This is a genomic window from Mesorhizobium sp. B2-3-5 (genome assembly GCF_006442395.1).
Taxonomy (GTDB): Bacteria; Pseudomonadota; Alphaproteobacteria; order Rhizobiales; family Rhizobiaceae; genus Mesorhizobium.
Map to the genome: position 1 here is coordinate 112,964 of NZ_VFVX01000010.1, position 84,863 is coordinate 197,826.

Consider the following 84,863-nt stretch of genomic DNA (forward strand, 5'->3'; position numbering starts at 1 on the left):
CATCCTGCTGATCCGGCAGAACGGCCTGTTCGGCGACAGGCCACGACGGCCACGCTTCGGCAAGCGGCCGAAACTGGCCGCGGCCAAGAGCAGTTCAAGCTCATGAATGCCGTGGTCCGGCAGGACGCGCACGGCGCTTCGCTCTGGAACGCCATCAGTCGCCACCATCGCGAGCGGCCGGCACTGAGTGATGATCTCGAAGTCGACCTCGCCATTGTCGGCGGCGGTTTTTCCGGCCTTTCGACCGCACTGCACGCCCCTGGAAAAGGCATCTCGGTCGCCGTTCTCGAAGCCGAGATCATCGCTTGGGGCGCGACCGGCCGGAATGCCGGTTTCGTCGTGCCGAACTTCGCCAAGATGGACCCGGACAGCATCCTCGCGCATCTCGGGCCGGAGCGCGGCGAGAGGCTGATCGATTTCGCCGCCGGCAGTGCCGACCTTGTCTTCGGCCTGATCCGGCAGCACGGCATCGATTGCGACGCGGTGCAGAACGGCTGGATCCAGCCGGCGCACTCGCCCGCCGCCTTCGAGAAGGTCCAGTCACGTGCGCAACAATGGGCCTTGCGCGGTCGGCCTGCCGTAACCCTCAATCGGCAGGAGGTGGAAGCGCTGACCGGCGCGCGCGGCTATGTCGGAGGATGGATGGACCGTTCGGGCGGCGTCATCAATCCGGTCGCCTATGCACGCGGATTGGCCGATGCGGCGGAAAGGGCGGGCGCGCGGATTTTCGAGCGGACACGTGTCACATCGGTTGACCGCATAGCCGATGGCTGGGCGCTGAAGACACCATCGGGATCGGTGCGCGCGGCCAAGGTGCTGATCGCCACCAATGCGTATGCCGGGCCACCCTTTCAGACGCTGCAGCGGACCTATTTTCCGCTGAAGGTTTTCCAGATCGCGACCAGGCCCCTGCCACTCGAAACCCGCGCGCGCCTGCTTCCCGGCGGGCAAGGTGTCGGCGACACCAGGCGCAATCTCTTCACCTTTCGCTTCGATGCCGACAACCGGCTGATCAGCGGCGGCATGCATATTCTGAGCGCCGGTGCCGACGCGCGCGTTCCGCAAACGATCTGGCGACGGCTCGCCAAGCACCTCGATCTGCCAGACCTACCGCCGATTGCCTATAGCTGGTCGGGAATGGCAGCTGTCGAACCGGATTTCCTGCCGCACCTGCTGGACCTTGGGCCGGGGCTGATCGCCGGCCGTGCCTGCAACGGACGCGGCATCGCCATGACGACGGCCATGGGCAGGGCGCTGGCCGACTGGGCTACTGGAACCGACGCCCGCAAGCTGCCGCTGCCTTTTGCACCGCCGGCGCCGATTCCGTTCCATGCGCTGCTGCGGCACGCGCCCAACATGCTTCTCGGCTGGAGCATGCTACGCGACCGGATGGACGAGAAGGCATAGGCCGGCCGCGCGATCAATGCGCCGCGCGAAGATTTTCGGAAAGAACCGCTGCCGCCGTTGCGATATCCCGTTCGAGAGAAGCTCGGACAGCAGGGCCATCGCGCTGTTCCAGCGCATCGACGATCTTGCGATGCGCGTCGTTCGACCGCGGTATGTAACGGTCGGCCTGCATCAACAGCTTGAGATAAGGACCGACCCTGCCCCAAAGGTCGCGGATCATGTTCAACAGGATCGGCGCGCCGGCATGCTGGTAGATGGCGAAGTGGAAGGCCTCGTTCAGTGAGAGATAGGCCTTGGCGTCACCGGCCTCGATCGCGCGCTGCATGCCGGCAAGCGTCGCCTGTATGTCCACCAACCCGTCTTCCGTCATCAGCGACGCGGCCATCTCACCTGCCAGCCCTTCGACCGCGATGCGGATATGGGTCAGTTCCTCGAAGGCGGGAGCCGACAGCAAGGGCACGATGATCGAGCGGTTGTTCTGCATCTCGAGCAGCCGTTCGGCGACCAGCCTTTGCAGCGCCTCGCGGATCGGCGTGGTCGAGATGCCGAACGTCTCGGCGAGCTTACGGATGACGAGCGTCTGGCCCGGGCTGAAGCCGCCTGAAATCAACTCCTGCTTGAGCGCGCCATAGGCGCGGTCGTTGAGGGTTTGATGTTGCAGCTTCAGCACGCGCGCGTCCCGATCACCAGTTCGACAGCGCGCGATCGAGCGTCTCGGCCAGCTGCTCGGCATTGTCACGGGCGAACGGCAGCGGCGGCCTGATCTTCAGCACATTGCCGCGCGGACCGCACGACGAGATCAGCACGCCGTCCTCGCGCATGGCTTCGACGACGGAAGAGGTCTTGCCGGCAGCCAGCGCCTCATCGCCCCCCGCCGTCAACTCGACGCCGAAATAGAGGCCGTTGTGCCTGACGTTGGCGACCATGCCGTGGCGGCCTTGCAAGGAATCGAGCAAGTCGCGCGTATAGGCGCCGACCATCCGTGCATTCTCGATCAGCCCCTCACCTTCGATCACGTCGAGGACAGCGATGCCGACGGCAGCGGCGACCGGATTGCCGCCGAACGTGTTGAAGTAGCCGGTGTTCGAGCCGAACGAAGCGACGAGCTGAGGCCGCACGATCACCGCGCCCATCGGATGTCCGTCGCCGATCGGCTTGCCCATGGTGACGATATCGGGCTCAAGGCCGTAGTTGGCGAAGCCCCACATGCTCTGGCCAAGCCGGCCGAAGCCGGACTGGACCTCATCGGCGATGACGACGCCGCCTGCCATCCTGACGTGATCCGCCGCCTCGCGCATGACAGAAGCATCGGGGAAGAAAATGCCGTCGCTGGAAAAGGCCGAGTCGAGCAGCAGCGCCGCCGGGCGAATATTCTGCGCGCGCATATCCTCGATGGCGGCGGCGACATTCCTGGCGAAATCATGCGCGGCGCGGCCATGGTCGCGGAACGTGTCCGGCGCTACCACGGTCCGATGGTGCGCCGGCACACCCTTTGACCCGACAGCCGCCGGCGACAGCTGCGCGGTCGCGATCGTCGCGCCGTGATAGGCGAAGTCGGTGATGATGACGCCAGTGCCGCCACTCGAATGCTGGGCGATGCGGATGGCAAGGTCATTGGCCTCGCTGCCCGTGCAGGTAAACATGGCGTGGCCGAGATGCGGCGGCAGGGTGCCGAGCAGCTTTTCCGCGTAGTCGAGGATGATCTCGCTTAAGTAGCGGGTATGGGTGTTAAGCGTGGCGGCCTGACCCGACAATGCCTCGACGACACGCGGATGACAGTGCCCGACCGAGGCGACGTTGTTGTAGGCATCGAGGAATTTGCGCCCTTGCGCATCATAGAGCCAGACGCCGCTGCCGCGCACCAGATGGATCGGGTGGCGGTAGAAGGCGCGGTAGGTCGGCCCAAGCAGCCTGGCGCGGCGTTCAAGCAGGGCGCGCTCGGATGCCAACGTGCTGGCGTCGGCAAGGGCATTTGCGGGTGAGGACTGGGACACGAGCATCTACTCCGGATTGGAATGATCGAGAAAATAGCGGCGGGCGTCCACTGACGACAGCCCGTCCAGCCGTTCGAGCGAGGCCCAGACCTCGGTGATGAGGCGCAGGACATAGTCGCGCTTGGCCGGGAAGCGTTCGGCCTGCCAGCTGGCGATATTGGCGATCAGGGCAAGGCGGGCACGGATCAGATCGAAAAGAATGCCGATCTCTTCGGGCTCGAGTGGCTGTACCGATTGATAGCCGGAGACGAAGCGCGCGGCCGGCGCCAATGGATGACCTTGCGCCGGCCAGCGATAGACGGCGCCAATGGCGAGGTCGCAGATCAGCGGCGAATGGATCATGTCGCCGAAATCGAGGATGCCGCTCACCAATTCCGGCCGCGATGCATCCATCACCACATTGTATGAATTCATGTCGTTGTGGACGATCTGCGCGCGCAGCCCGGGGATGACCGGCGCCGCATGCTCCTCGAAGGCGTCGATGACGCGCTCGACCATGGCACGGTGGCGAGCATCCGAGATATGCGCCAGCATCGGCCGCGTCTTCGCCACCTTGCGGATGTCCCAGAGCAGGTCGCTGCCGGCGGCCGGATGGAAGAAGCCGCGCAGCGCCCGCCCGAGCCGGGCGAGGAAGATACCGAGATTGCGATCCTGCGCCGCTGACGTTGGCGAGCGCGAGAGCAACTGGCCGGGCAGATATGTGACCAGCCGGATGATGCGCGGCTGGGATCCCTCGATGCTGACCGCAAACTGCGCATCGCCCTCAAGGCTTTTGCGCACCGAGGGGACCGGCAAGGTCGGGTCGACCGCGAGGATATGATCGAGCGCCTTGTTCTGGAAGTCGGTGAAGCCGGCCTCTTCGGCCGGATGGGAGACCTTCAGGACGAACTCGCCCTCGCCTTCGGTCTGGATGTGAAAATTGTGGTCGCGTTCTCCCGGCAACGGACGCGCGGTGCCGGTCAGCCCATAGTGTCGGCGCAACAGGGCCAATGCGTCGGCGATCGAAACGTCAGGCGCGTCCTCGGCGAGCGTTTCGCCGAAAGCATCGGGCACTGACGCATTCATGATCTCACCTCGGGATCGAGCGGCTCGAGACCGCACCAGTCGGCGATGAACAGCGCAATGGTCTGGGTGACCTTGCGCACCGAATCGAGATCGACCGCCTCGTCATAGCCATGCGGCATGCGGCAGATCGGGCCATAGACGATCGCCGGCGTATCGGCATAGAGGCCGAAGAAACGCGCGTCGGTCGTCGCCGAGGTGACATGCTCCTGCAGCGGCTCGCCCCAGACGGCGGTATGGCTGCGCCGCAGCACGGCTTCCATCTCGTCGGCGCCCTCCAGCACATAGCCCTCGGCCATGAAGCCATTATAGGTCATCCTGGGCGGGCGATTGGCCAGGAATGGATCGGCCCGGGCCGCATCGGCGATGCAGGCTTCGAGCTCGGCCCTGGCGTCTTCCAGCTTCTGGCCGGGATAGGTCGCGACCCGCATTTCGAAGACGCAGCGCGCCGGAACGCTCGATGTCCATTCGCCGCCTTCGATCTTGCCGAGATTGAAGCGGATCGGATGCGGATGATCGCAGAAATGCGGATCATCCACCTTGCGCGCATTCCAAACGATTTCCAGCTGCTTCAAGGCCTGGATGATGACGAAGGCTTTTTCGATGGCGTTGGCCCCGGCCGAGAAGGCGCCCGACGCGTGCTGCGGGTCGCCGTCGACCTCGACCCGGAACCAGATCGGGCCAACCTGCGCCCGCATCAATCGCGGTTCCAGCGGTTCGGGAATGAAGGCGGCGTCGGCACGGTAGCCACGCTGCAGGCAAGCGAGCGCGCCATTGCCGGTGCACTCTTCCTCGACCACCGACTGCAGGAACACTTTCGCGGCCGGCTGATAGCCAAGGCTGCGCAAGGCGGCCAGCGCATAGAGACAAGCCGACAGGCCAGCCTTCATGTCGCCGGCGCCACGGCCATGCATCCAGCCATCCTCGATCGCCGGATCGTAGGGGTCACGAGCCCAGCGGTCGAGCGGTCCGGTCGGCACCACATCGATGTGGCCGTTGAGGATCAGCGAGCGCCCGGTCGCGTTTCGTGGCGTGTGGGTTGCGACGACATTGAAGGCGTCATCATAGGAGACCGCCACCGGCGAAAAACCCGGCAGGTCGCGGATGACGTCGACGTCGACGCGCCACATGTCGACCGCGTAGCCATCGGCCTCGTAGGCCGCCGCCATGAAGGACTGTGCGGCGTGCTCCTCGCCACGTTGAGAGGGAAAGCGTACAAGATCCGCCAGGAACGCGACCTGCCGCGTGAAGCCGTCGTCAACCGCGCGCAAAATGGCTTCGTCGGCAATACGCTCAGGCATGATGTTCCGCTTTCCCGTGGATGGTGTATCATATCTCATATGCCATTCCCTGGAAATGCAAGAGACAGGCGGGCCAAAATCATGACCCACCTGTGGAACCTCTTGGCAGGCGAGCACAGAGTTGGCATCAGATCCTTGCAGGCCGGCAAGGCGGCGCGGCGGAAGATCGAGGACAAATGCTGGTCACCGAGGGCACATTGCCGGATGAAGTCACCGATCTCGCGTCCGGTTACCGGCGCATACCGGCCGGCAAGATCGTCAATGCGGTGACGTGGATGGAGACGCGCGCGCCGGTGCCGGGTCTCGCCCGACCGCTGGCAATGACCCGCATCACAAAGCCCGACATTGCCTCCTACCGCGCGACCTTCATTGAGATCGGCGCGCCCTGGCTGTGGGATCGCGCCGCCGAAATGTCGGATGCCGAGATCGCCACGCATTTCGCCGACCCACGCCAGCATCTCTTCTACGGCCATGATGAAAGTGGTGGCCATGTCGGCATGGCCGAATTCCGCGTTGCCGATGAAAACGAGATCGAGATCACCTATTTCGGCCTGTTCCCGTCCCTGACGGGCCGAGGTCTCGGCAAGCGGCTGATGGCGGGCGTACTCGATCAGGCATGGCGGCTCGGCCCGAGCCGTATCTGGCTGCACACCAGCAGCATAGACCATCACAGCGTCATCGGTTTCTATAGGGCGTGCGGATTTGAACCGTATGCGGCGGGTTTTGAAATCACCGACGATCCCCGCATAAAGGGGACCTTGCCACGCGATGCAGCACCGCAAATCCCGCTGATCGAAACGGAATGGATGCCCGGCGTCAGATGAGACCGTCTTCGCGACCAGCCAGCCAGGCATCGCCCCACCATCGCCGGTGGGTACGGCGCGAGACCATCCTGTCGAAGCTGGAGCGGCATGTCGACACGCGCATCGTTCTGTTCGCCGCGCCCGCCGGCTTCGGCAAGTCGACGACGATGACGCAGTGGGCCGCGGAAGTCGCGCGCCACGGCCGGTTGACCGCATGGCTGTCCTGCGAGGCGACGGACAATGACGAAGGCGCCTTCCTGTCGCATCTGGTGGGGGCGTTGCGCCATCTCGTCCAGAGCCCGGCCGAGCTAGACCTCGCCTTCCAGTCGAGCCCGATCCCCCAGCTCGATGTCGTGCTCGCGGCACTTGTGGCGGGGCTTGCGGCGCGTGACGCCGACATCACCCTTTTCTTCGACGACTACCACGCCATCGAAGCGCCGGCGGTGAAGCGGTTCATGGAGCGGCTGACACGGCAGGCATCTGCCAACGTCGCCTTCGTCATCGGTTCGCGCACTCTGCCCGACCTGCAGTTGGGCAAGCTCAGGGTGCTCGGCGACGTTTTCGAAATCGGCCCCGACGATCTGCGCTTCGCCTTGTCCGAGGCCGAAGCGTTCTTCAACGACAAGCTGGGCCTCAGCGTCAGCAGCGGCACGGTGGAGACCCTGTGCTCGCGGACCGAAGGCTGGGCCGCCGGCCTGCAACTTGCCTCGCTGTCGCTCAGCGCCGCGCATGCTCCAGAAACGGTCATCGGCAACTTCACCGGCGCCAACCGCAACGTCGCCGACTTCCTGATGGGGGAAGTGTTCCTGGAGCTGCCGCCGGCCCTGGCCAAGTTCCTGCTCCACAGTTCGATCTTCGAGCGCTTCAGCGCCGAGGCGTGCCGGGCGGTTTTGCGCGCGGCGGACGCCGAGGCTGATATCGCCGAGATCGAGACCCGCAACCTGTTCCTGGTGCCGCTCGACGAAGAGCGGCGCTGGTTCCGCTATCATCATCTGTTCCGCGATTTCCTCAGCCGCGAGATGGAACGGCGTGAACCGGAGATGATTGCGCCGCTGCACCTTGCGGCTTCGGAATGGTTCGGCGAACGCAAGATGCTGACCGAGGCGATCGGGCACGCTCTGGCCGCCGGCGACCAGGCCCGCGCGGCGGTGTTCGTCGAGAACAACGCGCTCGAGCTCATCGCCCAGTGCCAACTTCTCTATGTACGCCAGTTGCTGGCGCTGCTCCCCAGGAAACTGGTCGAGCAGCGCATCCGGCTGCAACTCGTGGTGCTGTGGCTGGCGGTGCACAGCAGCCAGCCCGAGATCGCCCAGCAGACGCTCGCCAATGCGCGCAAGCTCGTCGAGACCGGGCCGACCGATGGCAAGGATCCGGGCACGCTGACCGGCACCACGATCGAAGCCGAGCTCGCCGTCCTCGATGCCGCCGTGCACAGCACGCTGGAACAGTTCGAGGATGCGCGGGACACCGCGCTGGCCGCCCTGCGCATCATCGCGCCCGATGCTTGGTTCATGGAAGGGGCGACCGCCAACGTTATCGGCTACAATCTCTATGCGCTCGGCGACCTCGAAGGGGCGCGTGCGGCGGTGGATGCCGCGCGCAAGGCGCATGAGCGAAGCGGCAGCCTGCTCGGCGTCACCATCGCCAATTGCTACATGGCCGTCATCGAACGCTCGGCCGGACGCCTGCCCGCCGCCGAGCGGCTGCTGCGTAATGCCATTATCGAGGCGAGGACGCGGATCGGCGCGAACTCCTATGCCGAGGCGCTCGCTGGAACACTGCTTGCCGAACTTGCCTATGAGACCAATGCATCCGGCGAGGCGCTGACGCTGGTCGAGAATCTTGGGCCGTTGATCGAGGGGGCAGCGGTCATCGTCTATCCCCTGGCCAGCGTGCCGACCTATGCCCGCGTGCTGCAGTTGACCGGCCGGGGCGATGCCGCGCTGGATATGCTGGAGCGCGTCTACCTGCGCGTGCGCGGCTCCGTCTACCGCCGCCTCGCCTCGGTGCTGGTGCACGACCGCATCCGGCTGCTGATCGACCAGAACCGCACCCCGGAAGCGCGCAAGCTGCTCGACGAACATCGCCGCGACCAGAGCGAGGCCGCGCCCACCGTCGCCAACGAGTTCGAATACTTCGCCGAGGGCAGGCTTCTGACGGCGGAGAAATCCTACACGGCGGCCGCGGCGATTTTCGACGAATTGCTGGAGCGAACGAAAAGCAGCGGGCGCATGCGCCGCCACATACTGGCGCTGATTCTGCGCGCCAGGAGCGCCGGCCATGACCAGCGCGAGGCCGACCGCCATCTCCTGGAAGCTTTACGCCTTGCCCAGCCCTCCGGCTTCATCCGTTCCTTCGTCGACGAGGGCAGGCCTGTTGTCGAAGGGCTGATGCGGCTGCGCGCGGCTCAGGCAAAGACCGACCCGTCGCTATCAGCCTACGCAACGCGCATCATCGACGCCGCGCAGACGATGCCGGTGGCGACGCGCAAGCCGGCCGCGCCGGCTGCCGAGAAGGAACAACTCACCCAGCGCGAATCCGAACTGTTGCGCTGCCTGTCGGAAGGCATGTCGAACCGCGATATCGGGGTCGCGCTGTCGGTGAGCGAGACGACGGTCAAATGGCATTTGAAGAACATTTTCGGCAAACTCTCGGTGTCGAACCGGGTCCAGGCCGTGCGTGCCGCGCAGGCCGCCGCAAACCTCCGACCCCCTCCGAAAGGAGGGGCATAGACATCCGGCACAACCCCTCTTTAGGGTCGGGCCACGCGATCATTAGCCTGCTAGCGTCCCTTTGTTTTTAGGGGACGTTGCGGATGGCGACAGGTTACGTTTTTCACGAACAGCTGATGTGGCATGACACCGGCTCCAGCGCCGACATGATGCCTCCCGGCCGTTTCGTGGAGCCTGGCCGGCATCTGGAATCGCCCGGGTCGAAGCGCCGGCTCAATAACCTCATCCAGGTCAGCGGCCTGGTGCGCCATCTGGTGCCGATCATTCCAGAACCGGTGTCGGTAGAGGACCTCCTGCGCGTCCACACGCAACGCCACGTCGACGACATCAGAATGCTCAGCGAGCGTGGCTCCGGCTTCGCCGGGCCGCAGGCGCCGATCGGCCTCAACAGTTTCGACATCGCCTTGTTGTCCGCCGGCACCACCTATGCCGCGATGCGCGCGGTGCTGACTGGCCGCGTCGACAATGCCTATGCGCTGGCGCGGCCGCCGGGGCATCATGCCGAACCCGACCAGGCGATGGGCAACTGCCTGTTCTCCAACATCGGCGTGTCGGTGCGCCGTCTGCAGCATGAAGGCTTGCTCGGCCGCGCCGCCGTGGTCGACTGGGACGTGCATCACGGCAACGGCACCGAGACGGTGTTCTATTCCGACCCGTCGGTGCTGACGATTTCCCTGCATCAGGACAATCTCTACCCGACCGGGCGCGGCGCGGCGGCCGACAATGGCAAGGGCGAAGGCGAAGGCTACAACATCAACATCCCCCTGCCGCCCGGGAGCGGGACCGGCGCCTATGAGGCGGCCTTCGACCGCGTCGTCGCTCCGGCGCTGCGCGCCTATAAGCCGGACCTCATCATCGTCGCTTCCGGTTTCGATGCCTCGGGCTTCGACCCGCTCGGCCGCATGATGCTGAACAGCGAATGCTTCCGGCGCCTCGCGGCGCGCATGGTCGCGCTGGCCGCCGAAGTTTCGAACGGACGGCTCATGATGACCCATGAAGGCGGCTACTCCGAAGGCTATGTGCCGTTCTGCGGCCATGCCGTCATCGAGACGCTGGCCAATCACCGCACCGAGGTGATCGACCCGTTGTCGGACCATATCGACGAATGGGCCGGGCAGGAGTTGCAGCCGCATCAGGTTGATGTGATCGATGCCGCCGAAGGCTTGGTCGCCGGCCTGCGCCAACGCCTCGCCAGCGCGGCCTGACGCGATGGATTTTGTCGTCACCACGCTGCTCAATGCGCTGACACTGATCAGCATCCTGATGCTGGTCGGGCTCGGGCTGGCGATCAGCTTCGGCCTGATGAACGTCACCAACCTGGCGCATGGCGAGTTCGTCACCGTCGGCGCCTTCGCGGTCTATTTCATCCAGAGCGTGGGCGGTTCCTTCTGGGTCGGGTTGGCCGCCGCACCGATTGCCGGCGCGGTGGTCGGCTGCATCCTGGAATTCGCCATCATCCGCCATCTCTATTCGCGACCGGTCTCGACCGTGCTTGCCACCTGGGGCGTCAGCCTCATCCTGCAGCAAGGGCTGGAACTGACCTTCGGTCTTGGCGCCAAGCCGGTGACGCCACCGATCGAAGGCACGCTCGACCTGTTCTTCACCGTCTATCCGGCGTACCGGCTGATCCTGATCGCGATTGCCATGCTGACCCTGCTCGGCGTCATCCTGCTGATCAACCGGACGTCGTTCGGGCTTGATATCCGCACCGTCATCCAGAATCGCGAGATGGCCGAGGGCGTCGGCATCAACACGCGCCGCACCTACGCCATCGCCTTCACCTTCGGGGCCGCAATCGCCGGACTGGCCGGCGGCCTGGTCGCGCCGCTGGCGATCGTGCTGCCGCAGATGGGGGTGAACTATCTCGCCAATGCCTTCTTCGTCGTCATCGTCGGCGGCGTCGGCTCGATCGGCGGTCTCGTCGCCGGCAGCGTCTTCGTCGGCGGACTGACCAGTGTGCTCAATTACCAGATCTCGCCCTCGCTGGCGCAAGCCATCGTGCTGCTCGCGGCCATTGTCGCCGTGCGGCTGCGCCCCAACGGCCTGTTCAACGGGGCATCGCGATGATCGCCCGGGATCGCAACTGGCTGGTGATCTTCGCCGTCTGCGCGGCGCTCGCCGTCGCCTATCCCCTGATCGCCGATGGTTACCAGCTGACGGTGATCCGCGACGCGCTGATCTTCGGCCTGTTCGCGGCGAGCCTCGACTTCTTCTGGGGCCGCACCGGCATTCTGTGTTTCGGGCATGCCGCCTTCTTCGGCATTGGCGGCTACATCATGGCGCTGGTCACGCTCAACGATGCGATCCCCTTCGGCAGCCTGCTCGGCGTCATGGGCGCGGTGGCCGGTGCTGCCTTCGTCGCCGCCATCATCGGTTACTTCCTGTTCTTCGGCGGCATCCGCGGCAGCTACTTCACCATCGTCACGCTCGCCATGGGCGTCATCTGCCAGCAGGCCGCCGTCTCCTGGAGCTCGGTTACCGGCGGCGACAGCGGCCTGATCGGCATCCCGCCGATCGCGTTCGATGTCGGCGGCCTGCATGTCGACCTCAGCCAGGACCTGCCCTCTTATATCTTCGTCGCTGCCATCGTGGCGTTGGTCGTGCTGGCGCTGTGGTCTATCAGTCGTGGCCGCTGGGGTACGGTGCTGACCGCCATCCAGGACAATGAAGTCCGGGCGGCCGCGCTCGGCCACAATGCGCCGCTGCGGCTGCTCGTCACCTTCATCCTCTCGGCGGCGATCGCCGGGCTTGCCGGCGCACTCTATGTCTGCATGGCCGGGCTGGTCGCGCCAGACCTCTCCGGGCTGCTTCTGTCGACCGAAGTCATCGTCTGGGTGGCTGTCGGCGGGCGCGGCACGCTGCTTGGCCCGGTGCTCGGCGCCATCGTCATCCAGCGTGCGCAGCAGACCATCAGCAGCTTCAACCCAAGCCTGTGGCCGCTTCTGCTCGGCTGCGTCTTCGTGATCATCGTCTTCGTGCTGCCCGATGGCATCCTGTCGATCTACGCGCGCTTGAAGAGCCTGTTCAAAGGCCGGAGGCAGACGCAATGAGCGATGTCCTGCTCCAGGCCGAAAACGTCGGTATCCGCTTCGGCGGACTCCAAGCGCTCGAAGGGTTGAACCTGACGGTCCGCGACAAGGAACTCTGCTGCATCATCGGGCCGAACGGCGCCGGCAAGAGCACGTTCCTCAACGTGCTGACCGGCACGCTTCGCCCGACGAGTGGCAGCGTCCGCTTCCTTGGCCACGACATTGCCGGCCTGCCGCTGCATCGCATCGCGCGGCTCGGCATCGCCCGCAAGTTCCAGATTCCTTCCGTCTTTCCCAGCCTGTCGGTGGAAGACAACCTCAAGGTCGCACGGTGGGGCGCGCCCTCGCCGGCTCGCCCGGTAGGTGAACTGATGGAGCTGGTCGCGCTTGGCAACCGCGCCACGACATTGGCCGGCGCGCTGGCGCACGGCCAGAAGCAATGGCTGGAGATCGGCATGGCACTGGCGATCGAACCACGGCTGCTGCTGCTCGACGAACCGACCGCCGGCATGACACCCCAGGAGACGATGGCAACGGCCGAAATGCTGTTGCGGCTCAAGGGCGAGTTCTCGGTCGTCGCGGTCGAGCACGACATCCGCTTCGTGCGGGCTTTGAACTGCGAAACGCTGGTGCTGCATCAGGGGCGGCGGCTGCGCAGCGGTCCTTTCCACGACATCGAGAGCGACGAGATGGTCCGCGACGTCTATCTGGGGAGGCGCTGACCATGCTGCGGACAGTTGCTGTTTCGGCCGGCTACGGCTTGCTTCCGGTGTTGAACGGGATCGACCTCAGCGTCGCGCCGGGCGAAGTCGTCGGCCTGCTCGGCCGCAACGGCGCCGGCAAGACGACGCTGCTGCGCGTCATCGCCGGCGGCTTAAAGGTAAGCGGCGGCGCGGTGGTTCTCGGCGACAAGGATCTCACGAATGCCGCTGCCTTCCGCCGGGCGCGCGCGGGCATCGCGCATGTGCCGCAGGGCCGCGGCATCTTCAACCAGCTGACCGTGCGGCAAAATCTTGAAGTCGGCACCCGCGCCGCCCGAGACCGCGGCGACGGCGGCATTCCGACCGACATCTTCGGCTATTTCCCGATCCTGCGCGAACGCGAGGCGCAGGTCGCCGGCACCCTTTCGGGTGGCCAGCAGCAGATGCTGGCTATCGGCCGCGCGCTGTGCGGCCTGCCGTCGGTGCTGCTGCTCGACGAACCCTCGGAAGGCATCCAGCCGAACATCGTGCAGTCGATCGCCGAACTGGTGCCGCGCATCGCCCGCGAGCGCGGCATCGCGATCGTCCTCGTCGAACAGAATCTCGATCTCGTTCTCAAGGCGGCGGACCGCTGCCTGGTGATGGAGAAGGGCAGGATCGTGCACGAAGGCACGCCGGAGGCGTTCGCCGACGAGACCCTGCTGAAAGACCTCTTGGCTTTGTAGGGCGTGCATGGGGTGCGCCTGGACTGGAAGGGAACACAACAATGATAAGCAGAAGAACTGTCCTGAAATCCGGCGGCGCAGCCGCCGCCTTCGCCATGGTCGGCGCGCCGTCGATCCTGCGTGCCGCCGACACCGTCAAGGTCGGCCTGTCGATCCCGATCACCGGGCTGCAGGCGATCCTCGGCGAGACGCTGCTCAATTGCTACAAGCTGGCCGCCGCCGAACTCAACGCCGCCAACGGCATTGGCGGCCGCCAGGTCGAATTGTTCATCGAGGACAACCAGACCACGACCAAGGGCTCGATCGACAAGGCGCGCAAGCTCCTCAACGAAGACAAGGTCGACGTGATCATGGGCACGATCATTTCGCCCGAGCGGAGTGCAACGCTTTCCGTGACCTCGAAGGCCAAGAAGCTGTTCTTCTACCCGACCAATTTCGAAGGCGGCGAGTGCAACCGCTACTTCGTGGCCACCGGACCGATCCCGATGCAGCAGGTCGACCCGATGATGCCGTGGGTGGCCGACAACCTCGGCAAGACGATCTACATCATGGCTTCCGACTATGCCTGGCCGCAGAAGATGACAGAGGCGATCACGGCTGCCTACGAGAAGGCCGGCGGCAAGATTATTGGCGCCGACTATTATCCGTTCGGGACCACCGATTTCGGCCCCGCCTTCCAGAAGATCAAGTCGCTGAAGCCCGATGTCGTCTGGTCGATGGTGGTCGGCAACGACGCCGTCACCCAGCTCAAGCAATATCGCAGCTTCGACATCAAGCAGCCGCTGATCGCGCCGCTCGACGAAGTCTTCAACAAGGACGCGCTACCGCCCGGCGTAGCGGCCGGCACTTATGCGCCGCAGCCCTACTGGATGGCGCTCGACAACCCGGTCAACAAGAAGTTCATCTCGAGCTTCCGCGAGAAATTCGGCCAGGAGAAGATGGTCAACGGCATCGGCGAAGCCGGCTATAACGGCCTGCATCTCTACGCGCTGGCCGCCGAGAAGGCCGGATCGCTGAAGGACGACGATGTGCTCAAGGCACTGCCGACGATCGAGTTCGATGCGCCGCAAGGCAAGATCCGCGTCGATGCCAGCAACAACCACACGCTGTGCCATTCCTATGTCGGCAAGGCGGCGGCGGACGGCATCAGCTACGAGATCGTCAAGGATTTCGGCACGATCGCCCCGGTAACGCCTTACTGCAAGCTATAGGACGTCCGGCTGCGCGGCGATCGGGACTTTGTCCACGCCGCGCAGCCGTCTTGATCGGCAATCGTCAGGTCGACTGCGGCGCCGGCAGCCGCTCGCGCAATTCGTCGACGAGCACCCTGATGTTCTCGGAGTAGTCGACAGGCAAAACAACGAGATGCACGCCGCCGCCGGCGAATGCCTGCTCCAGCGCGGGCCGAAGGTCGGCGATAGCATCGACCCTCGTCCCCTTGGCGCCATAGGCCTCGGCGTACTTGACGAAATCCGGATTGCCGAAGGTCATCCCGAAATCCGGAAATTCATCGACCGCCTGCTTCCAGCGGATCATGCCGTAGGCATGGTCTTCCAGCAGCAAGACGACGAGGTTGAGCTTGAGCCTGACCGCCGTCTCCAGTTCCTGGCTGTTCATCATGAAACCGCCATCGCCGCAGATGGCCATGACGCGGCGGTTGGGATAGAGCAGTGCCGCCATCATCGCCGACGGCAGGCCCGCGCCCATGGTGGCCAGCGCATTGTCGAGCAGCAGCGTGTTAGCCATGCGGGTGCGGTAGTTGCGCGCGAACCAGATCTTGTACATGCCGTTGTCGAGGGCCAAGATCCCGTCCGCCGGCATCACCGCGCGCACGTCGTGCACGATGCGCTGCGGCGTGAAGCGGTCTTCCGTGGCGCGCGCGGCGATGCGGCTCAAAATGCCTTCCCGCAGCGGCGACAGGGTCTGCGCGTTGGGGATCTTGCCCTCGACACGATCGGCCAGCAGCGCCAGCGAAGGGCCGAGATCGCCGACGATCTCGGCCTGCGGAAAATAGACCTGCTCGACATCGGCCGATTGGTACCCGACATGGATGACCTTCGGTCCGTTCGCGCCCATGATGAAGGGCGGTTTCTCGACCGTGTCGTGGCCGATGGTGATGATCAGGTCGGCCTGTTCGATGGCCTCATGTACATAGTCACGCTCCGAGAGCGCCGCCGTTCCCATGTAGAGTTCGGTGCCGCCGGGCACGGTGCCCTTGCCCATCTGCGTGGTGAAATAGGGAATTTGCGTGCGCAGCACGAACTGGGCGATATCAGGGGTCACGCGCGGGCGTGACGCCGCCGCGCCGAACATCAGCAGCGGACGCTTGGCCTCCATGATCATGCGGGCGGCGCGATCGAGCGCGTCCGGGCTGGCCAGAGGCAGGTCGACCGGATGCGTCGGCACCAGCGCGACCGGCTCGCACTCCGCCGCCGCGATGTCTTCCGGCAGTTCCAGATGCACGGGGCCGGGGCGCTCTTCCTGGGCGACGCGGAAGGCCTCGCGTACCAGCGAGGGAATCATCTTCGGCGAGACGATCTGGCGCGACAGCTTGGTCAGCGGCTTCATCGCCGCGACGATGTCGACGATCTGGAAGCGTGCCTGCCGGGATGACAGGATGCCCTTCTGGCCGGTGATCATGATCATCGGCATCGCGCCGAGCAGCGCGTAGGCCGAGCCGGTCGTCAGATTCAGCGCGCCCGGGCCAAGTGTGGTGATGCACACGCCTGCCTTGCCGGTGAGCCTGCCATAGGTGGCGGCCATGAAGGCGGCCGCCTGCTCGTGGCGGGTCAGGATCAGCTGGATCGACGAGCGGCGGATCGATTCGACGATGTCGAGGTTTTCTTCGCCCGGAATGCCGAAAATCCGCTCGACCCCTTCGTTCTCGAGGGCCGCCACGAACAGATCTGAACCTTTGGTCATGAACCGTCTCTCCTGCGATGCGCATATCCCGTCAGCCATCTATGGCACCGGAATGCTACACCTTAAAGGGAGTGTCTTCGACTGCGGATCGGCGGCACCGTCCGGCAACATCGCGGTGATGCTCAAGCCGTAGCCGTCGCCGGCGTCAGCGCGGCTGCAGAACGCTTGAAGCAGGATCATGTCGGCGATAGCGGACAAATCATTCTTGCGACGCCCTTGAAGGCCCGGCTCTCCCATCCTAAATCCGGGTTGCGGGCCGGGCCCCTCTGACTGCCGCTATCAGCGGCCGTGATGTCGGACCGCTATAACGGGCCCCTTTCCATTATTTCGGTCGAGCGGGCTCATTCTAAAAGGTTTGGAGCCCCTGATGACATCTTCCCTGCTTGGTATGGTTTGCCCCTCCTGCCGCGTCGCGCTCGTGATGAGTGAGCGCCAAGGCATCGAGATCGACTATTGTCCGCAATGCCGCGGCGTTTGGCTGGATCGCGGGGAGCTCGACAAGATCGTCGAGCGTTCGAGCAAGGACGCGGCGCCCGCACCGCAGCCGCAGCCTGCACCATTCACTCAGCCGCAATATAGCCAGGGCCGCGATGACGATTACTCGCGCTCGCATGGCCATCGCTATCCGAAGCGCAAGAAGTCATTCTTCGAAGAATTGTTCGATTGACCGTGCGAGGCCGGCCCCTGCAGGGCCGGCGTTTGCCGGAAAAGTCCGAAAACCGCATCGACAAAGGTCCACGCCGATGAATTCCCGCACAAGCCGATTTGCCGCTCTCTTTGCAGGTTTGTTCCTCGCATTCTCCATGGTCGCGATCGATCATGCCGAGGCTCGTCGCGGCGGCAGCTTCGGCAGTCGCGGCACGCGTACGTTCCAATCGGCGCCGCCGACCAGAACCGCGCCGGCGCCGACCGCGCCGGTCGAACGTTCGATGACGCCCAACACCGGTGTGAACACTCCGGCCCGGCAGCCGCAAGCCGGGCTTCAGAGACCCGGTCTCTTTGGCGGCTTCGGCGGAACGATGATGCGCGGCCTGCTTATCGGCGGCCTGATCGGGCTGCTGCTCGGCCAAGGCTTCGGCGGCCTGGCCGGCATGTTCGGCTTCTTGCTTCAGGCGCTGCTCATCGGCGGCGCGATCATGCTGGCCATCAGGTTCTTCCGGTCGCAATCCGCGCGTGGTCCCGCCCCCGCGCTTGCTGGAGCCGGCAATGCCCAGGCTTCGCGGTTTGAAAACCGCGCAAATGATGCGGACACGGCACGCCCCTTCACGATTCCCGGTTTCGGCGGCGGCTCAGGGGGAAGCTCCCCGGCCACCGGTTCCGAGGAGATCACGCTGGCCCAGACGGATCTCGATGCCTTCCAGCAGCTGTTGACCGATGTGCAGGAAGCCTTCGGCCGCGAAGACCATGCCGCGTTGCGCCGGTTGGTGACCCCCGAAATGGTGTCCTATCTGTCGGAGGAGTTGGCCGACAATGCCCAGAAGGGTCTCAGGAACGACGTGTCCGATGTCACCCTGCTGCAGGCTGACATCGCCGAAAGCTGGCGCGAGGACGACCGTGACTATGCCACGGCCGCGCTGCGCTACGAGTCGCGCGACGTGACGCGTGAGCGGGCCAGCGGCAAGGTGGTCGAAGGCGACGAGGATCATCCGACGGAAACGACGGAACTGTGGACATTCACGCGCCAGAATGGCTCGAACTGGAAGCTCTCGGCAATCCAGCAGGCTTGATCCGGCATCGCCTTCGGCCGCTGTTTTGACCACAAAAATTGGCGGCTTTGCCGGTGCTCAAGTGACGATCTTGACGCACATAGGCGTGCCGATCTCGATGGCCCGCCCGGTGTCGGTCAGCATGCCGCTATCGGCATCGCGCGCGAAGATCGAAATGCGGTCGGCGTTCTGGTTGGCGGAAAACAGATGGCCGCCCGACGGCGTCATCGCCAGGTTGCGCGGCGTGGCGCCGCCGCAGGGAACATAGCCGATGAGGCTCAATGCGCCAGTGTCCTGGTCGATGGCCATGATAACGACGCTGTCGTGGCCACGGTTAGAGCCGTAGACAAAACGCCCATCCGGCGAAATCTGGATATCGGCGCAGTGGTTGCTGTCGCGAACCTCGGCCGGGACTGCAGGCTTGGCGTCGATGACCGAAAGCGTGCCTGACGCGTCGTCCAACGCCATCGACACCACGGTTGAATTCAGCTCATTCATGACGAAGACGAAGCGCCCATTCGGATGCAGCGCGATGTGGCGTGGGCCGGCCCCTGGCGCCAGTGCGGATTCGGCAAGCTTTGTCAGGTTGCCATCACGCCCGATCCGATAGGAAACCAGCCGGTCGATGCCGAGGTCGGCAACGATGGCCGTTCCACCGGCAATGGTTTCGGTGATGCTGTGGGCGTGCGAGCGCTCCTGCCGTGCCGCGTTCGGGCCGGTGCCTTTGTGCGACACGCTGGCGAGCGGCGCGGACAGCGCGCCATCCCTGTCGAAACCATAGACAGCAACGGCGCGATCCGGACCGCCCTCTCCTATGCCATAGTTCGCGACGAGCAGTTTGGTCCCGTCACGGGTGATGGTGTTGTGGGCGGTGATGCTGCCGAGCGAGGGCTGCTTGTTGAGATAGCTCAGCCTATTCGAGGCGCGATCGAAGCCGTAGGCGGAGACAGTTCCCTCGCGCCAGGTGAACACTTCCGAATTGGCGTAGATGCGCGAACCGTCCGAGGTGACCGACAGGAATGTCGGGTTGTCGACGTCATTGGTTTCGGCCAGTTTCCGGATTTCCAGCGTTTGCTCGTCGAAACTGTAGACGCCGAGGCCCACGCCGCGCGCGCCCTGAAAATAGGGCGCCTCGCGGTTCAGGCTGCCGACAAAGACCAGACAATCCTTGCTCATGATTTTCCTCCCCTGCCCGCCGATGCTGGACGCTCGGGGCGATCAAAATTTCGCTTGTCCTCGCTTGCAACGCAACCCCATATGTGAAAATACTATTTACAAAAGAAGATTGACGGGAGGAGACGTCGTGCATTCGGCCGCTTTGAGGCGTGTTCAAACGATTGCTCGAAGCCTCCTGCGAGAGCGCCGGAGCCATCACTCATGAATGATTTCGCCCCCACTGTCGGCGTCGCTTCGACATACCCCAAAAACATGCCTCAAGAGCACGCCGCCTTGCCGGTGTGGAACGCGGAGAACTGGTTCTACGAGGATTGGCCGGTCGGCCAGAAGATCCGCTCGTTGCGGCGCACGATGGCGGAGGGCGACAGTCACCTTTTCAACACGCTGGTGCTCGACATCCACCCCTATGTGCAGGACCAGATGTTTGCCGAGAGCGAAGGCATTTTCGGCAAGCGCCTGATCGCCGGCGCGTTCGTCTTTTCGGCGGGTCTCGGGCTGGTCGCGACCAACTGCGTCAACGCTTTTTCTTACGGCTATGACAAGTTGCGGTTCATCAAGCCTGTCTTCATTGGCGACACGATCTATTCGATCCGTTCCAATCTCGACAAGAAGCCCCGCTACAAGGAGATGGGGCTGATCCGCGCCAGCTACGAAGTGTTCAAGGGCGAAGGCGAGCTTGTCCTCTATTGCGAGCATTTGCAGACGGTGAAGTACCGCAACCCGGCCGATTTCGTCGGCAAGACGGAGAAATAGAGATGGCAGCCGAATTGCCGCTCGCCGGTCTGGTCGTCGTCGATATGAGCCAGTTCCTGTCCGGGCCCTACTGCTCGCTCAGGCTGCTCGATCTCGGCGCCCGCGTCATCAAGATCGAGCGTCCTGACGGAGGCGACCTGTCGCGCCGGCTCTATCTCAGTGACACCGAGATCGGCGGCGACTCCACCATTTTCCATGCGATCAACCGGGCCAAGGAAAGCCTCGCCATCGATTTGAAGAACGAAGCGGATCTTAAGGCGTTGCGCGGATTGCTGGCCAAGGCGGATGTGCTGATCCAGAATTTCCGGCCGGGCGTCATCGAGCGCCTCGGCCTCGACTACGAGGCCGTGCGCAAGATCAACCCGCGGCTCGTCTATGCCTCGATCAGCGGCTATGGCGAGGAAGGCCCTTGGGTCAAACGTCCCGGCCAGGACCTGCTGGCGCAGTCGCGCTCCGGCGTCATGTGGCTGAACGGCGACGAGGACCAGGGGCCGGTGCCGTTCGGCCTCGCCATCGGCGACATGCTGGCGGGCGCTGCCTGCGCTCAAGGCATCCTGGCCGCGCTGGTGCGGCGCGGCATAACCGGCCAGGGCAGCCATATCGAGACCAGCCTTCTGGAAGCGCTTGTCGATTTCCAGTTCGAGGTGCTGACCACGCATCTGAATGACGGTCGCCGCTTGCCCAGGCGCTCCAGCTTCCGCAGCGCGCACGCCTATCTGTCGGCGCCTTACGGCGTCTATCCGGCCAAGGATGGTTATCTCGCCATCGCCATGACGCCGATCCCGAAATTGGCCGATCTGCTGTCGCTGAACGAACTGGCGCCATATCGCGACAAGCCGGCATCCTGGTTTACGGCCCGCGACGACATCAAGGCGATCATCGCGCAGCGGATCGCCACCAAAACCATCGACGAATGGCTTACCATTCTGGAGCCGGCCGACATCTGGTGCGCCAAGGTGCTGACCTGGCCGGAAATGCTGGCGAGCGAAGGATTCCAATCTCTCGACATGCTGCAGACGGTGACGCGCGAGGACGATGTTTCCATCCTCACCACCAGTTCGCCGCTCAGGGTCGATGGTATCAGGGCCAAGGTCGACCGCGCGGCGCCACGCATCGGCGAGCACAGCGTGGCAATCCGCGAGGAGTTCGGCCTGTGAGTTCCCAGACGCTCAAGGGCATGACCTGGAGCCATCCACGCGGCTACGATCCGATGGTCGCCTGCTCGTTGCTCTGGAAAGAGAAGACCGGCGTCACGATCGAATGGGACAAGCGCTCGCTGCAGGATTTCGAATCCTTCCCGGTCGAGGAGCTGGCGCGGGCCTACGATCTGATCGTCATCGACCATCCACATGTCGGGCAGATCACGGCCGAGCGCTGCCTCGAACCCATCGACGTCGCGGGCCGTGAGGTCGAGCGTGCAGCGCTCGCGACGGGCAGCGTCGGCCAGTCCTATCCGAGCTATAGCTGGCAAGGGCGGCAATGGGCCTTCCCCATCGATGCGGCGACGCAGGTGCAGGCCTGGCGGCCGGATGCGCTCGATGCGCCGGCCGCGAGGTGGAGCGAGGTGCTCGATCTCGCCCGGCAAGGCCGTGTGCTGCTGCCGCTGCGGCCACCGCATTGCCTGATGACATTCTACACGCTGGCCGGCAATCTCGGGCATCCCTGCGGCACCGATCCGGTGCGCGATCTGATCGATGTCGAGACGGGCAGCGAAGTCTTCGAGAGGATGTGCGAGATTGCCGCGCTGCTCGATCCGGCTTGTTTCGAGATGGATCCGATTGCCGTTTTTGAACGCGTGGCGGAGGCCGGTTCCCGCTTCGTCTGTTGCCCGCTGATCTATGGCTATGTCTCCTACGCCATTGCAGGGTTTCGCACCCATCGCCTGGCCTTCGCCGATATCCCCGTTGTCGGCTCCGGCGGCCCGGTAGGTTCGGCGCTTGGCGGCACCGGGATCGCTGTATCGGCCTTCTCCACGGCGAAGGAGGCAGCGATGGATTTCGCCTACTGGATCTCCAGCGGCGACGTCCAACGCGGTCCTTATGCCGCTGCCGGTGGCCAGCCGGGCCATGCCGCTGCCTGGGAAGACCGGGCCGTCAATGAAGCCGCCGGCAATTTCTACAGGGATACGCGCGCGACGCTTGAAGGCGCATGGGTGCGGCCGCGCCATGACGGCTACATGGCGTTCCAGCAGGCGGCATCCGACCGCATCAATTCCGGCATCACCTCGGGCCATCCCGCCGGCCAGGTTGTTGCCGAACTCAATCGCTTGTTCCGGGAGAGTTTTCCGGCACGGGTCTCCGGCGCTGCCGGTGGAGGAGTCTGAACGAAACGAACGGAGGAGAACACAATGACAAGAATGATCGGCGGCTTGCTGGCCGCAACAGCGCTGGCCTCACTTGCAACAACCGCCCTTGCCGAGGACGTGCAAGGCGTTATCGGCGGACTGCCGACTGAACTCAAGGCGCAATATGGCGGCGCGCCGCAGAAGGTGCTCCCCTCGGCCTGGGACAACTTCGCCCCGCCGCCGAAGCCGTGGAAATGGTGCCATTCGGAATCCTATCAGGGCAACCCCTGGCGGGTCACCGTCACCAAGGAGTTGAAACGCCTCGTCGATGGGCTGATTGCCGACGGCACCGTATCCAGCTTCGAAGTGTCGGATTCCAACAACGACGCGAGCCAGCAGATCAACCAGATCCGCGCCTTCATCGACAAGAAATGCTCGATCATCACCTCGATACCGGGCTCGGCGACGGCGCTCGACGATGCGATCGACGCGGCAGCCAAGGCCGGCATCCCGTTCATCACGGCTGCTGGCTCCGTGACCAGCCCGAACGCGATCAATGTCGATTCCAACTATGCGCGCTGGGGCTATGACATGATGACGGCGATCGGCAAGGCCGAGCCGAACGGCGCCAGCATCCTGCTGGTCGAAGGCATTGCCGGCCACCCGATCGTGGTGCAGGAGCGCCAGGGCGCGGATAAGGCGCTGGCGGAAGATGCGAAGCTGAAGGTCGCGCGCACCGTCAACGGCAACTGGACGGCCAATGTCACCAAGACGGTCGTGCTGCAGGCGATCGCCACCAATCCGCCGCCGATCGATGCGGTGTGGACGACCGGCAGCGAAAGCCGCGTCGTCGCCGAAGCCTTCGCCGAGGCCGGCCGGCCGGCGCCGCTGATCACCGGTTCGATCACGGGTGACGCTTTGGGCTACTGGAAAGCCAATCCGGACAAGTATCGTTTCGAAGGCCATGCGGTGCTGCCGCATTGGACCGCCGAGACGCTGTTCCGCGTCGGCGAGCGTATGCTGGACGGGCAGAAGCCGAAGCTGAACACGCTGCTGATCCCGATCCCGCCGGTCCACAACGCCGACCTCAGCGCCTGGTATAAGGACTGCATGACGCCGGATGCCGTCTCGATCTTTCCGATCCCGCCGAAGGACCCGATGCCGGAGGAATGGCTCGACGCCTACTTCTCCAACCCGGCGCCGACCAAGGGCTGGGATTATTCGAAGGTGCCCGACGCCTGCGCCAAATGACGCTTGCGACAGACAAACTCATCGAGCCGGCTCCTTCAGGGGAGCCGGCTTGCCAGCTTCGAAACACGGCATGCTCGAAATCAGGAACATATCCAAACGCTATGGCGAGACGGTCGCGCTCGCGGACGCTTCGATCGCGTTCCGGGCAGGGACCATCCACACCATCCTGGGCGAGAACGGCTCGGGCAAGAGCACGATGGTCAAGCTCTTGTCCGGCATCGTCCAGCCGGACAGCGGTACAATCCTTCTGCAGGGCAAGCCGTTTTCAGGCAGCAACCCTTCGGCCTTCCAGGCACAAGGTTTCGCCACGGTGTTTCAGGAGGTCCTGATCGCACCGGACCGCAGCGTGACGGACAACATCCTGCTCGGCCTCGACGGGCTGGTGCGGCGCACGGTGCCCCGCAATGAGCGCCGCGACAGGGCGGCAGCCGCGCTGAAACGCTTCGCCGTCACCGACGTGCCTCTCGACACACAGGCCGGTCGCCTGCCGCTCGCCGCCCAGCAACTGGTGGTCCTCGCCCGCGCGGTTGTGCGCAACCCCAAAATCCTGGTCCTTGACGAAGTCACCGCCGCGCTCGACTTCGCCGACCGTGAATCCGTGTTCTCGCTGATGCGTACCTTGGCCGGTGAAGGCTGCCTCATCCTGTTCATTACGCACCGCATGGACGAGGTGATGTCGCTTTCGGATCGCATCTCGATCCTGCGTGGCGGCAGCGTCGTGCGCACGGAAGAGCGCGGCGCCTCGACACCGGCGGAACTGCTGAAGGCCATGGCGCCACGCACGGCAGCGGAGTTGGCGCATGGCTGATCGCGCCGCCTCAGATTTTCGCGGGCTCGCCATCCGCGACCTCGTCATCGCGACTGAAGCCAGCCCGATCAGGCAATTGATCGCTCCCGGCGAGATCGTCGGCCTTGCCGGCCTCGACGGTCATGGCCAGGAACTGTTCCTCAAGATGCTCGCTGGCCTCGCGCCGCCGCTCGGTGGCTCGATCGAGTTGGCCGTGCCCGGCTCGTCGCACAAGATCACAGGGTTCCGCAGGGCCGTCGCCAGCGGCATCGCTTATCTGCCACGCGACCGGCGTGCGAACGGCATTTTCCCGACGCAGTCAGTGCTCGACAATTTCGCCGTCGCGACGCTTTCGCGCGATACACGCCTCGGCCTGATCAGTCCGGCGGCGCGCAAGGCGCGCTACGATGTCTATCGCAAGAAACTTTCGATCGTGGCACCCCGGCCCGATGCACCGATCACCACGCTGTCGGGCGGCAATCAGCAGAAAGTACTGCTGGCGCGGGCGTTGGCGCTGGAGCCATCAATCCTGCTTCTCAACGATCCAACGCGCGGCGTCGACGTGGCGACCCGGCATGTTCTCTATGATGTCTTTCGCGGTCTCGCCGCCGACGGCATGGGGCTCGTCATCCTGTCCAGCGAGATCGAGGAGATTCTTCTGCTTTGTGGTCGCGTGCTGGTGTTCAGGGAAAACGAGGTTGCCGCGGAAATCTCGGGTGAAGCGATGAATACCGATAGCGTGATAACAGCCATGTTCGGACGCTCTGCATGAACCCGCGCCTTTCGTCTATTTCGCGAAGCGTCGGCTTCGCTGTCGTGCTGCTGATCATCCTGCTTGCGGTCAATCTCATCCTCAGCCCGGCGCGCTTCCAGCCGGGGTCCTGGGGCGCGCTGGTCGGACTGGCCGCTCCCTTGATCGGTGCGGCAATCGCCTCGACGCCGGTGATTCTCGCCGGCCGTGGCGGCATCGACATTTCGGTCGGGCCGCTGATGGGTTTCGTCAATGCTGTCGTGATCCAAGTGCTTTTCCTCAAGGCCGGCATCTCGTCGCCCCTGTTGCTTGTGCCGGCTGCCCTGCTCATTGGCGCGCTGGTCGGCGCGGCCAACGGTTTCCTGGCGACGGTGGTGCGCATCCAGCCGATCGTCGCCACGCTCGGCACCTATCTGATCCTCACCGGCATTACGCTGACGATCCTGCCGGCTCCGATCGGTCCGGCGCCCGCATGGCTCAAGGCGCTGGCCGGGCCGTGGTCGCTGCTGCCTCTTCTATTGATGTTCATCGGCTGGGGGCTGGTGCGGCGCACTCCCTACTACGACCAGCTTATGGCGGTCGGCAGCGACGACCGCGCGGCCTACACCGCCGGCGTCGATGTCACGCGCGTGCGCTTCATCGCCTATGTCATGGCGGGCATCCTAGCCGGCTGCGCCGGGCTGATGCTGACCGCGCTGATCGGCTCCGCCGATCCCAATATCGGGCCGACCTACACGCTGATCGCCATCGCCGCCGTCGCGCTAGGCGGCGTCAGCCTCGCCGGCGGACGTGGCGGCGTGGCTGGCGCCGCTGTCGGCGCCATCGACATCTTTCTGCTGCAGAGCGTGTTGACGACCTTCAACGTCTCGACCTTCGTGCTGCAGATCGCCTATGGCGCCATACTGGTGCTGGCCGTGATGCTGACCGCGCTGCAGGAACGTTTAGCCATGAGGGCACGCTGAAATGGCCGGCCGAAATCTGTTCGCGACAACCAATGCCCGCGTCGTTGGAGCTTTCTGCGTCGCCGCTCTTTTGCACCTTGCCGGCACCATTCTCATTCCAGGCTATTCGGCGCCGTTCGCGGTGCGCGCCATGCTGGTGCTGGCCTCGCTGCTCGCGGTCGCCTCGATCGGTCAGACGCTGGTCGTCATCATGGGCGGCATCGACCTGTCCATCCCTTTCGTTATCGGCTTCGCCAATGTCGTGGCGGCACAGTTCTATGGCGACGGCTGGAACTTCTTTCTGGTCTGCGGCCTCGTCGGGGTGCTGGCGCTCGTCATCGGCGGTCTGAACGGGTTGATCTCGCGCAGTTTGGACATCCAGCCGCTTATCGTCACCCTCGGCATCGGCATGATCGTGCAGGGGCTGGTGCTGTTGTGGACCGCCGGCTTCCCGTCAGGCTCCGCGCCACCGGTGGTTTCCAGCTTCGTATCGATCGGCGGATCGGCCGGCCCCCTGCCCGTTCCGTGGCTGGTGCCTAGTCTCGTCGTGATGGCGGCGTTCGTCGTGCTGGTGCTGGAGCGGACGCCTTATGGACGACGGCTCTACGCACTGGGCAGCAATCCGGGCGCCGCGCCGCTGGCACTGATCGATCCCGTTCGCATGTGGGTGGTCACCTATGCGGCAAGCGCCTTCTTCGCAGCTGTCGCGGGCGTGCTGCTGCTCGGCTTCACCGGCTCGGCCTATGGCGATGTCGGCCAACCCTATCTGTTCCAGACCATCGCCGCCGTCGTTGTCGGCGGCGCCGCGCTGGTCGGCGGGCGTGGCAGCTATCTCGGCACGATCGCCGGCGTGCTGGTGCTGACCGAAATCAACACGCTGCTGATCGGGCTCGGCTTCCAGCCCTCGGCGGTGCAGGCCGCGCTCGGCCTCATCATCGTGCTGCTGGTCTCGCTCTACGGCCGCGAGCGGCACGTCTCGACGACCATCTGACGGCGGCTATTCCAACCGCCAGAGCTTGCGGGCATTCCCCGACAGCAGCCTGTCGCGTTCCGAGACGCCGCAGCCGGCAAGCAGCGCGTGTGTCGCTGCCACCCAGGTCGAGAGGCCACCGCCCAGCATGCAGACCGGCCAGTCGCTGCCCCAGACGACACGATCCCAGCCAAACGAACGAACCGTGTGTTCGACATAGGGCCGCAGGGTGTCGACGGTCCAACTGCCGGGATCGGCATAGGCGACGACACCGGAAACCTTGGCCACGACATTCGGCCGGCGCGCGATCTCGCTCATATGGTCGCGCCAGGGATGCTCGCCATTGCCCTTGATATCGGGAACGCCGCAATGGTCGAGCACGAACTGCACGTCGGGCGCCAAATCGGCCAGCGCGATGGCCTTGGGAATCTGGTGCGGCAGCACCACGAGGTCGAAAGTCAGGCCAGTGCCGCCAAGCCGCTTGATGTTGTCGCGAAACAGCGTCCCTTCCGACAGGTCATCGGGCACGACGTGGAGGACGCGGCGAAAGCCCTTGACGAAGGGATTGGTCCGCTGCCGCTCGAGATAGGCGGCAAAGTCGGCCTCTTCCGGACGGCAGGAGGCGATCGCTCCGGCCAGCATGCTGCCGGCCTGCCGCGACAGGCTTTCGACGCGCTTGGTTTCAGCCTCGATATCGGTGGCATCGACATCGACCTCCATATGCAGCACGCGCTCGACACCGACACGCCGCGCCTCCGCGGCGTACTCGTCATAGGAGAAATCACGGTTAAGCGCCGGCACACCGGCAAGCCAAGGATAGCGCAGGGCCGAGCGATCGATGAGATGCAGATGGGTGTCGATGATCATGGGTAAGGCTCCTCCCTCCAGCATTTTCAAATCATCTCACGGAGGAATTCTTCATTCAAATAAGAATTCATGCCGCCGCGCCGACAGCCGATCCGGCCAAGTGTGACAGCTTCCCGGTCGTGGCCAGCAAAAGCTCGATGGTCCTGGTCATATCCGGTGCCGAAGGCGTGTTGATCACGCTGATGTAGGGGATCGACAGCGCCGCTATCGCCCTGCCGTCGGAACCGCGCACCGGTGCTGAGAGATTATAGACCCCGGCGGTCTGCATCGAGGCCATCATCTCATAGCCGCGGTCGCGGATCTGGTCGAGGCGAGCGTAGAATTCGGCCGATTGCGCGGTCTTGTCGGTGCTGCGGACGTGTTCGGAAATCATCATCTGCCGCTCCTCAGGTGAGCGGAAGGCGAGCAGCACGTGGCCGGAACCAGTATCGAACAGGCTGATATGAGAGCCGACCCGGATCGAGATACCCCAGTAGTTCGGCGCCTCCTGCTGGGCGATGACGACAGCGGAACCGCGATCAAAAACAACAAGTTGGTTGGCCTGTTGCGAGGTCTCGGCCAGCTCGCGCATCAGCGGTGTGGCGTAGGAGACCAGCCGCCGCACCGGCGCGTGCAACTGCGCCAGGCCGAACAGTTTCAGGGTCAGCGAATAACGATCCCCGTCAAGCCTTGTGACATAGCCGCGCCGTACCAGCCGATCCAGCATGCGGTAGAACTCATTGGGGCTGCGGTCGAGTTTCTTGGCGATTTCGGCCTGGGTGAGGCCGCCGTCGACACCGGCCAACAGTTCCAGGATGTCGAGCCCCTTGTCGAGCGCCGGCGCGCGGTAGCGCTCGTCTTCGCTGTCGTCCATGGGCATCCCTCCAGTGAATTCAAATCTTCATATACGCAGGAACGTGGATGTCGGAAACAAATTTCGTCTTGACGTACGTATGAATGTTTTGTTTGTATATGAATGTAGCACTTCTTGTCACGCGGACAAGTTGCGGTCGCCACCAAGGCGCACCCAGGGAGGAACCAAATGAACAGACTGCTTTCCGGCGTGTGCGCCGGTGCATTGGTGCTTGCGTCAGGTGCTGGCACTGCCCTTGCCGGCGACCTGCCCGGCAAGTTCGAAGGCGTGACCGTCGACGTGAAGCTGATCGGCGGCCAGCAATATGAAAAGCTCTACGAGCGCATTCCAGAATGGGAGAAAGCCACCGGCGCCAAGGTCAACATCCTGACCAAGAAGAACGGCTTCGACATCGACAAGGAGCTCAAATCCGACATCGCCTCGGGCAGCACCAATTGGTGCGTCGGCTGGAACCATTCGTCCTTCGCGCCGCAATATACGGGCCTCTACGCCGACCTCAGCAAGCTGCTGCCGAAGTCGGAGATCGACGCCTTCGTCCCGTCGACGATCAAGGCGGCGACCATCGACGGCAAGCTCGAGATGCTGCCGCGCGCGCAGTTCGACGTCTCGGCACTCTACTACCAGAAGAGCCTCTACGAGAATGCCGACAACAAGGCGAAGTTCAAGGCGAAATACGGCTATGACCTGGTGCCGCCGGACACCTGGAAGGAAGTTACGGACCAGGCCGAGTTCTTCGCCAACCCGCCCAATTTCTACGGCACGCAGTTCGCCGGCAAGGAAGAGGCGATCAACGGCCGCTTCTACGAGATGGTGGTCGCCGAGGGCGGCGAATATCTCGACAAGGATGGCAAGCCGGTCTTCAATTCCGAGGCTGGCATCCGGGCGCTCGACTGGTTCGTCAACCTCTACAAGGCCAAGGCCGTGCCGGCCGGAACCACCAACTATCTCTGGGATGATCTCGGCCAGGGCTTTGCCTCGGGCACCATCGCCATCAACCTGGACTGGCCGGGCTGGGCCGGCTTCTTCAATGACCCGAAGTCGTCCAAGGTCGCCGGCAATGTCGGCGTGAAGGTCGCGCCGAAGGGTTCTTCCGGCAAGCGTACCGGCTGGTCCGGCTTCCACGGCTTCTCTGTGACCGAGAACTGCCCGAACAAGGAGGCCGCCGCATCGCTCGTATGGTGGCTGACCAACGAGGACAGCCAGAAGCTCGAGGCCGCCGCAGGCCCGCTGCCGACCCGCACCGCGGTCTGGGACTGGGACCTGCAGCAGGCAGCCAACGATCCCTACAAGAAGGAGGTTCTCTCCGCCTTCCAGGAAGAAGCCAAGCACGCCTTCGCCGTGCCGCAGACGCCCGAATGGATCGAGATCTCGAACGCCGTCTATCCCGAACTGCAGGCGGCGATCCTCGGCGACAAGACTTCCAAGCAGGCATTGGACGAGGCCGCCGCCAAGGCGACCCAGATTCTGCAGGACGCCGGTAAACTCTAACACTACTCCCAAGGCTGCCTCCCCCATCAGCACTGGGGGAGGCGATCGCGTCTTGAGTGAGTGCGCCGCGTGGTGCTTCCGTCGCCTGGTTCGACGAGGACGCCGACAACCAAAACAACATGTCACGGAATCCTTATGAAGGGCTTCAAGCCGTCCGCGCCGTTCCTGCTGCTGCTTCCAGCCATCATCGTGCTGGCGGCGGTCGTCGTGGTGCCGCTGATTTTGTCGCTCTATTCCAGCTTCACGCCTTTCCGCCTGACCAAGCCCGAGACGTTCTTCGTCTTCGTCGGCTTCCGGAACTATCTCTCGATCCTGTCCAATGCGGATTTCTGGTGGGCCTTCGGGCGCACCGTGCTGCTGCTGACCATCGCGCTCAACCTAGAAATGCTGCTTGGCCTCGGCCTCGCCATGCTGGTCGAGAAGGCGACACGCGGCCAGCGCATCCTGCGCACGCTGATGATGTTTCCGATGATGTTCTCGCCGATCCTCGTCGGTTTCCAGTTCAAGTTCATGTTCAACGACAATATCGGCCTGGTGAACAACGCTCTGCAGTCGCTCGGCATCACCGGGGATGCCATACCGTGGCTGATCGAGGGGCATCTCGCCTTTATCGCCATTTCGATCGCCGAGATCTGGTCATCGACGGCGATCTTCGCCATCCTGATCCTCGCCGGCCTGCTCGCCATGCCCAAGGAACCGGTCGAGGCGGCGCGCGTCGACGGCTGCACGCCATGGCAGACATTCCGCTATCTGACATGGCCCTTCGTCATGCCCTTTGCCTACATCGCCATGACTATCCGCTCGCTCGACGTGGCGCGCGCCTACGACATCGTCAAGATCATGACCGATGGCGGACCGGCGGGCCGCACCGAGCTTCTGTGGACGCTGGTGGCGCGCACCGCCTATAGCGACGGGCGCATGGGTATGGCCAACGCCATGGCCTATTTCTCGATCCTGCTGTCGATCGCGTTCACCGTCTATTTCTTCAACAAGCTCGCCGCGGCGCGCACGCAGATCGGGGCTGAGTGGTGAAGGGCGGGGTGGTGAGAATGGACGAGAATTCTTCCGCCCGCCTCAAGCGCCGGCTGCTGGGCATCGTCTATCGCATCGGGCTGTTCCTGGCGATGCTGACCATCTGCCTGCCGGGTCTCTGGATCGTCATCTCGTCGTTGCGGCCAACCGTCGAGATCATGGCCAAGCCGCCGGTATGGATCCCTAAGGAGATCTCGTTCGACGCTTATGTCGCCATGTTCTCAGGCATCGGCAAGGGCGGCATCCCGGTGATCGAATATTTCCGCAACTCGCTGATCGTCTCGGTGACCTCGACGGTCATAGCGGTCGCCATCGGGATGGCCGGCGGCTATGCCTTCGCGCGCTACCGCTTCCGTAGTAAATCGAGCGTCTTCCTCGGCCTGATGTTGACCCGCACCGTGCCCGGCATCGCGCTGTCGCTGCCGCTGTTCTTCCTCTATGTGCGGCTCGGCATCATCGACACGCATTTCGGCCTGATCCTCGCCTATGTCGCGCTCAACGTGCCGTTCACGATCTGGCTGATCGACGGCTTCTTCCGCCAGGTACCCAAGGACCTTGCCGAAGCGGCGCAGATCGATGGCTGCACACGCTGGCAGGCGTTCTGGCAGGTCGAATTCCCACTGGCCGGACCGGGCATCGCATCGGCTGCCATTTTCGCCTTCCTGACCTGCTGGAACGAATTCGCGCTGGCCTCGCAGCTGACCCGATCGGTCAGCGCAAAGACGCTGCCTGTCGGCCTGCTCGACTACACGGCCGAGTTCACCATCGACTGGCGCGGCATGTGCGCGCTCGCCGTGGTGATGATCATCCCGGCGCTCACCCTCACCTACATCGTCCAGAAACATCTCGTCGGCGGCCTGACCTCCGGCGCGGTGAAAGGCTGACAGAATGGCAACGGTTTCCCTCAAAAAGCTGACCAAGCGCTACGGCAATATCGAGATCGTGCACGGCATCGATCTCGACATCACCGACCGCGAATTCATCGCGCTGGTCGGCCCATCCGGCTGCGGCAAGTCGACCACATTGCGCATGATCGCCGGTCTGGAAGAGATCAGCGCCGGCTCGATCGAGATCGGCGGACGCGTCGTCAACGACCTGCCGCCGCGGTCGCGCAACATCTCCATGGTGTTCCAGTCCTACGCGCTCTATCCGCACATGACGGTGCGCGAAAATCTCGGCTTCTCGCTGAAGATCGCCGGTGCTGCCAAGGAAGACATGGACCGGCGCGTCGCCGAAGCCTCGGCCATCCTCGGCCTCGACACGCTGCTCGACCGCCGCCCTTCGCAACTGTCCGGTGGCCAGCGCCAGCGCGTCGCCATGGGCCGTGCCATCGTGCGGGATCCAGACGTGTTCCTGTTCGACGAGCCGCTGTCCAACCTCGATGCCAAGCTCAGAACGCAGATGCGCACCGAGATCAAGAAGCTTCATGCCAAGGTGCGGTCGACGGTGATCTACGTCACCCACGACCAGGTCGAGGCAATGACGCTCGCCGACCGTATCGTCATCATGCGCGACGGCCATATCGAACAGGTCGGCACGCCCGACGAGGTGTTCCGGCGGCCGGCGACGCGCTTCGTCGCCGGCTTCATCGGGTCGCCGCCGATGAACCTGCACGAGGCGGCGGTCGATGACGGCCAGCTGGTTTTCGCAAGCGGCGAAAAGCTGCCCCTGCCCCACCAATTCAAGGCCAATGTGACGACCGGCGACAAGGTCGTGTTCGGGCTGCGGCCAGACGATATCTACCCGACCGGACACGGCATCAGCTCCGGCGATGCCGCCGACGTGCACCAGATCGAACTGCCGATCACCGTGACCGAGCCGCTCGGAAACGAGACGCTGGTGTTCGTCGAATTCAACGGCAGTGACTGGGTGTCGCGCATGCTGAACCCGAGACCGCTGAAGTCGGGCGAACGAGTAGCGATGAGCCTCGACATGTCGCAGGCGCATCTGTTTGCCGCCGACACCGGAAAGACATTGCGGAGCTGACCGACATGGCTAGAATCGAAAAGGTAGAACTGCGGATGGTGGACCTTGTGCCCAAGGTCAAGCGCACGGACGCGATCCAGAGCTTCGTCAGCCAGGAAACGCCTGTTGTGACGATCACCGATTCCGACGGCGCGGTCGGCACCGGCTACAGCTATACGATCGGCACCGGCGGCTCGTCGGTGATGCGGCTCTTGTCCGACCATCTCGCGCCACGCCTGATCGGCCGCGATCCCGACATGATCGAGGCGATCTGGCACGATCTCGAATTCGCCACGCATGCCACGACCATCGGCGCCATCACCGCCATCGCCATCGCGGCGATCGACACGGCACTTTGGGATTTGCGGGCGAAAAAGCAAAACCTGCCGCTGTGGAAACTGGCCGGCGGCGCCAAGGACCGCTGTCCGCTCTATACGACCGAAGGCGGCTGGCTGCATATCGAGACGCAGGCATTGGTCGACGACGCACTGGCCGCCAAGGCCAAGGGGTTTCGCGGCTCGAAGGTGAAGATCGGCAGGCCGCATGGGTCGGAGGATCTTGCCCGCCTGTCGGCGGTGCGCAAGGCCGTTGGCGACAGCTACGAGATCATGACCGACGCCAATCAGGGCTTTTCCGTCGACGAGGCGATCCGCCGCGCGGCAAGGCTGCGCGAGCTTGACCTGGCCTGGATCGAGGAGCCGCTGCCCGCCGACGATATCGATGGCCATGTTCGGCTGTCGAACTCGACACCGACGCCGATCGCCATCGGCGAGTCGCTCTACTCGATGCGTCACTTCCGCGAATACATGCAGAAAGGAGCCTGTTCGATCGTGCAGGTTGATGTCGGCCGCATCGGCGGCATCACGCCCTGGCTCAAGATCGCGCATGCGGCGGAGGCCTTCGACATTCCGGTCTGCCCGCATTTCCTGATGGAACTGCATGTCAGCCTGACCTGCGCTGTTCAGAACGGCCGATATGTCGAGTACATTCCGCAACTCGACCAGTTGACCGGCAAGCGCATGCGCATCGAGGATGGGCATGCGCTTGCGCCAGACGAGCCTGGTATCGGCATCGATTGGGACTGGGACGCGGTGAAGGCCATGAGCATCGCCGAATTCACCACGGCGATAACCAAATAGAGGAACGGACATGCAGCGGATGGGAATGATGCTCGGGCTGAAGCCGGAAAAGGTCGAGGAATATGTCCGCCTGCATGCCGCGGTCTGGCCTGACGTGTTGACCATGATCTCGGCCTGCAACATCAAGAATTACTCCATCTACCTGAAGCGGCCAGAGAACCTGCTGTTCAGCTACTTCGAATACCACGGCACCGACTATGCGACCGACATGGCCAAGATGGCCGCAGACCCGAAGACGCAGGAATGGTGGGCGGTCTGCATGCCCTGCCAGGAGCCGTTGGCGACCCGCAAGGACGGCGAATGGTGGGCTTCAATGGACGAGGTCTTCCATCATGATTGAGGGCGGTTTCGACCCTGCCTCACTCGTCCAGGCCTGGCCCAAGCCCTCAAAACCTCGGCCGATCGTCACCTTCGGTGCAGGGTCGATCGTCGGCGACGCGCATTTTCCAGCCTACAAGAAGGCCGGATTCCCGGTCGCCGGATTTTACGATCCAGACAAGGCCAAGGCGCAAACCTTGGCCGAGACATGGGGGGTGACGGCGTTTCGCTCGGTGGATGAAGCCGCGGCCGTCAAGGACGCGATCTTCGACTTGGCGACGCCGCCGGGACGGCACGCCGAGATCCTGAAGGCTCTGCCCGACGGGGCGGTGGCGCTGATCCAGAAGCCGATGGGCAACTATCTCGGCGAGGCAACCGAAATCCTCGAAATCTGCCGCGCCAAGGACCTCAAGGCGGCGGTCAATTTCCAGTTGCGCTTCGCGCCGATGATGCTGGCGCTCAAGGATGCGATCGCCAAGGGCTGGCTCGGCGCGGTCGTCGACTTCGACGCCTGGCTGGCGCTGGCGACACCATGGCAGCTATGGGAATTCCTGCTCAAGGCGCCGCGTGTCGAGATCGCCATGCATTCGATCCACTATCTCGACCTGATCCGGCAATTGCTCGGCGACCCCAAAGGGGTGCATGCCAAGACACTCGGCCATCCCAATCATGGAGTGGCGCAGACGCGCACCAGCGCCATTCTCGACTATGGTGACACGGTGCGCTGCGCGCTGTCGATCAACCACGACCACAAATTCGGCCGGCGGCACCAGGCCTGCGAGTTCCGTATCTGCGGCACCGAAGGGGCTGCCTATCTGAAGCTCGGCCTCAACCTCGATTATCCAGCAGGTGAGCCGGATGTTCTCGAGATCTATCCGAAGGGCGGCACGGACTGGGTCGCGGTGCCACTGGCCGGCGAGTGGTTTCCCGACGCCTTCGTCGGGCGTATGGCCAATGTGCAGCGCTTTGCATCTGGTGAAGATGACACGCTGGTCAGTTCGGTCGAAGACGCATGGAACACCATGGCGCTCGTGGAGGCCGCCTATAGATCGAGTGCGGCGCCGGCGACGCCAATCGCTGAAAGGCCGTAAGGCAGGATATGGAACAGATCACTTATTTCGAGGACTACGAGATCGGCTCTACGCGTCTCACCTGCGGCCGCACCATCACGGAAACCGACTTCGTCGTCCATGCCGGCCACACCGGCGATTTTTTCCCGCATCACATGGATGCCGAGTACATGAAGACGACGCCGTTCGGCCAGCGTATCGCTCATGGCACGCTGGTGTTTTCGGTCGGCATCGGGCTGACGGCAAGTATCGTCAACCCCGTCGCCTTTTCCTATGGCTACGACCGGCTGCGCTTCATCAAGCCGGTATTCATCGGCGACACGATCCGCACGCGCACCACGATCGCGGCCAAGGAGGACGATCCCAAGAGACCGGGTTCGGGACGCTTGATCGAGCGCTGCGAAGTGATCAACCAGCGCGGCGAGGTGGTGCTGGCGGCCGACCACATTTACATCGTCGAGCGCAAGCCGGCCTGAGCCTCAGAATTCACGAACCGGTGGCGCGCGCGGTGACGCGTTCCAGCCCGAGCAGCAGAACCAGCGTCGCCATCACCAGGATCATGGTGAGCGCCGCACCAGCAAAGATATCGCCGCGGTCGGTGAGGCTGAAGATGGAGACCGGCAGCGTCACCCAGCCCGGCGGATAGACCATGACGGTGGCGCCGAGTTCACCCATCGACAGCGCGAAGCTCAGGCCGAATGCAGCGACAAGATAAGGCGCCAGCAGAGGCAGCGTGACATGCCAGAGCCGGTATGCAGGCCGCGCGCCGAGGCTTGACGCCACCTGTTCGAAATCGGGCGAAAGCCGTGCCAAACCGGCCGAGACGTTGCCGAAGGTGAAAGCCGAGATCAGCACGAAATGCGCGATCATCACGATCGCCACCGTGCCGTTGAGCAGCAGCGGCGGATGGCTGAAGGCAACCAGCAGACCAAGGCCGACAGACACGGAGGGCACGGCGCTGGGAATAAAGAAGAGCAGACCAAGCAGCCGCTTCAAGGCATCGCCCTGAAGGCGAAGCGAAAGGGCCGCCCAGGTGCCGCTGACCAGCGCCAATGCGCTGGCCAGGAAGCCGGTGATGAGGCTCGCCTTGACCGAATTCCAGGCCGCGCCCTTGACGACGTCGGCGTAGTGCTCCGTCGTCAAGCCATTGGGCAGCACCCCGTTCCACTGGTCGGCGAGGCTGGACAGGAGGATGACCGCCAGCGGCGCCAGGAACAGCACACCGAAGATCAGCGCGAAGAGCATCCACAGCACGATGCGACCAGGGCGCGACCAGACCAGCATGGCTAGGCTCCTAACCGGCCGGCGGCGAAGCGGTAGAGGCCGAAAAGACCGAGCGACAGCGCGATGTTGACCACGGCGATGATGCAGGCGACCTGATAGGCCGATTCCTGGATCGCCTTGCCGTAGATCAGCAGCGGCAGCGTGATGACGCCCTTGGCGCCGATGAACAGCACGATGCCGAATTCGTTGACGGTCAACAGCAGGCAGAGGCTGCCGCCGGCGATGAGCGCGGGCACCGCGGCCGGCAGGATGACTTGGCGGACGATGCGGAAAGGTCTGGCGCCCAACACGCTTGCCGCTTCGATCTGGCCGCGATCGACCAGCGAGAAGGCGGCGAGCAGCGGCCGCAGGATGAAGGGCGTGTAGACGGTGACTTCGGCCAGCACCACGCCCCAGGTCGAATAGAGGAAATCGACCGGCGGCAACGGCAGCGAGAAGGCCTCCATCAGTCCGGTGTTGAGCATGCCGGCGGAGCCGTAGAGAAAAGTGAAAGCCAGCGTCACCAGGAAAGTCGGCAGCGCGATGAAGGTGTCGATCAGCCGGGCGATGAAGCCGCTGCCGGGGAACGGCACGAAAGCCAGGATCAATGCCAGCACAAGGCCGACGATGAGGCATCCGGCCGTGGCGGCGACCGAAATGGTCACAGTATTGATCAGCGCGTTGAGGAAGAAGCGCGAATGCAGGACACGGACGATCTCGGCGACATTGGCGACGCCGCTGTCGTCAAGGAAGGCCTGCCGGACGATCAGCGCCAGGGGATAGAAGAACAGCAGCGCCAGCAGCGCCGCCGGCGGCACGATCCAGAATTTGCCGGGCTCTCGCCTGATCGCCGGCGCGCGGATGGCGACAGCCTCAGACACCGGCGTCTTCCGGAAGCAGCGACGTGTCGGCCGGTGCGAAAAACAGCGGCACCCTGGCGCCGGGTTCCGGCAACGCCGTGGGCAGTTTCGTTGCCGAGACGCGCACCGGCGTGCCGTCGACATCGAGCACGAGATGGGTCAGTTCGCCCTGCCAGTGCACTTCCCTGAGTGTACCGACAATGCGGTTGGTGTGCTCGCTGTCGGCCGTCAGGCTGAGGTGCTGCGGCCTGATGCAGAGCAGGCTCTTGTCGCCGGCCTTCTCGTCACGACCAGCGCCGGTGAGCACGGCATCGCCGTGCCTTGCGGTGGCAAAGCCTTTCGATCCGACAGGTTCTTCAACCGTCACCGGCAGAAGGTTGGCGCGGCCGAGGAACTCGGCGGTAAAACGATTTGGCGGACGGCGGTAGAGTTCCGTCGTCAGTCCGTGCGAACAGACCCTGCCGTCGCGCATGATGGCGATCTTGTCGGCAAGGGTCAGCGCCTCGGTCTGATCATGGGTGACGTAGAGGATCGTCAGGCCCGGCAGGCTCCGGTGCAGGCGAGCGATCTCCTCGACCATGTTGCGGCGGATCTGCGCGTCGAGCGCCGAGAGCGGTTCGTCGAGCAGCAGCACGCGCGGCCGCACCGCCAGTGCCCGTGCGATCGCGACACGCTGCTGCTGGCCGCCCGAAAGCTCGCGCGGATAGCGTCTGGCAAAGGCAGACATGCCGACGGTGCCGAGTGCATCCTTGACCCGCTCGGCGATCAGCGCCTTGTCGGCGCCTTGTGCCCTGAGGCCGAAGGCAACGTTGTCCTCGACCCGCATATGCGGAAACAGCGCGTAATTCTGCACCACCATGCCGAGACCACGCTCATAAGGCGGCAGGTCGGTGACGTCGGTGGCGCCGATGCGGATGCGGCCGCTTGCCGGCCGCACGAACCCGGCCACGGCCCGCAAGGCAGTGGTCTTGCCTGAGCCGGAAGGGCCGATCATCGCCAGGATCTCGCCCGGTGCGATGTCCAGGGTCAGCGGATGCAGCACGACATGCGCGCCATAGGCGACGCTGACCTTGTCGAAGTGGACGTTGGAACCGGCGCCGCGAACCTTCGCGGCGTCGATATCCATGACACTGGTACCCGTGAAGGCGACGGCCGACATGGCGTTGTTCTCCCGACTGGTTCCCTTGGAGATCAACTTCCGGTCGCTTCGTTCCACTTCTTCACGTAATCGGGAAGCTTGGCCAGCGCGTCATCCCAGTTCGGCGACCAGATGGTCAGGCCCTTCATCGCCTCCTGCAACTTGGCGAAATTGGCGTCGGACGGCTTCACGTCCTTGCGGGCGGGCATACCGATGGCAATCGAGCTTACGGTGGACTGGGCTTCCTTGGACAACAGGAAGTCGATCAGCTTCTTGCCGTTGTCGGCGTTCGGCGCACCGGTGACCAGGCCGATTTCATAGGGCAGCGCGAAGGTGGAGCGGGTGCCGTCCGGACCAGCGGGCCAGAACACCTTGATGTTGGGATTGTCGGCCATCTGCGACATGTTCATCTGCAAATCGCCATTGGCGACATGCAATTCACCCTTGTTGACCAGCGCGGTCAGTTTGCCGGTCGAGGCGGACGGGCCGACATTGTTGTCCTGCAGTTTCTTCATGAAGGCGAAGCCCGCATCCTCGCCGCCGAAGGCGTGAATGATCTGCAGCATGACGGCGGTGCCGTCGCCGGCCTGGCCGGGAGTCGAATACTGGATCTTGCCCTTGAACTTCGGATCGAGCAGGTCGTTGTAGCTCTTCGGCGCTTCCGACAGCACGGCGCTGTTGTAGATGAAGTTCATGTAGTTGTTGACCAGCGGCCGGTACTTGTCGGTGCCGCCGTCGATCTGGGATGCAGCCTCAGGCTTGTAATCCTGCAGCAGGCCGTCTGCGGCCGCGCGCTGGATGAAGGGCGGCAAGGTCACCAGAACATCGGCCTGCGGGTTCGACTTCTCCTTGGCGACGCGCTCGACGACGCCGCCCGAACCTGCCTCGATATACTGCACGGTGATGCCGGTGGCCTTGGTGAAGGCGGCGAATTCGGTCTCGTACCAGCTGCCGTTGCCGTCATGCAGGCCATCGGCGGAATAGATGGTGACGACGCCGTCGGCGAGTGCCGGTCCGACGAGAGCGGCCGACGCGAGCAATGCGGCAAAGGCCGCGACCATGGTTGCGTTTCGTGATTTCATGACCAGTTCCCCTTTATGATTGAAGGCACATTCTGCGATGCACTAGGACCAATCGGCTCGGTCTTTGACGGACGTTGAGCCGATTGGATGTCGTCGTTGTGACAACTCTGAGGATTGGGGATCGATAAGTAAAATCTATTTATTTTATGACAGGCAAACTTCCTCTGATATTTGTCATGGAACTGTCGCATCCATGTCGTGGACGTATTTCGGGTCGCGGAACCGGCCCGAGACAGGGTCCCTGAAAGTTAAAAGGTGATGGAAATCAGGAGAATAAAACGCCTGCCGTCTGCGCCCGCAGACGAGGATCGAACGAGCGGACTGTCACCGGACGCCCGTCGAGTATTTCGAAGCAGCGGGCGAGCGTGTCCTCTTCAAGCCGGCGTATCGCTTCCGCCGTGAAAAATGTGAGATGCGGAAAGAGGATCACATTGTCGCGACCGAACAATGCGCTCATCGGATGCCCGGACTTCGCCAGAGGCTCGACCGAATAGACGTCCAGGCCAGCGCCGCCAATGCGCCCCGTGACGATCGCCTCGACCAGTGCCGCCTCATCGATCAGCGCGCCGCGAGAAACGTTGACGATGACGGCGGAAGTTTTCATGCAAGCGAGTTCGGCCTTGCCGATCAGGCCACGCGTCTTATCGTTCAGCACACAATGGATGGAAACGAAGTCGCAGGCCCGCAGCATGGTGTGGAGATCGTCGGCCTTCTCGATGCCGGCAGCGTGCATAGTCGCTGCATCGACGCCGGGATCGAAACCAAGAACCCGCGCGCGAAACCCGTGTCCGGCCATGCGCGCCATGCTGCGGCCGATCTTGCCGCAACCGACGAGCCCCAGCGTGGCGCCGGAAATATCGCGCCCAAGCCAACGCTGCTCGGGCCAGATCCAGCCATCGCGCGACACCGCCGCCGTAATGGCCGGCAGGCGCTTGGCCAGCGCGATCATCAGCGCGAAGGCGCCCTCCGCCACGGTTTCCTCGGCATATTCGGGCACATTGACGACCGGGATGCCGCGCCGCATCGCGGCCGGGATGTCGATGGCATCGATGCCGACGCCATATTTGACGATGCCCTTCAATCTGGTAGCCGCGTCGATCACCCCAGCGGTGATCGGTGTGTAGCACATCAGCAGAAGATCGGCGTCGGCGACCGCGCTGATGAGCTTGGCTTCGGGAATGCCGTCCGGCAGCGTCACCAGTTCGACGCCCCTCGCCCGCAAGCCGGCATCGATGCCGTGGCATTCGAGTTCCTGATCGGTGCGCACCGCCTTCATGATCAGGCCGCCAGCACCGCGGCCTCGACGACATCGAGCGCGCGATCGAGATCGGGTTTCGAGATGACCAGCGGCGGCGAGAGCGTCAGCACATTGCCTTGGCTGATTTTGAAGCTCAGCCCTTGCTCCAGGCACGTATAGAAGACGCGTTCTGCAAGTTCACGTGCCGGCTGGCGCGAAGCTCGGTCCTCGACGAGTTCGACGCCGACCATCAGCCCCCTGCCCCTGACATCGCCGATATGAGGCGAGCGCCCCATCAGATCCTGCATGCGCCCCAGCATATGGCGACCGAGTTCGGCCGACCGTTCGACCAATCCCTCTTCCAAGATGATGTCGATCGTCGTCAGCGCGGCGCGCGTCGTCACCGGGTTCTTCTCGTGGGTATAATGGCCAATGGCAAAGCCGCCCGTGACGTCGAGGTCGCGGCGGGCAATGACGGCGGCGATCGGCAAGATGCCGCCGCCGAGCGATTTGCCGAGAACGACGATGTCGGGAGTCACGCCATCATGCTCGTGGGCGAAGAATTTGCCGGTCTTGCCGAGCCCCGTCGGGATCTCGTCGAAGATCAGCAGCGTGCCGTGCCGATCGCAGGTCTCGCGCACCCGCTTCCAGAAACCGGGCGGCGGTGGATTGGGTGTCGCCCGCATCGGCTCGGCAACCACCGCCGCCACGTCCTGCTCGCGGCCGAGAACGTAGGCGATCATGTTGGCGCAGGCGAGCCCGGAAGCTTCCAGCGAATCGTGGCCGTAGGGGCAGCGATAGCCGTCCCAGGGCGCGACATGTTCGGTACCGGTCATCATCGGGCCGGCGATATGGGAGCGGAAGGTCGCCTCGCCGCCGACACTCGCCGCACCGAAGCCGGCACCGTGGAAGGCATCCCAGAACGATACCGTCTTGAAGCGGCCGGTGGCTGCACGCGCGATCTTCAGCGCCACCTCGATGGCATCCGAGCCGCCCGTGGTGAACAGCACCTTGCCGAGATCGCCGGGCGCAAGTGCCGCCAATTTCTCGGCCAGTTCGACCGCGGGCTCGCAAGTGAAGCGGCGCGGCGCAAAGCAGAGCTCGTCGAGCTGCTTCTTGATCGCGGCAACCAGCCTTGGATGGCCGTAACCAAGGTGATGCACGCTGTTGCCATGGAAATCCATGAAGCGCCGGCCGGCCGTATCCTCGATCCAGATGCCTTCCGCTTTGGCGATCGTCGACAGGCAGGGACTGGACAGGCTCTGGTGGATGAAGGCGGCAGCGTCGCGGTCAAGCAGGCCGCGGATACGCGGATCATCCTGGCCGGCGTCCCAGCGGCCGCGCGCCGCCGTGGTGTTGGAATCGCCCTCGGTATGCACAAGCTCGGTTATCGCGGCCATCATTGTCTCCGAAACGCGAATGAGGGAGCGTGGAACGCCCCCTCGATTTATCCTGCCAGCCAGTGTGATCCGATCAGGACCAGGGCAGCGAAAACGTCTTCACATTGGTATAGCTCTTCATCGCCTCGATGACGCCTTCCTTGTAGCCATTGCCCGAATCCTTGATGCCGCCAAAGGGCGACATCTCGATGCGGTAGCCCGGCACTTCCCAGATATTGACCGTGCCGACCTGCAGACCGGCGATGTATTTCTGCATGCGGGGAAACGAGTTGGTGCAGACGCCCGACGACAGGCCGAAGGCGGTCGAGTTGGAGAGCGCAATGAGTGCCTCGTCATTGTCAGGCGCGCGCACGATCGGGATGATCGGCCCAAACGTTTCTTCCATCACCAGTTCAGACTTGTGCGGCACATGATCGACAACAATCGGCGGCAGCAGCGCACCCTGGCGACCCGGATTGTAGAGGATCTCGGCACCTTGCTCGGCGGCCATGTGGACGCGGGCTTCGAACAACGCCGCCGCCTTCTCGTGGACGACGGTGCCAAGATCGGTCGAACGGTCCATCGGATCGCCGAAGCGGATCTTCTTTGCCCGCTCCAGCACCAGCGGCACGAAACGGTCGGCGACGCTTTCCTGGACGAGGATGCGCTTGACCGCCGTGCAGCGCTGGCCGGAATTCTTCGTGGCACCCGCGACCGCGAGATCGGCGGCCTTGGCCAGATCCTCATCGGAGAGGTCGTTGAGGATGATCAGCGGATCGTTGCCGCCGAGTTCCAGCACCTGGCGCTTGTAGCCGGCAGTGCGCGCGATCATCTTGCCGACAGGCACACCGCCGGTGAAGGTGATCAGGTCGATGTTCTCGTTGGTGATCATTTCGTTGCCGATGTCGGCCGGCCAGCCGGTCACCACCGAGAGCATTTCCGGCGGCAGGCCGGCTTCGTAGAGGATGTCGGCGAGCAGCAGCGCCGTCATCGGCGTCAGTTCGGTCGGCTTCACCACCACGCAATTGTTGGTGGCGATCGCCGGCGCCACCTTGTGCGAAACCATGTTGAGCGGATGGTTGAACGGCGTGATCGCGGAGATCGCCTTCAGCGGCTCGCGGGTGGTGAAGATCTTGCGCGCCTTGCCATGCGGTGTGAGATCGCAGGAGAAAATCTGGCCGTCGTCCTGGATACACATCTGCGCCGACAGCGTGAACACGTCATAGGCGCGGCCGACTTCATAGAGCGAGTCTGTCTTGGAGATGCCGAGCTCAAGTGTGATGAGATCAGAGATTTCCTCCTTGCGCGCGGCCAGCGCTTCGGCGGTACGGAACAGGATCTGCTGCCGCTCGTAACGCGTCAGCTTCGACCTGTAGCCGGCCGCGATTTCGAAGGCCTGGCGGGCGTGTTCGGCGCGACCGGCAGGCACAGTGCCGATGACAGCATTGGTATAGGGGTAGTGGACGGGAACGACGCCGTCGGCGTCGACCTTGCGTCCTGCGATGCGCATCGGTTCATGGCGCACCTTGATCGAAGTATCGAGCTTAGTCATGGGCTCTGTTCCAGCAATGTGTGGGCGTGTTGTAGCAGAGGATCGACCCCCACTCCGGCCCTTCGGGCCACCTCTCCCCCGATCGACGGGGGAGAGGAAGTTCGGCAACGTCAGCGCCCCATCGTTTCCAAGTTAAAGCGCGGCAGGATCAGCTTGGCGCCCTTCCTCTCCCCCCGTCGATCGGAGGAGAGGTGCCGAGCGGAGCGAGGCGGAGTGGGGGTCGACATCAGGCTCAGCCTACGCCAAAGCCGCCGCCATGGTGGCGTAGTAGAAGGCGTCGAAATTGCGCAAAGTTGGCTCGTTGGGCAGGTCCGGCAACACGCGGTTGACGATGAACGGCACTTCCTGCTCGGTCAGCCCGCCATGCGAGCGCAGCGGTTCGTCGAGGGCCGCGAGATCATGCCGGTGTTCGCTGGTGCCAATGGTCTTGTTCTCGGTCGAGATCAGCACGATGTCGCCGATGCGGTCGGCCGGCAATTCGAAACGTTCGCAGGCCGTCGGGCTGTCGACGACCAGCATGATACCGTCGACCTTGGCCAGACGCGCCATGATGTCGGCCTGGTCCGCGCCATCAGGCAGATAGGCGGTGGCGAACGAGCCGAGGGCGCCATGGTGCACGACATAGGGGTCGGTGATCGGCAGGATCACGCGGGCGGCGTCCTTTCCCAGCCATTCGTCGAGCAGGTCCTGGACATAGACGACGTCGGGCGAGCCGTCGGCCTTGTGCTTGGGCTTCATGCCATGGTCGGCGGTGACGACGATCGCCGCGCCCAGCGCATCAAGCTCGGTCAGATACCTGTCGAACATCTCGTAGAAGGCATTGGCCTGAGGCACGCCCGGCGCATATTTGTGCTGCACATAGTCGGTGGTGGTCAGGTACATGATATCTGGGCGGAATTCCTTCAGCAGCTGGACGCCTGCGGCGAAGACGAATTCCGACAGCTCAGCCGAATAGACTTCCGGCACCTGCAGCCCGAAGTGCTTGGAGGCATTGTCGATGCCGTGCTCGGCCTTGGTGGTGGTGTCGGACTTTTCCGCCGAGAAGCACAGCGCACGGCCTTCGTCGAAGGCAAGCCCCTTGCCGAGCAGCGCCCGCAATTTGTCCTTGGCGGTTACCACGGCAACCTTGGCGCCGGCGTCGTAGAAGGCCTGGAAGATGGTCGGCGCGCGCAGGAAGCGCGGGTCGTTCATCATCACTTCCTTGCCGGTCTCACGCTCGTAGAGATAGTTGCCGCAGATGCCATGCACCGACGGTGGACGACCGGTGGCGATCGAGAGATTGTTAGGGTTGGTGAAGCTCGGGATGACCGAGTGCGCCATGCGCACCGTGCCCTTCTGCTTGATCCTGACCAAAGCCGGCATCAGCCCGGCATGAATAGCCTCGTCGAGATAGGCCGGCTCGCAGCCGTCTAGGCAGATGGCGATGGCGGGCACGCGCGGCCAGGCGTAGGTGCGGCCGTTGACGGCGACGTTGACGGGAGACATCTGGTTCATCGAAAATCCCTTGAAATCCTGCCGCTTCAGGCGGCGAGTTTGGCACGCTCGGCGATTGCCGCGGCGGGTGGAGCGGCGGTATCAACGCCCATTTCCTTCAGTGACTCCGCCGCTGCCTCGACGACGCGGCGCATGACATGTTCGTCCATCTGGCCGATGCAGCCGACGCGGAAGGAATCCACGACCGTCAGCTTGCCTGGATAGATGATGAAGCCCTTGTCCTTCATCAGCTCGTAGAAGCGATCAAAGGCGAAGTTGGCATGGGCCGGATTGAAGAAGGTGACGATGATCGGCGACAGCCAACGGTCCTTCAGCAAGGTCTCGAAACCGAGTTCGCGCATGCCGGCCACCATCACGTCGCGGTTCCTGGTGTAGCGGGCGCCACGGCCGGCGACGCCGCCTTCGGCTTCGTGCTGGCGCAGCGCCTCGAGGAAGGCGGCAACGACATGCGTCGGCGGCGTGTAGCGCCACTGGCCGGTCTTGTTCATATGTGCCCATTGTGCATGGACGTCGAGCGACAGCGAATGGCTGCGGCCCTTGGCAGCCTCGAGCTCGCTCTTGCGGGCGATGATGAAGCCGAAGCCCGGCACACCCTCGATGCATTTGTTGGCGGAGGAAACCATCGCCTCGTAGCGGATTTCGTTGACGTCGAGCGCGACCGCGCCGAAGGCGCTCATGGAATCGACCAGCAGTTTGCGGCCCTTGGCATGGACGGCCTCGGCGATCTCGGCGACCGGGTTGAGGATGCCTGAACTCGTCTCGCAATGGATGGCGATGACATGCGTGATGGCGAGGTCGGCCTCCAGGGCTGCCGCCACCTCGTCGCCGCGCGGCGGCAGATAGTCGCCCTTGTCGATCAGCGTATAGGCACGGCCGAGATATTGCATGGTCTGCGCGGCACGCAGGCCATAGGCGCCATTGGCCAGCACCAGGACCTTGCCGTCCCGGGGCACGAACGAGCCCAGCATCGCCTCGACGCAGAAGGAGCCGCTGCCCTGCATCGGCACGCAATCGAATTCGCCTTTCGCGTCACCGGTCAGCGCCAGCAGGCGGCGGCGCATGTCTGATGTCATGGCGCGGAAGTCGCCGTCCCACGATCCCCAGTCGCGCAGCATGGCCTGCTTGACCGAATAGGCCGTGGTGAGCGGGCCCGGGGTCAAGAGATAGGGCTCGCCCAGCGCCGGCATGGCCAGCGGCTCCGCGGCAAATTTCGTCTCGGCGAGCATGGGTGTCCTCCGACAGGTCGCTGCTTTTTTGATGCGGCCTTACTCTCGGCCGGAATGACATATTTGTAAAATCGTTATTTTGTATCGAAGTATCGATTTCCACGATGATAGGATTGCCATCTCTGTCAGGCCGGCACGGGCGCCATTGCGTCCGCTGCGCCACCGCCCGTGGCCAGCCGGCTTTCAAGCAGATCGCCGCTTTGCGTCAGCAGGGGATAGGCGACCGACGCCATCAGCGAGTTGATTTCCTTCAGCGCCCTGACCGCCTCCAGGTGAATATCGCTGGTGTCGATGCTCTGCGGCATTCCCGATTGCAGGCGCTTGAGGTGACGATCATGGCTCATACGTTCCAGCTTGCGCATACGCTCCTTCTCGACCACAAGTTGCCGCGCCGAATCGAGGTCGCCCGATACCAGCACGTTGAGCGCAAGCTGCATGTTGGCCATGACACGGCTGTGAAGCCCGCGCAGTTCTCCCCAGCCGTCGCGCGAAAAGCGCAGATTCTTGTCCCGCAATTCCCCGGCAAGCACGAGCAGGTTCTTGGCGACGATATCGCCGGCCCGTTCGAGATTGATGGCGAAATCGGTGAGTTCGATGCCGCGGCGAGCCTCGGCCGCGGTCATGCTGCCGCGGTTGACCTCGGCAATGTAGAGCTTGATGTCGGTGTGGGCGCGGTTGACCTCGTCATCCAGCTTGCGCGCCTGGCGGATCTGATCGGCAGTGCCGGCGTCGAAGAAATCCATCACCGGACGCAGCATCACCTCGACGACTTCACCCATGCGCAGCAACTCGCGGGTCGCACTGGCCAGCGCGAGACCCGGCGTGCGCATGACGCTGCGATCCAGCGCGCTGGCGCGACGCGACATCAGATCGGTACTGTCCTCCGGCTTTGCCGACGACTTGTCGGCGATCAGCGAGGTCACCAGCCTTTCCATCAAGCCGGCGAAAGGCAGGCAGCAGACGACCAGAGCCAGATTGAAGGCGAGGTGCAGGTTGACCAGCTGCCGGCCTTCGGTTGCACCGAAAAGGTGTGCCGGGAACGCCAACGCCTGAAGGGCGAACAGGGCGGCGAGCGCGGCCGTGCCGCGGAAGATCAGATTGCCAAGGGGGATGCGACGCGCCGCGGCGGGCTCGCCGCGCGTCAGCCACACCGCGATCAGCGCGCCGCCGCAATTGGCGCCAAGGATGAAGAACAGGCCGACCTCGACAGGCAACACGCCTTGCGCGGCGAGCGTGACGAACAGCAGGATCGCCGCCACGCTGGAATGGATCAGCCATGTGAACAGGGCGGCGGCGGCAAAGGCCGTGAAATAATCCGCGCGCAAATAGGAAATCACCAATGGCAGCAGCGTGCTCTGGCGCATCGGCGCGGTCGCCTCGCCGATCATGTGCAGCGACAGCAGAACGAACGCTATGCCCATCAGGATGCGCCCTCCTTGCTTGATGCCGCGCGCCTCGAACTTCAGGAACATCGCGCCGCCGACAAGGATCAGCGCGGGTATAAGCCAGCTCAAGTCGAACGAGAGCACCTGCACGACCAAGGCGGAGCCAAGATCGGCGCCAAGCAGGATCGCCAGCCCGGCCGAAACCGAAACCATCCCGCTTGCGGCAAACCCAGCTGCCAGCATGGCGACGGCCGTGGAACTTTGCAGCAGGACGGCAAGCACGGTGCCGGTCCCCGCCGATCTGATTCGCGCACCGCGAGCCTGTCTCAGGGCATCGCGCAATGCAGGCCCGCAGGCCCGCTCGACGCCGGTGCGCACCATGCGCACAGCCCAGAGCAGCAGCATGACGGCACCCGCCAGATGCAGCAGGATGATGGAAAATTGCATGGCTACGCCTCCGGATGTCCGCGGCCGGCAGAGACGTCGGCCTTTACTCAGGCTAAGTTTGACCGAACATAAGTCAAATCGTTCATTTCTATCTTTTAGTTAATCTGGCTTATGGTAGGATATCCACTCTTCCGGATCTCGAACGGCGGAAACGATGCGCTACGTCCAGTTGCGGGCCTTTCATCAAGTGGCGATCTCGGGCGGGTTTTCGCGAGCGGCCGAAGCGCTGTTCCTGACCCAGCCGGCCATTTCCGACCAGGTGCGCAAGCTCGAGGAAGAATATGATGTCCTGCTGTTCAATCGGAACAAGAAGCAGGTCACGCTGACCCATTCGGGCCAGAAGCTGCTTGAGATAACCCACCGCATGTTCGACACCGAACAGCAGGCACTGGAACTGCTCACCGAGTCGCGCGCGCTGCGTTCCGGCACGCTGCGCATCGTCGCGGACGCCGCACATCACCTGCTTCACATCCTCGGCAGCTTCCGGTCCCGTTATCCCGGCGTCCAGGTCTCTGTGCGCGCCGGCAACACAGAGACGGTCATCAGCAGCCTCTACAGCTATGATGCCGACATCGGCGTGCTGGGCGAGGTACCGGCCGGCCGCGATTTCGAGGTGCTGAAGCTCAACTCGACACCGATCATCGCCTTCACCTCCATCGACCACCCGCTGTCGGGCAAGAAATCGCTGACCCTCAAGCAGCTCGCGCAGGAATCGCTGGTCATGCGCGAACGCGGCTCGAAGACGCGTCAAAAGCTCGAAGACCTCGCTGCTGCCTCGAAGGTCGAGCTAAGGCCGGTCATCGAGGCCGAGGGCCGCGAGGCTGTCCGCGAGATCGTCGCCTCGGGCGCCGGCATCGGCTTTGTCTCGGCGGCCGAATTCGGCCAGGATTCGCGGCTCGTCCCGATCACCATCGACGCTCCCGAAACCCTCATGGACGAAGCGCTGATCTGCCTGCGCGAGCGCAGCGGCGGCAAGCTGGTGCGCGCCTTTCTCGACATGGCGCGCTCGATGTCGGCGGATTAAGCGGCGGCGCGAACCTCAATCCCATCCGCCTTCACCCGCTCTGATTTCGGATCGTAGGGGCTGCGCAAGTGCGCCGTGGCCGTATGGCGAACGCCGGCGAGGTCGATCTCGAAACGGCCACCGCTGAGGAATTGGGCGTCGACGCCGGCTTCATTCTCGACCAGCCCGAGCGCGACCGAGCGGCCCAGCGTGTGGCCATAGGCCGCCGAGCGAACCTCGCCAACCGGTTTGCCGTCACGCAGGATCAGCTCACCGCCCCACAGCATCGGCTCGGCATCGTCGAGCGTGAACAGCACGATACGCTTGGCCGGTGCCGCCGCAGACCTTGCCTCGACCAGCGCGTCGCGGCCGATGAAGCCGCCCGGCTTGTCGATAGCGACGGCAAAGCCAAGCCCGACCTGCCAGGGGTTGATATCCGGCGTCAATTCCCTGCCCCAGGCGCGAAAACCCTTTTCGATGCGCAATGCATCGAGCGCGTAGTAGCCGGCGTCAGCCAAGCCGAATTCGCCCCCCGCCTCGTGCAGCGCCTCGTAGACGCCGACGGCGAATTCTGTCGGCACGATCAGCTCCCAGCCGAGCTCACCGACATAGGTCATTCGATTGGCATAGGCAGTGGCATGGCCGATATCAATCTCGCGGATAGTGGCGAAGGGGAAGCCCGCGTTGGAGAGATCGGCCGAGGACAGTTTGCCGAGGAGATCGCGCGAGCGTGGCCCCATCACGGCCAGCACGGCGTAGGCGGAGGTAATGTCGGTCAGGGTCGCATGCGCATCGGCCGGAATGTTCTTGACGATCCAGTCGGCGTCGTGGACCGCCTGCGCGGACCCTGTGACGACGAGGAATTTTTCCGCGCCCAGCCGCATCACGGTGAGATCGCTTTCATAGCCGCCACGCGCGTTGAGCACACCCGTGTAGACCGACGTACCTATAGGTATATCGACATTGCCGGCGCAGATCCGGTTCAGCACGGCGCAAGCGTCGCGGCCCTGGACAAGCAGTTTTGCGAAAGACGTCTGGTCGAAGATTGCGACGGCCTCGCGCGTCGCCTTCATCTCGCGGCGGACCGCCTCGTGCCAATTCTGGCGGCCGAAGGCATAGTCATTCTCGGGCTTCTCTCCCGAAGCGGCAAACCAGTTGGCGCGCTCCCATCCCATCTTTGAGCCGAAGCAGGCGCCCCTGGCGGCCAGCCGATCATAGAGCGGCGAGCGGCGGAAGGGCCGCGCGGTGTCGAGTTCCCGGTTCGGCCATGGCATGGCGTAGTGCAGGCCGAGTGTCTCCTTGACCCGGTCATGCAGCCAGCGCGGGTTGTTGTTGAACGAGGCGAAGCGCCTGATGTCGACCGGCCACAGATCCATGGTGGGCGCACTGTTGACGATCCATTCGGCCAGCGCCCTGCCGGCGCCGCCGGCACTGGCGATGCCCATCGAATTGAAGCCGGCGCCGACATAGAAATTCTTCAGTTCCGGTGCCTCGCCGAGGATGAAATTGTTGTCCGGCGTGAAGCTTTCGGGACCGTTGTAGAATTTCTTGACCTCGGCATGCGCCAGCTGCGGCACGCGGACCAGCGCGTTTTCCATCAGGATCTCGAACTGGTCCCAATCGTCCGGCAGCAGCGCGAATTCGAAATTTTCGGGGATGCCCTTCATGCCCCAGGGCTTGGCATGCGGCTCGAAGCCTCCCATGACCAAGCCGCCGACCTCTTCCTTGAAATAGATGAAGCCGTCGGGGTCGCGCATGACAGGCAGGTCAGGATGCACGCCCTCGACCCTGCCGGTGACGATGTACATGTGCTCAGCCGAATGCAGCGGTACCGAGACGCCGCACATCAGTCCGACCTTGCGCGCCCACTGGCCGGCGCAGTTGACGACGATCTCGGCGGCGATGCTGCCGTGGTCGGTTTCGACACCGCAGGCGACGCCGTTGCTGACGCTGATGCCTGACACCTTGACCCGTTCGATGATTTTCGCGCCGCGGTTGCGCGCGCCCTTGGCCAGCGACTGCGTCAGATCAGTCGGGTTGGCCTTGCCGTCGCCTGGCAGCCAGACGGCACCGACCAGATCGTCCGTCGCCATGACAGGCCACAGATCGCCGGCCTCCCTGGGCGAGATCACGTCGATCTCCACGCCCTGAGCACGCGCCGACGCTGCCATGCGCTTCAGCACCGTCATGCGATCAACGGTGCGCGCAACGGACAGCGAGCCGCAATTCTTCCAGCCGGTGGCAAGGCCGGTTTCGGCCTCCAACTCGCTGTAAAGCTGGGTGGAGTATCTGATCAGGCTGGTCATGTTCGAATGGCTGCGCAACTGACCGACAAGACCGGCGGCATGCCAAGTGGTGCCGCCGCTGAGTTGTCCCTGCTCAAGCAGGACAACATCGGTCCAGCCGAGTTTTGTCAGATGATAGGCGACCGAGCAGCCAATGATGCCGCCGCCGACGATGACAACGCGAGCCTGGGTGGGAAATTCATTTGCCATGAGCGTTCCGCCATTGGAGGGACGGCCGGGACACTAACATAGGGAAACCAAATATCAACTCAAAAAGTCACAAAATATCACATCAGGCAACGAGGAGCTCTGGCCCCTTTCGCGAAAGCGCCTCCGCAAGCGCTGGTCCGGGATTGGCGTCGACGATAACGCCGGCAGCCCGTTCGAAATTCGGAATCCTGAGCGGTGTCAGCTTGCCGAACTTGCTGCTATCGAGCACGAAATAGGCCTTGCCGGCGAACGCGATCATACGGCCGCGCTGCTCGGCGCCGGCACGGGTGAAGTCCGTCACGTCGCCTTCCGGCGACAGGGCGCCACCACCGAGAAAGGCGATATCGACGCGAAAGCGGCCCATTGCATCGAGCGTGTCGATGCCGGAAGCCGCCTCCTCGCCCGGATCGATTTCGCCGCCCAGCATATGCACGCGCATGCCCGGGACATGGCACAGATGCAGCGCTATCTTCAGGCTTGCCGTGCAGATGGTAAGATCGCGCAACTTGGTCATGGCCTGCGCGACGGCCAAGGTGGTGGTGCCGGAATCGAGAAAGACCACCATGCCATCCCTGACCAGGCCGGCGGCGGCCCTGCCGATCGCCGCCTTGCCGCCAGCATTTTCCTGGCTGCGCAGGCTCATCGCCGGTTCGCTCGGCTCAAAGAGGGCGGCACCGCCGTGCACGATGCCGAGTCTGCCCTGCTCCGAAAGCAGTTTCAGATCGCGGCGGATGGTTTCGCGCGAGACTTCGAAGAACCCGGCCAGTTCGGCAACGCTGACCGAACCCTGGGCGCTCAGCCGCCGCAGGATTTCGTCATGGCGGCGCGGGGCAAGGGCGCGCGCCGGCAGGCGGCTGACGGGAGACATGGCGATCCTCTTGTCGAGCATTGGTGTTGCAATATGTGGCAGTGAACTCGCATAGACGCAACCGCGCCCGACGTGGCCGGTATCGATCGGCACTCTATTTGTCTGTCGAGACTAGGGCTTTCGCGACAGGCCACCGCCCTCTATCGCGTTGACGAGCGTCTCGCTCCTTTCGCGCAGATACTGCCGCAGAACGCTCGGGGCTTTCCTGCCGTCGCGCTCGCGGCAGGCGGCCAGCAGTTCGCGATGCTCCATCTGCGAGCCGGGACGATGGTCGCATCGGGCTCGCTCCGCTCGGGCGAGAGCCGAGCACACAAGCACCCGTGCTCAGCCTACCTTCACGGCCATCACCGCGGCGCAGTCACCCGCTTTGACCAGCCCGGGAAAATGCCGCGCCGCCAGCAAGCCAGACATCTTTGCCCGGATTTCCTGTGGGGCAATGCCGGTGCGGCCGGTGGAATGGATGCGTGCCAGCACCGCGCCTTCCTCGATGGGTTCGCCGAGATCGACCATGGTTTCGATCATGCCGTCGTCCTCGGCGAAGGCGAAGCAATCGGCCGAGGGCATGTCGAGCCACTGTGTTCTGGTCTTCTCCACCGCACCATCAACGATGCCTGCATGGCGAAGCACATTGAGGATGCCGCGCCGCGCGATGCGCACGGTTTCGGCACGCGATGTCCCCCCGCCGCCAAGTTCGGTGGTGACGAAGACCTTGCCCATGTCCTCGGCCGCGGTGTCGTACATGCCGACCGCATCGATCTCGGTCATGCGCATCGAGAAAGGTGCAGAGAAGGCTTCGACCGCGGCGAAGGCCTTTTCTTCCTGCGCCTTGTCCGGCAGCGTGTGCGCGGCGCAGAAAGGCACGAAATCCAAGGTCCTGCCGCCGGAATGGAAGTCGAAGACGATGTCGGCGCGGGGGAGCAACTCGCGTTGAAAATAGTCGGCGATCTTCTCGGTCACCGTGCCATTGGGCCGGCCGGGGAAGCTGCGGTTCATGTTGCCCTTGTCAATTGGCGACGTGCGCGTACCAGCACGAAAGGCCGGATAGTTCATCGCCGGCACGATGATCACCGTGCCGGAGACGTCCTTGGGGTCGAGTGTGCGGGCGAGCCCGTAGAGCGCCAGCGGGCCCTCATACTCGTCGCCATGGTTGCCACCGGTCAGCAGCGCCGCCGGTCCCTTGCCGTTGCGGATGACGCAGATCGGGATCATCACCGAGCCCCAGGCGGAATCGTCGCGGCTGTAGGGCAGGCGCAGGAAACCATGCTGGACGCCGTCACGGTCGAAGTCGACAGTCGGTGCGATGGGCGACGGGCGGAGGCTGGACATCGGGTTCAATTCTTCACCACCAGCTTGCGCGGCACATTGGCCAGGCATTCCACACCCGTTTCGGTGACCAGGATGGATTCGGTGATCTCAAGACCCATCGTCTCCAGCCACAGGCCGGTCATGAAATGGAAGGTCATGCCCGGCTTGAGCTCGGTGCGGTCGCCGGGACGCAAGCTCATGGTGCGCTCGCCCCAATCCGGCGGATAGGAGAGCCCGATGGAATAGCCGGTGCGATTGTCCTTGACGATGCCATACTTCTTCAAGACCGCGAAGAAGGCGTTGGCGATGTCCTCGCATGTGTTGCCGGGTTTTGCTGCCGCCAACCCCGCATCCATGCCTTCGAGCGTCGCCTTCTCGGCATCGAGGAATTCCTGCGTCGGCTTGCCAAGGAAGACGGTGCGCGACAGCGGACAGTGGTACCTGTTGTAGCAGCCAGCAATCTCGAAGAAGGTGCCCTCGCCCGACTTCATCGGCTGGTCGTCCCAGGTCAGATGCGGCGCCGAAGCATCGACGCCCGACGGCAGCAGCGGCACGATCGCCGGATAGTCGCCGCCGATGCCGTCGACGCCGCGCGTGCCGGCATCGTAGATCTCGGCGACGAGATCACATTTGCGCATGCCGACTTCAACCCTGTCGACGATGCGCTGATGCATCGCCTCGACGATACGGGCGGCCTTGCGCATGTAGTCGATCTCGGTCGGGCTTTTCACGGCGCGCTGCCAGTTGACCAGGGCGGTGGCGTCGACGAAACGGGCGTTGGGCAGGTGCTTCTGCAAGGCGGCGAAGGCGGCGGCGGAGAACCAGTAATTGTCCATCTCGACGCCGATGGTGAGCTTGCCCCAGCCGCGATCGGTCAGCACGCTGGACAGGAAGTCCATCGGGTGGCGCTCGGTCGACTGCACATAGTGATCGGCATAGCCGACGATGTTGTCATGCGCGAGATAGGCGGTGCGCTTGGCGCCATTGGCGTCCTGGCCGCGGCCGTACCAGACTGGCTCGCCCGATGGCGGCACGATAACCGCTTGGTGCACGTAGAACGACCAGCCGTCATAACCGGTCAGCCAGGCCATGTTGGAGGGATCGCTGACGATCAGGAGATCGACGCCCTTGGCCTCCATGGCTTTCCGCGTCTTGGCGAGGCGTTCCGCATATTCGCCGCGCGAAAATTTCAGGTTTGGCTGCATTTGTTGGGTCCTCGTTTGTTGGCCTGGAGCCTGTTTCAACTTCTTTGAATCCGGCTCGTCGTCTGATTCTGCTTTGCGCGTGATCTTTTCAGAAAGCCGGTTCCCACTTTTCCGGATCACGCTTTGGCCGGCATCAGCTTTCAAAAATGGTTCCGGATTTCGCGGCCAGCGCCCGGTCGCGGGCGAGCGTGGCAATCGCCGTATCCTGCACGCCGGTGCCGGTGAGATCGGCAATGGTGATGTCGCTGGCCGAGCGCCGTCCGTGTCTTTCGCCAGCGATAACCTGGCCCAATTCGGCCACCTCGTCCTCGGCGGCCATGATTCCTGCGGCGATGGCATGATGCAGTTCGCCCAGCCGCCGTGTCTGGCGAGCACTGTCGGCGACGTAGAGGTCAGCCATGCGCAGGATCGCAGGGGCGATCTCGTTCTTGTGTTCGGCGTCCGAGCCCATGGCGGTGATGTGCTGGCCGGCGGAGATGAAGCCGGCCTTGATCAGCGGCTCGGTCGAGGGCGTCGTGGTGACGATGATGTCGGCGCCCACTATGGCCTCGGCAGCATCGGGTTCGGCGCGAACGGCGATGCCCAGTCTATCGCTCAAGGCGCCTGCGGTTGCCTCTGCCTTGGCGGCATCGCGCGCCCAGATGCGCGCCTGTGTGATTGGCCGCACGAGGCGAAGCGCTTCGAGCTGCAATCCGGCTTGCACGCCGGCGCCGAAAATCGCGGCAACGGACGAATCCGGCCGCGACAGATGCTTGGCCGCGACCGCGCCCGCGGCGGCGGTGCGGATATCGGTGAGATAGCCATTGTCGAGCAGCAGCGCCTCGACCAGACCTGTCTTTGCCGACAAGAGCACCATCATGCCGTTGACGCTGGGCAGGCCGAGTTTCGGATTGTCAAAGAATCCGGGACTGATCTTGATGGCGAAGCCATCGACGCCAGGCACATAGGCGGTCTTCACATCGACCTCGCCGCGATGCTCAGGGATGTCGAGCCGCAGGATCGGCGGCATCGCCACCGGCAGAGTGGCAAGCGCGCGAAAAGCATTCTCGACGCAGGCGACGGCATCAAGATCGAGCGTCACGATCTTACGCAGTTCGGCTTCGGTGAGGATTGTCATCCGGTTCATGCCGCGCGCTCCCCGGCGGTACGCTTTGCGAAGGGTAGCGTTCCGTCATACCCCCCGGCGGGAACTCGACGTTGAAGAATTTTCATGCGACGCGCTCCGCAAATGAGGGCTTCTCTCCGCAAACGATCTTCCTGTGCAGTTCCATGTCGATGTTGCGCCCCGAAAGCAGAACCACCACCGGTCCGCTCGCCCTGACCTTACCGGCGAGCAGTGCCGCGATGCCGACGGCGCCCGCGCCTTCGACGATCTCGCGCTCCTGCGCATAGGCATGGCGGATGCCGGCGGCGATTTCCTCCTCGGAAAGCAGGACGACATCGTCGAGCAGGTCGCGGCACATGGCGAAGGTCAGGTGGTTGTCGAGGCCGATGCCACCACCAAGCGAATCCGCCAGCGTCGGCAGTTCCTCCACGAGCACCGGCCGGCCGGCATCGAGGCTCGCCTTCATCGCCGCGCCGCGCGCCATCGAGACGCCGATGATCTTTGTCCCGGGGCTGACGCCTTTGACGGCGGCAGCAACGCCGGAGGCCAACCCACCGCCCGACAGTTGCACCAGCACCAGCGCGGCGTCAGGAACCTGCTCGATCATCTCCAGTCCGAGCGTGCCCTGGCCAGCAATGATGGCTGGATGGTCGAAGGGCGGCAGCAAGATGAGCCCCTCCTCCGCCACCAGCCGCTCGACCTCCTGCTGCGCGTCGTCCTGGCTGTTGCCGACAATGCGGATTTCGGCCCCAAGTCGGCGGATTGCGTCGAGCTTGTTCTGAGGCACCAGACGCGACATGCAGATCACCGCGCGCATGCCCTCGAGTTTCGCCGCATGGGCGAGCGCTCGGCCGTGGTTGCCGGTGGAGGCCGCGACCACGCCACGTGCCTTCTCCTGCACGCTCAGCGAAGCGACAGCGTTCGAGGCGCCGCGCAACTTGAAGCTGCCGGTGGTCTGGCGCTGCTCGAGCTTGAGATGGACAGGGAAGCCCAAGCGTTCCGACAGAGCTTCGGACAGCACGGTTGGCGTTCGCTCGATCTTGCCGGCGATACGTTCGCGGGCGGCTCGGATGTCCGAAAGGGCGATGGCGCGCGTCATGGGGCGCGCCCCTCTGGCCTGCCGGCCATCTCCCCCTCAAGGGGGAAGATCGGCAGCTCATGCGGCACCGCCGTTCCTATAGCATCCACAAGCAGCCAAAACGCAGCGGCAGGGAATCTCCCCCCTCGAGGGGGAGATGGCCGGCAGGCCAGAGGGGGTCGCTCTTGCACGCAGAACATAATCTTACCGTCCCAGCGAAAACGTCATCAGCCGCCCGAACTCCGGGTACTGCGTCTCATCCCCGCACAACCGCAAACAATTCCATGCTGTCGCCTGGTTGCTGGTCACCACGGGACGACCGATCGCCTGTTCCATGCCAGGGACCGCGAGTGCAGCGCGCAGCGCCGTGCAGGACACAAACAAGCCTTCGGCCTGTGGATGGGTCGCCTGGCGCGCGAGGTCGACAAGTGCTGCCGGCGGAATGCGTGCCATCTCGCGGTCATCCTCGAAACCCAGGCAGGTGAAGCTGGCGATATCGAAACCGCGTTCGGCGAAATAGGTTGCCATCGGCCTGGAGGTTTCGACCGTGTAGGGGGTGAGGATGCTGATCCGGCGCACGCCGAAGGCGTTCAGCCCGCGCACGCCAGCCATGGGCGGGGTTACGACCGGAATGCCTGGTTTGGCGGCCTGGATCGCCGCCTCGATCTCGGCATCGCCGATCACCACCGATGCCGAAGTGCAGGAGTAGCAGATGGCATCGAGCGGCTCGTCGGGCAGGATCAAGGCCGCGCCCGCCGTCAGCGCCGGCTGCATCTTGCGAAGGTTCCGAGGCGTCGTCGGATTGGCATAGGGGATGCGCGCGACATAGACGCCGATCGGTTCGCTCGCCACCATGCGGCGAAAATCCGGCTCGGTCGTATGGTCGGTGGCCAGGACGATCAGGCCGACACGCTTCGCCAGCGGGCGGTTATCGAGCGCCGGCCGGTCGGGGTGGACCTTGATCTCGGGCAAGGGCTTCATGCGTTATCTCTCGATCTTGCCGTAACGGCGTTCCAGCCAGCGCAGCAGCACGACAGAACAGAGGCTGATGGCGAGGAAGAAGGCGCCGACCAACGTGATCGGCTCCAGGTAGCGATAGTAGGTATTGGCGACGCTTTTGGCCTGGTTCATCAGTTCCAGCACGGTGATCGCCGACAGCAGCGGCGTCTCCTTGAACATGGCGATGAAATAGTTGGCCAGGGCCGGGATCATCGGCGGAATGGCTTGCGGGATGATGATGTGGGACCAGGTCTGCCTGGCGCTGAGGTTGCACGCCTTGGCGGCCTCCCACTGGCCACGCGGCACATTGTCGATGCCGGCGCGGTAGACTTCCGCCGTATAGGTGCCGTAGTGCAGCCCGAGCCCGATGACACCGGCGACCAGCGGCGGCAGAAGAATGCCGACGTCTGGCAGCACGTAGAAGATGAAATAGAGCTGCACCAGCAGCGGCGTGCCACGGACGAATTCGGCCGCCCAACCGACGGAGCGCGACACCGCCTTGTTGGGCGAGCGGCGCGCCAGCGCGATGCCAAGACCGACGATCGCCGCCAGCACCGAGCCGAGCAGCGTCGCCAGGATGGTGATCTTCACACCCTGGATCAGCGTCGGCAGGATCTGCCGAACAAAATCCCAATCCCAATCCATCAGCGAACCTTAGCCATCAGCAAGCTCCGGTCATCAGACGCGCACCCCGTCGAGGCCGCGCGCCAGGTGGCGCTCCAGCGAGCGCACACCCCACGAAATGAGCAGCGCAAGGATGAAATAGAGGATGAGGATGGTGGTGAACGGCACCATGGTGTTGCCGGTCTGGGCTCGCACCACCTGCGCCTGGAATGTGAGGTCCGCGAGCGAGATCAGTGAGACGACGGATGTGGCCTTGAGCAGTTCGATGGCGTTGTTGCCGAAGGTCGGCAGCATCACCAGAAACGCCTGCGGCAGGATGACGTGGCGCAGACCTTGCCAGCGGCCGAGATTGAGCGCGATGCAGGCCTCGTGCTGTTCGCGGCCGATCGACTGCACGGCGCCGCGCACCACTTCGGCGGCGTAGGCGCCGACATTCAGGCCTAGCGCCAGCACGCCGGCCTGCAGCGGGGTCAGTTCCAGGCCCAATAGCGGCAGCACGAAATAGGCGAAGAACAGCTGCACGAAGATCGATGTGCCGCGGAAGAATTCAATATAGGCGGTAGCGAGCGCGCGCAGCAGAAAGAAGCGCGACAGCCGCCCCATGCCGGCAAGAAAGGCCATGATCAGGGCAAGCACCGACCCCATCAGCGTCAGCTCGATGGTGACAAGCGCTCCCTGCAATATCAGGCCGAAATAGCCGGACCATTGGGTCATTCGATTAGAAGTTCCAACGTTTGCGATTTGGGTTCCTTCTCCCCGTTCAACGGGGAGAAGGAAAAGGAAGGCGCTACTTCGCGGCGCAGAGCTTTTCGCGCGTCGTCGACATCGCGGCAGCCGCCGAGAAGCCGTAGGGCTCGATAATCTTGGCGAACTCGCCCGACTTCTTCATCTTGGCCAGCTCGACATCGTAGGCGTCACGCAGCGCCTCGTCGCCCTTCTTGAAGGCAGCGCCGTCACAATAGACCGGAGCGCCCTGCACCGGCGCGATAACCTCGAGGTTCGGGTCGTTGGCCTTCTTCATCAGATCATTGATCGACAGGACCGGCAGCGAATAGGCGTCGATGCGGCCGTCCTGCACCATCTTCAGGCCGCTCTGCCCATCCGGCACGACGATGACACGTTCACGCGGCACGCCGGCGTTGAGCGCCAGCTTTTCCTCGGTGCCGCCGCCCGGCGCGCCAATCGTGGCGGCAGTGTCCTTGGCGACGTCCTCGTAGCTCTTGAAGTGCTTGGGATTGCCCTTCTTCACCAGCATCGCCTCGGCGTCGCACAGAACCGGCTCGGAATAGGCGACCGCCGCGCAACGCTCCGGCTTCATGAACAGGCCGGCGGTGACGACGTCGAAGCGGCCAGCCTGCAGGCCGGGGATCATCGCGCCATACTCAGAGATGGAAGCGACGATATCGGCCACCCCGAGCCGCTTGAAGATCTCGCGCGCCACGTCGGGCGCCGCGCCCGAAACCTTGCCGTCGGCGGCGACCGCCGTATAGGGCGGTTCGTTGGCAATGGCGACGCGGGCGAAACCCTGCGCTTTGAGCTGTTCGAGCTTCTTGTCCGCGGCCGAGCCCACGCTTGAGGTAGCAAGCACCGCCGTAATTGCAAAGCCGGCGACGCCGGCCAGAATGCCAAGTTTCATCATTGTTCCCAACTCCTTGTTGCTCTTCTTGGTTTGCTTGTGGGCGGTTCGCACGCCCGCATGGCGGTCAGACGCGGTGTCCGGCCGCGATGATCTTCTTCAGGAAGCCTTGCGTGCGCTCCTGCTTGGGATGGCGGAAAATCTCGTCGGGCTTGCCTTCTTCAACGATCTTGCCGCGATCGAAGAACAGCACCCGGTCGGCGAAGTCGTGGGCGAAACCCATCTCATGGGTGACCAGCAGCATGGTCATGTCGGTTTCGGCGCAGAGCCGCCACAAGACATTGAGCACCTCCTCGACCAATTCCGGGTCGAGCGCCGACGTCACCTCGTCGAACAGCATGATCTTCGGCTGCAAGGCGAGCGCCCTGGCGATCGCCACACGCTGCTTCTGGCCGCCGGACAATTGCGCCGGCATCGCCTTGGCCTTGTCGGCCATGCCGACCATGTCGAGCAGTTCCATCGCGCGTTTTTGGGCGGCGGCGCGCGGCGTGCCCTTGGTCAGCATCGGCGCCAGCGTGACATTGTCGATGACGCTCTTGTGCGGAAACAGGTTGAACAACTGGAAGACCATGCCGATCTTCTGGCGCATTTTTGCCAGATGCCGCTCGTCGGCCGGCAACAGCTGGCCGTTCCGCTCCATGTGGTAGAGCTGCTCGCCATCGATCTGGATGTGGCCGCCGTCGATGCGCTCCAGCGTCATCAGGATACGCAGGATCGTGGTCTTGCCTGAGCCCGACGGGCCGATCAGCGCCAGCTTCTCGCGCGGCATGACCTGCATCGACAGGCCGTCCAGCACCTTGAAGGCACCAAAGCTCTTCGAAATGGCATCGACCTTGATGATGGGTGCGGACAAATGAATTTCCCCGTGTTGGAGAAGCCTGTGTCCTTAACGATGGGGAACAGGCCAAATCATGTCAATTGGGAAAATAATACCATGACAATTATTCCGATTGCGCACAATTCCCGGCCGACTGGGCGACCCTTCGAGGGTCGGGGCTCAGGCCCGCGCCAACACTGGCGGCGTCTGAGACCGGAACGGAGCCGGAAGCGCAGGAGACCACCTTTTGCAGGCCGGCATCACCGGAATATCGACGCACCCGCTAGATGGCGAGCAACAGGTGCTCCGGATCGCCAAGCAAGAGCTTGGTGACAACGCCGAGACCAGCGCGCAGTTCCCCCTCGGTGGTCGAGCCCAGCGAGATACGCACCGCCGGATGCCAGGGGGCATCCGAAATGCGGAAGGAGGCGCCGGGTGCGATCGCCACGCCCTGCAGCCGGGCCTGGGCGACAAAACTCTCCTCGGCCCGGTCGCCAGGCAATTGCAGCCACAGATGCAGGCCATCGCGATGCGAACGATAATCGACCCCTGCAAGGACCTCCGCGGCAATGCCCATCCTGTGCCGGAGCGCTTGGCGCTGCCAGCGGACAAGCTCCATCGCCGTGCCGTCGGTCACCCATTTGGTGGCGATCTCGGCCACCAGCGGCGTCGCCATCCAGTTCGAGACCAGGTGCCGGTTGGCAACGGCGGCAACGTAACGATCGGGCGCGGCGAGATAGCCGATGCGCAGGCCGGGCACGGTGACCTTGGTGAAGGAGGTGACGTAGAGCGTGCGCTCCGGGGCGAAAGCAGCGACCGGCGGCGGCCGGTCCTCGACCAGCGGACCCAGCACATCGTTCTCGATGATGGCGATGTCGTGCTTGCGCGTCACGGCCGCGATTTGCTCGCGGCGCTCCGCATCCATCAGCGTCGCGGTCGGGTTGATCACCGAAGGCTGTACGAACACGGCGCGAATGTCGGACAGCCGGCAGGCCTCGTCCAGCGCCTCCGGGACGAGGCCATTGCCGTCGATCGGCAGGCCTTCGAGGTTGAAGCCGAGATAACGAGCCAGCGGTACCAGCGTGTGGTGGCCGATCGCCTCGGTGGCGACAGTCGATCCGGGCGGCGCCACGCTCATCAGCGCCACCGTCATGCCGGCGGTAGCGCCGTTGGTCAGGCTGATGTTCTGCGCGGACGCATCGAGCCCGCACAGTCTCAGCCATTCGACGGCGACGGCGCGGTGACGCGGGAACACCATGTTGGGCCGGAAGGACAGTGCCGAGCTCGACGGCAGGTGTTCGGCCAGCCATCCCAGTGCCTGCTTCATCCGTTCCAGATGCATCGGCTCGCAGACCGGCTTCAGGATGGAGAGGTCGATGACCTCGCCGAGGCGCTCGGGCAGATAGGGCGGCTCCGGCTCGCGGCGCTGCGTCTGGACAAAGCTGCCCCGGCCGATCTCGCCTGAAATCAGGCCGCGCCGGATCAATTCCTCATACGCGCGGCTCACCGTCTGCACCGACAGTTTCAGGTCGTCGGCCAGCCGGCGATGGGTCGGCAGTCGGGCGCCATTGGCCAAGCGCCCGTCATGGATGGCGCGCGCGAACTGGTCGGCCAGCGACTGGTAGGCCGGCCGCCGTATGAGCGCGGGATCGGGTTGCCACAATGTCATGACTTATTAGAGATCGAAATCAGTGCAATTGACAATCGAAATAATGCACCATCATGGTGCCGTGGACGAAAAGTGGACTGTGATGACTGCTGCGAAACTCGACGCGATCGACCTCAAAATCCTCGACGCCATCCAGCGTGACGGACGCATCACCAAGCTGGCGCTGGCCGAGCAGGTCGGGCTCTCGCCGACGCCATGCTGGATGCGGCTGCGCAAGCTGGAGAAAGCCGGCATCGTCTCGGGTTACCACGCCCGGATCGCCATGCGCGTGGTGGCGCCGGTCGCCACCGTGCTGATGGAAGTGACGCTGGCCAGCCACCGCCAGGCCGATTTCGACCGCTTCGAGCGCGTCATCCGTGACATTCCCGAGATCGTCGCCTGCTGGTCGGTGGGCGGCGGCGTCGACTATGTGCTGAAGGTGATGGCGCGCGATATCGACGCCTATCAGCGGCTGGTCGATGCCTTGCTCGACCGTGAGATCGGCATCGACCGCTACTTCACCTACATCGTCATCAAGACGGTGAAGGACGAGACCGTTTTGCCGCTGGCCGACCTGTTGCCCATCGCTTCGTCATCCTAGAGTCTGCGCCGCGTCGCTTCGTTCCTGCTCCGCCAGGGATGACGAAGTTGAGAGGCTCGGCCGACGGCTTTCCCGAAACAGCGATGCATATTCCCCTCATAGAGAGATCACTCTGCTCACCGGGGCGAATAGAGAGACTCTCTCTACGCAGAGACGGCAAAACAGCCTCATCCTTCGCGCAACATCCCTAATCTTCCCGCATCAGTCCGAACCGGGAGGCTTCAACCATGTCCGCGCATTTCGCCCGCTCGCATCGCCATGAAGCGCTCGATCGCCTCACCGACCGCCGCCTGCTGCGCGAGCTTGCCTATGTTGACGGCCATTGGACGGCGAGCGAGGCGGCGGCCGAGAGTTTTGAAGTCACCGACCCGGCGACCGGCACCACCGTCGCTTTCGTCGCGGCGTTGGATGCGCGCCAGACGACAAAGGCGATCGATGCCGCTGCGCGTGCCTTCCCCGCCTGGCGAATACTGCTGCCGCAGGAGCGCGCAAAAATCCTGCGAAAATGGTTCGAGCTGATCATCGCAGCGAAGGACGATCTCGCCCTGCTGATGACACTGGAACAGGGCAAGCCACTCAAGGAGTCGCTCGGCGAGATCGACTATGCCGCCTCTTTCGTCGAGTGGTATGCCGAGGAAGCCAAGCGTCTCAACGCCGAGAGCGTCACCAGCCATCTGCGGAACGCAGAAATGATGGTGCGGCGTGAGCCGCTCGGCGTCGTTGGTGTCGTCACGCCCTGGAATTTTCCGTCGGCCATGCTGACCCGCAAGGCGGCCGCCGCACTCGCCGCCGGCTGCACCATTGTCGCGCATCCCTCCTCGGAAACGCCACTATCGGCACTGGCGCTGGCCGAACTCGGCGAGCGTGCCGGGCTCCCCGCCGGGGTCTTCAACATCGTCACCGGCAAGGCCGCGACGATTGTCGGGCGCATGTGCGAAGACCCGCGCGTCCGCGCCATGAGCTTCACCGGCTCGACCGAAATCGGCCGGCTGATCGCCGCGCAGAGCGCGCCGACGATGAAGCGGCTGGTGATGGAGCTTGGAGGGCATGCTCCGCTGATCGTGTTCGCGGACGCCGATCTGGACAAAGCGGTGACCATCGCCATCGACGCCAAATTCGCCACATCGGGCCAGGATTGCCTCGCCGCCAACCGCATATATGTCCAACGCCCGATTTATGATCGCTTCTGCGCCGCCTTTGCCATGCGCATCGAGGCGCTGCGGACAGGCAATGGACTTGCCGCGGAAACCGAGATCGGGCCGCTGATGCACGAGCGCGCCGTCAAGAAGGTCGAGGAGCAGGTAGCCGACGCGCTGACCCATGGCGCGCGCTGCTTGACCGGCGGCGGACGGCATCAGACCGGCCCGCTGTTCTACCAGCCGACGCTGCTGGTCGATGTTGCCGACGATGCGCTGATCATGCGCGAGGAGACCTTTGGCCCGGTCGCCGCCGTCACGCCGTTCGACAGCGAGGACGAGGTGATCACCCGCGCCAATGCCACCGAATATGGCCTCGTCGCCTATGTCGTGACCGAGAATGGCGCCCGCCAGCAACGTTTGGGCCGCGCCCTCGACTACGGCATGGTCGCGATCAATCGCGTCAAGATCACCGGCGCACCGATCCCGTTCGGCGGCGTCAAGCAGTCCGGCATTGGCCGTGAGGGTTCACGCCACGGGCTCGAAGCCTTCACCGATCTGAAATACCTGTGCCTGGATGTGGCATAAGTCAGTCCGGCCATCCCTCAAGGAGTCAAAAATGCTCGATCAGTCCAACGAACTCAACGCCTGGGACCGCGATCACTTCTTTCATCCCTCGACCCATATGGGCACGCATGCACGCGGCGAGAGCCCGACCCGCATCATGGCCGGCGGTGAAGGCGTCACCGTCTGGGACCACAATGGCAGGAAGAGCATCGATGCCTTCGCCGGCCTCTACTGCGTCAATGTCGGCTACGGCCGCCAGAAGATCGCCGACGCCATCGCCGCCCAGGCCAAGAACCTTGCCTATTACCATGCCTATGTCGGCCACGGCACCGAAGCATCGATCACGCTGGCCAAGATGATCATCGACCGCGCGCCGAAAGGCATGTCGAGGGTCTATTTCGGCCTCTCCGGCTCGGACGCCAATGAAACCAACATCAAGCTGATCTGGTACTACAACAACGTTCTCGGCCGCCCGGAGAAGAAGAAGATCATTTCGCGCTGGCGCGGCTATCACGGCTCGGGCGTGATGACAGGATCGCTGACCGGGCTGGAGCTGTTCCACAACGCCTTCGACCTGCCGCGCGCGCCGATCCTGCACACCGAGGCGCCCTACTATTTCCGCCGCGCCGACCGCTCGATGAGCGAGGAGCAGTTCTCGCAGCATTGCGCCGACAAGCTCGAGGAAATGATCCTGGCCGAAGGCCCCGAAACAGTCGCAGCCTTCATCGGCGAGCCGATCCTCGGCACTGGCGGCATCGTGCCGCCGCCCGCAGGCTACTGGGAAAAAATCCAGACGGTGCTGAAGAAGTATGATGTGCTGCTGGTCGCCGACGAGGTGGTGACGGGCTTTGGCCGGCTCGGCACGATGTTCGGTTCCGACCATTACGGCATCAGGCCGGATTTGATCACCATCGCCAAGGGCCTGACGTCGGCCTATGCGCCACTGTCGGGTGTCATCGTCGCCGACAAGATGTGGCAGGTCTTGGTGCAGGGCTCCGACAAGCTCGGCTCGCTCGGCCATGGCTGGACCTATTCGGCGCATCCGATCTGCGTTGCAGCAGGTGTGGCCAATCTCGAACTGATCGACGAGATGGATCTGGTGCGGAATGCCGGCGAGACCGGTGCCTATTTCCGTACCGAGCTCGCCAAGGCCGTCGGCGGCCACAAACATGTCGGCGAGGTGCGTGGCGACGGCATGCTGGCGGCGGTCGAATTCGTCAGGGATCGCGACGACCGGGTCTTCTTCGATCCTTCGCTTAAGATCGGACCGCAGGTCGCCACGGTCCTTGCCGCAAGCGGCGTCATCGGCCGCGCCATGCCGCAGGGCGACATCCTCGGCTTCGCGCCGCCGCTCTGCCTGACGCGCGAGGAGGCTGATATCGTCGTGGCCAAGACCGCGGATGCCGTGAACAGCGTGTTTGCCAATCTCTGAGATCGACCCATGAATGCCATGACCAACACCCTCCCCGCCACCATGGCCGCCGTGCTGCTCACCGGGCATGGCGGACCGGAAAAACTCGTCTACCGCACGGATGTGAGAGTGCCCGCCCCTGCTTCGGGGGAAGTGCTAATAAGGGTCAGCGCTTGCGGAATGAACAACACCGATGTGTGGGTGCGCAAGGGCGCCTATGGCACAGAGGAAGACGCTGCAGCGGTGTCGACCTGGCGGCGGCAGGGCAACACGCTGACCTTCCCGCGCATTCAGGGCACCGACACTGTCGGCATCATCGCTGCCGTCGGTCAAGGCGTCTCGCCTGATCGCATCGGCGAACGGGTGATGGTCGATTTCTCCATCTACAACCGCGACGACGATTCGCTTGCCGATATCGACTATATGGGCCACGGCCGCGACGGCGGTTACGCCGAATACCAGGTCGTGCCGGCGGAGAATGCGCATGTCGTCGACACGGACATGAGCGATATCGAGCTCGCCACCTTCTGCTGCGCCTACCTCACGGGCGAGCAGATGCTGGAGCGCGCGGCGCTCAAGGCCGGCGAGCGTGTGCTGGTCACCGGCGCCTCGGGCGGCGTCGGTTCCGGCATCGTGCAGCTGGCGCGGGCGCGCGGCGCCATTCCCTATGCCGTCGTCGGCAAAGGCAAGGAGCAGGCGGTGCTCGACATCGGCGCCGAGGCGGTCATCACACGCGGCGTCGCCGACCTGCCGCAGGCCGTGTCCGGTGCGACCGGCGGACAACCGATCGACGTGGTGGCCGATCTGGTTGGTGGCTCGATCTTCAATGACCTGCTGCGCATCCTGCGACCGGAGGGCCGTTACACCACCGCCGGGGCGATCGCCGGCCCGGTCGTGCAGCTCGATCTCAGGACCATGTATCTCAAACAATTGCAGTTGCATGGCTCGAGCCAGGGCACGCGCGCGGATTTCCGCCGGATCGTAAGCTACATCAAGGCGGGCAAGATCCGGCCGCTGGTGGGAGGCGTCTACAAGCTCTCCGATTTCCACCACGCGCAAGCCGATTTCGTTGCCAAGGATTTTGTCGGCAAGCTGGTTGTGGTGCCAGACGCCGTCGCGGAGCGAACGGCGTAGTTCCAAGAATCAAAGCCCCTCGCTGCCTACTTCCTCACCGCTGCCATAATGGGAATGGCTTGCACTCCAGCCGGCAAGCCGCCACAAACAGTGACGCCCGCCGCGCCGTTGGTCCGGGCATCTGGTCACGGGGTGCAGGCGAGACATGACAGCCCGGATGATACTGCTCGACGCCAGGCCGCTCGGTGTGGCTGACGTCGCCGAGATCGCACGGCGCAACGCCCGGCTTATGCTCGGCGAGGCAGCGATGCGCCGTATCCGGGCGAGCCGCGCGCTGATCGAGCACCTGACGCAGCTCGGCAAACCGATGTATGGCGTCACCACCGGCCTCGGCGCCTGTGTCGACACGCCGCTCGCCGAAGCCGATCTGATCGCCTTTCAGCATAGCGTGCCGCTCAGCCACAGCATGGGCATCGGCCCCGCCCTTCCGACCGAGGCGGTGCGGGCGCTGATGACCGCACGCATCTCGGGCATGGCCGCCGGCGGCACCGGCACCTCCGAACGCGTGGTCATGGGCCTTGTCGCGGCGCTCAACGCCGGCGTCCATCCGGTGATCCCCACTTGGGGATCGATCGGCGCGGCCGACCTTGCCCATCTCGGCCATATGGCGCGAGCGCTGCGCGGCGACGGCGAGGCGGAGTTCCAGGGCCGGATCATGCCATCGGCCGAGGCGCTAACCCTTGCCGGGCTGGAGCCGCTCGACCTGCGCGAGAAGGACGGCCATGCCCTCATCGTCGCCAACAGCCTGTCGACCGGAACGGCCTGCCTGTGCCTCGAAGACGTCGCCCATCTTATCGACTGGGGATTGGCTGCCGTGGCACTCAACTACGAGGCGTTCCGTTCTTCCCTCACCGCGATCGACGAGGATGCGCTGGCCGCGCGGCCGGCCTTCGGCCAGCGCGAGATCGGCGCGCGGCTGCGCACCGAACTGGCGGGCAGCGGCCTGTGGAAGGACAAGGCCGCGCGGCGCCTCCAGGACCCGCTCAGCTATCGCTGCGTGCCCCAGGTCTGGGGTGGCCTGCTCCATGCGTTCGAACAGGCAAGGCTGGCCACCGAGATCGAACTGGCCCATTCAGGCGACAATCCTGTGATCCTGCCGCAAGACGAGCGGGTGGTTTCGAACGGCAATTTCGACCTCACCGCGATGACGCTCGCCTGGGAACAACTCGGTCAGGCGCTGGCGCATTGCGCGGTCGGCACCGCCAACCGCTGCATGAAGCTGATGTCGCCGACAACAGCTGAACTGCCACGCTTCCTGTCGGCCAGGGGCGGCAGCCGCCAGGGCTATGCCGAACTGCAGAAGCCACTGGCCGCGCTGGAAGCCGAGATCAGGCATGTCGCCAACCCGATGTCGCTCAGCCCGCTTGCCGTTTCGGATGGGATCGAGGACCAGTCGTCGATGGCGCCCCGAGTGGTGGCCAAGACCGGCGAGATCATTGAGCGCCTGCGTTATCTCGTTGCGATGGAGCTGATCTTCGCGGCCACCGGCGTGGAGTTGCGCGGCGTCGTCGACAGCATGGGCGAAGGGCCGCAGCGCACCTTCGCCGCCGTACGTGCGCTCGTCAGCCCGCTCGACGACGACCGCGAGATGAGCACCGACATGACACGGATTGCGCGCATGGTGGCCGGTCCTCGCCTGGGCTAACGCTCCATCCGTCTGACACCGGTTCAGTCTTCACGCCGGTAGGTCGGGACTACTACTGGTAGGGACCCCTGAGATTCAGTTTCTCGGCCAACAGGCAGAAACGGTCGATCAGCCGGACGAGTTCTTCGCCTTGTTCGGCGACAATCCCGCCACGCTCGGCGGTTGGCGCTTCCGACAGCGCCTTCCACAATCGGCCTTTCCGGTCACAGAGATACGCCAGCTCGGCGCAGTCGCTGGAGGTCAATTTCAAGAGGTGGGACTCCGTCACCGGTCCGATGCCGGGAGGCGTCGTCACTCCGAGGGAAACATAGCCTGGCGGCACGGAGCCCTTGGCATTCGTCACCGCTTTGCGGCAGATGACATCGAACAGCTGGTCTACGGCCTGTTTGGCGCCGGCGACGCGCGAAGGATGGTCGGTGTCGGCCGCGGCATGGGGCAGAAGTTCGAGCTTGTCGCCATGTTTCTCGACGAGGTCGAGATAAGGCAGCATCGGACCGGAGAGGCTGCCGGTCGAGGCGTCGCTGAAGAGATCGGCATCGATGGCGGCATGACGTAGCCGGCCCGAGGACAGCGCGTCGTCAAGCGCCTCGACATCGACAAGCTCGCCGCGATCGTAGTTGACCAGCACGGCACCGCTCTTCATGCGGGACAGGATGTCCGCGCCGACGAGCCCGGCATTGGCGTAGCGGCCGGTCTGCGCGTCCTGCTTGCCCAGGCCGACATGGACGCTGAGCACATCGGCCTCCTCGGCCGCTTCGGCCGGGCTCGCCGCATAGACAAGTCCCTCTGCTTCTATCCAGTCCCGGTGCCGAGGGCGTGCATGGATCACCACGCGCATGCCGAAGGCACGGGCGAGCTTCGCCACCTCGCGGCCGATATTGCCATAGCCGATGATCGCGATCGTCTTGCCTTCGAGCTTTTCGGTGGGGAAATCGCGCAGCTCCCTGCCGGTGTCGAAGGCGCCGCGCGCCACCCGCTCGTGCAGCATGTCGACCGGGAGATCCGGCAGGACTTTCAGGATCGCCTTCATCGCCATCTGCGCCGTGGCGCGGCTGTTGATGCCGGGCGTGTTCATCAGCACCGCCGTGCCGCCCTCGCCACTGCCGCCACCCCAGGAGCGTGAGCCCATATTGCCGGTGCCGGCACCAATGCGCACGCCGGCCAGCGGGAAGACGGTCTCAGCCGGCAGGAAGGTCGCCGCCGCGATGACAGCATCATAGCGCCCGTCGCCCGCGGCTTCGACCAGCTCTTCCCGGGTGCTGAGGTCCGGCTGGTAGAAGAAATGCACGCGGCCACGCTCAAGCTCCGCTTTGTCGCCAAGCGCTGCGGCGTGAAAGCGGCCGCCCTTGGCTTCGATATGGGCGCGGACTTCGCTCGGGTCGGGCTTGCCGTCTGGCCCGAAGCGCAGGCCGACCAGATCGCAGATCAGCACGGCGTAGATGCTTTGCGGGTCGATTGGCTCCACGGCCTGCATGCTGGTCTCTGCGGTCACGTCGTTTCCCCCATACAAGAACGGCAAGGCCTGCTGCGACAGCAGGAGTGTCCTGAATAATCAGAACCTATCAGCCCTGAAAGATGTCAGATCGATCGCAGGCGGCAAACCGGCGGCAAGTTGCGACACGACAGTGCCGAACGCTCCGACGAGAGCGGGCCGGCAGGAGTTCGAGCGAACGGATTGTCTCCACTACTCTTGCCGGGATGATTTGCGAGATCGCCCGATGTGACCGCTGACCTGCACGCCGTCCTCGGCGCGCAGGTACAGAAAGCCGGGAATGGAGATGAGCGGGATGATCGCCGTCAGCAGGAACACCTGGTGAAAACGTTCCGGTGTCAGGACGTGGCTTTCCCCTGCAATCAGGCCCAGCAGCATGGCGGCGACCGAGACGCCGAGCGAAACGCTAAGCTGCTGCAAAACGCCGCCAAGACTGGTGGCGCGGCTGAGCTTGTCCGCCGGCAGATCCGCGTAGGACAAGGTGTTGGAGGTCATGAACTGCGCCGACCGGACGACGCCGAACAGGAAGACATAGAAACCGATCATCCAATGGGGCGTATCGGCGCTCATCAGGGCGAAGCCCGCCACGGTGGCGGAGCCAACGATCGCACTGCCAATCAGCACGACTTTGAAGCCGACGCGCCGCAGCAGCGGCGACAGCAGTGGCCGCATGAGCAGCGCGCCGAAGCTGCCGACGAATGTCAGCGAGCCTGAGGTGACCGGGCTCATGCCGAACCCGACCTGAAGCATCAGCGGCAGGAGGAACGGGGCGCCGTTGAGACCGACGCGGCACAGGCCCCCCGCCAGCGTGCCGACCCAGAACGAGCGAAATCGAAACAGCGTCAGGTCGACGGCCGGCGCCACGACACGGTGGGCATAGCGCCCGAAGGCAAGCAGCAGCAGGACGGCCGCGGCCAACACCAGCACGCTCGCGAAGGCGGGAATGATCGGCCGGCCGATATTCTCCAGCCCGAACTGCAGCAACGCCAAGCCGCATCCCACCATCAGGAATCCGGCGAAGTCGAAGCGCTCCACCGCCTCCTCGTGGAAATCGTCGACGAAGCGCAGCGCCGCCAGAATGCCAAGACAGCCAAACGGCACGTTGACATAGAATATCCAGCGCCACGACGCGTAGGTGGTCAGCAGGCCGCCGAGCAGCGGCCCGATGATCGGCCCCATGATGGCCGGCAAGGTCGTGTAGGTCATGGCGGTGATCAGGCCGCTGCGTGGAAAGCTGCGCAGCAGGATCAGCCGCCCGACCGGTGTCATCATGGCGCCGCCAAGTCCTTGCAGCGCGCGCATGGCCAGCAGCATGCCGAAACTGTTCGCTATGCCGCACAGCGCGGAGCCGAGGGTGAAGGTGAAAAGCGCCAGGGCGAACACCCTGCGCGCGCCGAACCTGTCGGCAAACCAGCCGCTGACGGGAATGAACACGGCGAGCGTCAGGATGTAGGTGGTGATCGCCAGATTCAGCCTGACCGGCGTCGTTTCCAGACTTTGCGCCATGGCCGGGATCGCGGTGGTGATGATGGTGGAATCGAGCTGCTCCATCAGAAAGGCGATGGCGACGATGATCGGGATGACCAACCTCAGCCTCGGGTCGCGCTCGGTGGCAAATAGAGGCTGTTCCAATGCTCTGGCCAATTCCGTCAAGCAGGCGGTTCATATGCCTTGGCGAAAGGCCCGCATATTGCGTTGAAAACATTGATCATCCGCGACCAACCAGCCGGGGCGCGATCACTTGGCGCGTTTTATGGTCCGACAAATGCAGCAGCGACAATGATTTCTTGCCGGACGTTGGTCAAAAAATCTTGAGCGCGGACAGAGGGCGAGGAACGCAGCGATCGCGTCAAGAAGGATCGTCCAAAGACATTAGGCATTCAGCGTCAGGCATTCAGCGTCCCGATTTCGTGAAGGAACGTCTGAGGCGAGAGGCCGTTTTTCAGGTGCATGTCTCGTAGGAACAGGAGGCATCTTCATGAAACGGCGTCTGATGCTCGCCAGCAGCGCTATCGTGCTGGCCGCCGCGAGCGGGATTTCATTCACTTCCATCGCCGATGCGGCGGCTGTCAGGTACCACTTTGTCCATACCGCGGTTCATCGCCACAACGGACATCGGTACGTCGTCCAACGGCAACATCGAAACCCTCACGTGTGGGTTGGCGGCGGTTGGACCGGCGACAATTGGACCGGCGACAATGGCTGGATGGACAGCTACTACAATGGCTACGGCAGCTACCATGGATTCGTCGGCGACTTTTGCGGAACCATCGAATGGACGCTCGGCTTGTGCGGTCCCCACGGTCCTTGACCCCTGATCCCCAGAGCACCGGCAGTTGACCAGAGTCGGGCGATGCTATGCCATTTCGGGACGCCTTGACGCCTCGCGGATTGCCTTGTGCACGTCGCGCTGCAAGTCCATGAAAGCCGGGGTTTCCATCACTTCTTCCCGGCGCGGGCGCTCGATGCCGACGTTGAACGTCTTCATGATGCGCCCCGGACCGATCCCCATCACGACGATCCGGTCCGACAGGTAGACGGCCTCCTCAACATCGTGCGTGACGAAGAGCACGGTCAGCCTGTGTTCCTCCCAAATCTGGGTGAGAAGTTCCTGCATCTGATGCCGGGTCAAGGCATCGAGCGCGCCAAAAGGCTCGTCCATCAGGAGCATCTTCGGCCGATAGGAAAGCGCACGCGCAATGGCGACGCGCTGTTTCATGCCGCCCGACAATTCGGACGGATAGCGGTCCGCACTCTGCGACAGCTTGACGAGGTCGAGATGCTTGAGCGCGATCTCGCGGCAAGCCGACCGGTCATAGCCGGCGGCCTTGAGGGCAAACTCGATGTTCTGCCGCGCCGTCAGCCAGGGAAGCAGCGTGTAGGACTGGAAGACGACGCCACGGTCGAGACCCGGCTGCAGGATCGGCGCACCGTCGATGCTGAGTTCGCCGGCGTCGAAGTCCTGCAGCCCGGCCACGATCGACAGCAACGTGCTCTTGCCGCAACCCGATATGCCGACAAGCGAGACGAACTCGTTGTCGGCTAGATCAAGATTGATGTCGCGCAGCACTTCCGTGCGCCGCTCTCCCGTGCCGAAGCTCTTGTGGAGGCCCGCGATCCGCAACTTGGGAGCATTCATCGGCTGTTCCTCATTGCGAATGGCCTTCCTGCCGGAACAGCACCTTTTCCAGTGCCTTCATCACCTGGTCGGTGATGAGACCGAGGACACCCAGGAGCAGGATGTAGCCGATAATGGTGTTGGTCTGGAAATAGCGTTGCGACACGGTGATGCGATAACCCAGGCCGGACGTCGCGGCGACAAGCTCGGCCAGCACCAGCCAGGTCCAGGCCCAGCCCAGGCTGATGCGCAGCGTATCCCAGATGCCGGGCAAGGCGCTGGGCACGACGATGCGTATCAGGATCTTGCGGTCGGGCAGGCCGAGCGTGCGGCCGAGGCCGATGAAGTCGGCGGGCACCCGTTTCACATTGTCCATGATCATCAGCACCTGCTGGAAGAAGGTGCCGATGAAGATGATCAGGAATTTCTGCGTATCGCCGGTGCCCGCCCAAAGGATGGAGAGCGGCACGAAAGCGACAACCGGCATGTAGCGGATGAAATCCACCAGCGGCTCGATGCCCGCTTCCCAGGAGCGGAAACTGCCGATCAGCACGCCGATCGGGATCGACAGCGCCGAGGCGATGAGGAAGCCGATGGAAATGCGGTACATCGAGGCCCTGAGGTCCAGCCACAAGGTCCCGTCAGCCACGAGCTTGGCGATCTGGGTCGCAACGCTGCCGGGCGACGGCAGGAAGATGGGTTTCACCCACCCTAGGCCGGTTGCCGCCCACCAGGCAAGGCCAAGCCCGACAAAGACGGCCACCGCTATCATCAGGAAACGCGATCTGGCGATGGGCACGCCAATCCCGGAAGATCGGCGGCGCTTTGCCTGTTTCGTGACCGGCCCTGGCGCGGAGCGAGCCAAGCCGGTTTTCGCGGGGGGCTCCGCGGACATCTGTGTCACCACCGCGATCCGGCCCTCGTCATTGCGCCGCCTTGACGAAGGACGGGTCGATCATCTGCTCCGGCGTCACATCGGCCTGCAGCAGCTTGGCATTCTTGGCGGCCGCCTCGACATCGGCGAACGTCTTGGTGGTAAAATCGCCGGTGAGCGCCGTCTTGTTTTCGGCGAGAGAGTAGTAGCGCACGCCGTCGAAAGCGGTGTTGAGGTCCTTGACATCAGAGCCGACCGCCTTGGCGATGATGGCGCGGCCGCCGGGTGTGTCGGCATTGTAATCCTTCAGCGCGGCGTCCCAGGTCTTGATCATGGCCAGCACCTGCCCGGGCCGCGACTTGATCACATCGTCGCGCACCACCAGCACGTCGCTGATCAGGCCGGGATCCTCGCCGGCGGTGAACAGCAGCTTGACATCCTTGTTCTGTGCCATGGCGACGGTGAGATACGGCTCGTAGGTGACCGAGACCGGCACGCGGCCCGCAATCAATGCGCCGCCGGCATCGGCGGCGGGCATCGGCACAGGCTGGATATCGGCCACCGACATGCCGTTCCTGGCAAGTGCGTATTTGAGCAGGATGTCGCTCGTCGTCCCCTCCTCGAAAGCGACCTGTTTGCCCCTGAGGTCCTTGATGGAGGTGACATCCTTGCCGGCGATGATGGCGTCGGCTGTCATGGAGACATCGAGCAGCAGCACGATCTTCACGGGCAGGCCGGCCGCCACCATGCCCATGGCCGTGTGGGTCGCGATGTTGGCGGCATCGAGCTGGCCGCTTGCCAGCGCCGCGTTGATGTCCTTGTCTTCGGCGAAATTGACGATCTGGACATCCGACAGGCCATTGGTCTTGAACAGGCCCTTGGCGTCGGCAACATGCCACTGGCCATATCCAAGCCAGGGCTCGATGCCGATCTTGAACGGCCCGGCCTCGGGCGTCGTGGGAATGGCCGCATCGGCGGAATAGGCTGCCGGGGCGGCGGCGAGCCCGATGGCGGCGGCCATCATGAGCGCGCGAAATTGTCCTGTGAGATTACGCATCATCTCTGTTCCCCTGATGATCAGACCGCTTTTTCAACCTGGCATTCGGTCTGGTGAGACTGCGGGTTTCTGCTCTTGCGGCACTGTGCCTCGGCGTCTTGCCCGCCACTTCATGATGAAGTGCCGGGATATTTCAGCGTCAGCGCAAGCGGATGTCAAGGCTAAAATACATACATGCATATACAAGTTGGAGTGACTCAACTTGCGCTATGACCGAGCGCATCCACCCGGCGCTCCGCGATACCGATTCATGCTCTTTCAGGATCGATAAGGTCGAGGAAACCGGTCACCCGATCGGCCCCGTCACCGGGCTCGCTGCCGACCATGACCGCGACCGAAAAGGCAATGAGAGAGGAGGCCGGCGTGTGACTGCGCGCGCCGGCCCGCAGGTTCATGACCAGGGTCGGCGACAGGAAAAGCCCTGAGCGCAGGACCGCCCGCCAATCCGCCGGAAGCATGCCGCGTTGTTTGAGTTCCAGCAGCAGTGGCCGCCACAGCGCCGTCGCCTTGACCTCCAGCAGGTCGCGGCGGACCGGGCTCAGGTCCCAGTCCGTGTCGACATGGAGGAGGTTTCCCTCCAGCCGCGCCCGCGCATGGAAAGCCTCGGTCGCGATGACCGGATCGTAGAGCCAGAACGGATGGGCGAAGATGTTGTGGAACGTCGCCTTTACCTCCGCCAGCAGTGTCGGAATGTGCGAGCCGGCAAAGGCGGGATCGAAGAAGGAGAGTTCCGCCCTCCCCGCTTTTTCAGTGTACCAGACATTGGCGTTGTGGGCGTCGCCATGCGCGACCACGCCGCCGGCATCGGCAAGCCGGTCCGGCCGCAAGCGCGCCGCCGCTGCCTCGAAAAGCTCGCCGACACTGTTGGTGTAACGCTGGCCGTTGATGACGAAATTCAGCCGGGAGAACTGACCCCAGTCGAGCTCCACGCCCGGAAAGACAAAGGGCTTGCCGACGTAGAAATCGGCAAGCCGGCCGCCAGGCGACGACCGTGTATCGGCGTCGATCAGCCGTTCGTAAAACAGCCGGTGGATAGGCTCCGCCGACACCTGCGCGACGGTCACGGGATGCAGCGTCTCGAGATAGACCTCGAGCAGCCTGGCGGACAGGTCGCGCTCTGCAAGAACCGCCTCGCGCCGCTTGCCGGCGTCGTCCTGCCTGTCCAGCGCGAACAGCACATCCGAGAACCGCGGATCCATGCGGCGACGATAGACAAGGATCTGCTCGCCGGGCTGGACGGACATATGGACGGGCTGGTCGACCGGCAGGCCGGCATTGGACAGGATTTCGGCCCGGTAGTACTCACCTGTCATGCCCTCTTCTCGCTCCTCCTGGTGGAACTTGAAGAAGTAGGCTTGGCCCTCGCTGTCGAAGAAGCCGTTCAGCGAATTGAGGCTGTATTTGTCGATGTTGATGCGAACGTTGCTGGGGCTCATCGCGAACAGGTCGCCCAGCAAGGACGACACCGCGCGCTGCGCCTCGCCGATATCATGCTGCGCAAGAGCCCGTATCCGCGCCGTGCGGCTCGGTGTCACCGTCATCGGTCGTCCCTTCCAGCCGGTCCGCCCGCCAGGCGCGAAGCGACTCTTATCAATACATGTACATACATCAGCAACGAAAACTCCGCGGCGCGCATTCACTTGTCGACTTCAGCTGGTTCTGGAGGGGGAATACCGGCTGCCGAGCGAATAGCGGCTGCCGGCATAGGTCAGCTTGCTGATCGTGGCCACGACCGCGCCCGTCCATGTGCGGCGGTGCAGGAGAAGGCAGCAACTGCCGACATCGATGCCGAGATGCTGCGCTGTCTCCTTGTCGGCCGGGATCGCGGAGATGATATGCTCGACCTCGGTCACCGGGGTCTTCTGCATGAGGTAGTCATAGGTCGCCGTCCTGGTGAAGTCCTGCTTGTCGTAGTCGGGTATCAGGCTCGGGTTGACGAAGCGCTCTTCCAGCTGCACCGGCAGGTCATTCTCGAAATTGACGACGACCGAGTGATAGACCGAGGTTCGCTTCGCGAATTCGAATGACAGTGCCAACTCCTTCGTCGGCATGATGGTTTCGAGGATGAGGACTTCGGAGCGATGCCGGTTGCCGCGCTCGACGATCTCCGCCGCGATGTTGTTGATCTCGATCAGGGTCGATTGCGGCCGGGGCGGCGCGATGAACGTTCCGACGCCTTGCAGCCGGATCAGGAATCCCGCCGCGGTAAGTTCCCGCAAGGCCCGGTGAACCGTCATCCGCGACACGCCCAACGAGGCCACCAGTTCATTCTCCGATGGCAGCTTGCGATCCTTGCCCCATTTGCCCGTTCCTATGTTGGTCAGGATGTAATCCTTCACCTTCTCGTAAAGGGGGCTGGCCGTATCGGGCAAATCGATCATTTCAAAAAATCCTTTCCGGCAAGCTATCGAAAATCACCGATGCTCGACAGGTCGCCGCATGCGGATGATTGTTTTCAAGCCGTCGCTCTGCCCCGCCAGCAGCCGCTCATAGGCCGCTGGAATGTCATCCAGGCCGATTTCGCGGTCGATCAGGGCCAAAAGCGGTCCACTGAGCTCACCCAGCATCCGCACGGCGTCGGGCATCTCATCGGCGAAGGCATGGCACCCCAGCAGTGCTATCTCGCGCTCGACCAGAAGATTGGGATCGATGTCGAGGCAGCCATGGAAGATGCCGACCATCGCCACGGCGCCGCCGGACTCGAGAACGCCGAGCAACTGATTGAATGCGGCGATGCTGCCGGTCGCCTCGATGGCCGCCAGCAACGGGGCATTGGCGGTCGCGGCGGCAATGGCTTCGCGGTTGAGCTCGACGATCCTGGCGCCGGTCACCCGCGCCACGCGGGCACAGCGCGCCTGATTTCGGTCGGCGACAAGCACGGGGCCGGGAAACGTTCTAGACAGCAGCAGCGCGGCAAAACCGCCGATCGGCCCGCAGCCGACGACCAGCACCGAGCCTGCCGTCTTCGGCAGGCGCCGCACAGCGTGCAGCGCCACCGCGAGCGGCTCGGCCATCGCCGCGACCCGCTCGTCTAGCGCGGCATCGATGACATGCAACAGTCGCGCGGGCAGCACCGCCTGTTCGGCAAAGCCGCCGTCGCAGATTTCGCCAACGAAACCCAGCGTGGCGCAGAGATGGCGCCTGCCGGCACGGCATTGCGCGCACTCCCCGCACCAGAAACGCGAATCGGCCACCACCCTGTCCCCAACGGCAACGGTGTCGACGCCCACGCCGAGCGCGATCACCGTGCCGGTCAGTTCGTGACCGGCCGTCGAAGGCGAGCGGCTTATCCATTGTCCCGTACGGAAATTGTGCAGATCCGAACCGCAGATGCCGGCGGCATCGACCCTGAGCTTCACCCAGCCGGCATCCGGAATGCCCGGCGTGGCGATGTCCTCCACACGCAGGTCACCGGGTCCATAGAGTCGTGCCGCCTTCATCGTGATCGTCTCCACTCAACCGGCGAGATAGCGGTCGCGGATCTCCGAGACCGCGTTTTCGTGGGAGCTGAAGCCCTCGTAGCGGGCGAGCCTGCGGGCATGCTGCGCCAACTCGGGATAGGCGGCCGAGGTGACATAGCCGACCGACGAGCGCTTGACGAAATCAGTCACCGAGAGCGGCCCATAGGTCCGCGCCCAGCGACTGGTCGGCAGCACCGCATTCGGCCCAAGGACGAAGTTGGCGAGGGTCACCGGCGTGTGCGGGCCCATGAGGATTTCGGCCGCCTCGGTGATGTGCCCGAGATGCGCGAAAGGCTCCGTCGACAGGATCTCGAGATGTTCGGGCGCATAATCGTTGATGAAGCGGTAGCTCTCTTCAACCGAGGCGGTCAACACGATGCCGCCGCGTTTTCCCGTCAGCACCGCGCGCGAAAACTCCACACGCTGTTCGGTCATCCGCGACCAGTGCTGGGGGATCGCGGCCAAGGCGGCCTCGGCAATCTTGCGGCTGTGCGTCACCAGATAGGCCGAGGAATCCGGCCCGTGCTCGGCCTCGATCAGCAGATCGAGCGCGGCAAGGCCGCCGTCGACGCTGTCATCGGCAAAGATGATGGCTTCCGACGGACCGGCCGGCAGACCCGTATTGATGATCGAGGACAGAACGCTCTTGGCCGCCACCACCCATGGGCTGCCGGGACCGACGATCTTCAGCGCCGGCTTCACCGTTTCGGTGCCGTAGGCGACGGCGGCGACGGCCTGGGCGCCGCCGCATTTGTACACCGTGTGCACGCCGGCCAGGCGAGCAGCGACAAGCGTGGCCGCATCCACGGAACCGTCCGATGTTGGCGGCGTCACGATCGCGATCTGCGGCACGCCGGCAATGACAGCCGGAACCGAGGTCATCATCGTCACCGACGGGAAAGCACCCTTGCCGCGCGGCACATAAAGCGCGACGGAGGCGATCGGCGTGTACCTGTCGCCGGCATAGGCGCCTGGCCGCACTTCCTTGAGCCACATCGTGTCCGGCCTCTGCTCCTCATGGAAATGCCTGATGTTCTCGATGCCGAAGCGGATGCTCTCGACCACATCCTTCTCGACCTTGTCGAATGCGGCGTCGAACTCGGCTTCCGACACCTTCAGTCCGCCTGCGGCCACATCGGCCTTGTCGAGTTCCCTGGCGAAGCGGATCAGGGCGGCGTCACCCTCGTCCCTGACCGCCTGGATGATGGGGCGGACCTTTTCGACGAAGACCGACAGGTCGGCCTCGGCGCGCTTCAGCAGGCTGGCTCGCTGGGTGGCATCGAGGGATGACAGATCGTGGAAGCTGATGTCGGACATGGGTATTCACCTTCTGTTGGAACGCAATGTGCCGACCGGGCACATTGCGGAAGACCTTGATTTCAACCTGTGGCGAGCCGCCTCAAATCGATGCCAGGAAGCCGCCATCCACCGGAATGGACTGGCCGGTTATGTAGGCCGACGCATCCGAGGCGAGGAACACGGCGATGCCGTGCAGGTCGCGCAGATCGCCGAAACGGTGCTGCGGGATCTTGGCGAGCATGGATTGCTGCCAGGCTTGGTTGCTGTAGAAAACATCCGTCATCGCGGTCCTGAAGTAGCCCGGAGCGATGGCGTTGACCCTGATGCCGAGATCGGCCCATTCCGCCGCCAGAGCCCGGGTCATGCCGAGCAGGCCCGACTTCGACGAGCCATAGGGCACCGCGGTGGGAATCCCGACTTCGGAGGTCAGCGAGCAGAGATTGATGATAACGCCGGACCGTCCGGCGTCGCGCATCTGCCGTGCGGCGGCCTGGGCACAGAAGAAGGCTCCCTTGAGGTTGGTGTCGACGATCCGGTCCCACAGCGCCTCGTCGACATCGAGCGAGGGCCGGACCTCTTCCATCCCGGCATTGTTGACGAGGATGTCGAGACCGCCGAGCAGTCCCGCAGCTTCGGCGGTGGCCGTACGGCAACGGCCGACATCGGTGACGTCGAGAGCAATCGCATGCGCAACCCCGCCGGCCGCGCGGATCGCCGCTGTCGTCCCATCGAGCGAGGTGAGGCTGCGCGCGGTGACGGCGACGTCGGCGCCGGCAGCACTCAGCGCCTCGGCGATGCTGCGCCCTATGCCACGGCTGGCCCCGGTGACCAGCGCCTTCCTGCCGGAGAGGTCGAACAGAGAAGCGTTGCGCATGTGATCCTCCTTGGCCGCTCCGGTTGCGTCGGGCTAAGACTACCAGAACCACTTACATATACAAGCATATACAAACGATCTCGACTGCGATAGTGGTGACGTCGTCCGCCGTAGGCGCGATCGCATAATTGGGCTCGCCCGCACGCGACGCCGCGCGGCAATCGTTCGAGGCCCGGCCGACGCCAATGATCGGCCGGCCAGGGAGGAGACCAGACGTGTCCAAAGCTTCAGAGATGGTCCGGACCGAAGTCACGCGCCTGTCGCCTTACAATTCCGGACTGACCATCGGCGAGGTCATGCAAAGATACGCCCCTGCCAGGATCGCCAAGCTCGGCTTGAACGAAAACCATCTTTGTCGAAGACCTCCTGCGCGAAGGCGTCATCGTGAAGCCATGGAAGCAGGAAGGCTTCGACACCCTTGTGCGCGTTAGCATCGGCTCGCCGTCGGAGAACGACCATTTCATGGCCGCTCTGTCGCGACTGTTGTGATTTCCCGAAAGCCATGCAGAATGCCCGGCGCGCGCCCGGCAGGAAATCCGAGGGTCTGCCGTTTCCGTATGGAGTTTCCCGCAGGTGGCGTCGCCTTTTACCCAATGGTTTCAGCCCAGCCTTTTTGACCTGCGCTGCTCCCGGTCACCTTGACGATGCCCAATATGCCTGAAGGCACCCCACCCAGGAGTCTCTATCGCGAAACGGTCGGCGGCACCGGCGACTATCCCGCCCTTGCCGGGGCGCAACGGGCAAGGGTCGTCATTGTCGGCGGCGGCTTCACGGGCCTTTCGACCGCCCTGCATCTGGCGGAAGCGGGCGACGACGTTGCCGTGCTCGAAGCCTACCAGCCGGGCTGGGGCGCGTCTGGCCGGAATGGCGGTCAGGTCAATCCCGGCCTCAAATACGATCCCGATACGATCGAGGCGATGTTCGGGCCTGAGCTCGGGCCGCGGATGATTGATTTCTCCTATGGCGCGCCGGACTTCACCTTCGGTCTCATCAGGCGCCTGTTGATCGCCTGCGAGGCGCGGCAGAACGGCACCATACGCGCGGCCATACGGCCAAAGCCGGAATCCGCGGTTCGGACCACCGCGGCGCAATGCGAGCGGCGGGGAATGCCGGTACGCGTGCTGGAGGCACAGGCGATGGCGACGCAGACCGGAACCGACCGCTACATATCCGGCCTGTTCGACGCCCGTGGCGGCGACCTCCATCCCTTGAAATACAGCCTTGGCCTGGCAGCAGCCGCGCGGAATGCCGGTGCGCGGATTTTCGGCGGCAGCGAAGTCCTCGCCCTGAAGCGCGAGACTGGAAGATGGGTCCTCAGAACGGCGAACGGCTCAGTCAGCGCCGACAAGGTGCTTGTCGCGACCAACGGCTATACAGGAGCCCTGTGGCCGGGCCTGGAGCAATCGCTCGTTCCGGTGTTCAGCGCGATCGCGGCAACCGAACCGCTTTCACCGGCGGTCGCGGCCACGATTCTCCCTCAAAGGCCCGTCGTCTACGAATCCGGCAATATCACTGTCTACTACCGCATCGACGCCCAGAACCGGCTTCTCATGGGCGGCCGGGGACCGATGAGGCCGATCGAAGATGCCTCCGCCATTGGCTACCTCACCGACTATGCGCTGCGGCTCTGGCCGGCGCTTGCCGGAGCAAGCTGGACACATGCCTGGAACGGTCGCGTTGCGATCACCAAGGACCATCTTCCGCACATTCATGAACCGGACGACGGCATCCTGATCTGCCTCGGCTATAATGGCCGTGGCGTCGCCATGGCCTCGGCGATGGGCGCAGCCTTGGCGCAGCGCCTGCGAGACAGCGAAACGCCGTTTCCCATGCCCATATCCCCGCTCAAGCCGATCCGGTTTCACCGCCTTTGGCCGCTGGGGGTGAAAGCAGCGATCCTTTCAGGGCGGGTGAAGGACCGGTTCGGCCTTTGACGACATCTGGCGCGAATTCTTCGATCTGGTCGACTTCCCGATGGATGACGTGATCTCCGTCGCACTGGCCTTCGATCCAGCGCGAGAAGTTGCTGAAACGCTGGTCGCGCCAATGGAAGATCGAACTGATCGAAAAGGCCAACCCAGAATGGTTCGAGCTTTTCCGCGGGACCGGGTGGTAGCGCTCGGTTTTGCACCGTTTAGATCCGCCACAAAGGTCACGGAATGAATCCTCGGGTCTGCGCAGTCGCTTCGCGCCTGCTCCGCCCGTGGATGACGAAAGGATCAAACCTACTCCACGGTCACCGATTTCGCCAGGTTGCGCGGCTGGTCGACGTCGGTGCCCATGAACACGGCGGTGAAGTAGGCCAGCATCTGGATCGGCAG

Annotated in this window: 77 protein-coding genes and 2 pseudogenes (1 of these 79 cut by a window edge); 38 read left to right on the top strand and 41 right to left on the bottom strand. The window is 63.9% G+C overall.

Annotation, left to right across the window (positions count from 1 at the left end):
* Together FJ958_RS14420 and FJ958_RS14425 are read left to right on the top strand one after the other, a co-directional pair.
* Positions 1-106: the final stretch of a branched-chain amino acid ABC transporter permease gene (locus FJ958_RS14420; protein WP_181176391.1), read on the top strand. Its footprint begins 878 nt before the window's first position; the window shows 106 of its 984 coding nt (coding positions 879-984); the start codon falls outside the window, past its left edge; it ends in the stop codon at positions 104-106.
* Positions 103-1,407: an FAD-dependent oxidoreductase gene (locus FJ958_RS14425; protein ID WP_140743641.1), complete on the top strand. Its 1,305-nt coding sequence runs from the start codon at positions 103-105 to the stop codon at positions 1,405-1,407. The genes FJ958_RS14420 and FJ958_RS14425 overlap by 4 nt, the downstream gene beginning before the upstream one ends.
* A gap of 13 nt (positions 1,408-1,420) precedes the next feature.
* Here FJ958_RS14425 and FJ958_RS14430 read toward each other — a convergent pair whose 3' ends face one another.
* From FJ958_RS14430 to FJ958_RS14445, 4 genes are read right to left on the bottom strand one after another with little or no spacing between them, the layout of a single operon-like run.
* Positions 1,421-2,077, bottom strand: a complete 657-nt coding sequence (locus FJ958_RS14430; RefSeq protein WP_140743643.1) for a GntR family transcriptional regulator — start codon at positions 2,075-2,077, stop codon at positions 1,421-1,423.
* A 13-nt stretch (positions 2,078-2,090) separates the two neighbouring features.
* Positions 2,091-3,407, bottom strand: a complete 1,317-nt coding sequence (locus tag FJ958_RS14435; protein ID WP_181176392.1) for an aspartate aminotransferase family protein — start codon at positions 3,405-3,407, stop codon at positions 2,091-2,093.
* Positions 3,408-4,466 (bottom strand): phosphotransferase, encoded by a 1,059-nt coding sequence (locus FJ958_RS14440; RefSeq protein WP_140743645.1) that lies wholly within the window; start codon positions 4,464-4,466, stop codon positions 3,408-3,410.
* A complete protein-coding gene (locus FJ958_RS14445; protein ID WP_181176393.1) occupies positions 4,463-5,764 on the bottom strand; it encodes an ArgE/DapE family deacylase in 1,302 nt (433 codons plus the stop codon). The genes FJ958_RS14440 and FJ958_RS14445 overlap by 4 nt, the downstream gene beginning before the upstream one ends.
* A 176-nt stretch (positions 5,765-5,940) precedes the next feature.
* Here FJ958_RS14445 and FJ958_RS14450 point away from each other — a divergent pair, with 176 nt between their 5' ends.
* From FJ958_RS14450 to FJ958_RS14485, 8 genes are all read left to right on the top strand, one after another.
* A complete protein-coding gene (locus tag FJ958_RS14450) occupies positions 5,941-6,588 on the top strand; it encodes a GNAT family N-acetyltransferase (protein ID WP_181176394.1) in 648 nt (215 codons plus the stop codon).
* The gene (locus tag FJ958_RS14455) at positions 6,585-9,299 is read left to right on the top strand and encodes a LuxR C-terminal-related transcriptional regulator (RefSeq protein ID WP_140743647.1); all 2,715 of its coding nucleotides are present in this window, start codon (positions 6,585-6,587) and stop codon (positions 9,297-9,299) included. The genes FJ958_RS14450 and FJ958_RS14455 overlap by 4 nt, the downstream gene beginning before the upstream one ends.
* A gap of 83 nt (positions 9,300-9,382) precedes the next feature.
* The gene (locus FJ958_RS14460) at positions 9,383-10,504 is read left to right on the top strand and encodes a class II histone deacetylase (protein ID WP_140743649.1); all 1,122 of its coding nucleotides are present in this window, start codon (positions 9,383-9,385) and stop codon (positions 10,502-10,504) included.
* Between the two features lie 4 nt (positions 10,505-10,508).
* A complete protein-coding gene (urtB, locus tag FJ958_RS14465) occupies positions 10,509-11,366 on the top strand; it encodes an urea ABC transporter permease subunit UrtB (RefSeq protein ID WP_140743651.1) in 858 nt (285 codons plus the stop codon).
* The gene (locus FJ958_RS14470) at positions 11,363-12,349 is read left to right on the top strand and encodes a branched-chain amino acid ABC transporter permease (RefSeq protein WP_140743653.1); all 987 of its coding nucleotides are present in this window, start codon (positions 11,363-11,365) and stop codon (positions 12,347-12,349) included. The genes urtB and FJ958_RS14470 overlap by 4 nt, the downstream gene beginning before the upstream one ends.
* Positions 12,346-13,050: an ATP-binding cassette domain-containing protein gene (locus FJ958_RS14475; protein ID WP_140743655.1), complete on the top strand. Its 705-nt coding sequence runs from the start codon at positions 12,346-12,348 to the stop codon at positions 13,048-13,050. Before FJ958_RS14470 ends, FJ958_RS14475 begins: the two co-directional genes overlap by 4 nt.
* Positions 13,051-13,052: 2 nt before the next feature.
* The gene (locus FJ958_RS14480; protein ID WP_140743657.1) at positions 13,053-13,754 is read left to right on the top strand and encodes an ABC transporter ATP-binding protein; all 702 of its coding nucleotides are present in this window, start codon (positions 13,053-13,055) and stop codon (positions 13,752-13,754) included.
* A 41-nt stretch (positions 13,755-13,795) separates the two neighbouring features.
* On the top strand, positions 13,796-14,965 hold the full coding sequence (locus FJ958_RS14485) for a substrate-binding protein (RefSeq protein ID WP_140743659.1): 1,170 nt from the start codon (positions 13,796-13,798) through the stop codon (positions 14,963-14,965).
* Between the two features lie 64 nt (positions 14,966-15,029).
* Here the strand turns inward: FJ958_RS14485 and FJ958_RS14490 are convergent, their stop codons facing one another.
* Positions 15,030-16,676, bottom strand: coding sequence for an acetolactate synthase large subunit (locus tag FJ958_RS14490; RefSeq protein ID WP_140743661.1), 1,647 nt, complete (start codon positions 16,674-16,676; stop codon positions 15,030-15,032).
* A 367-nt stretch (positions 16,677-17,043) separates the two neighbouring features.
* On the opposite strand from FJ958_RS14490, the gene FJ958_RS14495 reads away from it, so the two are divergent.
* A complete protein-coding gene (locus FJ958_RS14495; protein WP_181176395.1) occupies positions 17,044-17,343 on the top strand; it encodes a zf-TFIIB domain-containing protein in 300 nt (99 codons plus the stop codon).
* Between the two features lie 76 nt (positions 17,344-17,419).
* The gene (locus FJ958_RS14500) at positions 17,420-18,403 is read left to right on the top strand and encodes a Tim44 domain-containing protein (RefSeq protein ID WP_140743663.1); all 984 of its coding nucleotides are present in this window, start codon (positions 17,420-17,422) and stop codon (positions 18,401-18,403) included.
* A gap of 57 nt (positions 18,404-18,460) precedes the next feature.
* Here FJ958_RS14500 and FJ958_RS14505 read toward each other — a convergent pair whose 3' ends face one another.
* Positions 18,461-19,558: a lactonase family protein gene (locus FJ958_RS14505; RefSeq protein ID WP_140743665.1), complete on the bottom strand. Its 1,098-nt coding sequence runs from the start codon at positions 19,556-19,558 to the stop codon at positions 18,461-18,463.
* Positions 19,559-19,759: 201 nt separating this feature from the next.
* Here FJ958_RS14505 and FJ958_RS14510 point away from each other — a divergent pair, with 201 nt between their 5' ends.
* The 8 genes from FJ958_RS14510 to FJ958_RS14545 all read left to right on the top strand — a co-directional run bounded on the left by FJ958_RS14510 (position 19,760) and on the right by FJ958_RS14545 (position 27,316).
* A complete protein-coding gene (locus tag FJ958_RS14510; RefSeq protein ID WP_140743667.1) occupies positions 19,760-20,311 on the top strand; it encodes a MaoC family dehydratase in 552 nt (183 codons plus the stop codon).
* Positions 20,308-21,468, top strand: a complete 1,161-nt coding sequence (locus tag FJ958_RS14515) for a CaiB/BaiF CoA-transferase family protein (protein WP_140743793.1) — start codon at positions 20,308-20,310, stop codon at positions 21,466-21,468. Before FJ958_RS14510 ends, FJ958_RS14515 begins: the two co-directional genes overlap by 4 nt.
* A 20-nt stretch (positions 21,469-21,488) precedes the next feature.
* Entirely contained in the window at positions 21,489-22,634 is a 1,146-nt protein-coding gene (locus FJ958_RS14520) for a carbohydrate ABC transporter substrate-binding protein (protein ID WP_181176397.1), read from the top strand.
* 24 nt (positions 22,635-22,658) lie between these two features.
* Entirely contained in the window at positions 22,659-23,846 is a 1,188-nt protein-coding gene (locus FJ958_RS14525; RefSeq protein WP_140743671.1) for an ABC transporter substrate-binding protein, read from the top strand.
* Between the two features lie 70 nt (positions 23,847-23,916).
* Positions 23,917-24,654, top strand: a complete 738-nt coding sequence (locus tag FJ958_RS14530; protein WP_140743673.1) for an ATP-binding cassette domain-containing protein — start codon at positions 23,917-23,919, stop codon at positions 24,652-24,654.
* The gene (locus FJ958_RS14535; RefSeq protein WP_140743675.1) at positions 24,647-25,405 is read left to right on the top strand and encodes an ATP-binding cassette domain-containing protein; all 759 of its coding nucleotides are present in this window, start codon (positions 24,647-24,649) and stop codon (positions 25,403-25,405) included. The genes FJ958_RS14530 and FJ958_RS14535 overlap by 8 nt, the downstream gene beginning before the upstream one ends.
* The gene (locus FJ958_RS14540; protein ID WP_140743677.1) at positions 25,402-26,346 is read left to right on the top strand and encodes an ABC transporter permease; all 945 of its coding nucleotides are present in this window, start codon (positions 25,402-25,404) and stop codon (positions 26,344-26,346) included. Before FJ958_RS14535 ends, FJ958_RS14540 begins: the two co-directional genes overlap by 4 nt.
* A gap of 1 nt (position 26,347) precedes the next feature.
* Positions 26,348-27,316, top strand: a complete 969-nt coding sequence (locus tag FJ958_RS14545; protein ID WP_140743679.1) for an ABC transporter permease — start codon at positions 26,348-26,350, stop codon at positions 27,314-27,316.
* A gap of 6 nt (positions 27,317-27,322) precedes the next feature.
* On the opposite strand, the gene FJ958_RS14550 is transcribed toward FJ958_RS14545, so the two are convergent.
* Complete coding sequence (locus FJ958_RS14550) at positions 27,323-28,162, bottom strand: amidohydrolase (protein WP_140743681.1); 840 nt, start codon at positions 28,160-28,162, stop codon at positions 27,323-27,325.
* Between the two features lie 67 nt (positions 28,163-28,229).
* On the bottom strand, positions 28,230-29,015 hold the full coding sequence (locus FJ958_RS14555) for an IclR family transcriptional regulator (protein WP_140743683.1): 786 nt from the start codon (positions 29,013-29,015) through the stop codon (positions 28,230-28,232).
* A 168-nt stretch (positions 29,016-29,183) separates the two neighbouring features.
* On the opposite strand from FJ958_RS14555, the gene FJ958_RS14560 reads away from it, so the two are divergent.
* The 8 genes from FJ958_RS14560 (at position 29,184) to FJ958_RS14595 (ending at position 36,503) form a co-directional block, all read left to right on the top strand.
* On the top strand, positions 29,184-30,503 hold the full coding sequence (locus FJ958_RS14560) for a sugar ABC transporter substrate-binding protein (RefSeq protein WP_140743685.1): 1,320 nt from the start codon (positions 29,184-29,186) through the stop codon (positions 30,501-30,503).
* Between the two features lie 135 nt (positions 30,504-30,638).
* Positions 30,639-31,535, top strand: coding sequence for a sugar ABC transporter permease (locus FJ958_RS14565; protein WP_140743687.1), 897 nt, complete (start codon positions 30,639-30,641; stop codon positions 31,533-31,535).
* A gap of 17 nt (positions 31,536-31,552) precedes the next feature.
* Entirely contained in the window at positions 31,553-32,419 is an 867-nt protein-coding gene (locus FJ958_RS14570; RefSeq protein ID WP_140743689.1) for a carbohydrate ABC transporter permease, read from the top strand.
* A gap of 4 nt (positions 32,420-32,423) precedes the next feature.
* Positions 32,424-33,521, top strand: a complete 1,098-nt coding sequence (gene ugpC / locus FJ958_RS14575) for a sn-glycerol-3-phosphate ABC transporter ATP-binding protein UgpC (protein ID WP_140743691.1) — start codon at positions 32,424-32,426, stop codon at positions 33,519-33,521.
* Between the two features lie 5 nt (positions 33,522-33,526).
* Entirely contained in the window at positions 33,527-34,639 is a 1,113-nt protein-coding gene (locus tag FJ958_RS14580) for a mandelate racemase/muconate lactonizing enzyme family protein (protein ID WP_140743693.1), read from the top strand.
* A gap of 10 nt (positions 34,640-34,649) precedes the next feature.
* Positions 34,650-34,979 carry an L-rhamnose mutarotase gene (locus FJ958_RS14585; RefSeq protein WP_140743695.1) on the top strand — a complete coding sequence of 110 codons (330 nt, stop codon included), beginning with the start codon at positions 34,650-34,652 and terminating at the stop codon, positions 34,977-34,979.
* Positions 34,975-36,048 (top strand): Gfo/Idh/MocA family oxidoreductase, encoded by a 1,074-nt coding sequence (locus FJ958_RS14590; RefSeq protein ID WP_181176398.1) that lies wholly within the window; start codon positions 34,975-34,977, stop codon positions 36,046-36,048. Before FJ958_RS14585 ends, FJ958_RS14590 begins: the two co-directional genes overlap by 5 nt.
* Before the next feature lie 8 nt (positions 36,049-36,056).
* Positions 36,057-36,503: a MaoC/PaaZ C-terminal domain-containing protein gene (locus FJ958_RS14595; protein WP_140743699.1), complete on the top strand. Its 447-nt coding sequence runs from the start codon at positions 36,057-36,059 to the stop codon at positions 36,501-36,503.
* Between the two features lie 10 nt (positions 36,504-36,513).
* Here the strand turns inward: FJ958_RS14595 and FJ958_RS14600 are convergent, their stop codons facing one another.
* The 10 genes from FJ958_RS14600 to FJ958_RS14645 all read right to left on the bottom strand — a co-directional run bounded on the left by FJ958_RS14600 (position 36,514) and on the right by FJ958_RS14645 (position 49,090).
* Positions 36,514-37,311: an ABC transporter permease subunit gene (locus tag FJ958_RS14600; protein WP_140743701.1), complete on the bottom strand. Its 798-nt coding sequence runs from the start codon at positions 37,309-37,311 to the stop codon at positions 36,514-36,516.
* Positions 37,312-37,313: 2 nt separating this feature from the next.
* Positions 37,314-38,171: a 2-aminoethylphosphonate ABC transporter permease subunit gene (locus tag FJ958_RS14605; RefSeq protein ID WP_140743703.1), complete on the bottom strand. Its 858-nt coding sequence runs from the start codon at positions 38,169-38,171 to the stop codon at positions 37,314-37,316.
* Positions 38,164-39,309 carry an ATP-binding cassette domain-containing protein gene (locus tag FJ958_RS14610; RefSeq protein WP_140743705.1) on the bottom strand — a complete coding sequence of 382 codons (1,146 nt, stop codon included), beginning with the start codon at positions 39,307-39,309 and terminating at the stop codon, positions 38,164-38,166. Before FJ958_RS14610 ends, FJ958_RS14605 begins: the two co-directional genes overlap by 8 nt.
* A 32-nt stretch (positions 39,310-39,341) precedes the next feature.
* A complete protein-coding gene (locus tag FJ958_RS14615) occupies positions 39,342-40,370 on the bottom strand; it encodes a 2-aminoethylphosphonate ABC transporter substrate-binding protein (protein WP_140607439.1) in 1,029 nt (342 codons plus the stop codon).
* A gap of 265 nt (positions 40,371-40,635) precedes the next feature.
* Positions 40,636-41,646: a C-terminal binding protein gene (locus tag FJ958_RS14620; RefSeq protein WP_140743707.1), complete on the bottom strand. Its 1,011-nt coding sequence runs from the start codon at positions 41,644-41,646 to the stop codon at positions 40,636-40,638.
* 2 nt (positions 41,647-41,648) lie between these two features.
* Positions 41,649-43,007, bottom strand: coding sequence for an aspartate aminotransferase family protein (locus FJ958_RS14625; protein ID WP_140743709.1), 1,359 nt, complete (start codon positions 43,005-43,007; stop codon positions 41,649-41,651).
* 73 nt (positions 43,008-43,080) lie between these two features.
* Complete coding sequence (gene phnY / locus FJ958_RS14630) at positions 43,081-44,538, bottom strand: phosphonoacetaldehyde dehydrogenase (protein ID WP_140743711.1); 1,458 nt, start codon at positions 44,536-44,538, stop codon at positions 43,081-43,083.
* Positions 44,539-44,775: 237 nt separating this feature from the next.
* Positions 44,776-46,032 carry a phosphonoacetate hydrolase gene (gene phnA, locus FJ958_RS14635; protein ID WP_140743714.1) on the bottom strand — a complete coding sequence of 419 codons (1,257 nt, stop codon included), beginning with the start codon at positions 46,030-46,032 and terminating at the stop codon, positions 44,776-44,778.
* Between the two features lie 26 nt (positions 46,033-46,058).
* The gene (locus tag FJ958_RS14640) at positions 46,059-47,258 is read right to left on the bottom strand and encodes a 2-aminoethylphosphonate--pyruvate transaminase (RefSeq protein WP_140743716.1); all 1,200 of its coding nucleotides are present in this window, start codon (positions 47,256-47,258) and stop codon (positions 46,059-46,061) included.
* A gap of 125 nt (positions 47,259-47,383) precedes the next feature.
* Positions 47,384-49,090, bottom strand: coding sequence for a Na/Pi cotransporter family protein (locus tag FJ958_RS14645; protein WP_140743718.1), 1,707 nt, complete (start codon positions 49,088-49,090; stop codon positions 47,384-47,386).
* 154 nt (positions 49,091-49,244) lie between these two features.
* Here FJ958_RS14645 and FJ958_RS14650 point away from each other — a divergent pair, with 154 nt between their 5' ends.
* Complete coding sequence (locus FJ958_RS14650) at positions 49,245-50,114, top strand: LysR substrate-binding domain-containing protein (protein WP_140743720.1); 870 nt, start codon at positions 49,245-49,247, stop codon at positions 50,112-50,114.
* Here the strand turns inward: FJ958_RS14650 and FJ958_RS14655 are convergent.
* From FJ958_RS14655 to FJ958_RS14720, 13 genes are all read right to left on the bottom strand, one after another.
* Entirely contained in the window at positions 50,111-52,588 is a 2,478-nt protein-coding gene (locus FJ958_RS14655) for an FAD-dependent oxidoreductase (protein ID WP_140743722.1), read from the bottom strand. The two genes, FJ958_RS14650 and FJ958_RS14655, sit on opposite strands and share 4 nt — an antisense overlap.
* Before the next feature lie 82 nt (positions 52,589-52,670).
* Positions 52,671-53,456 carry a DeoR/GlpR family DNA-binding transcription regulator gene (locus FJ958_RS14660; protein ID WP_140743724.1) on the bottom strand — a complete coding sequence of 262 codons (786 nt, stop codon included), beginning with the start codon at positions 53,454-53,456 and terminating at the stop codon, positions 52,671-52,673.
* Positions 53,457-53,567: 111 nt separating this feature from the next.
* Complete coding sequence (locus FJ958_RS14665; RefSeq protein ID WP_246679596.1) at positions 53,568-53,708, bottom strand: hypothetical protein; 141 nt, start codon at positions 53,706-53,708, stop codon at positions 53,568-53,570.
* Between the two features lie 72 nt (positions 53,709-53,780).
* A complete protein-coding gene (gene doeB, locus FJ958_RS14670) occupies positions 53,781-54,782 on the bottom strand; it encodes a N(2)-acetyl-L-2,4-diaminobutanoate deacetylase DoeB (protein ID WP_140743726.1) in 1,002 nt (333 codons plus the stop codon).
* A gap of 5 nt (positions 54,783-54,787) precedes the next feature.
* On the bottom strand, positions 54,788-55,966 hold the full coding sequence (gene doeA, locus FJ958_RS14675; RefSeq protein WP_140743728.1) for an ectoine hydrolase DoeA: 1,179 nt from the start codon (positions 55,964-55,966) through the stop codon (positions 54,788-54,790).
* Positions 55,967-56,099: 133 nt separating this feature from the next.
* Complete coding sequence (eutC, locus tag FJ958_RS14680; RefSeq protein ID WP_140743730.1) at positions 56,100-57,092, bottom strand: ectoine utilization protein EutC; 993 nt, start codon at positions 57,090-57,092, stop codon at positions 56,100-56,102.
* 82 nt (positions 57,093-57,174) lie between these two features.
* A complete protein-coding gene (gene eutB / locus FJ958_RS14685) occupies positions 57,175-58,170 on the bottom strand; it encodes a hydroxyectoine utilization dehydratase EutB (RefSeq protein WP_140743732.1) in 996 nt (331 codons plus the stop codon).
* A 183-nt stretch (positions 58,171-58,353) separates the two neighbouring features.
* A complete protein-coding gene (eutA, locus tag FJ958_RS14695; protein ID WP_140743736.1) occupies positions 58,354-59,130 on the bottom strand; it encodes an ectoine utilization protein EutA in 777 nt (258 codons plus the stop codon).
* Between the two features lie 3 nt (positions 59,131-59,133).
* Entirely contained in the window at positions 59,134-59,793 is a 660-nt protein-coding gene (ehuD, locus tag FJ958_RS14700) for an ectoine/hydroxyectoine ABC transporter permease subunit EhuD (protein ID WP_140613374.1), read from the bottom strand.
* 33 nt (positions 59,794-59,826) lie between these two features.
* Positions 59,827-60,486, bottom strand: a complete 660-nt coding sequence (gene ehuC / locus FJ958_RS14705; RefSeq protein WP_140743738.1) for an ectoine/hydroxyectoine ABC transporter permease subunit EhuC — start codon at positions 60,484-60,486, stop codon at positions 59,827-59,829.
* A 73-nt stretch (positions 60,487-60,559) separates the two neighbouring features.
* Positions 60,560-61,411 carry an ectoine/hydroxyectoine ABC transporter substrate-binding protein EhuB gene (ehuB, locus tag FJ958_RS14710; RefSeq protein ID WP_140743740.1) on the bottom strand — a complete coding sequence of 284 codons (852 nt, stop codon included), beginning with the start codon at positions 61,409-61,411 and terminating at the stop codon, positions 60,560-60,562.
* A 64-nt stretch (positions 61,412-61,475) separates the two neighbouring features.
* Positions 61,476-62,261 carry an ectoine/hydroxyectoine ABC transporter ATP-binding protein EhuA gene (ehuA, locus tag FJ958_RS14715; protein WP_281406661.1) on the bottom strand — a complete coding sequence of 262 codons (786 nt, stop codon included), beginning with the start codon at positions 62,259-62,261 and terminating at the stop codon, positions 61,476-61,478.
* 247 nt (positions 62,262-62,508) lie between these two features.
* Entirely contained in the window at positions 62,509-63,894 is a 1,386-nt protein-coding gene (locus tag FJ958_RS14720; RefSeq protein ID WP_140743743.1) for a PLP-dependent aminotransferase family protein, read from the bottom strand.
* Positions 63,895-63,976: 82 nt separating this feature from the next.
* Here FJ958_RS14720 and FJ958_RS14725 point away from each other — a divergent pair, with 82 nt between their 5' ends.
* From FJ958_RS14725 to hutH, 5 genes are all read left to right on the top strand, one after another.
* The gene (locus tag FJ958_RS14725) at positions 63,977-64,474 is read left to right on the top strand and encodes an Lrp/AsnC family transcriptional regulator (protein ID WP_140743745.1); all 498 of its coding nucleotides are present in this window, start codon (positions 63,977-63,979) and stop codon (positions 64,472-64,474) included.
* A gap of 227 nt (positions 64,475-64,701) precedes the next feature.
* Positions 64,702-66,198, top strand: a complete 1,497-nt coding sequence (locus FJ958_RS14730; RefSeq protein ID WP_140743747.1) for an NAD-dependent succinate-semialdehyde dehydrogenase — start codon at positions 64,702-64,704, stop codon at positions 66,196-66,198.
* 31 nt (positions 66,199-66,229) lie between these two features.
* On the top strand, positions 66,230-67,609 hold the full coding sequence (locus tag FJ958_RS14735; protein WP_140743749.1) for an aspartate aminotransferase family protein: 1,380 nt from the start codon (positions 66,230-66,232) through the stop codon (positions 67,607-67,609).
* Between the two features lie 9 nt (positions 67,610-67,618).
* Entirely contained in the window at positions 67,619-68,722 is a 1,104-nt protein-coding gene (locus FJ958_RS14740; protein WP_140743751.1) for an alcohol dehydrogenase family protein, read from the top strand.
* A gap of 145 nt (positions 68,723-68,867) precedes the next feature.
* Positions 68,868-70,367, top strand: a complete 1,500-nt coding sequence (hutH, locus tag FJ958_RS14745; protein WP_140743753.1) for a histidine ammonia-lyase — start codon at positions 68,868-68,870, stop codon at positions 70,365-70,367.
* A gap of 52 nt (positions 70,368-70,419) precedes the next feature.
* Here the strand turns inward: hutH and FJ958_RS14750 are convergent, their stop codons facing one another.
* Both FJ958_RS14750 and FJ958_RS14755 read right to left on the bottom strand, forming a co-directional pair.
* On the bottom strand, positions 70,420-71,859 hold the full coding sequence (locus FJ958_RS14750; RefSeq protein WP_140743755.1) for an NAD(P)-dependent oxidoreductase: 1,440 nt from the start codon (positions 71,857-71,859) through the stop codon (positions 70,420-70,422).
* A gap of 192 nt (positions 71,860-72,051) precedes the next feature.
* Positions 72,052-73,491, bottom strand: a complete 1,440-nt coding sequence (locus tag FJ958_RS14755) for a DHA2 family efflux MFS transporter permease subunit (protein WP_246679597.1) — start codon at positions 73,489-73,491, stop codon at positions 72,052-72,054.
* 346 nt (positions 73,492-73,837) lie between these two features.
* On the opposite strand from FJ958_RS14755, the gene FJ958_RS14760 reads away from it, so the two are divergent.
* A complete protein-coding gene (locus FJ958_RS14760; RefSeq protein ID WP_140743759.1) occupies positions 73,838-74,170 on the top strand; it encodes a hypothetical protein in 333 nt (110 codons plus the stop codon).
* Between the two features lie 45 nt (positions 74,171-74,215).
* Here FJ958_RS14760 and FJ958_RS14765 read toward each other — a convergent pair whose 3' ends face one another.
* The 8 genes from FJ958_RS14765 to FJ958_RS14800 form a co-directional block, all read right to left on the bottom strand.
* The gene (locus FJ958_RS14765; protein ID WP_140743761.1) at positions 74,216-74,998 is read right to left on the bottom strand and encodes an ABC transporter ATP-binding protein; all 783 of its coding nucleotides are present in this window, start codon (positions 74,996-74,998) and stop codon (positions 74,216-74,218) included.
* Positions 74,999-75,008: 10 nt separating this feature from the next.
* A complete protein-coding gene (locus FJ958_RS14770; protein ID WP_181176396.1) occupies positions 75,009-75,776 on the bottom strand; it encodes an ABC transporter permease in 768 nt (255 codons plus the stop codon).
* A 124-nt stretch (positions 75,777-75,900) separates the two neighbouring features.
* The gene (locus FJ958_RS14775) at positions 75,901-76,908 is read right to left on the bottom strand and encodes an ABC transporter substrate-binding protein (protein WP_140743795.1); all 1,008 of its coding nucleotides are present in this window, start codon (positions 76,906-76,908) and stop codon (positions 75,901-75,903) included.
* Positions 76,909-77,156: 248 nt separating this feature from the next.
* Positions 77,157-78,449 carry a hypothetical protein gene (locus tag FJ958_RS14780; RefSeq protein ID WP_140743765.1) on the bottom strand — a complete coding sequence of 431 codons (1,293 nt, stop codon included), beginning with the start codon at positions 78,447-78,449 and terminating at the stop codon, positions 77,157-77,159.
* A 108-nt stretch (positions 78,450-78,557) separates the two neighbouring features.
* Positions 78,558-79,289, bottom strand: a complete 732-nt coding sequence (gene hutC, locus FJ958_RS14785; protein ID WP_140743767.1) for a histidine utilization repressor — start codon at positions 79,287-79,289, stop codon at positions 78,558-78,560.
* 33 nt (positions 79,290-79,322) lie between these two features.
* Positions 79,323-80,348 (bottom strand): zinc-binding dehydrogenase, encoded by a 1,026-nt coding sequence (locus tag FJ958_RS14790; RefSeq protein ID WP_140743769.1) that lies wholly within the window; start codon positions 80,346-80,348, stop codon positions 79,323-79,325.
* 15 nt (positions 80,349-80,363) lie between these two features.
* Positions 80,364-81,686, bottom strand: a complete 1,323-nt coding sequence (gene hisD / locus FJ958_RS14795) for a histidinol dehydrogenase (protein WP_140743771.1) — start codon at positions 81,684-81,686, stop codon at positions 80,364-80,366.
* A gap of 82 nt (positions 81,687-81,768) precedes the next feature.
* Complete coding sequence (locus FJ958_RS14800) at positions 81,769-82,542, bottom strand: glucose 1-dehydrogenase (protein WP_140743773.1); 774 nt, start codon at positions 82,540-82,542, stop codon at positions 81,769-81,771.
* A 357-nt stretch (positions 82,543-82,899) separates the two neighbouring features.
* Here FJ958_RS14800 and FJ958_RS32545 point away from each other — a divergent pair.
* The 3 genes and pseudogenes from FJ958_RS32545 to FJ958_RS31990 form a co-directional block, all read left to right on the top strand.
* Positions 82,900-83,031, top strand: a pseudogene (locus tag FJ958_RS32545) (histidinol-phosphate aminotransferase); the annotation flags it as partial.
* Positions 83,032-83,195: 164 nt separating this feature from the next.
* Positions 83,196-84,476, top strand: coding sequence for an FAD-binding oxidoreductase (locus FJ958_RS14815; RefSeq protein WP_140743775.1), 1,281 nt, complete (start codon positions 83,196-83,198; stop codon positions 84,474-84,476).
* 71 nt (positions 84,477-84,547) lie between these two features.
* Positions 84,548-84,658: pseudogene (locus FJ958_RS31990) on the top strand (GIY-YIG nuclease family protein); the annotation flags it as partial.
* Positions 84,659-84,863: the final 205 nt, after the last annotated feature.

Bases quoted from the DNA above. Each gene is read 5' to 3' on its own strand.
- FJ958_RS14425 (WP_140743641.1), top strand. From the start codon at position 103: ATGAATGCCGTGGTCCGGCAGGACGCGCACGGCGCTTCGCTCTGGAAC.
- FJ958_RS14435 (WP_181176392.1), bottom strand. From the start codon at position 3,407: ATGCTCGTGTCCCAGTCCTCACCCGCAAATGCCCTTGCCGACGCCAGC.
- FJ958_RS14440 (WP_140743645.1), bottom strand. From the start codon at position 4,466: ATGAATGCGTCAGTGCCCGATGCTTTCGGCGAAACGCTCGCCGAGGAC.
- FJ958_RS14445 (WP_181176393.1), bottom strand. From the start codon at position 5,764: ATGCCTGAGCGTATTGCCGACGAAGCCATTTTGCGCGCGGTTGACGAC.
- FJ958_RS14450 (WP_181176394.1), top strand. From the start codon at position 5,941: ATGCTGGTCACCGAGGGCACATTGCCGGATGAAGTCACCGATCTCGCG.
- FJ958_RS14455 (WP_140743647.1), top strand. From the start codon at position 6,585: ATGAGACCGTCTTCGCGACCAGCCAGCCAGGCATCGCCCCACCATCGC.
- FJ958_RS14460 (WP_140743649.1), top strand. From the start codon at position 9,383: ATGGCGACAGGTTACGTTTTTCACGAACAGCTGATGTGGCATGACACC.
- urtB (WP_140743651.1), top strand. From the start codon at position 10,509: ATGGATTTTGTCGTCACCACGCTGCTCAATGCGCTGACACTGATCAGC.
- FJ958_RS14470 (WP_140743653.1), top strand. From the start codon at position 11,363: ATGATCGCCCGGGATCGCAACTGGCTGGTGATCTTCGCCGTCTGCGCG.
- FJ958_RS14475 (WP_140743655.1), top strand. From the start codon at position 12,346: ATGAGCGATGTCCTGCTCCAGGCCGAAAACGTCGGTATCCGCTTCGGC.
- FJ958_RS14480 (WP_140743657.1), top strand. From the start codon at position 13,053: ATGCTGCGGACAGTTGCTGTTTCGGCCGGCTACGGCTTGCTTCCGGTG.
- FJ958_RS14485 (WP_140743659.1), top strand. From the start codon at position 13,796: ATGATAAGCAGAAGAACTGTCCTGAAATCCGGCGGCGCAGCCGCCGCC.
- FJ958_RS14490 (WP_140743661.1), bottom strand. From the start codon at position 16,676: ATGACCAAAGGTTCAGATCTGTTCGTGGCGGCCCTCGAGAACGAAGGG.
- FJ958_RS14495 (WP_181176395.1), top strand. From the start codon at position 17,044: ATGACATCTTCCCTGCTTGGTATGGTTTGCCCCTCCTGCCGCGTCGCG.
- FJ958_RS14500 (WP_140743663.1), top strand. From the start codon at position 17,420: ATGAATTCCCGCACAAGCCGATTTGCCGCTCTCTTTGCAGGTTTGTTC.
- FJ958_RS14505 (WP_140743665.1), bottom strand. From the start codon at position 19,558: ATGAGCAAGGATTGTCTGGTCTTTGTCGGCAGCCTGAACCGCGAGGCG.
- FJ958_RS14510 (WP_140743667.1), top strand. From the start codon at position 19,760: ATGAATGATTTCGCCCCCACTGTCGGCGTCGCTTCGACATACCCCAAA.
- FJ958_RS14520 (WP_181176397.1), top strand. From the start codon at position 21,489: ATGACCTGGAGCCATCCACGCGGCTACGATCCGATGGTCGCCTGCTCG.
- FJ958_RS14525 (WP_140743671.1), top strand. From the start codon at position 22,659: ATGACAAGAATGATCGGCGGCTTGCTGGCCGCAACAGCGCTGGCCTCA.
- FJ958_RS14530 (WP_140743673.1), top strand. From the start codon at position 23,917: ATGCTCGAAATCAGGAACATATCCAAACGCTATGGCGAGACGGTCGCG.
- FJ958_RS14535 (WP_140743675.1), top strand. From the start codon at position 24,647: ATGGCTGATCGCGCCGCCTCAGATTTTCGCGGGCTCGCCATCCGCGAC.
- FJ958_RS14540 (WP_140743677.1), top strand. From the start codon at position 25,402: ATGAACCCGCGCCTTTCGTCTATTTCGCGAAGCGTCGGCTTCGCTGTC.
- FJ958_RS14545 (WP_140743679.1), top strand. From the start codon at position 26,348: ATGGCCGGCCGAAATCTGTTCGCGACAACCAATGCCCGCGTCGTTGGA.
- FJ958_RS14550 (WP_140743681.1), bottom strand. From the start codon at position 28,162: ATGATCATCGACACCCATCTGCATCTCATCGATCGCTCGGCCCTGCGC.
- FJ958_RS14555 (WP_140743683.1), bottom strand. From the start codon at position 29,015: ATGGACGACAGCGAAGACGAGCGCTACCGCGCGCCGGCGCTCGACAAG.
- FJ958_RS14560 (WP_140743685.1), top strand. From the start codon at position 29,184: ATGAACAGACTGCTTTCCGGCGTGTGCGCCGGTGCATTGGTGCTTGCG.
- FJ958_RS14565 (WP_140743687.1), top strand. From the start codon at position 30,639: ATGAAGGGCTTCAAGCCGTCCGCGCCGTTCCTGCTGCTGCTTCCAGCC.
- FJ958_RS14570 (WP_140743689.1), top strand. From the start codon at position 31,553: ATGGACGAGAATTCTTCCGCCCGCCTCAAGCGCCGGCTGCTGGGCATC.
- ugpC (WP_140743691.1), top strand. From the start codon at position 32,424: ATGGCAACGGTTTCCCTCAAAAAGCTGACCAAGCGCTACGGCAATATC.
- FJ958_RS14580 (WP_140743693.1), top strand. From the start codon at position 33,527: ATGGCTAGAATCGAAAAGGTAGAACTGCGGATGGTGGACCTTGTGCCC.
- FJ958_RS14585 (WP_140743695.1), top strand. From the start codon at position 34,650: ATGCAGCGGATGGGAATGATGCTCGGGCTGAAGCCGGAAAAGGTCGAG.
- FJ958_RS14595 (WP_140743699.1), top strand. From the start codon at position 36,057: ATGGAACAGATCACTTATTTCGAGGACTACGAGATCGGCTCTACGCGT.
- FJ958_RS14600 (WP_140743701.1), bottom strand. From the start codon at position 37,311: ATGCTGGTCTGGTCGCGCCCTGGTCGCATCGTGCTGTGGATGCTCTTC.
- FJ958_RS14610 (WP_140743705.1), bottom strand. From the start codon at position 39,309: ATGTCGGCCGTCGCCTTCACGGGTACCAGTGTCATGGATATCGACGCC.
- FJ958_RS14615 (WP_140607439.1), bottom strand. From the start codon at position 40,370: ATGAAATCACGAAACGCAACCATGGTCGCGGCCTTTGCCGCATTGCTC.
- FJ958_RS14620 (WP_140743707.1), bottom strand. From the start codon at position 41,646: ATGAAGGCGGTGCGCACCGATCAGGAACTCGAATGCCACGGCATCGAT.
- FJ958_RS14625 (WP_140743709.1), bottom strand. From the start codon at position 43,007: ATGGCCGCGATAACCGAGCTTGTGCATACCGAGGGCGATTCCAACACC.
- phnY (WP_140743711.1), bottom strand. From the start codon at position 44,538: ATGACTAAGCTCGATACTTCGATCAAGGTGCGCCATGAACCGATGCGC.
- phnA (WP_140743714.1), bottom strand. From the start codon at position 46,032: ATGAACCAGATGTCTCCCGTCAACGTCGCCGTCAACGGCCGCACCTAC.
- FJ958_RS14640 (WP_140743716.1), bottom strand. From the start codon at position 47,258: ATGCTCGCCGAGACGAAATTTGCCGCGGAGCCGCTGGCCATGCCGGCG.
- FJ958_RS14645 (WP_140743718.1), bottom strand. From the start codon at position 49,090: ATGCAATTTTCCATCATCCTGCTGCATCTGGCGGGTGCCGTCATGCTG.
- FJ958_RS14650 (WP_140743720.1), top strand. From the start codon at position 49,245: ATGCGCTACGTCCAGTTGCGGGCCTTTCATCAAGTGGCGATCTCGGGC.
- FJ958_RS14655 (WP_140743722.1), bottom strand. From the start codon at position 52,588: ATGGCAAATGAATTTCCCACCCAGGCTCGCGTTGTCATCGTCGGCGGC.
- FJ958_RS14660 (WP_140743724.1), bottom strand. From the start codon at position 53,456: ATGTCTCCCGTCAGCCGCCTGCCGGCGCGCGCCCTTGCCCCGCGCCGC.
- FJ958_RS14665 (WP_246679596.1), bottom strand. From the start codon at position 53,708: ATGGAGCATCGCGAACTGCTGGCCGCCTGCCGCGAGCGCGACGGCAGG.
- doeB (WP_140743726.1), bottom strand. From the start codon at position 54,782: ATGTCCAGCCTCCGCCCGTCGCCCATCGCACCGACTGTCGACTTCGAC.
- doeA (WP_140743728.1), bottom strand. From the start codon at position 55,966: ATGCAGCCAAACCTGAAATTTTCGCGCGGCGAATATGCGGAACGCCTC.
- eutC (WP_140743730.1), bottom strand. From the start codon at position 57,092: ATGAACCGGATGACAATCCTCACCGAAGCCGAACTGCGTAAGATCGTG.
- eutB (WP_140743732.1), bottom strand. From the start codon at position 58,170: ATGACGCGCGCCATCGCCCTTTCGGACATCCGAGCCGCCCGCGAACGT.
- eutA (WP_140743736.1), bottom strand. From the start codon at position 59,130: ATGAAGCCCTTGCCCGAGATCAAGGTCCACCCCGACCGGCCGGCGCTC.
- ehuD (WP_140613374.1), bottom strand. From the start codon at position 59,793: ATGGATTGGGATTGGGATTTTGTTCGGCAGATCCTGCCGACGCTGATC.
- ehuC (WP_140743738.1), bottom strand. From the start codon at position 60,486: ATGACCCAATGGTCCGGCTATTTCGGCCTGATATTGCAGGGAGCGCTT.
- ehuB (WP_140743740.1), bottom strand. From the start codon at position 61,411: ATGATGAAACTTGGCATTCTGGCCGGCGTCGCCGGCTTTGCAATTACG.
- FJ958_RS14720 (WP_140743743.1), bottom strand. From the start codon at position 63,894: ATGACATTGTGGCAACCCGATCCCGCGCTCATACGGCGGCCGGCCTAC.
- FJ958_RS14725 (WP_140743745.1), top strand. From the start codon at position 63,977: ATGACTGCTGCGAAACTCGACGCGATCGACCTCAAAATCCTCGACGCC.
- FJ958_RS14730 (WP_140743747.1), top strand. From the start codon at position 64,702: ATGTCCGCGCATTTCGCCCGCTCGCATCGCCATGAAGCGCTCGATCGC.
- FJ958_RS14735 (WP_140743749.1), top strand. From the start codon at position 66,230: ATGCTCGATCAGTCCAACGAACTCAACGCCTGGGACCGCGATCACTTC.
- FJ958_RS14740 (WP_140743751.1), top strand. From the start codon at position 67,619: ATGAATGCCATGACCAACACCCTCCCCGCCACCATGGCCGCCGTGCTG.
- hutH (WP_140743753.1), top strand. From the start codon at position 68,868: ATGACAGCCCGGATGATACTGCTCGACGCCAGGCCGCTCGGTGTGGCT.
- FJ958_RS14760 (WP_140743759.1), top strand. From the start codon at position 73,838: ATGAAACGGCGTCTGATGCTCGCCAGCAGCGCTATCGTGCTGGCCGCC.
- FJ958_RS14765 (WP_140743761.1), bottom strand. From the start codon at position 74,998: ATGAATGCTCCCAAGTTGCGGATCGCGGGCCTCCACAAGAGCTTCGGC.
- FJ958_RS14775 (WP_140743795.1), bottom strand. From the start codon at position 76,908: ATGCGTAATCTCACAGGACAATTTCGCGCGCTCATGATGGCCGCCGCC.
- FJ958_RS14780 (WP_140743765.1), bottom strand. From the start codon at position 78,449: ATGACGGTGACACCGAGCCGCACGGCGCGGATACGGGCTCTTGCGCAG.
- hutC (WP_140743767.1), bottom strand. From the start codon at position 79,289: ATGATCGATTTGCCCGATACGGCCAGCCCCCTTTACGAGAAGGTGAAG.
- FJ958_RS14790 (WP_140743769.1), bottom strand. From the start codon at position 80,348: ATGAAGGCGGCACGACTCTATGGACCCGGTGACCTGCGTGTGGAGGAC.
- hisD (WP_140743771.1), bottom strand. From the start codon at position 81,686: ATGTCCGACATCAGCTTCCACGATCTGTCATCCCTCGATGCCACCCAG.
- FJ958_RS14800 (WP_140743773.1), bottom strand. From the start codon at position 82,542: ATGCGCAACGCTTCTCTGTTCGACCTCTCCGGCAGGAAGGCGCTGGTC.
- FJ958_RS14815 (WP_140743775.1), top strand. From the start codon at position 83,196: ATGCCTGAAGGCACCCCACCCAGGAGTCTCTATCGCGAAACGGTCGGC.